The 115,343-nt window shown below is 39.1% G+C and carries 97 protein-coding genes and 1 tRNA gene (2 of these 98 cut by a window edge); 67 read left to right on the forward strand and 31 right to left on the reverse strand.

Annotated elements, in window-relative coordinates; translation table 11 throughout:
• Positions 1-1,904, reverse strand: the 5' portion of a protein-coding gene (locus KK060_RS01040; protein WP_254151543.1) for a PAS domain-containing sensor histidine kinase. It extends 85 nt beyond the left edge of the window; only the first 1,904 of its 1,989 coding nucleotides appear in the window; it begins with the start codon at positions 1,902-1,904; its stop codon lies beyond the left edge, outside the window.
• A 114-nt stretch (positions 1,905-2,018) separates the two neighbouring features.
• Here KK060_RS01040 and KK060_RS01045 point away from each other — a divergent pair, with 114 nt between their 5' ends.
• From KK060_RS01045 to ypfJ, 3 genes are all read left to right on the forward strand, one after another.
• Positions 2,019-2,828, forward strand: a complete 810-nt coding sequence (locus tag KK060_RS01045) for an SDR family oxidoreductase (protein WP_254151544.1) — start codon at positions 2,019-2,021, stop codon at positions 2,826-2,828.
• Between the two features lie 46 nt (positions 2,829-2,874).
• On the forward strand, positions 2,875-5,496 hold the full coding sequence (locus tag KK060_RS01050; protein WP_254151545.1) for an MGH1-like glycoside hydrolase domain-containing protein: 2,622 nt from the start codon (positions 2,875-2,877) through the stop codon (positions 5,494-5,496).
• 61 nt (positions 5,497-5,557) lie between these two features.
• A complete protein-coding gene (gene ypfJ / locus KK060_RS01055) occupies positions 5,558-6,409 on the forward strand; it encodes a KPN_02809 family neutral zinc metallopeptidase (RefSeq protein ID WP_254151546.1) in 852 nt (283 codons plus the stop codon).
• A 76-nt stretch (positions 6,410-6,485) separates the two neighbouring features.
• Here the strand turns inward: ypfJ and KK060_RS01060 are convergent, their stop codons facing one another.
• On the reverse strand, positions 6,486-7,343 hold the full coding sequence (locus tag KK060_RS01060) for a DUF2911 domain-containing protein (RefSeq protein ID WP_254151547.1): 858 nt from the start codon (positions 7,341-7,343) through the stop codon (positions 6,486-6,488).
• Between the two features lie 76 nt (positions 7,344-7,419).
• Between KK060_RS01060 and KK060_RS01065 the strand changes: the two genes are divergently transcribed.
• Complete coding sequence (locus KK060_RS01065) at positions 7,420-8,010, forward strand: DNA-3-methyladenine glycosylase (protein ID WP_254151548.1); 591 nt, start codon at positions 7,420-7,422, stop codon at positions 8,008-8,010.
• Positions 8,011-8,075: 65 nt separating this feature from the next.
• Entirely contained in the window at positions 8,076-9,683 is a 1,608-nt protein-coding gene (locus KK060_RS01070; protein WP_254151549.1) for an OmpA family protein, read from the forward strand.
• A 35-nt stretch (positions 9,684-9,718) separates the two neighbouring features.
• On the opposite strand, the gene KK060_RS01075 is transcribed toward KK060_RS01070, so the two are convergent.
• From KK060_RS01075 to ggt, 3 genes are all read right to left on the reverse strand, one after another.
• Positions 9,719-10,426 (reverse strand): LytR/AlgR family response regulator transcription factor, encoded by a 708-nt coding sequence (locus KK060_RS01075; RefSeq protein ID WP_254151550.1) that lies wholly within the window; start codon positions 10,424-10,426, stop codon positions 9,719-9,721.
• 36 nt (positions 10,427-10,462) lie between these two features.
• Positions 10,463-11,500, reverse strand: coding sequence for a sensor histidine kinase (locus tag KK060_RS01080; RefSeq protein ID WP_254151551.1), 1,038 nt, complete (start codon positions 11,498-11,500; stop codon positions 10,463-10,465).
• Positions 11,501-11,627: 127 nt separating this feature from the next.
• Positions 11,628-13,325, reverse strand: coding sequence for a gamma-glutamyltransferase (gene ggt, locus KK060_RS01085; RefSeq protein WP_254151552.1), 1,698 nt, complete (start codon positions 13,323-13,325; stop codon positions 11,628-11,630).
• Between the two features lie 57 nt (positions 13,326-13,382).
• On the opposite strand from ggt, the gene KK060_RS01090 reads away from it, so the two are divergent.
• The 12 genes from KK060_RS01090 to KK060_RS01145 all read left to right on the forward strand — a co-directional run bounded on the left by KK060_RS01090 (position 13,383) and on the right by KK060_RS01145 (position 23,314).
• Positions 13,383-14,015 (forward strand): TetR/AcrR family transcriptional regulator, encoded by a 633-nt coding sequence (locus KK060_RS01090; RefSeq protein WP_254151553.1) that lies wholly within the window; start codon positions 13,383-13,385, stop codon positions 14,013-14,015.
• Positions 14,016-14,319: 304 nt separating this feature from the next.
• The gene (locus tag KK060_RS01095; protein ID WP_367397450.1) at positions 14,320-14,802 is read left to right on the forward strand and encodes a Dps family protein; all 483 of its coding nucleotides are present in this window, start codon (positions 14,320-14,322) and stop codon (positions 14,800-14,802) included.
• Between the two features lie 44 nt (positions 14,803-14,846).
• A complete protein-coding gene (locus tag KK060_RS01100) occupies positions 14,847-15,110 on the forward strand; it encodes a hypothetical protein (RefSeq protein ID WP_254151554.1) in 264 nt (87 codons plus the stop codon).
• 818 nt (positions 15,111-15,928) lie between these two features.
• Positions 15,929-16,002: transfer RNA gene (locus KK060_RS01105), tRNA-Asp, on the forward strand.
• Between the two features lie 301 nt (positions 16,003-16,303).
• Entirely contained in the window at positions 16,304-16,678 is a 375-nt protein-coding gene (locus KK060_RS01110) for a response regulator (RefSeq protein ID WP_254151555.1), read from the forward strand.
• Between the two features lie 116 nt (positions 16,679-16,794).
• A complete protein-coding gene (locus KK060_RS01115; protein ID WP_254151556.1) occupies positions 16,795-17,745 on the forward strand; it encodes an acetyl-CoA carboxylase carboxyltransferase subunit alpha in 951 nt (316 codons plus the stop codon).
• Between the two features lie 99 nt (positions 17,746-17,844).
• Entirely contained in the window at positions 17,845-18,684 is an 840-nt protein-coding gene (locus KK060_RS01120) for an MBL fold metallo-hydrolase (protein ID WP_254151557.1), read from the forward strand.
• Position 18,685: 1 nt separating this feature from the next.
• Positions 18,686-19,444, forward strand: a complete 759-nt coding sequence (locus KK060_RS01125) for a patatin-like phospholipase family protein (RefSeq protein WP_254151558.1) — start codon at positions 18,686-18,688, stop codon at positions 19,442-19,444.
• The gene (gene hutU, locus KK060_RS01130; protein WP_254151559.1) at positions 19,441-21,450 is read left to right on the forward strand and encodes a urocanate hydratase; all 2,010 of its coding nucleotides are present in this window, start codon (positions 19,441-19,443) and stop codon (positions 21,448-21,450) included. Before KK060_RS01125 ends, hutU begins: the two co-directional genes overlap by 4 nt.
• Before the next feature lie 48 nt (positions 21,451-21,498).
• On the forward strand, positions 21,499-21,999 hold the full coding sequence (locus KK060_RS01135) for an autotransporter domain-containing protein (RefSeq protein ID WP_254151560.1): 501 nt from the start codon (positions 21,499-21,501) through the stop codon (positions 21,997-21,999).
• A gap of 75 nt (positions 22,000-22,074) precedes the next feature.
• On the forward strand, positions 22,075-22,683 hold the full coding sequence (locus KK060_RS01140) for a porin family protein (RefSeq protein WP_254151561.1): 609 nt from the start codon (positions 22,075-22,077) through the stop codon (positions 22,681-22,683).
• Between the two features lie 133 nt (positions 22,684-22,816).
• Entirely contained in the window at positions 22,817-23,314 is a 498-nt protein-coding gene (locus KK060_RS01145) for a putative outer membrane beta-barrel protein (protein ID WP_254151562.1), read from the forward strand.
• Positions 23,315-23,367: 53 nt separating this feature from the next.
• Here the strand turns inward: KK060_RS01145 and tyrS are convergent, their stop codons facing one another.
• The 4 genes from tyrS to KK060_RS01165 all read right to left on the reverse strand — a co-directional run bounded on the left by tyrS (position 23,368) and on the right by KK060_RS01165 (position 27,389).
• On the reverse strand, positions 23,368-24,654 hold the full coding sequence (gene tyrS / locus KK060_RS01150; protein WP_254151563.1) for a tyrosine--tRNA ligase: 1,287 nt from the start codon (positions 24,652-24,654) through the stop codon (positions 23,368-23,370).
• Positions 24,655-24,736: 82 nt separating this feature from the next.
• Positions 24,737-26,296, reverse strand: a complete 1,560-nt coding sequence (locus KK060_RS01155) for a SulP family inorganic anion transporter (RefSeq protein WP_254151564.1) — start codon at positions 26,294-26,296, stop codon at positions 24,737-24,739.
• A gap of 25 nt (positions 26,297-26,321) precedes the next feature.
• Complete coding sequence (locus KK060_RS01160) at positions 26,322-26,966, reverse strand: carbonic anhydrase (RefSeq protein WP_254151565.1); 645 nt, start codon at positions 26,964-26,966, stop codon at positions 26,322-26,324.
• A gap of 135 nt (positions 26,967-27,101) precedes the next feature.
• A complete protein-coding gene (locus KK060_RS01165) occupies positions 27,102-27,389 on the reverse strand; it encodes a hypothetical protein (RefSeq protein ID WP_254151566.1) in 288 nt (95 codons plus the stop codon).
• 218 nt (positions 27,390-27,607) lie between these two features.
• Here KK060_RS01165 and KK060_RS01170 point away from each other — a divergent pair, with 218 nt between their 5' ends.
• The 8 genes from KK060_RS01170 to KK060_RS01205 all read left to right on the forward strand — a co-directional run bounded on the left by KK060_RS01170 (position 27,608) and on the right by KK060_RS01205 (position 38,903).
• Positions 27,608-28,078 (forward strand): pyrophosphohydrolase domain-containing protein, encoded by a 471-nt coding sequence (locus KK060_RS01170; protein ID WP_254151567.1) that lies wholly within the window; start codon positions 27,608-27,610, stop codon positions 28,076-28,078.
• A 234-nt stretch (positions 28,079-28,312) separates the two neighbouring features.
• Complete coding sequence (locus tag KK060_RS01175; protein ID WP_254151568.1) at positions 28,313-29,200, forward strand: MFS transporter; 888 nt, start codon at positions 28,313-28,315, stop codon at positions 29,198-29,200.
• 90 nt (positions 29,201-29,290) lie between these two features.
• Positions 29,291-31,333 (forward strand): carboxy terminal-processing peptidase, encoded by a 2,043-nt coding sequence (locus KK060_RS01180; RefSeq protein ID WP_254151569.1) that lies wholly within the window; start codon positions 29,291-29,293, stop codon positions 31,331-31,333.
• Positions 31,334-31,524: 191 nt separating this feature from the next.
• Positions 31,525-34,617 carry an ATP-binding cassette domain-containing protein gene (locus KK060_RS01185; RefSeq protein ID WP_254151570.1) on the forward strand — a complete coding sequence of 1,031 codons (3,093 nt, stop codon included), beginning with the start codon at positions 31,525-31,527 and terminating at the stop codon, positions 34,615-34,617.
• Between the two features lie 70 nt (positions 34,618-34,687).
• Positions 34,688-35,143: a hypothetical protein gene (locus KK060_RS01190; protein ID WP_254151571.1), complete on the forward strand. Its 456-nt coding sequence runs from the start codon at positions 34,688-34,690 to the stop codon at positions 35,141-35,143.
• Between the two features lie 67 nt (positions 35,144-35,210).
• Positions 35,211-36,113 carry a histone deacetylase family protein gene (locus tag KK060_RS01195; protein ID WP_254151572.1) on the forward strand — a complete coding sequence of 301 codons (903 nt, stop codon included), beginning with the start codon at positions 35,211-35,213 and terminating at the stop codon, positions 36,111-36,113.
• A gap of 473 nt (positions 36,114-36,586) precedes the next feature.
• Positions 36,587-38,290, forward strand: a complete 1,704-nt coding sequence (locus tag KK060_RS01200; RefSeq protein WP_254151573.1) for a GMC oxidoreductase — start codon at positions 36,587-36,589, stop codon at positions 38,288-38,290.
• Between the two features lie 28 nt (positions 38,291-38,318).
• Positions 38,319-38,903: a gluconate 2-dehydrogenase subunit 3 family protein gene (locus KK060_RS01205; protein ID WP_254151574.1), complete on the forward strand. Its 585-nt coding sequence runs from the start codon at positions 38,319-38,321 to the stop codon at positions 38,901-38,903.
• A gap of 106 nt (positions 38,904-39,009) precedes the next feature.
• Here the strand turns inward: KK060_RS01205 and KK060_RS01210 are convergent, their stop codons facing one another.
• Positions 39,010-40,851, reverse strand: a complete 1,842-nt coding sequence (locus KK060_RS01210) for a gamma-glutamyltransferase family protein (RefSeq protein ID WP_254151575.1) — start codon at positions 40,849-40,851, stop codon at positions 39,010-39,012.
• Positions 40,852-40,880: 29 nt separating this feature from the next.
• A complete protein-coding gene (locus tag KK060_RS01215) occupies positions 40,881-42,254 on the reverse strand; it encodes an amidohydrolase family protein (protein WP_367397451.1) in 1,374 nt (457 codons plus the stop codon).
• Positions 42,255-42,355: 101 nt separating this feature from the next.
• On the opposite strand from KK060_RS01215, the gene KK060_RS01220 reads away from it, so the two are divergent.
• The 3 genes from KK060_RS01220 to KK060_RS01230 all read left to right on the forward strand — a co-directional run bounded on the left by KK060_RS01220 (position 42,356) and on the right by KK060_RS01230 (position 44,934).
• Entirely contained in the window at positions 42,356-43,021 is a 666-nt protein-coding gene (locus KK060_RS01220) for a sigma-70 family RNA polymerase sigma factor (protein WP_254151576.1), read from the forward strand.
• A 116-nt stretch (positions 43,022-43,137) separates the two neighbouring features.
• Positions 43,138-43,908: an acyl-CoA desaturase gene (locus tag KK060_RS01225; RefSeq protein ID WP_254151577.1), complete on the forward strand. Its 771-nt coding sequence runs from the start codon at positions 43,138-43,140 to the stop codon at positions 43,906-43,908.
• 81 nt (positions 43,909-43,989) lie between these two features.
• The gene (locus tag KK060_RS01230; RefSeq protein WP_254151578.1) at positions 43,990-44,934 is read left to right on the forward strand and encodes a sugar phosphate isomerase/epimerase family protein; all 945 of its coding nucleotides are present in this window, start codon (positions 43,990-43,992) and stop codon (positions 44,932-44,934) included.
• A 66-nt stretch (positions 44,935-45,000) separates the two neighbouring features.
• Here KK060_RS01230 and KK060_RS01235 read toward each other — a convergent pair whose 3' ends face one another.
• From KK060_RS01235 to KK060_RS01260, 6 genes are all read right to left on the reverse strand, one after another.
• Complete coding sequence (locus KK060_RS01235; protein ID WP_254151579.1) at positions 45,001-46,233, reverse strand: YihY/virulence factor BrkB family protein; 1,233 nt, start codon at positions 46,231-46,233, stop codon at positions 45,001-45,003.
• A gap of 77 nt (positions 46,234-46,310) precedes the next feature.
• Entirely contained in the window at positions 46,311-46,535 is a 225-nt protein-coding gene (locus KK060_RS01240) for a response regulator (protein ID WP_254151580.1), read from the reverse strand.
• 195 nt (positions 46,536-46,730) lie between these two features.
• Entirely contained in the window at positions 46,731-47,066 is a 336-nt protein-coding gene (locus tag KK060_RS01245) for a two-component regulator propeller domain-containing protein (RefSeq protein WP_254151581.1), read from the reverse strand.
• Positions 47,067-47,095: 29 nt separating this feature from the next.
• A complete protein-coding gene (locus KK060_RS01250; protein ID WP_254151659.1) occupies positions 47,096-47,284 on the reverse strand; it encodes a hypothetical protein in 189 nt (62 codons plus the stop codon).
• Positions 47,253-47,984, reverse strand: a complete 732-nt coding sequence (locus KK060_RS01255) for a response regulator (protein WP_254151582.1) — start codon at positions 47,982-47,984, stop codon at positions 47,253-47,255. Before KK060_RS01255 ends, KK060_RS01250 begins: the two co-directional genes overlap by 32 nt.
• Before the next feature lie 342 nt (positions 47,985-48,326).
• Complete coding sequence (locus KK060_RS01260) at positions 48,327-48,689, reverse strand: hypothetical protein (protein ID WP_254151583.1); 363 nt, start codon at positions 48,687-48,689, stop codon at positions 48,327-48,329.
• 446 nt (positions 48,690-49,135) lie between these two features.
• Between KK060_RS01260 and KK060_RS01265 the strand changes: the two genes are divergently transcribed.
• The 6 genes from KK060_RS01265 to KK060_RS01290 all read left to right on the forward strand — a co-directional run bounded on the left by KK060_RS01265 (position 49,136) and on the right by KK060_RS01290 (position 57,249).
• On the forward strand, positions 49,136-49,507 hold the full coding sequence (locus KK060_RS01265; protein WP_254151584.1) for a hypothetical protein: 372 nt from the start codon (positions 49,136-49,138) through the stop codon (positions 49,505-49,507).
• Between the two features lie 135 nt (positions 49,508-49,642).
• A complete protein-coding gene (locus tag KK060_RS01270) occupies positions 49,643-50,329 on the forward strand; it encodes a response regulator transcription factor (RefSeq protein WP_254151585.1) in 687 nt (228 codons plus the stop codon).
• Complete coding sequence (locus KK060_RS01275) at positions 50,326-51,687, forward strand: sensor histidine kinase (RefSeq protein ID WP_254151586.1); 1,362 nt, start codon at positions 50,326-50,328, stop codon at positions 51,685-51,687. The genes KK060_RS01270 and KK060_RS01275 overlap by 4 nt, the downstream gene beginning before the upstream one ends.
• A 69-nt stretch (positions 51,688-51,756) precedes the next feature.
• The gene (locus tag KK060_RS01280; RefSeq protein WP_254151587.1) at positions 51,757-53,004 is read left to right on the forward strand and encodes a TolC family protein; all 1,248 of its coding nucleotides are present in this window, start codon (positions 51,757-51,759) and stop codon (positions 53,002-53,004) included.
• Positions 52,961-54,076, forward strand: a complete 1,116-nt coding sequence (locus tag KK060_RS01285) for an efflux RND transporter periplasmic adaptor subunit (RefSeq protein WP_254151588.1) — start codon at positions 52,961-52,963, stop codon at positions 54,074-54,076. The genes KK060_RS01280 and KK060_RS01285 overlap by 44 nt, the downstream gene beginning before the upstream one ends.
• A 71-nt stretch (positions 54,077-54,147) precedes the next feature.
• Positions 54,148-57,249, forward strand: coding sequence for an efflux RND transporter permease subunit (locus KK060_RS01290; RefSeq protein ID WP_254151589.1), 3,102 nt, complete (start codon positions 54,148-54,150; stop codon positions 57,247-57,249).
• Between the two features lie 87 nt (positions 57,250-57,336).
• Here KK060_RS01290 and KK060_RS01295 read toward each other — a convergent pair whose 3' ends face one another.
• From KK060_RS01295 to KK060_RS01305, 3 genes are all read right to left on the reverse strand, one after another.
• On the reverse strand, positions 57,337-58,791 hold the full coding sequence (locus KK060_RS01295; protein ID WP_254151590.1) for an amidohydrolase: 1,455 nt from the start codon (positions 58,789-58,791) through the stop codon (positions 57,337-57,339).
• A 125-nt stretch (positions 58,792-58,916) separates the two neighbouring features.
• Complete coding sequence (locus KK060_RS01300) at positions 58,917-59,981, reverse strand: glycosyltransferase family 9 protein (protein WP_254151591.1); 1,065 nt, start codon at positions 59,979-59,981, stop codon at positions 58,917-58,919.
• Between the two features lie 11 nt (positions 59,982-59,992).
• Positions 59,993-60,778, reverse strand: a complete 786-nt coding sequence (locus tag KK060_RS01305; protein ID WP_254151592.1) for a lipopolysaccharide kinase InaA family protein — start codon at positions 60,776-60,778, stop codon at positions 59,993-59,995.
• A 560-nt stretch (positions 60,779-61,338) separates the two neighbouring features.
• Between KK060_RS01305 and KK060_RS01310 the strand changes: the two genes are divergently transcribed.
• Positions 61,339-64,500: a PAS domain-containing protein gene (locus tag KK060_RS01310; RefSeq protein WP_254151593.1), complete on the forward strand. Its 3,162-nt coding sequence runs from the start codon at positions 61,339-61,341 to the stop codon at positions 64,498-64,500.
• Positions 64,501-64,569: 69 nt separating this feature from the next.
• Here KK060_RS01310 and KK060_RS01315 read toward each other — a convergent pair whose 3' ends face one another.
• The 3 genes from KK060_RS01315 to KK060_RS01325 form a co-directional block, all read right to left on the reverse strand.
• Positions 64,570-66,006: a sulfatase family protein gene (locus tag KK060_RS01315; protein ID WP_254151594.1), complete on the reverse strand. Its 1,437-nt coding sequence runs from the start codon at positions 66,004-66,006 to the stop codon at positions 64,570-64,572.
• Positions 66,007-66,095: 89 nt separating this feature from the next.
• Positions 66,096-67,712 (reverse strand): RagB/SusD family nutrient uptake outer membrane protein, encoded by a 1,617-nt coding sequence (locus KK060_RS01320; protein ID WP_254151595.1) that lies wholly within the window; start codon positions 67,710-67,712, stop codon positions 66,096-66,098.
• A 21-nt stretch (positions 67,713-67,733) separates the two neighbouring features.
• Positions 67,734-70,880 (reverse strand): SusC/RagA family TonB-linked outer membrane protein, encoded by a 3,147-nt coding sequence (locus KK060_RS01325; protein ID WP_254151596.1) that lies wholly within the window; start codon positions 70,878-70,880, stop codon positions 67,734-67,736.
• Between the two features lie 743 nt (positions 70,881-71,623).
• Here KK060_RS01325 and KK060_RS01330 point away from each other — a divergent pair.
• From KK060_RS01330 to KK060_RS01390, 13 genes are all read left to right on the forward strand, one after another.
• Positions 71,624-72,550 (forward strand): formylglycine-generating enzyme family protein, encoded by a 927-nt coding sequence (locus KK060_RS01330; RefSeq protein WP_254151597.1) that lies wholly within the window; start codon positions 71,624-71,626, stop codon positions 72,548-72,550.
• Between the two features lie 603 nt (positions 72,551-73,153).
• Positions 73,154-73,582: an IS1/IS1595 family N-terminal zinc-binding domain-containing protein gene (locus KK060_RS01335; protein ID WP_254151598.1), complete on the forward strand. Its 429-nt coding sequence runs from the start codon at positions 73,154-73,156 to the stop codon at positions 73,580-73,582.
• An 88-nt stretch (positions 73,583-73,670) separates the two neighbouring features.
• Positions 73,671-75,080, forward strand: a complete 1,410-nt coding sequence (locus tag KK060_RS01340; RefSeq protein WP_254151599.1) for a porin — start codon at positions 73,671-73,673, stop codon at positions 75,078-75,080.
• Between the two features lie 27 nt (positions 75,081-75,107).
• Positions 75,108-76,637 (forward strand): MFS transporter, encoded by a 1,530-nt coding sequence (locus KK060_RS01345; RefSeq protein ID WP_254151600.1) that lies wholly within the window; start codon positions 75,108-75,110, stop codon positions 76,635-76,637.
• Between the two features lie 18 nt (positions 76,638-76,655).
• Positions 76,656-76,898, forward strand: a complete 243-nt coding sequence (locus KK060_RS01350) for a DUF6814 family protein (protein WP_254151601.1) — start codon at positions 76,656-76,658, stop codon at positions 76,896-76,898.
• Between the two features lie 58 nt (positions 76,899-76,956).
• Complete coding sequence (locus KK060_RS01355; RefSeq protein ID WP_254151602.1) at positions 76,957-77,163, forward strand: hypothetical protein; 207 nt, start codon at positions 76,957-76,959, stop codon at positions 77,161-77,163.
• A 45-nt stretch (positions 77,164-77,208) separates the two neighbouring features.
• A complete protein-coding gene (locus KK060_RS01360) occupies positions 77,209-79,926 on the forward strand; it encodes an ATP-binding protein (RefSeq protein ID WP_254151603.1) in 2,718 nt (905 codons plus the stop codon).
• 2 nt (positions 79,927-79,928) lie between these two features.
• Positions 79,929-80,297: a response regulator transcription factor gene (locus KK060_RS01365; protein WP_367397452.1), complete on the forward strand. Its 369-nt coding sequence runs from the start codon at positions 79,929-79,931 to the stop codon at positions 80,295-80,297.
• A gap of 705 nt (positions 80,298-81,002) precedes the next feature.
• Positions 81,003-81,794: a glucose 1-dehydrogenase gene (locus KK060_RS01370; RefSeq protein WP_254151605.1), complete on the forward strand. Its 792-nt coding sequence runs from the start codon at positions 81,003-81,005 to the stop codon at positions 81,792-81,794.
• Positions 81,795-82,292: 498 nt separating this feature from the next.
• Positions 82,293-82,691, forward strand: a complete 399-nt coding sequence (locus tag KK060_RS01375) for a DUF8617 domain-containing protein (protein ID WP_254151606.1) — start codon at positions 82,293-82,295, stop codon at positions 82,689-82,691.
• A gap of 198 nt (positions 82,692-82,889) precedes the next feature.
• Entirely contained in the window at positions 82,890-83,123 is a 234-nt protein-coding gene (locus KK060_RS01380) for a hypothetical protein (protein ID WP_254151607.1), read from the forward strand.
• Complete coding sequence (locus KK060_RS01385; RefSeq protein ID WP_254151608.1) at positions 83,102-83,311, forward strand: PASTA domain-containing protein; 210 nt, start codon at positions 83,102-83,104, stop codon at positions 83,309-83,311. Before KK060_RS01380 ends, KK060_RS01385 begins: the two co-directional genes overlap by 22 nt.
• A gap of 137 nt (positions 83,312-83,448) precedes the next feature.
• Positions 83,449-84,291 (forward strand): alpha/beta fold hydrolase, encoded by an 843-nt coding sequence (locus KK060_RS01390; RefSeq protein WP_254151609.1) that lies wholly within the window; start codon positions 83,449-83,451, stop codon positions 84,289-84,291.
• Between the two features lie 129 nt (positions 84,292-84,420).
• Here KK060_RS01390 and KK060_RS01395 read toward each other — a convergent pair whose 3' ends face one another.
• Complete coding sequence (locus KK060_RS01395; RefSeq protein WP_254151610.1) at positions 84,421-85,527, reverse strand: glycosyltransferase family 4 protein; 1,107 nt, start codon at positions 85,525-85,527, stop codon at positions 84,421-84,423.
• A gap of 294 nt (positions 85,528-85,821) precedes the next feature.
• Positions 85,822-86,931, reverse strand: a complete 1,110-nt coding sequence (locus KK060_RS01400; RefSeq protein WP_254151611.1) for a fatty acid desaturase family protein — start codon at positions 86,929-86,931, stop codon at positions 85,822-85,824.
• A gap of 239 nt (positions 86,932-87,170) precedes the next feature.
• Here KK060_RS01400 and xseA point away from each other — a divergent pair, with 239 nt between their 5' ends.
• Together xseA and xseB are read left to right on the forward strand one after the other, a co-directional pair.
• Complete coding sequence (xseA, locus tag KK060_RS01405) at positions 87,171-88,640, forward strand: exodeoxyribonuclease VII large subunit (RefSeq protein ID WP_254151612.1); 1,470 nt, start codon at positions 87,171-87,173, stop codon at positions 88,638-88,640.
• Entirely contained in the window at positions 88,633-88,848 is a 216-nt protein-coding gene (xseB, locus tag KK060_RS01410; RefSeq protein WP_254151613.1) for an exodeoxyribonuclease VII small subunit, read from the forward strand. The genes xseA and xseB overlap by 8 nt, the downstream gene beginning before the upstream one ends.
• A 9-nt stretch (positions 88,849-88,857) precedes the next feature.
• On the opposite strand, the gene KK060_RS01415 is transcribed toward xseB, so the two are convergent.
• The 3 genes from KK060_RS01415 to KK060_RS01425 all read right to left on the reverse strand — a co-directional run bounded on the left by KK060_RS01415 (position 88,858) and on the right by KK060_RS01425 (position 90,811).
• Positions 88,858-89,529 (reverse strand): peptidylprolyl isomerase, encoded by a 672-nt coding sequence (locus KK060_RS01415; RefSeq protein ID WP_254151614.1) that lies wholly within the window; start codon positions 89,527-89,529, stop codon positions 88,858-88,860.
• An 87-nt stretch (positions 89,530-89,616) separates the two neighbouring features.
• Positions 89,617-89,859: a hypothetical protein gene (locus KK060_RS01420; RefSeq protein ID WP_254151615.1), complete on the reverse strand. Its 243-nt coding sequence runs from the start codon at positions 89,857-89,859 to the stop codon at positions 89,617-89,619.
• A gap of 55 nt (positions 89,860-89,914) precedes the next feature.
• Positions 89,915-90,811, reverse strand: a complete 897-nt coding sequence (locus KK060_RS01425) for a YihY/virulence factor BrkB family protein (protein WP_254151616.1) — start codon at positions 90,809-90,811, stop codon at positions 89,915-89,917.
• Positions 90,812-91,071: 260 nt separating this feature from the next.
• On the opposite strand from KK060_RS01425, the gene KK060_RS01430 reads away from it, so the two are divergent.
• The 4 genes from KK060_RS01430 (at position 91,072) to KK060_RS01445 (ending at position 96,683) form a co-directional block, all read left to right on the forward strand.
• On the forward strand, positions 91,072-91,521 hold the full coding sequence (locus tag KK060_RS01430; RefSeq protein ID WP_254151617.1) for a hypothetical protein: 450 nt from the start codon (positions 91,072-91,074) through the stop codon (positions 91,519-91,521).
• 92 nt (positions 91,522-91,613) lie between these two features.
• Positions 91,614-94,151, forward strand: coding sequence for a PIG-L family deacetylase (locus tag KK060_RS01435; protein WP_254151618.1), 2,538 nt, complete (start codon positions 91,614-91,616; stop codon positions 94,149-94,151).
• 146 nt (positions 94,152-94,297) lie between these two features.
• Positions 94,298-95,992 (forward strand): sodium:solute symporter family protein, encoded by a 1,695-nt coding sequence (locus KK060_RS01440; protein WP_254151619.1) that lies wholly within the window; start codon positions 94,298-94,300, stop codon positions 95,990-95,992.
• Between the two features lie 166 nt (positions 95,993-96,158).
• Positions 96,159-96,683, forward strand: coding sequence for a DUF6232 family protein (locus KK060_RS01445; protein WP_254151620.1), 525 nt, complete (start codon positions 96,159-96,161; stop codon positions 96,681-96,683).
• 161 nt (positions 96,684-96,844) lie between these two features.
• On the opposite strand, the gene KK060_RS01450 is transcribed toward KK060_RS01445, so the two are convergent.
• Positions 96,845-97,069 carry a hypothetical protein gene (locus KK060_RS01450; RefSeq protein ID WP_254151621.1) on the reverse strand — a complete coding sequence of 75 codons (225 nt, stop codon included), beginning with the start codon at positions 97,067-97,069 and terminating at the stop codon, positions 96,845-96,847.
• A 256-nt stretch (positions 97,070-97,325) separates the two neighbouring features.
• Between KK060_RS01450 and KK060_RS01455 the strand changes: the two genes are divergently transcribed.
• The 7 genes from KK060_RS01455 to KK060_RS01485 all read left to right on the forward strand — a co-directional run bounded on the left by KK060_RS01455 (position 97,326) and on the right by KK060_RS01485 (position 103,072).
• Positions 97,326-98,801, forward strand: a complete 1,476-nt coding sequence (locus tag KK060_RS01455; RefSeq protein WP_254151622.1) for a baeRF7 domain-containing protein — start codon at positions 97,326-97,328, stop codon at positions 98,799-98,801.
• A 10-nt stretch (positions 98,802-98,811) separates the two neighbouring features.
• A complete protein-coding gene (locus KK060_RS01460; protein ID WP_254151623.1) occupies positions 98,812-99,021 on the forward strand; it encodes a hypothetical protein in 210 nt (69 codons plus the stop codon).
• A gap of 9 nt (positions 99,022-99,030) precedes the next feature.
• On the forward strand, positions 99,031-99,894 hold the full coding sequence (locus KK060_RS01465; protein ID WP_254151624.1) for an SDR family oxidoreductase: 864 nt from the start codon (positions 99,031-99,033) through the stop codon (positions 99,892-99,894).
• A gap of 114 nt (positions 99,895-100,008) precedes the next feature.
• Positions 100,009-100,983, forward strand: a complete 975-nt coding sequence (locus KK060_RS01470) for a TIGR03885 family FMN-dependent LLM class oxidoreductase (RefSeq protein WP_254151625.1) — start codon at positions 100,009-100,011, stop codon at positions 100,981-100,983.
• A 14-nt stretch (positions 100,984-100,997) separates the two neighbouring features.
• Positions 100,998-101,369, forward strand: a complete 372-nt coding sequence (locus KK060_RS01475; protein WP_254151626.1) for a sensory rhodopsin transducer — start codon at positions 100,998-101,000, stop codon at positions 101,367-101,369.
• Positions 101,370-101,445: 76 nt separating this feature from the next.
• Entirely contained in the window at positions 101,446-102,612 is a 1,167-nt protein-coding gene (locus KK060_RS01480) for an alpha/beta hydrolase family protein (protein WP_254151627.1), read from the forward strand.
• Between the two features lie 202 nt (positions 102,613-102,814).
• Entirely contained in the window at positions 102,815-103,072 is a 258-nt protein-coding gene (locus tag KK060_RS01485; protein WP_254151628.1) for a hypothetical protein, read from the forward strand.
• A gap of 468 nt (positions 103,073-103,540) precedes the next feature.
• On the opposite strand, the gene KK060_RS01490 is transcribed toward KK060_RS01485, so the two are convergent.
• Together KK060_RS01490 and KK060_RS01495 are read right to left on the reverse strand one after the other, a co-directional pair.
• Entirely contained in the window at positions 103,541-104,122 is a 582-nt protein-coding gene (locus tag KK060_RS01490; protein ID WP_254151629.1) for a DUF4347 domain-containing protein, read from the reverse strand.
• A 339-nt stretch (positions 104,123-104,461) separates the two neighbouring features.
• Positions 104,462-106,918, reverse strand: coding sequence for an ABC transporter permease (locus tag KK060_RS01495; RefSeq protein WP_254151630.1), 2,457 nt, complete (start codon positions 106,916-106,918; stop codon positions 104,462-104,464).
• Positions 106,919-107,118: 200 nt separating this feature from the next.
• Here KK060_RS01495 and KK060_RS01500 point away from each other — a divergent pair, with 200 nt between their 5' ends.
• From KK060_RS01500 to KK060_RS01525, 6 genes are all read left to right on the forward strand, one after another.
• Positions 107,119-108,609, forward strand: a complete 1,491-nt coding sequence (locus tag KK060_RS01500) for a hypothetical protein (RefSeq protein WP_254151631.1) — start codon at positions 107,119-107,121, stop codon at positions 108,607-108,609.
• Positions 108,610-109,062: 453 nt separating this feature from the next.
• Positions 109,063-111,315 carry an HYR domain-containing protein gene (locus KK060_RS01505; protein WP_254151632.1) on the forward strand — a complete coding sequence of 751 codons (2,253 nt, stop codon included), beginning with the start codon at positions 109,063-109,065 and terminating at the stop codon, positions 111,313-111,315.
• Positions 111,312-112,247, forward strand: a complete 936-nt coding sequence (locus KK060_RS01510; RefSeq protein ID WP_254151633.1) for a PorP/SprF family type IX secretion system membrane protein — start codon at positions 111,312-111,314, stop codon at positions 112,245-112,247. The genes KK060_RS01505 and KK060_RS01510 overlap by 4 nt, the downstream gene beginning before the upstream one ends.
• A 1-nt stretch (position 112,248) precedes the next feature.
• The gene (locus KK060_RS01515; protein ID WP_254151634.1) at positions 112,249-113,184 is read left to right on the forward strand and encodes a tetratricopeptide repeat protein; all 936 of its coding nucleotides are present in this window, start codon (positions 112,249-112,251) and stop codon (positions 113,182-113,184) included.
• 314 nt (positions 113,185-113,498) lie between these two features.
• Positions 113,499-114,005: a DUF4468 domain-containing protein gene (locus tag KK060_RS01520; protein WP_254151635.1), complete on the forward strand. Its 507-nt coding sequence runs from the start codon at positions 113,499-113,501 to the stop codon at positions 114,003-114,005.
• A 437-nt stretch (positions 114,006-114,442) separates the two neighbouring features.
• A protein-coding gene (locus tag KK060_RS01525; RefSeq protein ID WP_254151636.1) for a lysophospholipid acyltransferase family protein crosses the window boundary here: on the forward strand, positions 114,443-115,343 show its 5' portion. The gene runs 71 nt beyond the window's last position; the window shows 901 of its 972 coding nt (coding positions 1-901); its start codon is at positions 114,443-114,445; the stop codon falls past the right edge of the window.

Consider the following 115,343-nt stretch of genomic DNA (forward strand, 5'->3'; position numbering starts at 1 on the left):
ACTATCTTTTTGCATATAGAGAGGCCTAGGCCACTGCCCTCGTAAGTTGATCTGCCGTGCAGACGTGTGAAAAGCCCAAATATCTTTTCAGCGTACTCTTGCTTAAAACCTATGCCATTGTCTATAACACGTATTTCTATATATCGCTTAACAGTACTGTTATCCTTTTCTGTTGTAGTATTCTGGATATATTGAGACGTGATTTCAATGTAAGCAGCAGTGTCCGATTTAGAGAATTTTAAAGAGTTGGCAATTAAATTCTGAAAAAGCTGTCTGAAATCTGAGGGGACCACACATAGTTCTGGAAGGTTTCTATAAATAATAGTAGCCTTTTTCTCTTTAATCGATTCCCCAAGGATATCTTTAACCTCTTCTATGATAACTGAAAGATCAATTTTTTCCTTAGTTGTCTCTTTCGTTATTGAAGAGAAGTTTAAAATATCCTCAATCATGTTTTGCATTCGTAAAGCAGAAGCCTTCACCTTCTCGAGATTCATGACTGAAGTCTGAGATAACGCATGTTCCTCCGACATTAAAACCATATTGCTATACATAGAAACTTTTCTTAAGGGTTCTTTTAAATCATGACTTGCAATAGAAGCAAATTGTTGTAAACTTTCATTACTTCGTTCAAGCTCTCTCGTCTTTGTTAAAAGTTCATGTTCAATTCGCTTGAGCTCTGTGATGTCTTGAATAGTTCCCCTCATTAATGTCGGTTCACCATTTTCAAAAAGTATTCTCCCTCTTGTCCACAAAGTCTTTTCTTTCCCGTTTGCTAAATAGCGGTATTGGCAATCAAGCTTACCTGTAGCAAATGCCTCTGCCAGCGTGCGTGCCACTTTTTCCTTGTCTTCAGGATGAACTCTTTTCATAAAGTCGTTATGTTTCTCGCTTTGGGCGAGTTCTAATATTTCTCCTAGTTCCGGAGTATTAATGGAAGTATCATTAACCATGTCCCATTCAAAACTTCCTAATTGGGCAATAGACTGCGCTTCTAGTAGTTGTTCTTCCCTTTTTTTAAGAGCAATTGCGATTTCCCGTTCTCTAGTTACTTCAAAGCTGAGACATAACAGTTCTATGGGTCTTCGACTATTATCTTTTTTAAAGATGACCGTGTAGGTGCGAAGCCAGGTGTATTTACCATTTTTACTTTTGATTCTATACTCCAATTCGTGAACCCTTCCTGTGGTGTCATTGGTAATATCCTGAAGGTGTTTCTTAATTACATCAGTATCGCCAGAATGGATTAATGAATTTAAATCATTCTCGTGCATAAGCATAATTTCTTCGGCACTATAACCTGTGATCCCCTTGATATTGCCATTGACATAAGTAATTTTCAGGTGTTCGGTGTTGAAAATAAAAATAATTCCCGGGGAAGTTTTTATAAGATGTTTGTTAAAATGGAGTTCTTCCTCAACCTTGGTATGGAGTAGATCAATATACGTTTTTGTTGAAGATGTTGTGCAAATGAAAAGAAGAGTATCTATCTCTTCTAATAATTGAAATAATTTATCTGATGTAGTGCTATATTGCTTTGCATATTTTTTTAAAATCTTTGACCTTACAAAGTTAACTACCGTAATATCCTCTGCTCCTATGTCTTCTCTTTTGAGGACGGTAATTTCATCCCGATACCACCGTGAGGATGAAACTTCAAGATATTTGTTTACCTCATTTGATGCTATATAACTGAGAAACTCGTTTGCCGATGCAACTGTATGTTTGACTATCTGTTCCTCGCTTAAATAATTGAGTTTATGTAAAAGAGGTGTTCCAATTTCAAGCAATTGCTTCCGCAGTTGGTGAGCAAAATCATTTAAATGTTTTTCTAAAATAGAACGAGCTAGTTCAGGAAGATATTTAAATGTATTAGTGCCTGGATTTGGCCCGTTAATTTTCATTATCACTGCGTTTATGAATACCAGGAAGTTGTGATATTAAATTTAAAACGCTTCCACCGTTAATTTGTTCGAATATTTAATTTATTTGTATAGACTAAAATAATTACGTGAACCATGAATAATAGGAAAAAATTACAGGATCAAGTTGCTATTATAACAGGCGCGAGCTCGGGAATAGGAGCAGGCATTGCTAAAGCTCTTGCCGCTGAGGGAGCAAAAGTGGTTGTTAATTATTCGAGTAGTGCTGATAAGGCGGAAAAGGTTTTAAAGGAAATTACAGATGCAGGAGGAGAAGGATTTACTTTTAAAGCAAATGTTGGCAAAGAGCCGGATGTCATTAAACTATTTGAAGAGACTATTAAGCGATATGGAACTGTGGACATTCTTATTAACAATGCAGGTCTTCAGAATGATGCGAAGTTTCATGAAATGACCTTAGATCAATGGAACCATGTTATTAACACGAACCTTACAGGTCAGTTCTTATGTGCGAGAGAAGCAATAAAGGAATTTTTAAAAAGAGGAGTGGTTCCCTCTAAGTCACGATCAGCGGGGAAGATTATCTGTATAAGCTCCGTTCATGAAGTAATTCCCTGGGCAGGCCATGCTAATTATGCCGCTTCTAAAGGAGGCATAATGATGATGATGAAGACGATTGCACAGGAATATGCTCCCATGAAAATCCGAGTAAACAGCATAGGGCCTGGTGCTATAAAAACGCCTATTAATCATGCAGCATGGCAAACACAGGCAGCCTATAACAACTTACTTAAACTTATTCCTCAAAAACGAATAGGCGAACCGGAAGACGTAGGCGGAGCAGCAGTATGGCTCGCTTCTGATGATTCTGAATATGTAAATGGTATTACCCTTTTTGTAGACGGTGGAATGTTACTTTATCCAGGTTTTGAAGATAATGGGTAAATATTAAGTAATATTTTATATTACTTAGCAGCAATAATCTTTATGAATGAACGAAGAAAAAAAGCGCTTAATACAAGATAAACTTAAACAGAAAGATTGGAGAAAATTTGGTCCTTATTTATCCGAAAGACAATGGGGTACGGTACGGGAAGATTATAGTGCAAATGGTGATGCCTGGGGTTATATTACCCATGATGCGGCAAGAAGCAAAGCATATCGGTGGGGCGAAGAAGGTATAGGTGGAGTGTCTGATGACAAGCAGTTACTTTGTTTTGCTTTTGCTTTTTGGAACAAAAAGGACCCGATTCTTAAGGAAAGACTATTTGGTCTCTCTAATCCGGAGGGTAATCATGGGGAGGATTGTAAAGAGCTCTATTACTACCTGGATAACACACCTACCCATTCTTACATGAAAATGCTGTATAAGTATCCTCATGAAGAATACCCATATATAAAATTGTTGGAGGAAAATAAAAGACGAGATAGGGGAGCGCCCGAGTATGAAATTACAGACACAGGTGTTTTTGATAACAATGCTTATTTCGACATTGAAATCGAATATGCAAAGGCTGATGTAAGTGATTTACTTATAAGAGTTACTATTTACAATCGAGGAGAAAAAAGCGCGGCAATTAATCTACTTCCTACTTTATGGCTTCGCAACACATGGTCTTGGGGAATTGATGAAAAGAATGCTGAAATATTTAAAGACGAAGCTGGAGTAATCAGTGCACATCATCCTGATCTTGATACCTACTACCTTTATTACGAAGATAACATCGCCCTTCTGTTCTGTGAAAATGAGACAAATACGGAAAGATTATATGGATATCAGTCCAATGGAACCTATAAGGATGGTATAAATGATTTTCTTATTCATAACAAACACGGGGCGGTTAGTGATCTCCCTAAAGGAACAAAAGCATCACTCAACTATGATCTCGCATTAGAAGCTGGTGATAGTAAAATTATCTGCTTACGTATTTCATCAAAATACAATCCGAACCCATTTAAAGACTTCCAGAAAATCTTTGACAAGAGAATAGAGGAAGCAGACGATTTTTATGCAGAGATGCAACATACTATTGAAAGTGCAGATCTGCGTAATATTCAACGACAAGCTATTGCAGGTATGTTATGGAGTAAGCAGTTTTATTACTTTGATGTTGACCAGTGGCTGAGGGGAGATGAAGGCCAACCGAAACCTCCCAGGGAAAGAATGCGGATCCGAAACTATGAGTGGTTGCATTTAAATAATGCGGATGTTATTTCTATGCCCGACAAGTGGGAATATCCATGGTATGCTGCATGGGATCTTGCATTTCACACAATTCCATTGGCAATGGTTGATCCAGAGTTCGCAAAAAAACAATTGTTGTTGCTAACGAAAGAATGGTATATGCATCCTAATGGACAGCTTCCTGCCTATGAGTGGTCTTTCAGTGATGTTAACCCTCCTGTGCACGGATGGGCTGCGTGGCGGGTGTATAAAATAGATTCAAAACTTCAAGGCAAAAACGATAGGCAATTTCTAGAGGAGATATTTCATAAACTTCTGTTGAATTTTACCTGGTGGGTTAACAGGAAAGATTATAACGGTAATAACATTTTTCAGGGAGGTTTTCTGGGAATGGATAATATTGGTGTGTTCGATAGAAGTGCCTCTTTACCTGATGGAGGTTTTATTGAACAATCTGATGGCACAAGCTGGATGGCTATGTTTACGCTCAACATGATGCGAATGTCTCTTGAGCTTGCAAAAGAAAATCCAACATATCAAAGTCTTGCTACTAAATTCTTCGAACACTTCTTATACATAGCAGACGCAATGGCAAACGTTGGGAATAATGGAATAAGTATGTGGGACGAAGAGGATGAGTTCTTTTACGATGTTCTTCATACGGCGGATGATCAGCGCATAAAGATGAAAGTGAGGTCAATGGTGGGTTTGGTTCCGCTTTTTGCTGTAGAAGTGCTTGATCAGGATATCTTTGATGCAATGCCTGAGTTTACTGAACGGCTTCAGTGGTTTTTGAAAAACCGGCCTCACCTAGCAAATCTTATTTCCCGTTGGGCGGAAAAGGGTAGGGGTGAGCGCCACCTGCTTTCTCTTTTAAGAGGACATAGAATGAAATGTTTACTTAGAAGAATGCTTGACGAAGAAGAGTTTCTTTCTGCGTATGGCGTTCGTGCATTAAGTAAATATCACGAGACGCACCCGTACTCATTGTTTATAAACAATGGACATTTTACTGTGGCATATAACGCAGGAGAAAGTGATTCAAGTTTGTTTGGTGGTAATTCAAACTGGAGAGGTCCTATATGGTTTCCAGTAAATTTCCTTATCATAGAATCTTTGCAGCGTTTTCATCATTATTATGGAGATGATTTTTTGGTTGAACATCCTACAGGTTCTGGTATCAAGAAAACGTTGAGAGAAATAGCAGACGATCTTGCAAGTAGGATGGTGGGTATTTTTACTGAAGATGAGACAGGAAGAAGGCCTGTATTTGGTAATGTCGAAAAATTTCAAAGTGATCCGTATTTCAAAAATAACTTGTTGTTCTATGAGTATTTTAATGGAGACAACGGAGCTGGGTTGGGAGCTTCTCATCAAACAGGATGGACTGGCCTGATAGCTAAGCTTATTCAACCGCGTAATAAATAGGGTTCATTAATCTGGCACGTGATTTATAAAAAAAATATTTAGATAATTTGTTTAATAAGCTATGCGTTGGATTGGCAGACAAGGAAGCGGCAATGTTCAGGATAGAAGAGGTGGAGGAATGGGAGGCCGTTTAGCGATAGGTGGTGGATTAGGTGGTATTGTAATACTTATTCTCAGTCTCCTTTTAGGTAATAACCCGCTTGAGTCTATTAATGTTGGGACTCAATCACGAAATGAATCCCCTGGGCAGGTGCCGGGTAATCGACTGCATGATGAACAAGGACAATTTGTTTCAGTAGTTCTGAAGGAAACAGAAAACGTTTGGAATTCATTGTTTCAGCAAGAGTTCGGTAAGGACTATCAGGAACCACAACTGATTTTATTTACTCAGCTTGATCGCTCTGGATGCGGCACAGCAAATGCAGCTATGGGTCCGTTTTATTGTCCTCTTGATAATAGTGTATACATCGATTTAAGCTTCTACGATGAGTTAAGTACACGCTTTGGTGCTTCGGGCGATTTTGCAATGGCCTATGTAGTAGCACATGAAGTAGGACATCACGTTCAAAATCTTTTGGGTACTTCCGATAAGATTCATCAGGCAAGACAAGCACTAAGCGAGCGAGAGGGAAATAAATTATCGGTAGCACTTGAATTACAGGCAGACTTCTACGCGGGAGTGTGGGCCCATCATACACAGAAGAAAGAGAATATTCTTGAGGAAGGAGATATTGAAGAAGCGTTAAGGGCAGCAAATGCCATAGGTGATGACAGATTACAAAAACAATCACAAGGGTATGTTGTTCCGGATGCTTTTACCCACGGTACGTCTGAACAAAGAATGTATTGGTTTAAGAAAGGCTGGGAAACGGGTGATGTTAAAGAGGGGAATACTTTTGATGAGTTGCTGTAGAGATATTTAAAACGAAAACAAAAAAGGTTGCCAATATTCAGCAACCTTTTTTTTGCAATAGATTATGATGAGTCAATTACTTTAATGATTTCAGAAGTTCTTCATTCATCATTTGGTAATCGCGGTTATTTGCTTTTTTAGCACCTTCAAGAGAAGCGTTAGCTGTAGCAGTAGCACCAGCTTTATCACCTAAAGCTTTTTGGATTTTAGCCTTTTGGTGTAACATCCAGAAAGGCGCAGGGTTAGCACCCTCCAGCGCCTTGTTAACCCACTCAAGCGCTTGCTTCAGATCTTTACCATTTTCGAGGTAATAAACAGCAGCCTGGAAATAGTTATTTGCACTTACCTTCGTATTTGTCTCTATAGACTTCATAACTTTGGCATCGTAGTCTACAGTAACTGTAAACTTCACCGAAGTGTTTTCCCACGCAAGTTGCACTTTTGCCGTTTTGTTGTCGTCAGAGATATCACCGATGTTAATAGTAAACGTCTCTACTTTTTCAGTAAGCTTCTCAGGCTTTACTTTAAAATTAGCAGCTTCTTTTGACTTGTCGTAGCCACCAGTATTTCCACCAAGCGTTACATCTTTATATAAAGCAATAGTCCATTCAGTAGCTCCTGGCCATGAAAAAATAAGGTATTCACCTTTGGAAACATTGATGCCTTCTACCTTAACATCATCTGAAAACGAAATCTTAGTGCCGTTGTTAGCTCCTGTTCTCCAGATAGAACCGTAAGGAACTAAAGCACCTGCAGACGCATCTCCAAAAATTTTTCTTCCTTTTGCTTTTGGTCTGAAATAATCAATCTTTACGTCAGTAAGACCAACAGTTGTAGATACTGATCCAGCAGCACTTGCGCTCGGTGTAACAACCTGTGCTTGCGCGAACATTGAAACTATGGCCAACCCAACGATTAGCAACGTTTTTTTCATACGGTGGAATTAAAGTTTAAATTTTGTGTTTATAAAGCGGCAAATTTACGAAAACTTTAAGAAGAATACGATTGCGATGAAGCTGCCACTTGATTTTTATATTAAAAATAACGTCGTCAAAATTGCCAAGGATCTATTGGGCAAAGTGCTATATACCAACCTGGACGGTGTTATTACAGGAGGGCTAATTGTTGAGACGGAAGCATACTCATGGAAGGAGAAAGGTTGCCATGCTTATAATAACAGAAAAACGAATAGAAATGCCATTATGTTTGAAAGAGGTGGTTATAGTTATGTTTACTTGTGCTATGGTATGCATTATTTGTTTAATGTTGTGACAAATGTAGAAGGGGTTGCAGACGCTGTACTTGTTCGGGCGCTCGAGCCTTTATCAGGTGAACAAGAAATGTTGTTAAGGAGAGGAAAAATATCCAATAAACTTCATTTGACTTCGGGGCCTGGTAAACTATCTAAGGCCTTGGGCATTGACCGAACACTTAATGGAAAATCTCTCCTTGATAACGAAATTTGGATTGAGGATATCGGGAGGAAAATCGCTCCTAAAAATGTTGTTATTGGCCCTAGAATTGGTATAGATTATGCCGGCGAAGATGCATTACTGCCCTGGCGATTTTCCATACGGGGCAATCCGTGGGTTAGTAAGTAAAGAAATTGTAGTAGGTTTTATAGCACAGTGCTTTCGAATATATTTGTAAATTAGGCTTAATCAGAATGATCCGTTTTTTATTTTACACGCTTATCTTATTTTCAGTTAATATTCTATACGGGCAGCAACTTGATGATGAGTCTTTAAGTGTGGTTAATTCTTCATATGATGAACTCAATCCTGTAATTAGTAAAGATGGAACAACGCTATTTTTTACAGTTGCAAATCATCCCGCTAACATTGGTGGAAAGAAAGATCCGGGTGATATATGGATTTCAAAGCTTATTGGAACCAAATGGTCTTCTCCTGTTCATGCAGGAAATGTAATCAATGATAAAGGTTATAATGCAGTTGCTGGCATTTCAGACGATGGGAGTAGTTTATTCTTATTAAGTCATTATGATGGCTCTGGTAATCTTGCAAAGACTCAGGGTATTTCTGTTTCTGTGAATAAGGGAAATGCATGGTCTCAGCCACATAATATTTTCATACCTTATTTTTTAAATAAATCTCGTATACAATGCGGTTCAATTAGCGCTGATAAAAAAGTGTTTGTATTCTCAGCTGAAACATATGGGACACATGGTGTAGATGATATATATGTTTCTTTCTTCGATAATGGAAAATGGAGTGAGGCGAAAAACCTGGGTTCTGTTATTAATACACAATATCAGGAGTTAAGTCCTTCACTAAGTGCCGACGGAAAGACGCTCTATTTTTCCAGCAATGGATTAAAAGGAACAGGGAGCTTTGATATTTTTAAATCTACTAGACTTGACGAAACATGGACAAATTGGTCGAAACCAGAGAACATTGGAGCTACAATAAATTCAGGAGGAAGAGAATTGTTCTATAACGATTATCCGACACTTGGGTTTGCTTTATATACAAGTACGACCAACAGCGATGGTTATGGCGATATAAAAATCAATAAATACAAAGACGTTACAAAGCAGGACGTTCCTTTAGCACAAAGCACTCCTGTGTTGGATACGGGTAGCGATGTAAGTATTAAGACGCCCAAAGCTGATATTGCCACGCCTCCTACATCTAGTAATGATGGGATTGTTAAAGTATACGGTAGAGTAACAAATTCTAAAACAGGAGCAGTAGTAGAAGCGAATATTATGTTTGCTGGTCCTGCATTGCAAGGTAAGGCAGCTGTCGCCTCATCAGCGAACGGTTATAGTGTTGAAATTTCATCTGCCGATATTTACTCAATTAAAATAGAAGCGCCTGGATATGTAAGCTCGCTTGAAAAGCTTGATATTCATACCTATGAGATGAAGGAGCTTGAGATGAATTTTACTTTACAACCTGTTGAAGTAGGTACTACAGTAAATCTTAAGAATGTATTGTTTGAGCAAAGTAAAACAAATCTTCTGCCTGAGTCTTTTGATGAGCTCGATCTTGTGGTTTCATTTCTTAAAGCTAATCCTTCTGTAAACATCGAGTTAGCAGGGCACACTGATGGGCGAGGGGTGCATGCGGATAATGTAAGACTTTCTCAGATGCGGGTTAACAAAGTTAAAGATTATCTTGTATCTAAAGGTATAGACGCAAAGCGTATCAACGGTAAAGGATACGGAGGTACAAAGCCAATAGCCAGCAACGATTCGGAAGAAACACGTCGCATGAACAGACGGGTAGAGTTCACGATTAAGAAGATGTAGCCAATGTCAGGCAATCCTGATTTTTATGTTGCTCGTTAAAAAACATTTTTTGATAACACCTTAATTACATCATTCTTATAGTTTCTGCCTATTGGTATATGAAATTTCCCCATTTCTATATCTGTTGCGGAATACGCGTCTATCTTATCTCTGTTAATAATAAACGACCGATGTATTCTTAAGAATTGATGTTTAGGCAGGCTTTCTTCAAGATAACTTATTTTTTGTTGCGTTACTATTTCCTTCTCCTGCGTACGCACTTTTACGTAATCCTTAATGCTTTCAATGTAAAGAATGTCAGACATTTTTGTCCTAACCATTTTTTTGTCAACCTTAAAATACACATAGTCTTCTATGTGTTCTTGTTTATTGATACCTGCAGGAGATTGCGTTTGAGGTTGATGTAAAACTTTTGCAATTGCTTTAAGAAAGCGTTCAAAAGGTATAGGCTTGAGTAGATAGTCACATGCTTCGAGCTCAAATCCCTCTATAGCGTAATCGCGAAATGCAGTGGTAAAGATTACTTTAGGAGGATTTTTTATTGAACGCAATAACTCAATTCCTGATAATTTAGGCATCTGAATGTCGAGGAAGATTAGATCTACTGAATTCTGTTGTAAGTAGGCAAATGCTGAAACTGCATTACGAAACGAAGCAGCGAGTGTTAGCTGTTCTACTTTGGCTACATAGGATTCCAGGATTTCAATAGCTAGTGGTTCGTCATCAACTATAATGCATTTCATAACTTGATAGGTTTGACTAAATAATGAACGTTCTCCTTAAGCATTTATCGATAAAACTATTAAAAATGTTTCTTCTCCATTGATTATTTTTAATTCGTGTTTTTCAGGATAAAGAAGTGCTAATCTTCGTTTTACATTTTGAATTCCAATTCCTTCATCACCATTATGTCCGTTTTCTCCTGATTTACTGTTCTCAACTTTTACAATAAGATGTTTTGGGTGAGAATCGACCGTAATCTTTACCCACGATTGCAGCAAGTTTTCACTTGCGCCATGTTTAAAACTATTTTCAACAAATGGCAATAGTATTAACGGAGCGATTAATTTATCATTGACCTGTCCTGTTACACGCAAATCAACATCAAGCTTGTCTCCATATCGCATCTTCTCGATGTCAACGTAGTTCCGAATAAAGTTAATCTCCTTGCTAAGTGGCACTTCGTCACTTTTACATTCATAAAGCATATAATTTATTAACTCAGAAAGTTTAAGCACTGTTTCAGGCGCTTTATCTGACTTTTTTAATGTTAGTGCATACAAATTATTCAGTGTGTTGAAAAGGAAGTGAGGATGAATTTGTGTTTTCAGAAACTTTAATTCTGCCTGTAGTTTTTCCTGCTTAAGTATTTGCTGGGCTTGCTGGTCGGCATACCAGTATTTTAGAAGCTTAATAACAAGCGCTACAAATGTTACCGGATATATTCCAACAAACATTTTTATGATCTTAGGAATATAAAAGAATGGATCCTTTAAGTACTCTGGAAAGTATAACGGATAGTGAATGGTGTAGGCAACATATCGCTGAACAAGGCCCGCAATAAAAGAAGAAAAGATCAGGTATAAAGTGAATTCAATATATCTGTCTGCGAGCAGAAATTTAGGAAGCAGAACATAAAGTGTAAAATAAGTAAAAGCCATGCGGCCTGGAGTGTACATTAGTTCCTCCAGAAATGTTTGCCTGTAGTTATCCTGAAAACTTCCGTAAAGCGTACCATAAAATACAATATGAGCGACCCAAAAAAGGGCATGTTGCAAAAGTCTGTTCCTGAATAACCAGTGTGTACGCCGCTTCAATTACTTATCTCTTTTTACTAACTAACTCTAAATATACAGGTCGTCAAAGATATCTTTTCCTTTACTATAATATTTAGCTTACTTACAGAATGCAATTTCTCCCTTATAAGACGTAGTTTGTAAAAGACTAAAAGCCCATTGCAGTGTCCTCGCCACGCGGATCAGCTCCACCTTCAAGCTTATTATCAGGTAGTACTAGTATAGCATCTACCCGTCCTATACCTCCCAGGTAATTGGAGGCAAACTTATGTCCTATTTTTACAAGGGCAATGCTATCCTCCGCGGCAAAAGCACCCTTTTCAGGGTAGATCACATCAGGTAACCATTGGCTGTGAAAACGCTTTGCATTTATAGCTTCCTGCATGGTCATTTTATGTTCAACTACATTAAGTATAGTTTGAAAGACAGAAGTAATAATGGTAGAACCTCCTGGCGTTCCCACGACCATGTACAGCGCACCATTGCGCTCAACAATCGTTGGAGTCATAGAGCTTAACATCCTCTTTCCCGATTCAACCTTGTTTGCTTCGCCTCCAATTACCCCGTACATATTGGGTTGTCCTGGTTTAATACTGAAATCGTCCATTTCGTCATTTAAAAAGAATCCCGAGCCATCAACGATAACCATAGAACCATAAGAGTCGTTTAAAGTTGTTGTAACAGCAACAGCATTACCATATTTATCAATTATAGACAGATGTGTCGTTTCAAGCGATTCTGCTACCTGAATTGCCCCTTCTCTTATTTCTGAACTCGGCGTTGCCTTTTCAAGATTAAATGACTTCATGCGCTCTTCAACATAGAGCTCATTTGTTAGTTGTGTAACAGGGACTTTAAAATAATCAGGGTCACCAAGAAATGCAGCCCTGTCTGCGTAAACACGTCTTTCGGCTTCAGTTATAAGATGTGCATTCTTCATGCTGTTAAATCCCCATTCACTGACAGGATAATCTTCAACAGACTTTAATAATTGAATAAGGGCTATACCACCACTCGATGGCGGTCCCATAGAAATAATTTTATATTCTTTATAATGAGAAACCAATGGATCACGCCAGAGGGCCTGATAGTTCTTAAGATCCTGATGTGTTATCAAACCATTTCCGCGTTTCATTTCTGCTACAATGTCATCAGCGGTTTTTCCCTCATAAAATCCCGCGCGGCCAAAGTCTCGTATACGCTCTAATGTGTGTCCGAGGTCTGCCCAATGAATGGTATCGCCTTCGTTCCAAGTGTCTCTAATAAGAAAGCCAGGTAACACTTTATTGTGTTTCTTCAAGCTATCTTGTATGCCTGTTAAACTTCTTGCCTGTCTCTTTGTGAGAGCAAACCCTTTAAGCGCTAGGTTAATCGCAGGCTGCACAAGATCTCTCCAGGGCAAAGAGCCGTATTTATTATGAGCTTCCACCATGCCGGCAATAGAACCTGGTACTCCAGCAGACAAATGGCCACGCTCACTTAAACCGCTGATTACATTACCAAGTGAATCGAGGTACATTTTCTCACTTGCTGCAGCAGGAGCTTTTTCTCTATAATCGAGTGTTGCCACTTTTCCATCATTTAACCTTAGTACCATAAAGCCTCCTCCACCAATATTTCCTGCAGAAGGATAAACTACAGCTAGTGCAAGCTGTGTAGCAATCGCTGCATCAACTGCATTACCTCCCTTTTTTAAAATACCTAGTCCTACGGCTGATGCCAATGGGTGAGCACATACTACGATAGCAGAATCTGCGATCGTACCGGTTATCCGCATACGCGATTGAGGTGTTTGACAGGCAACTGAAAGGATGACGGGTAAAAGCAGAAAAATGCGTTTTGTCATTATTAACATGATTAAATCAACATAAAATTATTAATTGAAATCGAAACTTCAGCATGCATGAGCCTTCGAAAAGAAAAAGCTGCGCGATTAAAGGTACAGGTGCTCGAACACACTCTTAAACTTGTAGGCAAAAAAGCTTTTGATGAGATTTACGTAGAAGACATTTGTGAAAAAGTAAAGATTTCTAAAGTAACCTTTTTTAAATACTTCCCTCAAAAGGAAGATGTACTTTTATATCACTTCCGAATCTGGTGTCTTGCGCGTGCTGTAGATTTGAGGCAGAAGCCAAAGGAGGGTATGCAGGGTATATACTATCTGCTCGATAAACTAAGCGAAGAGTGTGAGTCACATCCGGGTCTCATGCTTAGTTTTATTGGGTATCTGTCTGACTTTAAACGACCTCCAAAGCCATTTCCTGTTAAAGCTGAAGAGAAAAAATTACTATTTTCAGATATAGAAGATATAACATCTATCGAAATTCTTTCGTTGGAACAAATGCTGGAGAAGTTTACGCTTGAATCTGTTTCTAAGAAGGAGATAACGAGGACCAACTCAACAAAAGATATTACCAGCCTTTTTTTAACGACCTTTCTTGGCTCTATTATTACTGCACATATTACCCAGCAAAGTCCACTAAAGCCTTTTTTCAGAAGAAACCTTGACAACGTAATGCGAGGTCTTACAGGTTAATTTCTCATTTTAACAGTCTTAGTGCGTTTCTGGCGCTTGTCATTCTTTCTGTCGAACCACCAATGGTGATACTTAGGCTTTACGACGGTTGTAGTCTTTGTTGATTTTTTACTGCATGAAAATGAAAAACATGTTAATAGGATCACAACCACAAAGAGTAGGGGACGTTTCAACACCATATCGGCTTTAAAATTAACAATTTAAACTTAACTACCACTTCTTACATCGGTATAGAATTTTACGCACCAATGGATAACTTATTCTTGTTCAAAATTGTTGCTTATATATAAAAAATTGAAATGTTATGATGGAAACAACAACTGCAATAGGCTTAAAATCAAATGATACGGATCACCTAGCCACCCAATTGAACGACTTGTTGGCTAACTACCAGATCTTTTACATGAATGTACGTGGCTTCCATTGGAATATCCGTGGCGAAAAGTTTTTTGAGTTACATGCCAAATTTGAGGAGCTGTATACCAACGCTTTAGAGAAAGTAGACGAAATAGCAGAGCGTATACTAACGCTAAGCCATACACCTGTTCATAGCTTCACGGATTACATTAAAATGTCTGCAATTAAAGAGGCAACACAGATTTCAGATGGTCTTAAAGCTGTGGAAATAATCCTTAATAACTTTAAGGTATTAATTGTAAAAGAACGTGAAATATTAAAGATAGCTTCCGAAAGTGATGATGAAGGAACAAGCTCTTTAATGAGTGACTACATACGGGAGCAGGAGAAACTGGTGTGGATGTACTCATCATATCTTTCAAGAAAGTAGTACCATCCCTTTGAATTGTATTGATGGAATGGAACAGTATAAAAATGGCTCAGAAATTCCTTCAGCGAGCTAATGGACTTCATCCCGAAGAGGAGAGAGGTTCTGAGGATTATGAGCCATTACTTGCGCAGCAAGATCTTTACTATGAATGCTATATGGCAAGCTTTAGCAGAGATAAGGTAATTGAGTTTTTGAACAAGTGTATAACAGGAGATATAAAAATACCTGAAGACGTTAACGAAGATAGTTATAGAAAGGCTTATGCCGTGAATGCAAAAAGGGTACTTCAGGAATTGAATCCAACATAAATCATTGTGTTCCAAGGAAGTTATTGTATTAACAATTGGCAAGCTGGAAACAGGGTTTTGCCCTGTTTTTCTTATTTATTGTACTTCAAGAAGGTTTTGAGTAGACTGATTCTTTTAATAAGAAATCATATCATCATTCGGTACAAATTCCTTTTTACGTCAGATATTAAAACTATCTCCAAACATTAACACATCGTGTCTTACAATGTGTGTTAGGAAAAGCAGTAAACACAGAGAAGAAATGGCTCACCTGATTAAGCTACGGAAACCACCTAAAAACAAGCTGCTTACCAGAAGCTATACCCAATTTTAGCCGCAATTCCAGATTTCCATATTTGCAGTACGTGTAAAAGGGTTTGGAAATTGGTAAAACAGTTCTGAGTGTAAAGGGTTAACTGTATTACGATGGTTTATGAAGTGCAAGTGGCTTATTTATTCTGCAGCATTCGGCGGGATAAGCGCCTATTTTGCATGATTAAAGAGATTTTTATATAGTTTACGAGGACCCATTAAAAGCCTCTTAAGTGCAAAAGCCAAGTTCGCGTTATCATTTATACTATATCTTAAAATCCGCAGTCCTAATAATAAAATACCAATTACTACTGCTATTCGCATTGCAACCAGCATAAACACTGCATTTTTGATAAGATGAATAATATAATCCATATAAGTAAAAAGGTAAAAAGCGTGCCGTGCGGAACAGCTATAAACTGAATTTAAAAATTTTCAACTTTTTTTTGGAGATGATGAATGCAAAGCTATATTTGCAACCTCATTCAGCAACGGCATAACAAAAACCGCAAGAATGAAGAGAGAATGGTCCGGTAGTTCAGCTGGTTAGAATGCCTGCCTGTCACGCAGGAGGTCGCGGGTTCGAGTCCCGTCCGGACCGCATAGCCCAATGATTCAAGTAGTAAAACTTAGTCATTGGGTTTTTGTTTTCTAAGTGTATACGAATTACGACACGGGTATTCTTCCCGCAGCATTGTTTTATAAAGAATCTATCCTTATACCTTAATTGCGAAAGCAATCCCTAACCTTACCTCTGACATAGTATTTGCGAATGTTGAGCGAGAGATACTTATCAAATTTTATTTTTATTTCGGCGGAATTGAAAACGCGTCTGAATCGTTTGTTTCAGATACTGATTTTAAAATCTTTGTGCATTATTTTAATTCAATAGATATTTCTACATGGACATACTTTTTGTTGATGATGACGTAGAAGAACGAGAGTTTTTTAAAGATGCTTTGAGCTACGTAGATTCATCGAAAGCTTGCGTGTTAACTGGTGATTGTGAACAAGCACTCACCTTACTTAAAGAGGCTGAGAAACTGCCTTCATATGTTTTCCTGGATATCAATATGCCGATGATGGATGGAAAAAGTTGTCTTGATCAGATTAGGAGGGACCCTCGGTTAAGTAATGTTAAAGTTGTTATGTATTCCACGTCGTCCGAGCAAAAGCTGATGGAGGAATACAAGAAATCCGGTGCAACCTACTTTATGATTAAGCCTTCTACATTCAAAGGATTATGTGATTCGCTTTCTGTTTTGTTGGATAAATAGTAGTGTATTGACTTCACAGGATTCCAGATTATTGGATTCTGCTTTAAAAAACCGATTTTTAAGAAGAAGCGCAATTGCAAAATTCTCTTATTTTTGTCCCGAATAACTAAAACCAAATGAGTCTTTTAGATTTTGAAAAACCAATCGCGGAGCTTGAGTCGAAGTTAGAGGCGATGAAGCAATTGGCCAGAGACAGTGATCAGGATGTTCAATCTGCCGTTAAAGCCTTAGAGAAAAAGATATTCGAATTGAAGAAAGAAACGTTCGAGAATCTTACAGGCTGGCAGCGCGTTCAGTTAAGCCGGCATCCGGATAGACCCTATACACTTGATTATATTTATGAAATTACCTCTGATTTTATAGAACTCTTTGGGGATCGCACCGTTGCTGATGACAAAGCGATGGTTGGTGGTTTCGGAACAATTGAAGGAAAGACTTACATGCTTATTGGTCAGCAGAAGGGACGTAATACTAAGCAGCGGCAAATGCGTAATTTTGGTATGGCTAACCCTGAAGGCTATAGAAAGGCGTTGCGTCTCATGAAGATGGCCGAGAAGTTCAACAAGCCTATCGTAACTTTTATTGATACTCCAGGTGCATTTCCAGGGCTTGAAGCAGAAGAACGTGGGCAGGGTGAGGCGATAGCACGAAACCTAAAGGAGATGTTTATGCTTAAAGTCCCTGTAATCTGTATTGTTATCGGGGAAGGTGCTTCTGGAGGTGCTTTGGGTATTGCTATTGGTGATCGCGTGTTAATGCTGCAGAATTCCTGGTACTCAGTAATATCTCCTGAAAATTGTTCTACTATTTTGTGGAGAAGCTGGGAATACAAAGAACAGGCTGCTGAACTTTTAAGGCTTACCGCTAAGGATATGAAGGCACTTGGGCTTATTGATGGTGTTATCAATGAACCAATTGGTGGTGCACATACAGATGTAAAGTGGATGGCCAATGAAGTAAAGAAGATGATCATCACCCATACAAAGGAGTTGTTTGACGTAGATCCTGATGAACTCATTCAACAGCGTATTGATAAATTCTGTCGAATGGGAGTTGTAAAAGAATAAGTTAATTTCAAACTATAAAAAAAGCCATTTCACTATGGCTTTTTTTATTATTAGGATATTTGATTATAAGTAGTTAAGAAAACATTTTGCCTATTTCCCATGAAATTACACGTGATCAATACTGGTCTTTTTAAACTTGATGGAGGTGCCATGTTTGGTGTTGTTCCGAAATCTATTTGGCAGAAAACCAATCCGGCTGATGAGAATAACATGTGTACCTGGGCCATGCGTTGTCTTTTAATTGAGGATGGAAATCAGTTGATTCTTATAGACAATGGCATCGGGAATAAACAGGATGCAAAGTTCTTTCAGCACTATTATTTACATGGCGATGATACACTCACATTATCCTTAGCTAAAGCTGGCTTTTCTGAGGATGAAATCACTGATATGTTTCTTACACATTTGCATTTTGATCATTGTGGTGGCGGCGTAAAGGTTTTAGGCAATACTCCGGCACTTACATTTAAGAATGCAAAATACTGGTCGAACACAAACCATTGGACCTGGGCAACGCAACCCAACCCCCGTGAGAAAGCCAGCTTTCTGAAAGAGAATCTTTTGCCCATGCAAGAGAGTGGTCATTTACATTTTGTTGAGGTTGATGCACCTTCACCTTTTTCTCAGTTTGATATCCTATACGCTTCGGGTCATACCGAGAAGATGATGATTCCGAAAATCAACTACAAGGGCAAAACAATTTGCTACATGGCAGACTTATTACCTTCCATAGGCCATTTACCATTGCCTTATGTAATGAGTTATGATACACGCCCTTTGATTACCCTTGAGGAAAAAGAAAAATTCCTTAACGAAGCTGCAGACAGGGAGTACATTCTTTTCCTGGAACATGACCCCATACACGAATGCTGTACTGTAAAGCGTACCGAGAAAGGTATACGTGTTGATAAGACGTTTTCACTCGCTGAGTTAGGATAGGATGAAGGTAGGTTTGGTACTTTCCGGTGGCGGAGCGCGTGGCATTTGCCATCTCGGGGTTATTAAGGCGCTTGAGGAGTTCAATGTAAATATCAGTTGTATCTCAGGAACAAGTGCTGGTGCACTGACGGGGGCCTTATACAGTTATGGTTACAAGCCAGAAGAAATACTGGAGATGGTACTAAAAACCAGTTTCTTCAAGTCTCTTCATATTGCCTGGACATGGAAAGGCCTTTTAAGCATAAATGGATTGCAGGAGGTTTTATTAAAGTACCTGCCAGAGAACACTTTCGAAGCACTGAAAATACCACTAGTTGTTGCAGCTACTGATATTAAAAGAGGCCGTGTTGAATACTTTTCCAGAGGTGAATTAATACCAACACTTCTAGGTTCCAGCTGTGTGCCCGCCGTCTTTGATCCTTTTAGATTTAATGGTGCACTATATATTGATGGAGGCGTGCTTGATAATCTTCCTGCCAAAGCCATTGCTGATAGGTGTGAGGTTATTATTGGTTCACACTGCAATTTTATAAGTTCAGAATTTGATGTAAAGAATTTGCGATCCGTTGTTGAAAGAACGTTACTCATGGCTATTAATGGCAATACAACCATTAGCAAAACATTATGCAAAGTTTTAATTGAGCCACCGGATGTAGGTAAGTATAGTGGTTTTGATTTGGGGAAAGCCCGGGAGATTTTTGATATCGGTTATGCTTATACTAAAATGAATTTCAGTCCCGATCAACTGGTAATACAATGAGTAAAACACTGTCGTTCAAAGAGCAAATACTTCAGGGTATCCCTGATGTATTACCTGAAAAAAAAGGATATGATGTGCTCGCCAACCATGCTCCGAAGCGAAAAAATATATTAACTATCGACGAGAAGAAGTTGGCGATACGAAATGCACTTCGGTATTTTCATCCGAAGCATCATGAGGTTTTGGCGCCTGAGTTTTATGAAGAACTTCAAAAATTCGGACGCATTTATATGTATCGATTTCGACCGGAGTATGAAATGTATGCACGACCTGTTGAGGAGTATCCGCACCAGTGTTTGCAGGCTGCGGCTATCATGCTCATGATTCAAAATAATCTTGACCCTGCAGTGGCACAACATCCGCACGAGTTGATTACGTACGGTGGCAATGGAGCCGTGTTTCAAAACTGGGCTCAGTATCTGCTCACAATGAAATACCTGGCCCTCATGAAAGAAGACCAAACACTTCATATGTATTCAGGGCATCCCATGGGTTTGTTTCCTTCTTCTAAGGATGCTCCCCGTGTTGTTGTTACCAATGGAATGATGATACCCAACTACTCGAAGCAGGATGATTGGGAGAAATTCAATGCATTGGGGGTAACACAATATGGTCAAATGACAGCTGGATCTTATATGTATATAGGCCCGCAAGGTATTGTGCATGGCACTACGATCACCATTCTTAATGCAGGACGAAAGATAGTAAAGGCAGGCGATGGTCTTGAGGGAAAACTGTTTGTCTCTTCAGGGCTCGGCGGTATGAGTGGTGCTCAACCCAAAGCGGCAAAAATAGCAGGATGTATTTCTGTGGTAGCCGAAGTTAACGAGAAGGCTATCTACAAACGGCACCAGCAAGGCTGGCTAGACGAAGTAGCAACTAGCCTTGATAGCCTATGTGAACGTGTTAAGAAAGCCGCAAAACAAAAAGAAACGGTCTCTATTGCCTATGCGGGTAACGTAGTTGATGTATGGGAGCGGTTTTATGAAGAAGATATAACCATTCATTTAGGATCTGATCAAACTTCGTTACACAACCCATGGTCAGGTGGTTATTACCCTGCCGAGCTCTCATTTGAAGAGGCTAATGAAATGATGGCAACAGATCCTGAACAATTTAAGTCTTTAGTGCAAGCTTCATTACGAAAGCATATAGATGCCATTAACAAGCACACCATTAGAGGAACGTATTTCTTTGATTACGGAAACGCATTTTTGCTTGAAGCTTCACGTGCAGGAGCAGATGTTATGGCGGAAAATGGTATTGATTTTCGCTATCCTTCCTATGTACAAGACATTATGGGGCCAATGTGTTTTGATTATGGTTTTGGGCCTTTCCGATGGGTTTGTGCATCTGGGAAACAGGAAGATCTTGACTATACAGATAAGCTTGCCAAACAAGTTCTTGAAGACATGCTTAAAATCGCCCCGGAAGATATTCATCCTCAGCTCAATGATAATATAAAATGGATAAGTCAGGCTTCTGAAAATAATCTGGTAGTGGGTTCGAAGGCCAGAATTTTATATGCGGATGCTGAAGGAAGAATCAAAATAGCTAGGGCATTCAACAAGGCTATTCAGGAAGGTAAAATAGCTCCCGTAGTTTTAGGGAGAGATCATCATGATGTTTCTGGAACAGATAGTCCATATAGAGAAACTTCTAATATCTATGACGGATCACGGTTTACTGCAGACATGGCGGTACACAATGTTATCGGTGATTCATTTAGAGGTGCAACATGGGTTTCTATACATAATGGTGGGGGAGTAGGCTGGGGTGAAGTAATCAATGGCGGATTTGGTTTGTTATTAGATGGCACTGAAAAAGCGTTGAAAAACTTACATAATATGTTGTACTACGATGTGACTAATGGCATAGCCAGACGCGCATGGGCCAGAAATTCGAACGCTTTAACTGCTATTTCAAGAGAACTTCAAAATAATGATGACTTAAAAGTGACTTTGCCTTACATAGTAGAGGATAGGCTTCTGCGTAAATATTTTTGAGTATGCTTACATTTTGTAATTTTGCTGCCTAAACTTCAAAAACTCACTATGAAAAAATTTTTACTTATTGCAGTAGTTATGGTAATGGCATTTGCAGCTAATGCTCAGATTGAAAAGGGCGCTGTTCTTTTAAGTGGTGGATCAAATCTTAGCTTCATGTCAATCAGTCCTGATAACGGTGACAGTTTTAGCAGATTTAGTTTAAATACAAAAGTAGGCTACTTCTTAATAGATAATTTGGGGGCAGGTTTACGCCTTGATTATAATAAACAAGATGAATGGTCTGAAACGATAATTGGCCTTTTCGGTAGATATTATGTAAACGGAAATATTATCGTTGGAGCTAACTTTGCATCCTACAAAGAAAATAATGAAGGAAGATGGGATCCTTCAGGTGTAGGATTAGGAATAGAAGGTGGATATGCGGCTTTTATTGGTAAAACCTTTGCAGTCGAGCCAACACTGAATCTTGATTTAATATCCGGGGATTACGATCAAACCCGTTTTGGTTTGAATGTTGCCTTAACCTTATATTTAGGAAGGAATTAAAAAACTAAGCCTTTGCAAAAGCAAAGGCTTTTTTTTGGAATGATTTTGGTTTAACCTCCGGAAAAAAACAACGTTATGAAAACAAAATTATCATTGCTCATTGTTACAATCTGTCTTGCTGCAAGCCATGCATATTCGCAAGCTGAATTTGCAATAGGTATCAAAGCAGGACCGAATTTTGCAAGCTTAGACACTAAAGCCAGTGCAGGTGAGAACTACAAAAGTAGAACTGGTTTTCATGGTGGTGCTTTTGCGCTAATTAAATTAAGCAAGATTGGTATCCAGCCAGAAATTATCTTTTCTCAGCAAGGAAGTAAAGTGGAGTTTAATGGTGCGGATATAGAGTCGAATTATAATTATATGAATGTTCCTATCATTCTTAAATTGTATACTATTGCGGGAATCAACATACAGGCAGGCCCACAATTTGGCTTTATAACAAAGGCTGAAGAGACATTTGATTACAATGGAGATACAACCACTGAAGATATAAAGAATCAATTAAAGGGCTCAGATATCAGTTTAGGGCTTGGCTTGGGTTGGGATCTACCTTTTGGCTTAACTATTGATGGAAGATATAACCTTGGTCTTTCGAAGATTAATGATGCTCCAGATAGACCAGAAGCAAAAAACCAAGTTTGGCAGTTTTCAGTAGGCTATAAGTTGTTTAAGTTTGGCAACTGACCTTTTAATATGAGATTTTTTAATCATGCTCTAATTATTACATCAATCAATTCGATGTTTGCATTAGCAGCGATTAAACTGGATATTTGTTCTAAATAATTAAATAACTTTTTAAACCCCTTTAAAAACAATTATGAAAAAGGTTTTATTATCAATCATTGCAGTAGTTGCAATTACATCTGCATCTTTTGCTCAAGGAAGAGCTTCATTAGGTCTTGAGTTAAACTTACCTATGGGAGATTTTGGTGACGTTGTTGGTTTAGGAATTGGTGGCACTGTAAGGTATGAGGGTAAAATAAATGAAAACCTAAATTGGTTAGGAACAGCTGGGTATGTTTCGTTTTTGGAAAAGGATGACTCTGGCTTCACTGCTTCTATTATACCGATTCAAGGAGGTGTGAAATACTATTTTAATGAAAGTTTTAATGGATTTTATGGCGGTGCTGAATTAGGTGCGCATATTGTAAGCGCTAAATTTGGAGATGAGTCAGACAGTGAAACTAAATTTGGTTTTGCTCCGTCGGTTGGATATCATTTAGGAAATATTGATATCTCCGCTAGATATCAAATCATTTCTGATGCTGACTTTGTGGGTTTCAGATTAGCTTATGTATTTGGCAGTGCTGAATAATTAACTAACAAAATGTACTAGAGAGGCTGTCTGTAAGGTAGCCTCTCTTTTATTTACTGTTCTTCGACCACAATCAAATAATAATTCTTCTTTCCCTTTTGCGCAAGCAGATACTTATTTTGGAGTAATTTCACTTCAGGCTTTCCGTTAGCATCCTCAACCTTCTCTTTATTAATACTTACACCACCGCCCTGAATCATCTTGCGCGCTTCGCCTTTAGATGCAAATACAAGACCTTTTGTTACTGTTGATAATAGATCAGTTACGGTAGGGGTATTCTCAAGTTCTCTCCTGGCAATCGTAGTTTGAGGAACTCCCTCAAAAACAGCAAGCAGTGTATCTTCATCCAGGCTCTGTAATTCTTCAGTAGTTGAATTACCAAATAGAATATTCGACGCCTTTACTGCGCTTTCATAGTCCAATTGGGAGTGAACCCGTATCGTTATATCTTTAGCAAGAGCGGATTGTAATTTCCTCAGGTGAGGCGCAGTGGTATGTTCTTGTATGATGCCATCAATCTCTTCTTTTGTGAAGTGTGTAAATATTTTAATGAAATTGGCAGCATCTTTATCTGAAACATTCAGCCAGTATTGGTAAAACTTGTAAGGAGATGTTTTCTTGGTGTCAAGCCAGATATTACCTCCTTCAGATTTTCCAAACTTAGTTCCGTCAGCTTTGGTGATAAGACGTGTTGTTAGTGCGTAGGCATCACCATCCGCTTTTCTACGTATTAATTCGGTACCCGTTACAATATTTCCCCATTGATCTGAGCCACCCATTTGAAGTTTACATTTCTTGTTTTCGTAAAGCCAGTAAAAATCATAGCCTTGCACCAACTGATATGTAAATTCTGTAAAAGACAATCCTGTTTCTAATCGCTTCTGAACAGAGTCTTTAGACATCATGTAATTAACGGTAATATGCTTACCTACATCCCGGATGAAATCCAGAAACTTAAATTCCCTAAACCAATCGTAGTTATTCACCATTTCGGCTGCATTACTTCCTGAAAAATCAAGGAATTTCTCAAGTTGCTTCTTTACGCAATCCACGTTGTGACGGAGTACATCTTCAGACAACAGGTTTCTCTCTGCTGACTTCCCTGAGGGGTCTCCAACCATTCCTGTTGCGCCGCCCACCAACGCAAATGGCTTGTGTCCGGCCCGCTGAAAATGGAGCAATGTCATTATTTGGGTGAGGTGCCCTATATGAAGTGAGTCTGCTGTGGGATCGAAACCAATATATCCTGAGGTTGACTCTTTCATCAATTGCTCTTCCGTTCCCGGCATAATATCATGCAGCATTCCGCGCCAGCGAAGTTCTTCAACAAAATTCTTCATTTGAGGTAATTTGGCGCAAAGATAAAAAAGTAAAGAAGAGCAGGTTATCCTGCTCTTCTCTTTTTAACGGTCGTTGAAAGAATTAATGACTTGCAGCAAGTTCGACGTGTGGAATGCTCACTGTCTCAACAGTAATGTCTTTACCAGGAGCGACATGGAGTTTGAACTCGTTGATAATCTCTAAAACGTCATAATCAATATGCACTGAATTTGAGCCATCTATTATAACTTTTGAGTTTTTAGGTAGCTCTTCGAGTTTCATCTGTATGCTTGCTTTGTTTAAAAATGTAACTTCTTCTGATAGGTGGATAATCACTGTTTCACCATTTGCCTCCGGCTTTTTCTTTACACGGTATGAATGACGGAAATTTTCCCTCAAAATGAAGAAAATAGCAACAACCATTCCTATACCGATGCCTTTTAGTAAGTCGGTGCTTAAAATAGCAATCACTGTAACTATGAAGGGTATGAATTGATGCCATCCTAATTTATACATTGATCTATAAAGGGATATTTTAGATAGTTTATAACCCACCATCAGTAAGATTACTGCAAGGCTGGCCAAGGGTATCTGGTTCAGGAAGGTTGGAATAAATATAGCGGATAACAAAAGGATCAAACCATGGCATATGGTTGAAACTTTGCTTGTTCCCCCCGCACTAATGTTTGCCGAACTCCTTACAATTACCTGGGTGATAGGCAGCCCACCGATTAATCCTGAAATCATATTGCCTAATCCCTGCGCTTTTAATTCCCGGTTTGTTGGTGTAGTACGCTTTAATGGATCAAGCTTATCTGTTGCTTCTACGCAGAGCAACGTTTCAATACTTGCAACAAGGGCAATTGTAATTGCAGTAATATATACCTGTGGATTTGTTAATCCATTGAAGTCAGGTAAGCGGAAGAAACTGACAAATTCCGAAGCTGATCCCGCCACTGGAAGTTGCACCAAATGTTCTCCTGAAAGTTGCCAGTCTGGCATTGCTGTTCCGAATAGTTTGTTGAGTGCAATTCCAGTCAATACAACAAACAAGGCGCCTGGAAGGAATTTAAATAGCCCTATTCGCTTCATGAACGACTGTTCAAAAAGAATCAGTAGCCCTAAGGAAATCACGCTGATTATAATTGCACCTGGGGAGTTGTACTGAAAGGCATAGAACAACTCAGTAAAGGTATTATGACCATCCGTTTGCTCTAAGGCGAAGTCTCCCATGAAGTCTTTATCGTACCCTAGCGCATGGGGTATTTCTTTCAGTATAAGTGTTAAGCCGATTGCCGCAAGCATTCCTTTAATTACTGACGATGGAAAGTAATAACCAATAATTCCAGCTTTAAGAAAGCCTGCAATCATTTGGATAACACCAGCAAGAAAAACAGAAAGAATAAGTAACTCAAAACTTCCGAGGGTGTTTAACGCACCAAGAACAATTACTACCAATCCTGCAGCAGGCCCTGATACCCCAATGGCAGAGCCACTTGCTAAACCAACAACAACACCCCCCACTATACCGGCTATTATACCCGAAAATACAAGATCAGATTGTTGGGTAGATGCCAATCCTAATCCTAAGCAAAGTGGTAATGCAACAAGAAATACCACCAAGCTCGCTGATAAATCATTCTTTATGTTCTTCAACGACATTTTAGTTCTTCTATTAATTGACGACTTAGACTACAACACTAGGTTCCATTCTGAAAATAGGTGGTAACTTACCCTGGTTATCAAAGCTCTCATTAAGATCTTTGATAATACCTGTCTTCAGATTATAAACCCACGCATGGACTTTAGGCTCATTCCGATTTGCCCAAGCATTCTGAATAATTGAAGTTTTTGTTAAATCGAAAACCTGTTCAATTACATTTAGCTCAACAAATCGATTAAATCTTTCTGTCTCGTCTTCAATTGCATCTAGTTCTTCTGTATGAAGTCGGTATACGTCTTTAATATGACGTAACCAATTGTCTACAAGGCCGTATTGTCCGTGGCCCATCGCAGCTTTAACGCCGCCGCAGCCGTAATGTCCGCATACTATTACATGTTTTACTTTTAATACATTTACAGCGTAGTCAAGTACACTCAACATATTCATGTCTGAGTGAACTACCATATTGGCAATGTTCCGATGAACAAAAATATCTCCTGGTTGCGTGTTGGTAATTTCATTGGCGGGAACCCTGCTGTCGGAACAGCCAATCCATAGAACTTGAGGACTTTGACCTTTTGCTAATCTTTCAAAAAATTGAGAGTCCTCCTTTAACTTCTCTTTGACCCAACGCTTGTTTCCTTCAAGAAGTGATTTATACATGTCCATACAATGTTTTGTTTTTAAGGTGATGAATGCGCAACCGCAGATATGCAGATGCATAAATGATTAGATAATCTCCACAAAAGTTATTATGTGGATTTAATAGAAAATACAGATTAATAAAAGATTAAAACTTTTACCTTAAGCAGTATGGAATTCGGGAGGGGGAGAAAAGATCTGTTTATGACCATCAAGTGTCATAATATTGCTAAAGATCTTATTTCTTTGAGTTTCTGTTGTACAAATTATTCGGTAATGACAAATGTGTTCTTCTAATGAAAGAATGACTTCTTTGATATCGTCTCCTCCTGACTCACCAGATGAATTCGTTTCCTTTTCTTCTTCGAGACCTGAAGTTACAAAGGTCTTAACAAGTGTACTATTTTTATCAATGCCAAGCATCGCTACTTCGGCAAGAAAGAAACTCATGTTCAAAAAGGTTATCCCCGCAACAAACGAGAATAATCTTTGAGCAAATATGTTTCTTAGTAGCTTCATGTCAAATTACCAATGCAAAAGTAGTTAATTTTTTTTAAACAGTGCGTTTTGCTTTCTTGTATACTCAGTTTTACGGCTAAACTACATTTAGGTTAGGCTAAACAGCTGATTAATATAGTTATATAAATGTTAAATTTTTTAAAATTAGTATGGAACAACCCGATTCATTAAATCTTGTAGCAGAATTTCATAAAACTTTTAGACACCCTATTCTAGAGAAGCCAATAATACCATCGGAAAATAGGTGTAAGCTGAGGGTAGCTTTACTGGCCGAAGAATTGAAGGAACTTGAAGTGGCGATTCAGGAGAAAGACATTGTAGGAGTAGCTGATGCGTTATGCGATTTGCAATACGTACTTTCTGGTGCAATTTTAGAATTTGGATTAGGTGAAAAGTTTAAAGCTTTGTTTGAGGAGGTGCAGCGTTCAAATATGAGCAAAGCATGTAATTCCGAGGCTGAGGCAGAGGAGACCATAGCGCATAATAAACAGAAAGATGGCACTGAATGCTATCATGTGAAGGAAGGAGATAAATGGCTGGTATACCGAAAATCTGATAACAAGACTATCAAATCAATTAAATATAGCCCCGCGGATTTAAATCGTATTCTTGAACCATAAGAGTATTAAAACCCAATATTTCATTAATCCAGAGCATTTTTTGTTACCCAATACCTAAATGCAACAATTGCCTGGTCAAGCTTTGAAAGTTTTGTGATATCCCGCTTACTGTATCGTGGCAGAATATACTTATTTATCCTGGCTAGGAGTTTAAAAATGGATTTTTTCATGACTTAATATTAGAAAGCAGCATCAATTGTTTAAATTTTTATATTTAAACAATTAACTACAAATATGGAAAATATTCATTCGAGTCCTTTTCTTGAGGGGTGGCATTCAGCAATGTTAATAAGTGCAATTGTAATGTTTCTCGCAGGTGTCCTAGTTTTCTTATTTCACCATGGAAAAATTGCATCCTTAAAAACATTTAAAGAAAAGTATGATTTTGCCAGCAGAAGGGAGATTAAGAATTATGAATTGGTATTTATTTTCCTTGGCCTTGGAGCCGCTATGCTTATCAACAGGTATGGCATGGATTCATTGAAGGAAATGGGCGTATGGTTTTTTGTTCGCTTATTTATCTCAATTGCCGGAGGTACACTGGTTGGCTATATCGCTTTTCTGATATTGGAGTATTACTATCCGTCCAAGCTTGATAAGAAGCTTAAAAAATGGAGGTACGCCCCTCGTATTAATCCTAAGACCGGTAATACGATGAGGCTTTTGGCGGAACATGAAGAGGATGTACACCTTGATGCGGGCATGAAGGCGGAAGAGGATGTTTTCTCTATTGATTATGATGTTTGGATTGATGAAAAAACGGATGACGTTATTATAGAGAAATATCAGGGTCATTTACAGGGCTTAAAATGTGGAAATTGTGGGTTCTTTACCCTCCGGGTCGTGCGGGAGGAAATTACGAAACAACCAACCCTTAATACCCCTGGTGAATTAATTAAACATTATGAGTGTTCTTATTGCCAGTCAGTAAGGCATACAGCTTTCAATATTTCAACCATGGAAGCTTCTGATTACAAAAAGGCGAAACATAATAATAAAGCGGAAAAAGATGTTGTTCTGGTTAAAGTTGAGATCAGATCAGCGTCAGGAAGTTCTAAATTCTTTGAATTTGGCGACCTGGTACAGGCGCAGAAGTTTCTCACGACAATAGATGATAAATAATTTAAATAGCGGCATTGAATTTGGTACGACTTTGTATACCAACTTTTAATTATGTTTTTTTGTTAGTGTGGTAGAACCGAAATTAATACGATGAAGAGAATTTTGTTAGGAATTATTGCAGGGCTTGGGCTTGTTATCCAATCCTTGGCTTTTACTGCCCCTTCAGATACTACTGAATTAAAGGCAAAACCAATTTATGGAAAGGAAGCGAAGGTAATTGCTTATATACTTGATAATAACCATTACCGTAAGTTACAACTTAGCGATTCTCTTTCTTCTGCGATCTTGGATGGTTATGTTTCTAATCTAGATAACAATAAGACTTACTTTACTGCTAAAGATATAGCCTCATTTGAAAAGTATCGATATGTTATAGATGATCTTACAAGATCTGAAAATGTAGATCCTGCCTTCACTATTTATAGTGTTTTCAAAAAACGTTTTGATGAGCGTATGACATATGTAATTAATAATCTTGTTAACAGGGATTTTGATTACACTACAGATGAGTTTTACGAAACAGACCGTGATAAAGAACCATGGTGTAAGAATGAAGCTGAACTTAATGAGGTTTGGAGAAAAATTATTAAAAGCCAGGCATTAAGCTTAAAGCTAGCAGGTAAGCCAGCGGAAGAGATAAAGAAAACATTAAAGGAGCGATATGAGCGTCTCATCAAATCGTATACAAAAGATGTAAACTCAGAAGATATCTTCGGAATTTACATGAATACGATCACAGAAGCGTATGATCCGCATACCAATTATTTCTCGCCTGCAGCCGCTGACCGATTTAAGCAAAGCATTAGCCTATCATTAGAAGGAATTGGTGCAAGACTTCAAACTGACAATGACTATACCAAAGTAGTTGAAGTACTTCCTGGTGGACCTGCGGAAAAAACCGGCCTTGTGAAAGTTAATGATAGAATTGTTGGGGTCGGTCAAGGTGACAGCGGCGAAATAGTAGACGTTATTGGGTGGCGAATTGATGATGTTGTAAAACTTATTAAGGGGCCTAAGGGAACGAAAGTAAAACTTCACGTACTTCCGGCTGAGAAAGGAGTAAGCGGTAAGCCCGATGAAATAGTACTTGTTCGAGATAAGATTAAGTTAGAGGATCAGCAAGCCAAGAAGAATGTGATCAACTATCAGAAAGATGGTAAAGCAATGAAGCTAGGCGTTATTACACTGCCAAGCTTTTACATGGACTTTGAAGCCTATCAAAAGGGTGATCCTAACTATAACAGTACAACACGTGATGTGCAAAAACTGATCAAGGAACTACAGACCGAAGGTGTTGATGGTCTTGTACTTGATTTAAGAAATAACGGTGGTGGCTCTTTGGCAGAGGCGATTGATCTTACAGGTTTGTTTATAAAAAATGGGCCCGTGGTGCAGGTGAAGAATTCAGCAAATCGTGTTGAAGTAGGTACAGATGATGACTCTAATATCGCTTATAGCGGGCCGCTGGTAGTGCTAACCAATCGTTTCAGTGCATCAGCGTCAGAGATATTTGCAGGTGCCATTCAAGATTACCATAGAGGCGTTGTGGTTGGAGAATCTACTTATGGAAAAGGTACTGTTCAGACTGTAATTGATTTAGATAGGTTTATTACTGATGGGGGCAAAGATGTAGGTCAGTTAAAGTTAACTTTTCAAAAATTCTATAGGGTAACTGGTAGCAGCACGCAGCATAAAGGCGTAACTCCAGATATTAAACTTCCAAGTGCGTTAAGTTCAGAGCAGTTCGGTGAAAGTTCCAGTAAGAGTGCTTTGCCGTGGGATGAAATACGTGGTACTCTATATCAAAGAACCCCAATTATTAATGATAGGATAATAGCAGCTCTCAATAAGAATTACGTTGAGCGACTAAAGAACGATCAAACCTTAGGTCGATTCGTTACGGAAACTGAAGAGGCTAGAAAAAGTCTCAAAGACACAAGAATTTCATTAAATGAAGCAGTGCGTAAAAAGGAGATGGAGGAGGCAGAAAAACGCTCGGCGTCGGCGAAGTTGAATACCAAAATCGGCTCTAAAGAGTTACCAATAACGACAAATCTTAACGACCTCGACGATGAATATTTGAGAGAAGGTCTTTTTGTACTTTCTGATTTAATCACATCTAAAATAGGGTAAATATGTTTTTTAATTAAAGCAGTAGCTTTATGTTGTTATAAGAATGGTATTAAAGTCTTAGACTTTAATACCATTTTTTATTTACTCCATTTAACTGATGCAGCGTCTTTATAGGAGAATCTACAGGATATGAGCTCAGGTTTTTGCATTATTTCTCCATATTATTACTATTTTGGAGCCATACTAAACCAATGAGTGAAGAACTTCTTAAAGCTATAATTCAGCTTTTTGCCATTGTTGCCCGTGAGCGTATTACGGAAGATGAGAGAACGAATGTTAAGGAGTTTCTTAGCGTTCATCTGAATCGTGAAGCCACGGCCTATTATCTTAAGCTGTTTGATGAATTAACCCATACCAATAAAATAGTAAGCAGTCAGGATTTAAGCAGTCTCGATGTAGATACACAACAATTTGTTGATGATTGGGCGAAGATCATGCAGATTGTAAAACAGGTAAACCAGGCACTTACCATGCAACAAAAACTGGTTCTTGTTGTAAAGATCATAGAGCTTGTTTCTTCGGATAGCATCTCTGACAGGCAGGGCAACCTTATATTCTATATTGGGCAAGCGCTAAAGATTCCCAAGGTTGATGTTCATGCGCTACAGAACTTCGTTATCGGTCAAGATATTGACGAGCTCGCTTCTAAAAACATATTAATAATTGATGAAGGATCTGATGAGAAGTCTTATCCCAACCCTCGAATCGTAGCCAAGAACCTTACAGGCCTTATCGCTATATTGAGACTTCCGGATGCTGAGGCTTATTTTATTAAATATCTCGGTATTACCACTCTTTATTTAAATAGTATTCTCCTTAAAAGCCGGAAAATCGACATCTTTCCTACAGGCAGTACTATTCGTGGAGATAAGATTGAATCCATTTACTATAGCGATATCGTCAGTCGCTTTTTAACAGGTGAGCGTAAATCAAGAATTACCTTTACGGCTGATCACCTGTTTTATCATTTCAGAAGCGGAAGAGCCGGCCTTCAGAATATCAATATTGCAGAAGAGGGAGGGAAGCTAATCGGGATCATGGGTTCCAGCGGATCAGGAAAGTCAACGTTGTTAAATGTATTAAACGGGACAGAAAAACCTTCAAGTGGACGTGTTCTTATTAATGGTATTGATATACATGAGCATCCGGACAAGGTACACGGTATAGTAGGTTATATCCCGCAAGATGACCTTCTGATTGAAGATCTTACTGTTTTCGAAAACTTATATTTTGCTGCTCAACTTTGTTTCGGACATTATACGAAGGACCAAATTATTAAGCTCACAGATCAAATCTTATTGAACCTGGGTTTGACAGAAATAAGAGATCTAAAAGTTGGCTCGCCTCTTGAGAAGACGATTAGCGGCGGACAAAGAAAGAGACTCAATATTGGGCTCGAGCTATTACGCGAACCTGCTGTGTTATTTGTTGACGAGCCAACTTCAGGGCTTTCTTCACGTGATTCAGAAAATATCATGGACCTACTGAAGGAACTTTCCCTTCGTGGTAAGATGGTATTTGTTGTTATACATCAACCATCTTCTGACATCTTCAAGATGTTTGATACACTGGTAATCACAGACGCAGGAGGGTTTCAAATCTACTATGGTAATCCTGTTGAAGCTGTTGTTTATTTTCGCGAAGTTATAAATGCTGCAAATAAAAGTCAGGGTGCATGTCCCGAGTGCGGTAACATCAATCCTGAACAGATTTTTAGCATCATTGAGACAAAAGTTGTTAACGAATATGGAAGACATACAACCACACGGAAGATTTCTCCTGGGCAATGGTATCAGTATTTTAAGCAGCGTATCAAACTTCCGAAAGTACAACACGTCTCAGAGCAATTACCAGTAACTCAGGAAATACCGAGTTGGTTTAACCAGCTTAAGATATTTATACAACGCGATGTGTTGGCAAAGCTTGCGAATAGACAATACATGTACATAAATCTTTTTGAAGGACCTGTGTTGGCGTTCTTTATTGCTTTTATGGTTAAGTACTACAATGTGCTTACGGGTGAGCAGGAGTATACCTTCTACAACAACCAAAACATCCCGGTTTTTTTCTTTATGAGTGTCGTGGTGGCTCTATTTTTCGGTCTTACCATGAGCGCGGAAGAAATTTTCAGAGACAGAAAGATTTTGAAGCGCGAACAGTTTCTTCACTTAAGCAGGAGCAGTTACCTTGTTTCGAAGGTGTTTGTAATGTTTTCTATTTCGGCAATTCAAACCATACTATTCATACTTGTAGGTAATTATATCCTTGAAATTCCGATCACTGAAATTCGCTACTGGCTGATATTATTTACATGTACATGTTTTGCAAATATGCTCGGGCTTAACATCTCAGCATCGTTTAATTCAGCCGTAACCATTTACATCCTGATTCCTATCCTTATTATTCCGCAGTTGTTATTAAGTGGTGTAGTAATAAGCTTCGATAAATTTAATCCAAGTGTGGGCAAGCCTGTAGGTATTCCGATAATGGGTGAGATTATGGCGTCGCGATGGGCTTTTGAAGCCTATATGGTTACTCAATTTAAAGACAATCCCTTTGAGAAGCAGTTTTATGATCTAGATAGAACAGCAGCGCAGGCAGAATACAAGCGTGTATATTATATTCCTAAATTGGAATCAAAACTGACCTTTTGTCTTAACAACCGGCAGTCGTGGCATAACCCGCGAGATCAGAAAGTGACCGACGCATTAAATCTGCTTAAGAACGAAATAACTTATGAGCTTGAGTATGTAGGTAAAGATAAATTTCCGATGCTCGAACGTTTGGTAGTAGGAAAGTTTGACTCTGCTGTTTTCGTCCAAACCAATACTTTTTTAAAGACACTGCGTGAATATTATAAGATCCGACAAAATAGGGCCCTAGAAGAAAAGGAGGATTTGATTGCGCGTTTGAATAAGACTCCTGAGGATATAGCTCAATTTTCTGAAATGCGGAACAGGTACGTTAATCAGGCGGTAACAGATGCAGTGAAGAACATAACCAGCGTTGATAGGATTATTGAGTATGACGGGAGGCTCATTCGTAAAATATATCCTATTTATATGGACGAGCATCGCCCTTCCTACTGGCTCGACTTTTCTGCTAACTTATTTCAGCCTACTAAATATTTTGCCAGCTTTCACATTGATACATTGTATTTTAACATTGCAGTAATATGGTCAATGACCGTATTTCTTTTTATAACACTTTATTTTGATGTACTAAGAAAGATTATCAAGTTATTAGAAGGTAATAGAAAGTATAAGCGAAGAGATAGGAATTAATACTGGTCGGCAATATTTAATTATACGTTCTCTAATAGCATATAGGATTTAATAACTAAAAAATACCAATATGAATCTAAAGCAAATATTTAAACTATGTATTTTGATCTGCGCTGTACTCACAATATATTCTTGTGGTACAAAAAAAGAAGATAGCACGCAGGAAGAGCAAACATCATCTAGCAATAATTGGAAGGAAATGGATGATTTTCATATGGTAATGGCAGAAACTTTTCATCCATATAAAGATTCAGCAGACCTTGCGCCAATAAAGTCAAAAGCAAAAGAGCTTTATGCGGCTGCAGATAAATGGACTAGCTCACCACTTCCCCAAAAAGTAGATAATGAAGGGATGAAGACAAAACTTCAGACACTGAAAAGCGAAACAGAAGTATTGGCTGATGTGGTACAGACAGGTGAGGATAAGGCTGTAGGTGAGCAGTTAACGAAGGTACATGACTTGTTTCATTCTATCCAGGAAGATTGGTACGGCGGACATGGTCATAGGGAGGAGCATGAACATTAATGTGACATTTTTGTTTTAAGTTGGCAGTTGCATTATCGAAACTTCTGTAAAAGAAAGACTGCCAACTATGTTAAAAATCGCCTGGACAGAAAATTACGTTTTATCGCTACCTCCAAATCATCGATTCCCGATGAGTAAATACGAAGTCTTGCCACAACAGCTTCTTCATGAAGGTACAATCAGGGAAGAGAACCTTTTTCGACCTCTGCCAATTGAAGAAAAATGGATATCTCGAACACATAAAGAAGAATACTGGTATAAACTCAGAACACTTTCGTTAACACCAAAAGAGATAAGAAGAACGGGTTTTCCGCTGACAGAAGAACTGGTTAATCGTGAAGTAACAATCATGAATGGAACATTGCTATGTACCCACTCTGCGTTTGAGTTTGGTATATCTATGAATATTGCAGGGGGTACACATCATGCATTTACGAACAGAGGAGAAGGCTTTTGTTTACTGAATGATATTGCAATTGCAGCAAATTATTTGCTGGAACAAAAGCAGGCAGAAAGGATATTGGTTATTGATCTGGATGTGCATCAGGGCAATGGCACAGCAGAGATATTCAAAGACGAGCCGCGAGTGTTCACATTTAGCATGCACGGTGCAAACAATTATCCCCTCATCAAAGAAAAATCTGACCTTGATATTGCCCTTGCTGATTTTACTGATGATGCTTTTTATCTCAAGACGCTCGATGCTAACTTGAAAAACATCTTTGATACTTTTCAGCCCGATTTTATCTTTTTTCAATCCGGTGTTGATATTTTATCTACTGACAAACTTGGTCGGCTAAGTGTATCACGCGAGGGGTGCAAGCAACGCGACCGTCTTGTTCTAACCTTGGCTTACAAAAACAAAATTCCGTTAGTAGCCAGCATGGGCGGAGGATACTCTCCCGATTTCAGAGACATTATAGAAGCGCATGCAAATACATATCGGTTGGCTCAAGAGATTTATTTTTGATGCCTTTACTGAATACAGTCATTGCACATAGGTAGGTTTTGGGGAGGATTGAAGCAATAGCCTTCCAAAATAGAAGGGCTTGAGAAGAGTTATTAATTTAATGTTCACCAATCCCTTATACCCCTATATAAAGTACCGACATTGGTGGTCAGATATGAACTGCTAAGTAAGCAATATAATCACCCTACGTCTCCATAAGGTCGGACGTAAACACCTTCTAAACTTCCATTATAAAAACATCTGTTCATTGCGTATTGCTTACACTTTTGGGTAGTATTGTTAAACTCCGCCAAAGGCCTGTCTCTTTTAACCTGATTATGAAGAAAAGACTTTTCCTTTCCTGTTGTTTTTAAAGAAAAAGGAGGGAAATCTTTAAGAATATGTTAAAACCTGTTAAATTTTATTTTAACGGCATCAAATTATGCGAAATTAATCGGTTCAATCGTTTAAATTTAGCGCAAACTTTAATTGACATGTTCCTGAACGTAGACGCAGAAAAGAAGAACACCTATGATGCAATTGTCGTTGGTACAGGTATCAGTGGTGGTTGGGCCGCCAAAGAATTAACTGAGAAGGGCCTTAAAACGCTTGTGCTTGAGAGAGGCAGGATGGTAAAACATCCCGATTATCCTACCGCCACTAAAGATCCGTGGGATTTCCCAAACGCAGATCGCCCGACGCAAGAAGATCTTAAAAAGCAAGCTGTACAAAACAGAACAGGATATACGATCCGTCAATCATCAAAACATTGGTTTGTTAACGACCTTGAAAACCCATATACTGAAGTAAAACGATTCGATTGGATGCGTGGATATCACGTTGGTGGTCGTTCAATTATGTGGGGTCGCCAAAGCTATCGTCTAAGTGATCTAGATTTTGAAGCCAATGCGAAGGATGGGATTGCGGTTGATTGGCCTATTCGGTATAACGATCTTGCTCCATGGTATGATTATGTGGAAACTTTTATAGGGGTAAGCGGTAATAAAGACGGACTACCACAATTGCCCGATGGTAAGTTTCTTCCGCCAATGGAGCTGAACTGTGTTGAACTTGAGCTTAAGAAAAGCTTAGGCGATAAGTTTGGTAGAGCGCTTACAATTGGAAGAACAGCTCATGCAACAGCACCACTTCCTCATAGCCCTCAACGTGGCACGTGCCAGTTTAGGAACCTTTGTATCAGAGGTTGTCCTTATGGAGGATATTTTAGCAGTAACTCTTCAACGTTACCTGCTGCTGAGAAAACTGGTAATATGACCTTACGTCCAAATTCTATTGTTTCCGAATTGATTTATGATGAGAAGCAGGGTAAGGCGACAGGTGTTAAGGTACTTGATGCAGAATCAGGTGAAGAGATGGAGTTTTATGCAAAAGTAATATTCCTGTGTGCTTCAACTTTTGGATCAACATTCATCATGCTTAATTCAATTTCAAATCGTTTCCCTAACGGATTTGGAAATGATAGTGGTGAACTAGGTTGTAACATTATGGATCACCACTTGAGTGTTGGCGCATCGGCACAGGTGGAGGGTTTTGATGATAAATATTATTCAGGAAGACGCGCAAATGGTTTCTACATTCCTAGATATAGAAATGTAGGTAAAGACAAGCGTGACTACATTAGAGGTTTCGGATATCAAGGGGGAGCAAGCCGTCAAGGCTGGTCATCAATGGTTAAAGAATTAAGCATTGGTGCCGCATTAAAGGAGGCCGTAAGCAAACCTGGCTCTTGGACAGTAGGTATGGGAGGTTTTGGAGAAATTCTTCCTTATCACGAAAACCGAGTTACACTTAATAAGGATCTTAAAGACAAGCATGGCTTACCAACATTAACTTTCGACGCGGAATTGAAAGAGAATGAATACAAGATGCGTGTAGATATGGCTAATGATGCTGCTGAGATGCTTTCTGCTGCTGGTTTTAAGAATGTTGGTACTTACGACAATAAAATTGGTGTTGGTCTAGGTATCCACGAGATGGGAACCGCTAGAATGGGTAGAGACCCTAAGACTTCCGTTCTTAATAAATGGAATCAAGTTCATGCATGTAAAAATGTGTTTGTAACTGACGGATCGGCAATGACATCTTCTGCATGTCAGAATCCTTCTTTAACATACATGGCTTTAACAGCACGAGCCGTTGACTATGCAGTAAAAGAGTTAAAAAGACAGAATCTTTAATTGAATTTAAAATCTAACGATAAAAGCTATGGATCGTAGAGAAGCTATTAGACGAACTGCATGGATCATGGGGGGCATAGTATCAGCCCCTGCTATTGCTGCCGTTCTTAAAGGTTGTAAAGCAAAGCCAGAACTAGGATGGAAGCCTGTTTTTCTTTCAGAAGAGCAGGCTGCTATTGTTTCAGAGATTGCTGAAATCATTATCCCTAAAACGGATACACCAGGAGCTAAAGATGCAGGTGTTCCTGGGTTTATTGATCTGATTTTAAAAGATGTATACAAGAAGGAAGACCAGGACCTTTTTCTTGAAGGTTTAAAAGCATTCAGTCAGGAGGCAGAGAAGGAAATGGGGGATTCGTTTCTTGAGCTAAGCCATGAACAGCAAAGCGAGTTAGTTAAAAAGAAACACGATGCCGCAATTCAGGCAGAACAGGAGTCTAAGTCGGCACAGAACAGGCCTTTTATTCTTGCAATGAAAGAGTTAACCATGCTGGGATTCTTTACTTCTGAACCTGGAGCAACTTTGGTATTGCAATATGAACCTGTACCAGGTGCATATAAAGGATGTATTCCGCTTGCCGAAGCCGGTAATGGAAGAACTTGGGCGACCTAGAAAGCAATAAGTAGTAAGATAAATACAAAAGGTAACGAATCATTTTACTTTGATTCGTTGCCTTTTTTGCTTTATCAAGCTGAGCAGTCATCTGATGCACTTTTTCCTACCACCCAATTCCATAGTCTTCGCCATGATTACTAGATCCTCCCCAGAAGCTACCATGTTTCCAATCGAAGTAGATGGCGTTGATAGGTCCTGAGGTGCGATCGTCAAACGACAATTTGTATCCCATCTGAACAAGCTCTTTCCTTACGTAGGGAGGTGTACTTTCATGGAGTAAGATGTTCCCTGGTTTTGGCTTTCTGTCTTCTCCACCAAGAGAAAGATAGAATTGATAGGTGTTTATGTTGAAAGCTTCAGTTGCCTCTTGTACGTTCATACCGAATTCAACAACGTTAAGAAAGAATTGAAGAAGATTTTGATCTTGTGTATCACCACCTTGAACCCCAAAGGAAAGATAAGGTTTTCCATCCTTCAATGCCATTGTAGGTGTTAAGGTTACACGGGGTCTTTTACCTGGCTCAACAACATTAAATGGATTTAATTTAGGGTCGGTAACAAAACTTTGCATTCGTTGGCTCATACCTATACCTGTACGTCCTGCGATACAAGAAGGAATCCATCCGCCACTTGGAACTATAGACACAACCCATCCATCTTTGTCGGCGGCCTCAACTGAGGTAGTACCCAGCCAAACCTGGTCTAAATATTCCTGAGTTAATCCTGTTGAAGGCTTGTCAAGTGATGCATGGCTCCATTGTCTCAGATAATCCTGATAAGGATTGGTTTTCCCTTCAAAAGGGTAGGGATCTCCCGGTGTTACTTTTGCATCATTCTTTTCCCAATTTAAACTCTTCAATCTCTCTTTTGCATACTCTTTAGAGAGCAATCCCTTAATAGGTTCTTCTGGCGCCAAGTATGGATCGCCATAATAAAAGTCACGATCGGCAAAAGTCATGTTCATAACCTGGTAAAGCGTATGCATATACTTGGCAGAGTTAAAACCCATGCTTTTCAGATCAACATTCTCAAGTATGTTAAGAGCTTGCAACATCATCGGTCCCTGCGTCCATTGAGAAAGCTTGTATACTTCAATTCCTTTGTAGTTCACTTTCAAAGGTTCTTCCTGTACGGGTTTCCATCGTGCAAGATCCTCAAGCGTAATCAATCCTCCCTGTTCTTTGCAACCACGAACAAATTCCTGTGCAATGTCTCCTTTGTAGAATCTGTCTTGTGCTGCATATATCGCTTCTTTTCTGCTTTTTCCTTTTTTTAATGCTTGTTGCTCTGCTTCAATCATCTTGCGAAGCGTTTGTAATAAATCGGGTTGTTTAAATATCTCGCCTGCCTCTGGTGCTTCTCGAGGTTCGCCTAAATGAGGAAGAAAAACAGTTTTCGAATAGGGCCACTCTTTAATGCGTTCTTTTGTTCTTTCTATGCTATTTGCAGTCTGGGTTTCAATTGGATAGCCTTCAGCAAGCTGCATGGCAGGAGCAAGAACCTCTTTTAAACTCATTGTACCATATTCTGCAAGCATCAGGCATAAACCACCAGGAGTACCAGGGGTCACCGCAGCAAGTGGTCCGTACTCAGGAGGATAGTTCATTCCTTTACTTTTGAAAAATTCGGCAGTGGCACCCGTAGGAGCGACGCCTAACGCATTAATGCCAATAACTTTTCTTGTTTTAGGATTATATATCAAAGCTTGTGTTTCCCCTCCCCAGCTCAAAACATCCCACATAGTACAAGTAGCAGCAAGCATGGCGCATGAAGCATCCACAGCATTGCCACCCTTCTGAAAGATCATTGCTCCTGCTGTTGCAGCAAGTGGTTTGCCAGTTATTGCCATCCAGTTTTTTCCATGGAGCACCGGCTTCTGGGTCTGTTGGGCCAGCCCCGCCTGTATGGTTACAGCGAAAAGGAGTGGTGCGAAAAATTTCCTCATAGTAAAATTCAGGTTTAGGTTAGTTGTAATTATTTCTTTCTTAATTTTTTCAGTTCGTCATCTAGGTGTTTTTTTCCAAGCCATTTGTTCCCGAGCATTACTCCTGCGATATTTTGCGTTTGCTTTATATCCACAAGTGGGTTGCCATTTAAGAGAACAAGGTCTGCAACCGCATCTTCCCGGATAATTCCACTATCACTTTTGCCGAGATACTTGGCTACGTTAACAGTTCCTGCCCTAAGTGCCTCATAAGGAGTCAGACCGGATAGTACAAGATACTGCAATTCCTGATGGGTAGAAAAACCTGGAACGTTAAAAATTTGAGGTGCATCACAACCTAATAGTAACCCTACACCGTTTCGCTGACATTTGAGGATAAGTTTTCTTCTTAACGCAACAAATTCTTGGACTCTATCTGGATTATAAGTAGGATTATTAACAAGGTTTTGCTTGCTATTCACCCATTGCTCAATGGTCTCCGGTTTCATATAGACCAAGTTTGGATCAGCTTTAAAAACTTCTGCAGTATAATCAGGATGAAACCATCGCTCTGCTAGCGATTGTGTTGGTACTACCCAGATGTTGTTTTGTTTAAGCTGTTGAATTAACTCCGGTATTCGTGTAGTATCAACTTTATCGGCTACATTCATTCCAAATAATCCGGTTTGTTGCTCTACCATTTTGTTGATGCCAGGAACAAGACCTTCAATAAATCCATCCATGTGATCAATGGACGAGTATCGGGATTCAATAGCATGCCATACGCCTACTCCGAATGATACATGGCCAACGAAAGGAATTCCTACTTCCTTGGCTGTAGAGGCAATTGCGTCAAATTTTTCACGACTTAAACCAGGGTGAAGCTTTAAATAGTCATAGCCGGCTTCTTTTTGTTTACGTACCATGGCGGCACCTTCTTCTGCAGAGCGCACACTCATGCCATTAAAGGATGGACCGGTAGTGTAGAAATGAGGGCCGAGAATTTCACTGGAATTGATTTTACTTCTTAACTCTAAATGTTTAGGATGGCCGAGCATTCCTCTGATAGTAGTGATGCCGTTTGCAACAAAAAGAGTAAGCACTTCTTTCATGGGAGTGATGTCATCTATCGGCGGAACATGAGCATGCATTTCTGCCAGGCCTGGTATTAAGTACTTGTCCTTGCTATTGACGATAAAAGCATTTTTAGGATACTTAACAGACTTACTGTTTCCGATCTGTTTAATCTTACCATTCCGGACTATGACCGTTTGATCTTCAAGTATCTTGTCTGAATCCATAGTTATTACATTTACATGTAGGAATACAACTTCCCTGGAAACATTATCAACAGGCTGTTGACCTTTTGCTATCGAAGCAAAGAAAATTAAGGTTAAAAGCAGGAAGATCTTTAGGTTCATCATGTCGGTTTTTTCTTATGAATCTCTACAAAATAGAATCAAGCGTCCTTAAAAAATAGCTGAAGGGTTTTTTGAATTGTTAGAAGGTTGTAAAACTATTTTTTGTGTTAAAAACAGTGCGTATCTTACGGGAAATTTTAAACGGATTGAACCAGGCTCAAACCATATTGCAATATCAGCCGATGCTTCAGAACATTGCCATGAAAATGCTTAAATGTAAGGCAGATGCTGAGGACATTGTGCAGGAGACCTTTATTAAATGGCTCAATACCGAACAGGAGAAGATTAAGAATACTAGGGCTTATTTGATAACATCGGTAAGAAATAATTGTATTAATCACATTAAAACGCTTCAAAGAAAGAAGGAGGAGTACCTAGACAATTTCCAATGGCCGGAGTTCATCGAAAAGTTTAAAGACACAGACTTTTCAGGAATTGACATCGAAGCAAAACTTGCTGAAGCGTTTCATATACTTCAGGATAAACTTGAACCACTGGAACGTGCTGTATATCTTTTAAAGGAAGTATTTGATTTTGACTACCAGATGCTTCAGGACATTTTAGACAAAAAACAGGACCACTGCCGCCAGCTTTTGTGCCGTGCAAAGAAAAAGCTGAATGAAGAAAAAGCTCATTTGAATGCTGTATTCCAGCCGAAAAAAACTGCGCTTCTCGAAAGTTTTAGCAATGCCTGCGACCTTAATCATATTGGTACATTCGTTTCTGAATTGAGAAACGATATTGCGGCCGCTATTTCAAAAAAAATATAAATTTTTTTATAAATCTGTCACAAACTGAGCACCCTGTTGTCCTATATGCGAGAGCATGTCGTACCTTTTACGGCCGCTCTGGAGTAAACCGTAAAACCTGTAAATTTTTTTCTTTCATGGAAGTTATTTTGATTTTTTTCGTGGCGCATTGGTATTTGTCGCTGTTTTTCCAAACATTCTTTTTGCATCGTTATGCTTCACACAGAGCATTTACGATGAATAAGACAACAGAGAAAGTATTTTTCGTATTGACTTGGATATTCCAGGGCTCAAATTACTTAAGTCCTTATGGATACGGAGTAATGCATAGAATGCATCATGCATTTGCAGACACAGAGGATGATCCACATTCTCCTAAGTATGATGAGACTATCTGGAATATGATGTGGAAGACAAAAACCATTTATTCAGCAATTGCAAACAAGCGCATGATTCCAGACAAACGCTTTACGGAGGGAGTTCCCCAATGGGAAGCTTTTGATAAGTTTGCGCGTTCGTGGCCTTCTCGCTTATTCTGGGGCATCATTTATACCCTTGTATACGTGCAGTTTGCAACTACATGGTGGTTATGGTTACTGTTGCCGATTCAGTTTTTGATGAGCCCAGTTCACGGTGCTATTATCAACTGGTTTGCTCATAAATATGGATATAGAAATTTCGAAGTGAAGGATACATCAATGAATTTTTTACCAGTTGATTTCCTGATGATGGGAGAGAGCTATCACAACAATCACCATAAGTTTGGTTCAAGAGCCAACTTTGGTGGTATTCGTTGGCACGAAATTGACCCGACCTATCAAGTAATTAAATTATTGGATAAGTTGAAAATAATAAAGATCGCAAGGCAAAAAGAGGTACATCTCGAAAATGTGCAAAAAGCTGCCTGATTATAATTTTCAAATGACAACAAGAAAGGTACCCATAGCGAGTACCTTTTTTATTTTCCTTACAAGGAATAAATTGCCAACATGCAAACAAGCCGAAGAGAGTTCGTAAAATGCTTAGCATCAACAGTTGCGGCGCTAAGTGCCCTTTCACAAACTTTTGCAGAAAGCAAGCGAGTAAAGTTAGTCCAGGTAGAAGGGAGCCCCATATCTGTTTTCTCCAGGCACCTTCATTGGCTTGATTACTCAGAAGTAGCAAAGACCGCAAAACTTATTGGTTTTGATGGCGTAGACTTAACCGTAAGACCTAAGGGACACGTTCTACCTGAAAACGTAAAAACGGAGTTACCTAAGGCAACTGAGGCTATAAGAAGAGAAGGTCTGGAAATCTATGAAATTACTACAGCCATTTCTGACGCCAATGAAGAAGCGGAGGCAATATTGGGTGTTATGAGGAATCTAGGGATAAGATTCTATAGGCTCAATTGGTTTAAGTATGATGAAAACTTGTCAATGCAGGAGAACCTGAAAAGCATAAAAGCAAAGGTTCATAGAATTGCCGCACTTAATAAAAAATATAAAGTTCACGGAGCCTATCAGAACCATGCGGGTGCTGGATTTGGAGCTTCTGTATGGGATCTGTTTGAAGTGCTAAAAGACTTTGATCCAGATTACATAGGTTGTCAGTTTGATGTTTGCCATGCTACTGTTGAAGGTGTGAACTCATGGGTAAATGATTTTAAAATTATACATCCATACATCAAGACATATAATTTGAAAGATTTTCAATGGGTTAAAAAGAATGGCAAGTGGATTGACGAAGATGTGCCACTGGGCCAGGGAAATGTAGACTTCGTTAAGTTCTTCGAACTTGTATCAAAATACAACGTAAAAGGTCCTGTTTCAATGCACTATGAATATCCGTTGGGCGGTGCGGAAAGCGGTGCCACTGCCATTACGATTTCAAAAGAAGAAGTGATTGAAGCAATGGGTAACGATTTGGGAAAAGCAAGAAAGTGGATCAGCTGATGTAATGTCAACTGCTGATCCACCCTCTGCGTTAAATCTTTTTTGGATTATCGGTATTGGGACGAATTAATTTTTGTCGTTGTCGCTAGTACCACTATTGCCACTCTTGTTACTGTTGCCACCACCACTTCTTCGATTTTTATTTCTTCCCTTCCTCTTAGCATAAACAAAGGGTGCTGCTACCGCCCCGGCAGCTTTGTGAAATGCATCTAATGCAGCTTGTGACTGCTCTTCAGTAACTTCTTTGTCTGTTTTCTTTTCGACTGGTCTGGCTCTAGCACTATGATCAACCTTACGTTTCATTCTTTCAGTTTCAAGATCAGTCTTAGATTCAGGATGCTCCCTATTTAATTGTTGCTTCATCTGGTTAGATGTTTTTTTATTCAAAATAGCACCATTGTCATCTTCACCTTTTGTTGAAACAGCTCCCTCTACCGGCTCAACCTTTACGCCATAAGTGTCCGCATAGACCTTCGTGAACTCAGCTCCAAACAGAAGAATCAATCCGGCATAAGAGACCCAAAGCATAATTAGTATAACAGAACCCGCCGCCCCATAAGTTGAACCGGGATCAGAATTTCCGAAATAAAGACCTAGCGCAAACTTCGCTACTACAAACAAGAGAGAGGTGAGCAATGCACCCACCCAAACGTCTTTCCATCGAATTTTTGCATCTGGTAAAAATTTATATATCGAAGCAAAAAGCAGCGTGACAATTCCCAACGAAATAACTATGTCTGCTGCCCTGAAGACTACCACTAATGCATCACTTAAATGAGAGGCAACCCAATCACTTACAGCTGAGAGAGCAGCGGAAAGTACAAGGGAAACGAGAAGAAGAAAGCCAATTACCAGAATTAAACCGAATGAGAAAACGCGATCTCTGATAAGTTTTACAATCGCTTGTTTAGGTTTCGGTTTAACTTCCCACATCTTGTTAAGAATTTGCTGCAATTGGTAAAAAATCCCCGTTGCACCGAAAATAAGAGTAGCAGCACTGAGTATTGATGAGAGCACCGTTCCTTTATTGGTACTTGCTTTAGCTACCATTTGTTGTACATCGTTTGCCGTATTACCACCAACGAGACCTCCAATTTGGGTACTTAATTGATTTGTTACTGCTTCGTCACCAAAAAAATAGCCCGCTAAATTAATTATAATAACAAGAAGTCCAGGTAAAGAGAAAATAGTATACCAAGCAATTATAATACTGTTGTTAAAGGGATCTCTTTCTTTAAAAACGATAAAAGTATCTTTTAATAACAACACAAAGTTTTTAATCCTACGCCACAATTTCATGTCAGTATATTTTACTGATGCAGACGGGAAAAAAATGTGCCGATGCGGCGGCATTATTTATATTTAATGCAGAAGTATCAGAAGTTGTTATTACGATGGTAAGTACTATTTTCGGTAGCGATAAGCGAGGCCCATTTTTCTACTGTTGAAATAAGATCGTCGATCTTAATAGGTTTACTAAGATAATCATTCATTCCTGCCTTAAGGCACTCTTCACGATCTTTCTCTAAGGCATTTGCTGTCATAGCTATAATCACAGGTTCCTTTTGGTTGTTCTTTCGAATATGCTGACTGTCTTCCATAAGCGTCCATACCGAGTTATGACTGATAGATGTTGAATTAGCAGGCCCGCGTTTATAATTCTTAAAGGACTTAGTCTTTTGTCAAAGATGGTGAGGCCGTTGTTATGAGTTCCTATAGACAACATACATGTCCTGGCGTCCAGAATTTCTTTTACAATTGTCTGACGATTATCATTTGAAGGAATATTAAAATGTTCATGATTTAGTTTTGATATTAAACCGATCAAAGCAGTTATCTTCATATCCAATCCAAATATTATCTTCTTCGTCTATTGAAAGACAATTGATAAGGTTACTTCTAATGGTTCCGGTCCGTTCATTGTTGTTAATATATCTTACAAATTGTTCTTTTTGCCTGTTAAATTTATTAAGACCTTTCCATGTCGCGATCCACAAGTTGCCATCTTTATCTCCGACTATGTCATTTATAGTATTAGAGCTAATGGACGAGGGATCATTAAACTCGTTTTTATACACTGTAATTTCGTAACCATCATATTTGTTCAGTCCGTCTCGCGTGCCAAACCACATAAATCCTCGGCTGTCCTGGAAGGTACATATTACATTGCTTTGTGAGAGCCGATGTCTGTACCGATATGTTCAAACTTCAGATTCTTATGTTGGGCTTTGATAGTAGTAGTAATGAGTAGAAAAGCTACTGCAATGATAAAAACTGTTTTAGTTTTAACTGGACTACTGATCATTCCCATGCTTGATTTAGGAGCTTGCTGCAAGAATACTAGACTCATTCTCAAGAGATCTTATAATACTTTCTGTCATAAGGTTGAAGTTATGAATTTTTTGCTGAATAGCTTCTGCTTTAGTGTCTGCAGAAAGACTGTGTTTAAGATCTTCAACTACAATGTTGTACTCATGATCATCAAGAAGAATCAATGCCGATTTAATTTTATGGCTCTTGCTTTGAAATAAATTTATTTCTTGTGAATAGAGTGCTTTGTATGATGCCTCCTGGAGTTCTCGTAGGTTACTGATTATTAATGCTATTAACTCCTGCTTGAAGGTGGTGTCACTATCTGCATACAATTCAAACTTAATTTTTAATGGCCTGCTTTCTATATATTCTGAAAGTATATAATGATTAATTTTATTATGCATGTCGGAAGGGTCAAGCGGCTTTTTTACAAAATCATTCATGCCAAGCCTTTCTGCTTTCTCTTTTGTATCAGCAACGGAGGATGCAGTAAAAGCAAGGATAGGAATATTTTTAAAGTATGGATCCTGTGATGATCTTATTGTATGGGTGGTTTCACATCCATCCATTTCAGGCATATTAATATCCATAAGTATCAGCCCGAATATGCGCTGTTGAAGGATGTTAAGTGCTTCCCGTCCGTCATTCGCTATAGTTACAGTAAGTCCCCACTTCCTCAAAAACTGTGAGGCTATCTTTTGGTTTATTGCGTCATCTTCAACTAAGAGAATATTCATAAGTTCAGGTTAAAGATCATCATTATGCAACTTATGAACCATTAGAAACAGACGTTTAAACCATCGTGCAAGGTCTTCATGTTTTTTTAATAAAAACACTGGTTGCTAGTGATTTCTTTTTCTGTATGCCTCCGCTAAAGATGAATTAGTTTGAGTAGAATGTACGTTTTTAGGATGTTTTAAGGAAATGCCTTCAGGAAGGCTGCTATTTGCGATTTGCAACTTCTTTTTGTGAGATGTAATGATAAGGACCTTTTATTTAAACTTTTTGGGAGCAAGTTTTAAGGATATCCTGAATAGGGAATGATATTCCAAATATCATTCCCTGATTGATAAGCCTGTCTATGTAAGATCTGGAAATTGTAGATTGCACTCTTTTTCAAGTAGCTCAAGAAACCTCGAAGCATTATGTACCATGCTTTCACGCTTCGCTGTTTCTGTAGAAAAAAATATTTCGGTGCTCAAAAACTCTTCGTAGTGTTCTTGTAGCTCCCGTAATAACACACAGAAGCGCTCGATGTGTTTAATTGTTTTTAACCGTTCTTCAGTTTCTGTTTTTGTAGAGATATCCTTAACCATTTCATTGAATATTCTCTCGTTCTCAGCCACTTCATCATAGAACTCAATTAAAAGATTGGTGTTGATTTCTCTTTCAACAAGTTTCTGCATTAATACCGAAGCATCCATGCCTTGGCTAGCATTCATAGTGTGGGGTTTAAAGGAATTTAATCTTAAAAAATTCGTAGTAGTACTCTACCACAATACAAAGAAGAAAGAATTTAAATGATAAAGGAGGTGAGTTTTAAAGTAAATCATACATCCCTTTGAAATCCTTTAAAAGAACGGGTAAAAAAGTGTGAATATTTTAATGCACGGCAGGTTACTCTGAATATGCCTAGGGTAGAGTAAGATATCAATCAGCTATGTGAGTAATCAATAAAGGAATATTCCCAAACAATTTATACTCTTAAGACTTTTTTAAGAAGCAACAAAAGAATAAATAGGCCACTTAATGAGATTTGTCAGCAATACGATTTTCAAACTTTACTAACAAGGATATAAGAACTAATTTAATTGTTAAATTATAATTAATACGACTAAATAAATTAGTATTGTTTATTAAGTTTGTAGTTAAAATCAAATACACAATTATGAAAACAATAAGAATTGTGACCGGCGTAAAGAAGATAGACCATGAAGCAAACGAAAATATATTATTGTTTAGGGTTCGTGAAGTATTAAATGAACATAGATCTTCTATACTTGAAAGAATGATTAACGACCTACCCAACTACATTAATTATAGGTTTGATATACGAGCATCTAAAGAACAATTAGCGAATATCAGAAATAAATTAACGTTGTTAAAGGGTGAAAATATTAATGCTGATAAGTATCATGAAGTTATTGAAAACGTCCTTCTTCATGAAACTTATAGTATTCCTTCGCAACCATTTCTTCAGGAAATTGACGAAATCATTTATAATGAAATTAACCCTTATCAATTAACGTTGGTAAAATAGCAGCACTTGGTTTGTCATTCAGCTGCTCTTTTATTGCTAACTTACTTTAATTCAATCCCGCTATATGTTCTGTTGCAAGTAATCATCGGAAGCTCCTATATTTACACGATCAGTATTTGTAGGATAATTAACGCTTTGAGAAAAATTCTTATAGTTGAAGATGATCATCGCTTGTCAGAGTCTATATCGTTACACCTGACTAAAGAGGGCTATTTATGCGAATGCGCTTATGATGGACAAATGGCGATGAAGTACTTCTCCAAGGACACGTTTCACCTTGTTGTACTTGATATCAATCTTCCTAAAATAAACGGACTGGATCTGTGCAGGAATTTGAGGGAGAAAGATGCACGTGTTCCTATTTTAATGATTACCGCTTTTGGTGATATAGAAAGTAAAATGGAAGCTTTCGACTATGGAGCTGATGATTACCTCGTTAAGCCGTTTCACTTAAAAGAACTCACTGCAAAAGTTCGGGTTTTTTTGAAACGGGCAGAACAGAACATTGCATTACAAGAAGCTTACGCCTTTATTGATCTTATAATTGATCCTAACAAAAAAACTGTTATAAGGGAAGGAAAGGAAATACATCTGACTCCGAAAGAATATAGCTTATTGGAATATTTGGTAAAGAATAAAAATCGAATTGTATCCAAAGACGAACTTGCCCGAAATGTATGGGATATTAATTATGGTGTTACTCCAAACACTATAGAGGTTTACATTAACTTTTTAAGGAATAAGATCGATCGGGGTTTTGAACATAAGTTTATCTTAACAAAGCCCGGCTTTGGATATTATATTTCGTCACAAACATCATGAATTATAAAAAGAGGCTTATACTTCTTTTCGTGGGGCTATTCCTCTTCGTTCTCACGGCTATTCTTTCTTTTATCTACATTTCTTATGCGGACTTCAGAAGAGAAGAGTTTTTCGAGCGTTTGCGTGAGAAAAGCTTTTCTACAGTAAAACTTTTAGCAGAAGTCAACGAAATAGACAGAGACCTTTTGAAAATTATAGATCGTAATACAATCAATAAAATGTACGATGAAAAAGTACTCGTATTCAATGAAAAGAATGAGTTAATTTACAGTAGCCTGGATGACGAGACAATTCCCTACTCCACGTCATTTATTGAACAGATACGTGATAAAGAGGACAAATTCTATGTGGATGAAGATGGGGATGAAGTCGTTGGTGTACATTATCGTGAGCGGGGGAATGACTATGTAGTACTTGCGTCCGCATATGATCAATATGGAATTAGTAAGCTTAAAAACCTTCGTAATCTTGTCATAGGTGCCTTACTGGCAGGAACTTTTTTAATAGCGTTGTCAAGTTATTTTTATATCCATCAAATATTTTATCCCATTGACCAGTTAAATAAATCAATTCAGGTTATTAGCGAAAGTAACCTCAGGGAGTTTGTTAATGTAACAAAAAACCGAGATGAGTTGGATGAGCTCGCGGTGAATTACAACCAGATGTTGGGCCGTCTTTTTAAAGCATTCGAATCGCAGCGGTCATTTGTGAGAAATGCTTCTCATGAATTAAAAACTCCCCTTGCTTTGATTCACGGAAAACTGGAAAAGCTGCAGGACTTACATAGTGCCGACAGGCAAGCTTATCAAATTATTAACTCCATAATGGAGGATGTTCAGGGTCAAGCTTCTCTGGTAGAGTCGTTGTTATTAATGCAAAGGCTTCAGTCAGAGTTGCCGATTCACAAAACATCAATTCGAATAGATGAGATACTCGATAAGAGTGTTGCTGAAGAGAAGGAGCGGTTTCCTGCGCTTCACGTTGAAGTCGATATAGCTGAATCAATCACTTCTGATAAACAACTCGTAGTTGTTGGGAACGACATGTTAATGAAGGTATGCCTTAAAAATCTAATTAGGAACGCAGCCTTGTATTCGGAAACGGATACTTTACTGATTAAAATACTATTCGAAAACGAAAGTTTAATTGTACTTTTTTCAAATAAAGGATTTGAAGAATTACCTAAAGAAATTTTCGAGCCTTTCTATAGGCAATCAAAGCAGCAGGAGAAGCCAGGTAGTGGATTGGGCTTGTCACTTGTAGCACAAATCATGAATACACTACATGGAAGTGTGTCATATACTTTCATTAATGAAGACCATATATTCAGGCTGAGTTTTCCTTTCATTAAAATTTAAGGATTATTTAAGGTCGTCTTTAAGGTGTCTTAAAGAACGTCGCCGTTCATTTGTATATAAAACAAAGAGATGGTGGTTCTTAGGATATTTTCTTTGCTACTGATTTCATACGCTACACTTTACGGCCAGGATACGCTCCGTGTCACCCTTCCTGAGGCGGACAGCCTTTTAATAACCCGAAACTTGTCTCTTATTGCTTTTCATTATGAGATAGATAAGGCAGAGGCAGGAAGAATTCAGGCTCGTTTATTTAATAATCCTGAATTATCCACCGAATGGAATCTTTATAATCCCTCTGCTCCAAAGTGGTTTGACGTAGGCAATAGGGGGCAAAAAATTGTTGGTCTGCAACAAATATTCAGGATTGCTGGTCAGCGTAATACAGCCATTAAATTAGCAGAAGAGGAGAAACGCATGACTCAGTCGCAATACAAAGAGTTGGTAAGATCTCTGAGGTATGAGTTGCACGTTTCGTTTTACCGTTATCACTTCCTTCGTAAGGCTATCGCCAATATAAACTCCCAGCTGGTACTACTAAAAAATCTGACTGATGTATATGGAGATCAATATAAAAAAGGGAACGTGTCTCTTCAAGAGCTTACCCGATTAAACACAACATATTTTACGATAAATAACCAGGTAAACGACATCAGGCGGGAAACAATGCAACTGCAGTCAACTTTAAAAATTCTTTTAGCAGAGGAGCGAGTTGTATTGCCTATGGCGTCTGACGACGTATCGTATCCCTTGCCTGCAATTAATGAGCAGGATTTAGTGAATCGCGCTTTGGACAACAGACCTGAGATTAAAACTATTCAGAGCATGGAGACACAAAACGAGCTTCGGTACAGATTGGCGAAGAAAGAGGCAATGCCTGATCTTGCTGCAGGGGTTTTATATGACCAGGCAGGTAGCTACGTAAATAACTATACGGCACTCACCGTACGATTCAATATTCCCATCTTTAATCGCAACCAGGGACAAATTCAATCTGCCAAAATTGGGATCCAGCAATCGAAGGTACTTCTGCAATCAAAGCAACAACAAATTAGAAGCGAAGTGCAGAATGCCTGGAATGTGCTCCGTCTTCTTCTGGATCAATACAATGCAGTTAGTAAAGACTTCGAGAGTGAGTTAAATCTTTTAAGTGAAGGACTAGTAAACAATTACAGTAAGAATAATATTTCATTATTGGAGTTTACAGACCTCTTTGAATCCTACAATACAAATATTATACAGTACAATCAATTAAAGGCCGATCTAAATAAATCATATGAAGAACTTACTTATGCAGTGGGCGAGGACATCGTTCAATAAGTACATCTATGTAGCGCTGTTTGGCATTTTATTCTGTTGTTCGAACAATGAACCAAAGGTTGAAGCGGAGAAAAAAGCTTTTGCACTGAGTGAAACCATGCTAAACAGTATAAAGCTGGATACTGTGAAACCCACTCAAGTGCAAGGCATACTCAATCTAAATGGTAAAATTGTTGCGGACGAAAATCGAATGGTTGAGATATTTCCGATTGTAGGCGGGAACGTGTTATCCATCGATGCAGAACTAGGTGATTTTGTAAAAAAGAGCCAAACATTAGGAGTTATAAGAAGTGGTGAGGTGGCAGAGTATGATCGTGAACTTACTGATGCACAATCGGACGTATTAGTCGCACAGAAAAACCTTACCGTCAAGCAGGATTTGTATGCTTCGAAACTTGTATCTGAAAGAGAAATTGTATCTGCTCAAAAGGAGCTAGAAAAAGCAGAAGCTGCACTTAGGAAGATAAAAGAAACATTCTCCATTTATGGATTTAACTCCAGGTCCGAGTACTACCTTAAGTCTCCTATTAATGGGTTTGTAATTGATAAGCGAATTAACAGAGACATGACTTTGCCTTCTGGGCACAATGAAAGTGTATTCACTGTTGCTGAGTTAAGTGAGGTATGGGCAGTAGCAAATGTATATGAAAGCGACATATCGAGAATAAAGGAAGGAATGAACGTCACAATCTCTACATTGAGTTATCCTGGAGAATTAATTCAAGGCAGGATCGATAAGATATTCAATGTACTTGATCCGGAAACAAAAACAATGAAGGTACGCGTGCGAATTAAGAACCAGGATTTTAAGCTTAAGCCGGAGATGATTGCTACCACCAGAGTTTTTTATAATGAAACAAAAGCTTTGCCTTCTGTTCCTGCCTCTGCTATAATATTTGATAAGAGCAGGCAGTTTGTAATGGTTTTTAAAGACCGCTACAATATTGAGACACGTGAAGTGGAATTATATAAAACAACGCAGAATAGTGCGTGGCTTTTATCAGGTGTTGCTCCTGGCGAGGTGGTAATTAGCAAGAATCAGTTGTTCATTTATGATGCTCTAAATGACTAAGCGAAATGAAAGGTTTAAGATTGATTTTGCTATCGTGTTTCAATTCGTAAAAATTATAATACTACCGTGAGATGAATAAACTGATTAAGAATATCGTAGCTTTCTCATTAAAGAATCGGTTCTTTACCTTTTTCTGGGTAGGCGTGATGATTGCTGCAGGGATAGCAAGCTATCGAAACACTCCAATAGAAGCATTTCCGGATGTAACTAATACGCAAATCATTATTGTTACACAATGGCAGGGGAGAAGTGCACAGGAAATCGAACGATTTGTGTCAATACCTATTGAGGTCGCAATGAATTCAGTTCAACGCAAAACAAATGTGCGTTCTATCTCCATGTTTGGTTTGTCGGTTATCAAGATTATCTTCGAAGATGATGTCGAGGATTTTTTTGCTCGACAGCAGGTAAATAATCAGCTTGTTAACGTTGATCTTCCCGATGGTGTGAATCCTGAGATCCAACCTCCATACGGGCCGACAGGTGAGATTTTTCGATATGTGCTTGAGTCTAAGAATAAAGACACAAGAGAGCTGCTTACTATTCAAAACTGGGTAATTGATAGACAACTTAGGGCAGTACCTGGTGTTGCGGATGTTGTAGCCTTCGGCGGACGCGAAAAGATCTATGAAATACAAGTTAACCCCGCAATGCTTACCAGGTACGATATTACGCCGCTTGATGTTTATGAAGCTGTAAGTAAGAGTAATATAAATGTGGGGGGAGACGTAATTGAGAAAAATGGACAAGCTTACGTAGTTCGAGGTATGGGCCTTCTCAACTCGATTGAGGATATAGAAAATATTATTGTCGAAGATAGGGAAGGGGTTCCTGTCCTGGTACGCAACGTTGCTTCAGTGATACAATCTGATCTTCCAAGAGTAGGTCAGGTAGGTCTTAATAAAAACGACGATGTAGTTGAAGGAATAGTTGTCATGCGGAAGGGGGAGAACTCCAGCGAAGTTCTCGGGCGTGTAAAAGCAAAGATCGATGAACTGAACACGCTGATATTACCGGGAGATGTAAAGATGCAGACGTTTTACGATCGTGATGTTTTGATGACGTACACCACGCATACCGTAATGCATAACCTAGTAGAAGGTATCATCTTCGTCACTGCCATTGTACTCCTTTTTATGGCTGATTGGCGTACGACCCTTATCGTGTCTATTATTATTCCTTTATCCCTTTTGTTTGCTTTCTTCTGTCTTAGAATGAAAGGCATGAGTGCCAACTTACTTTCTTTAGGAGCAATCGACTTTGGAATTATTATAGATGGAGCTGTAGTAATGGTAGAAGGCTTGTTCGTCGCCCTTGACCATACTGCTAAACGATTTGGAATGGAACGATTCAATCGTATCTCCAAGCTTGGCTTGATTAAAAAAACAGCAACGCAAACAGGTAAGGCTGTGTTCTTTTCTAAGCTTATTATTATTACAGCTTTGCTTCCTATTTTCTCTTTTCAAAAGGTGGAAGGAAAAATGTTCTCACCTTTAGCATACACATTAGGTTTTGCTCTACTGGGTGCGTTAATCTTTACACTTACGCTTGTTCCCGTGCTAAGCGCGGTCTTACTCAAGAAGAATGTTAAAGAAAAGCATACGTTTATAGTCTCGTTTTTTGAGCGGATTGTATCAAAAGGTTTTAACTGGACTTTTGCTCATAAAAAGACAACATTAGCAATAGCCTTTTCAATAGTAGCGCTTACTTTATTTTCATTGAAGTGGATGGGGACTGAGTTCCTTCCGCAGTTAAATGAGGGGGCATTATGGGTTGAAGCAAAAATGCCAATGAGCATGTCATTGAATGAAACTGTTAAAATGGTTCGTACACTTCGGGGCGAACTTATGGACTTTAAGGAAGTAAACGGTGTATTGTCTCAAACGGGAAGATCCAATGATGGTACAGATCCGAGCGGTTTCTATTATGTGCAGATGCAGGTAAACCTGAAGCCAAAGGATGAGTGGGATCGAAAAATTACGGTAGATCATCTCATAGAAGAAATGGATACCAAATTGACGAAATACCAGGGTATCAATTATAATTATTCTCAGCCTATCATTGACAATGTGGCTGAGGCGGTGGCGGGAATGAACGCAAACAATGCAGTTAAAATTTTTGGTCCTGATCTGGATGTTCTCGATCAATTAGCGAGTAAAGTTTTGAGAAGCATTAACGATGTGCACGGAATTAAAGACGCAGGTATTCTTAGAAACGTTGGGCAGCCAGAAATACAGATAAAACTTCATGATCATAAAATGGCCCTTTATGGTGTTACCACGGCTGACGCACAAGCAGTTATTGAAATGGCTATTGGCGGTAAAACCGCTTCAATAATGTATGAAGGTGAGAGGAAGTTTGATATAAGGCTTCGCTTTCCTTATGAGTATCGTAAATCAGAAATGGAGATTGAAAATATTCTTGTTCCTTCTCTTAATAGAAAAAAGGTTCCTTTAAAAGAGATTGCAACGATCAGTTCCACCACTGGCCCTGCTTTTATTTATAGAGACAACAATAGCAGATTTATTGGAGTAAAGTTTACGGTTAGAGAACGTGACTTGGGAAGTACAATAGCAGAGGCCCAACAACGAGTTCTAAGAAATGTAGATATACCTCAAGGTTATACACTACAATGGACAGGTGAGTTTGAAAACCAGGTTCGTGCCACGAAAACACTCTCTGAAGTTGTGCCTTTTAGTCTTATTGCAATCTTCGTGTTGTTGTTCATAATGTTTGGTAATGCGAAAGATGCAGGCCTCGTATTAATTAATGTTCCCTTTGCGCTGATAGGAGGGATTATAGCACTTCATCTTACCGGAATTAATTTCGGTATTTCCGCTGGCGTGGGCTTCATTGCATTGTTTGGTATATGTGTTCAGAACGGTGTTATTCTGATTACAGAGTTTAATGAAAATCTTAGGAACAATATGCACCTGTCAGATGCTCTCAAGCTTGGTATTAAGAACCGTACGCGGCCGGTTGTAATGACTGCATTAATGGCATCTATAGGTTTATTACCTGCAGCAATGTCAACGGGTATAGGTTCAGAAAGCCAAAAACCACTAGCCATAGTAATCATTGGCGGCTTAATAACTGCAACGATCTTAATTCTCCTTGTATTTCCTATCATCTACGGAATGTTTAACAGGATAAGAGTTGAGGAGAGTTTCTAGAATTTTGGGGTGTACATAGTTGATCAATACAACTATGTGTCCAGCCTCACATGAGGCTGGACTTTTTTATAACCAGTCGCGCTAAGATTAGTCCCTGTAATTCAATGCAGGCTGTCGATCTCCTAGCAATGATCTGTACTTATAGCTACCAATTGATCTTGTAAACTCTTCTTTCGCCTTAACAATAATTGCAGGATCGGTAAAGAGATCAATACCTGTTTGTGCCATTACTTTTGCAGCAACGATCATTCCTTTGGTTCCTATTTCTGTGCCACCACATGCTACTGCCTGCCAGCTGTGCGCTGGGGTCCCAGGAACCCAGGTAGCAGTTCGAACACCTACAGTGGGCACCGTATAACTAACATCACCAACGTCGGTACTGCCTCCGCCAGCATCTGACTCAGTTTTCAGTGGTGAAATCTTGTTGGCGTCTTCTATAGGAGGTGCAGTAAAATTAAAACTCTCCTGAAGCTTTTTTGCAAATGTATTTTCTTCAGATGTGTATTGAATGCCACCCACCTTTTCAAGGTTCTTTTGCATTATTTCGGCTAATGTTTTATTAATAAGTAAATCATGCGTACCGCCAATAATTTCGAACTCTGCCTTTGTTCCTGTTCCTAGCGCTGCACCGTTAGCTGCATTCACAACCCTCTCAAAAACATCTACAACAACTTCTTTTCTTGGATGACGAACATAATAATATACTTCTGCAAAATCAGGAATTACGTTAGGGGCTTTGCCTCCGTTTGTAATGACATAATGTATTCGGGTCTCCTGAGGAACATGCTCGCGCATCATGTTAACCATATAATTCATGGCTTCAACCGCATCCAATGCACTCCTCCCTTTCTCAGGAGATGCAGCAGCATGCGATGATACTCCCTTGAATCTGAATTTGGCTGACTTATTAGAGAGCGCACTCGTCATTGTAACACCATTTTCTGATGAAGGATGCCAATGAATAACAGCATCTACGTCATTAAACAAACCTTCTCGCACCATATAAACTTTGCCACTACCACCTTCCTCTGCAGGAGTTCCAAATACTTTTATAGTTCCTTTTAACTTACCCGATTCTATTAACTTTTTAAGTTCTATTCCTGCAGCAACGCTCGCAGTTCCAAATAAATGATGACCACAAGCATGACCTGCGCTTTTTCCTTCAATCGCCTTTCGCTCCGGTATAGCGTCTTGTGACAAACCTGGTAAGGCGTCGTATTCAGCAAGAATACCGATTACAGGTTTGCCACTTCCATAAGAAGCGACAAATGCTGTCGGAATACCAACCACAGACGATTGAAGATTGAATCCGTTCTCCTTTAACGTTTTTTGGAGTAGAGCCGAGCTCTTTATCTCCTTATATCCTACCTCAGCGTAATTCCAGATTTCAAGAGCAATTTGTTTATATACAGCGTAATTCTCCTGTATGTTTCCTGAGGCAGCATGTTTCATCTCCTCTTTCGAATTATTGCGCTTGCTATTCTGAGCTACAACAATATTTAATGTAACGAGTAAAAGGAACGGGATAGGTTTAAGATTCATAGGTTTAATTTTTGCAGATGGAAGATAATACTACTTTTTTAGATCCCTTCAGCCATCTCTGTAATTTCCTCGAAGATGACGAGTTGAACCATACAAGTGTCAATAATAATCGAATAATGAGATTTTCAAACGTGGGCGGTAGGTTGAAGAATATTGTTGATTGTTTGAATACATTCCTCAAGGTGGTTTTCTTTGGTGGTATTTATCGAAGTGCTCTTATTGTTGTAGGGTTTGTAAGTATTTTCTTTTGATACTTTAAAGAGCCCAATTGTTGGCGTATGCACCGCACTCGCCAAATGCATCATTCCACTATCTGCTCCTAAGAAAACCTCTGTATTGGCAATAAGTGACCCGATCTCCCTGATATCTTTACTGTAGAAGGAGGGTGCCTTAAACCCGATCAGGGATATATTTTCAACTGGAAGGATTTCGATGATATTAAAATCTTTATATTCTGTTTTCAGCCGGTTGTAGACTTCCTCCCACCATGCTTGCGAGTAACATTTCGATCCCGTCGCGTAAGTGAAGATACAAATTGTTCTTCGGTTATTATTGATTAAATTATTCAAAAGCTTCCTTCCGTTCTCGATTTCAGCAATGGTCAATTTAAGATCAAGATTAGCAACAGGTTTCCTGCTTGCGTTTATGTTAAGTTTAGAAAGATGGTATCTAAAGCTGTACACCGGATACTTGGCCATATGTTGGTAGTCGGGATATTGAGATGTGATATCGCTATTGATGTCGCCAAAAAATTTAAATTTAGCGTTGGCATATTGTGTTGAAAGTCTTCCTGATGATGAATGATTAACAACGTTTATCACGATATCGTATCTATTAATAGCAAGAGATAGCCATCCTTTCATATAATCAATAATATTCTTGAAAGGCTTCCTGGGTAGCTGAATGATATTATTGATATTATCGTAATTCTTAAATATCGTTCGTGCTGAGCTTCCTTTAACAAACAAATCAACTCTTGCCTCTGGAAGAGTATCTGCAATGTCTTGTAGAAGAGGGGTAATGAGTAGCAGATTTCCAAGTCTATGGTTAGGTCGGCATACTAAAATCTTTTTTATCTCTATTTCCTCTTTTAAGTCAAATCTTCGGTTAAGGTGAGATGAGCCAATGTTTCTTGTTAATTTACGTAACACTTTGCCTCTGAAGACATTTATTTTTTTGATTACATTCATAACGGTGCTTCTTAAGAATTGCTCCTCATCAGGTTTTCAATACGGGTAATAGTTAATTTACGAAGTTTTTTTCTGATTGAACGCCGGTATGACTTTCTTTGGCGATATTCCTCCAATATTTTAATTGATGAGGAAACGTCCTCATTGCGAAGTAGGGCATATTCTTCAATGATGGTGTATAAATCCTCTTGTGTAAGGCCAAGGGTCGCAAAGTTTTTTAATCCCTGCACATAGTTAACTGGAAAGAATTTAATTCTATTCAAATCAACCAGTGAGAATTCAAAACGGTCATCTGCTTTAGTAACAAGTACATTCCCATTTGAAAAATCTTTATGGTAAATCTCTGATTTATGAAGTTTTTTGGCAAAGCCTGCGAAGTCTCGTAGAAGTTTTTCTTTTAGGTGCGGCGCTGAATCCTTAAGTTCATTTATGGTCTCAATGAATGTTTGTGCAGGACTAAAAATGCTTATGAAGTAACAACGTGTTAAAATGCCCCATCTGTAGCAGTTTACCCATGCAATATGTTGGGGCGTAGCGATGCCTCTTTCGTTAAGTATAGCAGAGTGGTTAAAAGATTTTTCTGCTTTTGATTTCGCAAACAAACTATATGCAAGTCTGTTAAGGAAGTACATCCCTTTAAAGTCTTTAACAACAATCTCCTGTCCTGCCTCTTTAGTCTTTCTTAAAATATTCCGATTGTCTTTCATTACCGTTCCCATTTCATTAAACGTCTCGGGAAGATTTAATATCCATGACCTCAAGCCGGTAAATTCTGAATCGATATAGAAGCGTTTCATTTAACTTTAGAAAGGGGACCAACAAGTTTAATTGATAGACGGTTTAGTTTGTATTAATATTTCAAGAATTCCAATCTTCAGACATAAGTTGTTGAAAACCAGCTAGATTTTTTTCTACTATGAACCGGCTATATATGAATATTGTCCCATGTGTTAGACTTAAGTATGAGTACTTAATTAAGACAGAACCTGGATACTAAAATGTACTTAAAATTAATAGTTGGGCTATTTTCACAATTCTCAGAATGAAAACGTCTTTGTTTGAAAATAGAAATTGAGTCATTCTGCAAGCCCGTTGTACTTATTGTTTTTTCTGTAACGTTACCAAAACCTTACGAAGTAATTTTTTAGGACAAACAGTATTAACATAGCGTTACCAGAGATATTCGTACTATTTACATCTCATTTTCTAAATGCAGTTTATAGAGTAACGTCAACTGTAAGCAGATATATCTTAAAAACATGTAAAAGTCTTTCATCACTATACAGTAGATCCAATAGTCACACTCATGTTTGGCACATAATAGGTTATACATTCGCGACTAACTATTAACAACCTAATGAAGCTTTTAAATCTTACGCTTGTCCAAAAGGATCGACTAAAGAAGTTGTATGAAAATGTAAATCATCAAAATCACCAGATAAAAAATGCTGCCGATTTTATAAAAGAGATTGAAAGTGGAAATCTTGAAGCGAAGTTTAATATTGATTCCAATGAAGCTGGTACTGATAATTTGTTGGCAGCTTCTTTGGAAAGCATGCGTAATAGGCTGAAGAAGATTTCAATGGATGAAGAGGAACGGAACTGGGTTCGCGAGGGCTTGGCGCAATTCGTTGAGATACTTCGCGCGAAGAATAACAATACAAACGAACTCGCGGATAGCATTATCAGCAACTTGGTGAAGTATATGAATGCTAATCAGGGGGCTCTGTATATAGTTAATGACGATACAGCTGATATATTCATTGAAAGAGTTGCATGTTATGCCTACAGCCGCAAAAAGTTTCAGGATCAAAAGATTGCGTTAGGGGAGGGGTCGATAGGTCAGGTTGTTCTCGAGAAGGAGACAATTTACATGACGAACATCCCAAGTAATTTTATTAAGATTACCTCGGGGTTAGGTGAAGCCTTGCCAAAGCATCTTCTAATTGTTCCGCTAAAGTTAGAAGACAATGTGCTGGGTGTTGTTGAACTGGCCTCATTTGCCAATATACTTCCCTATCAAATTAGGTTTATAGAGCGCCTGGGTGAGAGTATAGCCTCATCGCTTTCTACGGTAAAAACTACGCAGAGAACAAACGCGTTATTGAAAGAATCGCAGTACCACGCTGAACAACTCCGTTCTCAGGAAGAAGAGATGCGGCAGAACATGGAGGAATTGTCTGCAACACAGGAAGAGATGCAGCGCATTTTAAAAGAAGTAGAAGGTAAAGAAGCTTATGTAAAACATTTGCTTGACGTCTCTACGGATTCTATCTATACCGTTGACAAAAGTTATAGGCTGGTTAGCTGGAATAAAACGTTTGCTCGGTCATTAGAACAATTTGGAATGCGCCTTGAAAAAGGTTCCAGTACATTGGATTGGTATAAGGGTGATGAGCGCACAAAACAGTTGGAGCTTTATGAGCGTGCGTTGAAAGGCGAAAATATTAACTTTACTGCTGAGAGTGAAATCAATGGCAGTAAATATTATTTCCATTCAATATATGCGTCACTTACAAATCATCAGGGTGAAATTTATGAAGTAGCAGTTTTTTCCAGGAATGTTACAGATGCAGTTGAAGCTGGTCAGCAAACAGAACGTCTGCTGAACGAATCTCAACAGAAGGCAGAGGAGCTTAAGGCCCAGGAAGAGGAGTTGCGTCAGAACATGGAAGAACTTTCTGCCACACAGGATGAAATGCAGAGAGTCCTGACAGAGGTTCAAAACAGAGAAGCATTTATGACTGATCTCATGAATGCGACGAATGATTCCATCATTACTATTGATAAAGATTACAAAATTATCTCATGTAATAAGGCCACCGTCGAAATGTATTCGAAATTCGGAATGGAGGTAGGGAAGGGGTTCAATATTTTTGATCTGTTTACCCAGGAACAAAGAGAAGTTTATAAAGCTTATTACGACCGGTCCCTAAAGAAAGGTGAGACGTTCGAAGTTACGGAACGTTATTCTTTTAAGGATAGGGAGCAATACTTTGCTGTTACCTACAGTCCATTAAGGGATGAACAAGGTGCAATAATAGGCGCGGCTATTTTTGGAAAGGATATTTCAGAGACGGTTGCCGCGAAAAATAATGCTGAGAAGTTATTGAATGACTCCCAACACCAGACAGAAGAGCTTAAAGCGCAGGAGGAAGAACTGAGGCAAAACATGGAAGAGCTTTCTGCTACGCAGGATGAAATACAGCGTGTTTTAACAGAGGTTCAAAACAGGGAATCATTTATGACCGACCTCATGAATGCAACCAATGATTCCATTATTACTATTGATCGAGAATACAAAGTCATTTCCTGTAATAAGACTACTTATGACACCTATGCTAAGTTTGGAATGGAAGTAGGAAAAGGATTTAATATTTTTGACCTTTTCACCGAAGAGCAAAGGCCGACATACAGGGCTTATTACGACCGGGGACTTAACGGTGAGACATTTGAAGTTACCGAGCGCTATTCTTTTAAAGATAGGGAGCAACACTTTGCGGTAACATACAGCCCGTTAAGAGATAAAAATGGCGCTATTACTGGCGTGGCCATTTTTGGAAAAGATGTTTCTGAAGCTGTTTCTGCGAGAACCAGAGTAGAGAAGCTATTGAATGAATCGCAACAACAGAGCGAGGAGTTGAAGGCGCAGGAGGAAGAACTGAGGCAAAACATGGAAGAGTTATCGGCCACCCAGGAGGAGATGCAGAGAGTTCTGGAGGTAGTTCAAAAAAGCGAGCAGTATATAAAAGGTTTGCTGGATGAGTCCACAGATTCAATTCTAACTATTGATAAAAATTATTGTTTGCTTCATTTTAATAAAACTTTTTCCTCATCGTTCGAATCGAGGGGCACTGCTGTTAATAAAGGATTTGACATACTAAATATCTTTCCTCCGGAAGTAAGAGACGATAAAAGGCTTTTTTACAAGAGGATTTTCAATGGTGAGACGATCGAAATTACTGAGAAACTTACAACTTCAGGGTTTAATAATACCTTTATTGTACGTCACGCACCATTAAAGGACGCAGAAGGAAATGTTGAAGCTATTGCTATAATAGCTCGTGATATTTCAGTGGAAACTCAATCAAAGGAAGAAGTTAATAACCTTTCTGTTAACAGGGAGTTTATGCAGGAAATTTTTAATGGTTGTAAAATTGCAATACATGTTGTAGACAAAGAATTTCGCCTGCTTGATTTTAATCAACCTTTCCAGCAAAGAATTAAGACGAATACAGGCGTTGAATTAGTAAAGGGAATGGTGCTGCCAGATATCATTGAAAATGAAAAAGAACGTGCTCAAATGTACAAACACTTGAAACGAGTATTTAAAGGTGAATCGTTTGAACAGCTCCTGCAATTCACGAGAGGTGAAGTAGTGCATTACTTCAGTGAAAAGTATAGCCCAATTCATGACAACTTAGGAAAGATCGTGGCTGCGGGTATTTACGCCGAAGATGTAACAGAGTTAATCAGCGCGAAGAAATTATATGAAAAGCTTCAGGCGGAAAGAAATTAATACTGTTCTGACGCTTATAAAAAATGCAACCTGAAAAAGGTTGCATTTTTTATTTTAAGTGAATATAACTTATTCTACTGCTGCAGGTTTACGCACATTTCGGCCTTCTTTTTTAACCAGATCATCCCCAAGATCTTCTCTGGCTGATTCCGCCAAAGCTTGAAGCTTCTCTACAATCTCAGGATATAATTTCTGAACATCGTACGCTTCTCCCGGATCATGCGCAAGATCATAAAGTGCCATTGGAACGTCTACACGTGCAATGGTACCTGGTTTACCATACTTGCCATGAAGTTCGTGATAAGAACCTGATGGATGATTGAGTACGAGCTTCCAGTTTTTATATCGTACACCTTCCAGGTTGTTATTGCCAAAGTAATAATAGAACACTTCGCGTGGTCCTTTTCCTGTTTGTCCCAGCCATACAGGAAGAAAGTTCATACCATCGATCTTGTTACTCGGTAATGGCGCACCGGTCAGAGCAGCCAGCGTTGGTAGTATATCCATATTTGTCATTAGCTGGCTATTAACCGTTGATGCTTCTATTTTACCTGGCCAGCGGATAAATAACGGTACACGTGTGCCTCCTTCCCATGATGTGGACTTGCCTTGTCTGAAACCTCCGGAAGAGCCTGCATGATCACCAAAGTTTAGCCAGGGACCATTATCACTTGTTACAATAAGCAACGTGTTGTCTGCAAGTTTTTCCTTGTCTAACGCCTTCATGATTTCGCCTATTGACCAATCTATTTCCATGATTACATCACCAAAAAGACCAAGCTCACTTTTGCCTTTGAATTTTTCAGATGCTGCCAATGGAACGTGTGGCATGGGATGCGCGAGATAAAGGAAGAAAGGGTTCTTCTTGTTGTTCTTTATAAAATCAACGGCTCGCGTAGTGAAGTCCGAAGTTAGTCTAGCCTGACGTTGTAAGCTAAGGATGGAGTCGACTTTAGTGTCGTTCTGATATACAGGTAACACAGGCCATGTGCCTCTGAAGTTGGCAGGATCAGTTATGCGGTTTCCATCGTAGTCCATTGGCCAAATGTCATGTGAATAGGGTATACCATAAAAGCTATCGAAGCCATAGTGCACAGGGAAGTAAGGAGGTTTGTTCCCAAGATGCCATTTGCCATACATCGCAGTTTTATAACCAACTTTTTTTAAAGTAGAAGCAATAGTTTCTTCCTGCGGATTTAGTGCTTTCTTCGCTCCTGGTAGTAGAGCGCCCGTCATGCCAATTCTGTTGGGATAACACCCCGTAAGTAGCGCGGCGCGTGAGGCTGTACAAACTGCCTGGCCTGCATTAAAATGTGTAAAGCGCATTCCTTCTTTTGCTAGGCGATTGAAATTGGGAGTAGGAATTCCCGTCATGCCGTACGGTTCGATGTCACCATACCCCATATCATCCATAAAGATGATGATGATGTTGGGCTTCTCTTTCTTCTGGGCATAGCCGATGACTACTGCCAGGACGAATACAAATAGTAAGCTTATTCTTTTCATAATAGTTTTTCTGTGAGTGTTTTTAAAAAAGAAGAAACAATAGTGGTTCACACTATTGTTTCTTGTTCTTTCTGCTTAAAGGATGTTACCTACCATCCATTTTTGTCCAACTTAGGACTCAGGACGCGCTCATTTTGAGGAACAGGCCATACATAATCTCTTGGAGCAAAAAACTTTTTAGTAAATGAAGCCACTTGTACGGTCTTTAATTCTCCGTTGCTTACGTACGTGATACCATAAACATTTCCAGGAACCACAGTTTCAGCAATTTTCCATCTGCGAATGTCAAATAATCTGTGTCCTTCAAATGCAAGTTCAATTGTTCTTTCACGTCTTACAATCTCTCTCAGTTCTTCTTGTCCAATAGGAAGTGTTATTTCTGGTAAATTAACATCACCTCTTTGGCGGACTTTATTAATGGCATCTGCTACGCTCTGATCAATATCATTAGCTTCAATTTTTGCTTCTGCATACGTCAATAAAACTTCGGCATAGCGTAATTGAATAATATTAATCCCATTGTTCAGCTTGCTGTTTCTGTCTTCAGCATTGATATACTTTTTCAGCGTATATCCTGTAGATGTAGCATAGAATGTGCTACCAACTTCATCAGCAGTTTTGCTGCCTGGTGTCGGGTTAAAGATTTTACCATCAGGAAGTACAGCGCCAGGTACATACAGTGTATAAGCCATTCGGGGATCGCGACCAACATAAGGATTGAATGGATCAAATCCACTTGTAACATCAGTGATTAGCTTTCCATTTTGCATCGTGTACATGTCACTTAGCGCCTTGGTAGGAACAAACTGGTTAGGACTAGGTGTAGTTGTCCCATTTGCACTGTAAGGTGCCATAATCGCAAAAACCTGGTTTGGTAATATGTCTTTCACATATTGCCTGTCAAGTATAACCTCTTTATTAGTTAAATCATTTTCACCAGCATAGGTAAAAAGGTTTTTGTATTGAGAATAAATATCGTACACATTAAGGTCCATTACTTTTTTTGCATCTGTAGCAGCCTCGGCCATACGGCCTGCATAAAGATTGGCTCTTGCTTTTAAAGCTAAAGCTGCACCTTTTGTTATACGTCCTTTTTCTGCAGCACTATGCGTTGTAGGAAGTAGATTTGCAGCGCTATCTAGTTCAGCATCTACAAAGTCCCAAACTTCAGAAACAGGCGCGCTTGTAAGTTCACGTGCTTCTTCAACGGAAATCATCTTTTTAACAAGGGGTACGTTGCCAAACATGGCAGCCAGTTTAATGTACTGAAAAGCACGTAGTGTTTTAGCTTCTCCTATGTACTGTTCAACTACTTTTTTGTTAGCATCTGTAACAACTACTTTATGTATATTGTCAAGTACAAAGTTAGCTGCTGCAACTCCTTTATAAGCCACAGCCCATTCATCTGCAATTACAGAGCTTGAAGCATCCAGGCTTTGCTCAACAAAAGCATCGTTGCTAAAAAATAGATTTACATGTCCGATATCTGAATAAGCATCTCTTCTGAAAATACGTTCTGGTTCATCCAGGTACTGGTATGCGGCGTTAACAGCTAGCTTGGCATCGTTATCACTGCCACTCCAGTAAAATTCATCTAACACTCTGTCAGTTGGTACCGTTTCGAGCAAGTCATCTGTACAACCTATCGTGCCAAGTGAGCACGATAGTGTAGTAATAGCTATGATAGAATATTTTTTAAATCTCATGATTTCAATCATTAGTAGTTGTTAAAATTGAACATTAACGCCCAGTGTCATAAGAGAAACCTGAGGATAGTATAATGCTCTTCCAGATTCCACTTCAGGATCAAGTCCCCATTCCTTCAACTTAGAGAAGGTCAATACATTCGTTGCTGAAGCGTATACACTAGCCTTTGTCATACGTGCTTTTTCAATAAGCGACGAAGGAAGGTTATACGTCAATTGAATATTCTTCAGCTTCAGGTAAGAAGCATCCAAAATCATTCTGTCCGAAGTATTCACGTTTTTTAACTCGCGTTTTACAGGACGTGGGAATTTAGCGTTTGGATTAGTTGGTGTCCAATAATTTCCTTCTACAACGGAAGGTACGAATCCCTCGTTGTTACCCATTTCAGCAAGTGCACCTGATAATCTTACGTCCATATCTGCAGCTCCTTGGAAGAACGCTGCCAATTCAAAATTCTTGTATCCAAGGTTAACTGTAAAGCCGTAAGTAAACTTAGGGAAGCTTGTGCCAATCATCATCATATCATCTGCGTTGATGATCTTATCGTTGTTACGATCAACATACTTCACATCGCCTGGTTTTGCTGTTTTTTTGTCACCGTAATCGCCAATCGTTGGATATTGAGCAATTTCAGTATCGTTTTGAAATAAGCCATCGGTTTGGTAACCCCAGTGTGCATTAATAGGAAGACCTTCCTTAATTACATAACGTGGGTCTATGTCATTTCCAGTAATATAAGGTCCTGTTCCTGCAAGGTCAACCACTTCATTCTTGTTCATAGCGAAGTTACCGCTAAAGCCATAGGTGAACCCGGGCTTAAATTCTCCTCTATAACCAAGAGCAAGTTCAATCCCGCTATTATCTACAATACCCGCATTTTGAGGTGCTGGAAGAAGTCCAACAGTTGAAGGAATTGGAAGGTTTATCAAAATGCCATCAGTACGTTTCTTATAGTAATCAAATGATAGACTGAGGTTTTCAAATAGCAACGCATCGAAACCTACGTTTGTCTGCTCAGTTGTTTCCCATGTTATATCCCTGTTAGCTAATTGTTTGAAACCATATGATATTACAGAAGCACCTCCGAAATAGTATGCGCCTGGGTCATAAGCCTGATAGTAGCTATAAAGTCCTACGGCCTGATTACCTGTTTTTCCCCAAGATCCTCTTATCTTAAGTTCTTCTATAAAGTTTACGTTTTCAAGGAATTGCTCTTCCGAAATTCTCCATCCTGCTGAAACCGAAGGGAAAAAGCTATATACGTTATCTCCAATAAAGCGAGATGATCCGTCATAACGACCGTTTACTTCAAATAGGTACTTGTCAGCAAAGGCATAATTTACACGCAACATATAAGAGCGAAGTCCCCATTTGGTATCGCGGCCTCTGTTGTTTCTCGTTCCGTCATTTGCACCTTGTCCGATTGATTGAACGTCGTTGCTATAGAATCGCTCTCTATATGCCCATAATGAGTCAGTTGTATTAGAGATTTCAGAGTGTCCTATCAACGTTGAAATGTTGTGTTTGCCAAACTCTTTTTGGTAAGTCAGTAAATTGTTGATAGTATACTCAGTAGCATTAATTCTAGACTCTGCAAGCGAATTGTTGGCCGGAACTTTTGTAATATTTTTAACCTTGTCCGTATTACTAAAAGAATTTGTAAAGTCCTTCTTACGTGTCAAAACAATACGTGGCGCGATTTGGGTGCTAAACTTCAATCCATCAACAATCTCCCAGCTTGCACGCAGGCTACCAATGATATTTTCAACTACCTGTGTTGATTTTCCACCAAGTTCAGCATACATAAGCGGGTTGTGTCCTTGGCTGCTTAATCCGTAGGATCCATCCGAGTATTTAGGAACTGCGAAAAGTGAACCATGGAAAAGCCTGTCATAAATTGTGGATTCCAAAGTAGGTGTAGTTGAACGCTCACGTCTGTAGTTCAAATCTCCTGATACTGAAATTCTCTTTGATATGGCAAAGTCAGAATTCAACCTTACATCTTTCAGGTCAAAGTCATAACCTTCTATTAACGCATCTTGGCGCATATTGCGCGCACTCATACGGGCCTTAAAGTTCTCGCTACCACCACTTACGGCAATAGAATTATTATACTGCGGTGCAGTTTTAAATAACTCTTTATACCATACGTTTGGTAAAGGATATTGTTCACGGTCTTTGCTGTTTACCCAGGTCTGGATAGACTCATCGGTGAACATTGCTGGTACTGCAAGCCCGGCGTTGTTATAGGCAGTCTGTTGTAACCTCATATACGCCTCAGTATCCATCATTTCAGGATTATTGATTGAGCGCTGTAAAGCATAGTATCCATTATAGTCTACTGTAACTTTACCTTCTTTTGCTCTCTTTGTCGTGATAAGGATTACACCATTTGCAGCTCGTGAACCATAGATTGCTGTGGAAGCAGCATCTTTTAGAATTGATACAGACTCGATGTCATTCGGATTGATAAAGTTCATATCCTGTTCAATTCCGTCTACAATTACTAATGGGTCATTCTTGCGCTTGTTGTTTTTGTCAGGTAAGCTGGTAGTACCACGTATGGTAAGAGCAGTTTTAGCTCTTCCTGGTATACCACCCTGGTCTTGTACAGTTAATCCTGCTGCCTGCCCTTGTAGGGCCTGAGATAGATTAGAAAGCGGTCTTACAGTAAGCGCTTCTGTTTGTACAGTGGCAACTGAGTTGGTAAGACTTACCTTTTTCTGCACACCATATCCTACAACTACAACTTCACCTAGTGTAGAGATATCTTCTGCCATTACAACTTCAATCTTTGTCTGGTTACCTACAGGTATTTCCTGTGGTGTATAACCAATAAATGAGAAGACAAGTACGGCATCCGGATTGGTAACGTTCAAAGTAAACTTACCATCCCCATCGGTGGTGGTACCATTAGCCGTACCTTTCTCTAAAACGTTAACACCAGGCATAGTTTCTCCTCCAGAAGTTACTGTACCTGATATGTTTATTTCAGATTGTTGAAATAATGATGATGCAAAACTTGAATTGGTATTTGTGTAAAACAATACACTACTTGCATGTGCTTGTGACGCAGCAAAAGAACCAGCCAATATAAGAACGGCAGGCTTTAAAGTGTAAGGTCTCCACTGCTTATGCCTGAGGCATTCCAGTATAGATAATTTCATATGTGGGGTTTAATGTTTTAATCGGTTTTCTCAAATGCCTGCATCTCCTTGAGAACAGGTAAGAACAAAAACAGGACTGGTTTTTGTTTTTAATTGATTCACTAGGTCTGAGTCATGTCATTTGCGTTAACTATATTTCTATCTCAATAGGTTTGTGTGCTGCTAATAATTACAATAACCGCACTTAGCGCCTTACAATAGAGCACACGTTATACACCTCTTTTTAATCGGGCGTAAAACTATGTTTGTTTATAGATGATTAGTTCGCAATATCTTTTATGATCTTACATAGGTAGACGGTTGAGCAGCTTCGCTGCTGCACAGCATTAACAGTACCTACCACGTTGTAAGTGTGATTTTTTGAAAAATCAGTACCTGGATATTTGGAAATATGAATTTAAAATACGTTTCAAACTTTTTGTTTGTGTTTTCTATGGGTCGTCTAATGTAATGATTACGTTAACTGCTTGATTCTCAAATCCGATTGTTGATTAAAAAAGATTTAGTTGATACAGGATGTCTATTTCAAGCATGGGGTCTTTTCTGGTTTGAATTGTCAGGGGGTAAGTATTTATACGGAGATAAGATGAAATTTCTATCTTCGAATGTTTCTGGTGTTGACAACGGTATGTGTTAGATATTATAAAAATTTAAAGAATGAGCATCTTTTAGTACAAATGCTGTCCAAAATGGTTTCTGAAAACATAATGGAATATGAATCAATTGTAAGAATTTTGTGAGAGATGAATGCCGGAAATATATACCGAAAAAGCTTACTGTTTATTGTGATGTTGGGTGCAGCATGCACCAAACATAAAGAGCCTCTTAATAAAGATAATAGCAATGCCGAAGATAAAATGGTTTGGATTTCCGAGGGAAATTCTCCGCATGGAGATGATAAGGTCTCTGTAAAAGGCTTCTGGATGGATAGCCATGAGGTTACTAACCGGCAATTCGATGAGTTTGTTAAAGCCACGGGCTACATAACTGTTGCAGAACGAAAGCTCGATTGGGAACAGTTGCGTGCACAGCTTCCTGTTGGCACACCTAAACCGCCTGACAGTCTACTAGTGCCTGGTTCTATCGTGTTCATCCAACCTCATGAACCAGTTATGTTAAATGAGTATTCTCAATGGTGGGTATTCATGCCAAAGGCTGACTGGCGACATCCTGAAGGCGAATCCAGTAATATCGAAAACCGGTGGGATCATCCCGTGGTTCACATTGCCTATGAAGATGCTGTAGCCTATTGCAATTGGGTAGGTAAACGATTGCCTACTGAGGCCGAGTGGGAGTTTGCAGCAGGCATCATTAGTACCAAGGCCAATGAAACCGACGCACTTGGAAAGTTCACAGCCAATACTTATCAGGGAAGCTTTCCTGTGACAAATTTAAATGAGGACGGTTTTGAAGGCACTTCTCCTGTAAAAAGTTTTCAACCCAATCAATTTGGACTATATGATATGATTGGTAACGTATGGGAATGGACGAGCGACAGTTTTTATGACCCTGCCGAGCCAGGTATTGAAAAACGTATAACAAAAGGAGGTTCGTACTTATGTTCATCGAACTATTGTTCCAACTACAGGACTGATGCTCGGCAGGGCACTGCTGTAGACTCCGGAATTTCCAATGTGGGCTTTCGATGCGTAAGAGATAGCCAGGAGTAATCCCATCTATTTTGTTTCTTATATAGAGTTGTCAGGGTAGTAAGAGAAGATTCAGGGTATAATTCGCAGGTGGTGCTAATTCTTTCCAAAACATTCTTTGGTCTTTCTGCCAAAGTGACTTAAAAAAGGCATGAGTAAGCCAGGACGAAGGTAGGACGAAGCTACGACGGAGCCAGTTTATAAGATTTGAGTATATGTAGCCAAATATAATTCTTCAGGCCGGAAGTAATGTCAGCCTCTATCAAAAGCACTGCCACAAAGATCCTTTGAGTACGTAAGCAAAGGCAAGCACAACACATGATCGCCGCAGATGCTATTATTTCATCCAAAGACCGTTCTGATACAATATAATCCTTAATGCTGTTGTTCGCAACCTGTTATTTTTTAATTTCATTAACTGACTGAAGTATCGAGCAGGGTAGTAGTAATCTCCTGTATTTCCCCCGGATCATCTGAATTGCGAAGCGTGAAAGGATAGTCATGGTTGTTATCCCGGGATAGTTAAATGAAAACTAAAGAGTTTTAAAACGATTGTCCAGCATTAATCTGCTAATTTGATATATTTATGCTAAATTGGTATATCACCCCTAACCCTCTTCATTTATGCAGGAAATTGTCTGCCCCAAATGCAAACATGATGTATTAATTAAAAGCGGAATAGTAAAAGGTCGCCAGCGATTTCGTTGTAAGAAGTGCGACTACTTCTTTACGGTTTTAAAAGAGGGAAAGAACATAGACCCTTACTATGTAATCAAAGCACTTCAACTTTACATTGAAGGTGTCACGCTGCGCGAAATAGAGCGTATCCTGGGCGTTAGCCATGTATCTGTACTCAACTGGGTTAAGAAGTACAATGTAAAGGCACCGGAAAACTATGAGTACCATCCCACCTACACAGTCCTCAACCACACTGAGCTGTTAAGCTTCTTCTCTTCTAAAGATAGCCTTAAAGGTGCGGGCTGCATTATTACGGAGCTTGGCGACAAATTTATGATGATTAAGTGGGAGCGTTTCCGCAAAAGCAAAGTGTGAAGTATATAATTTAACAAAAGTATAGTTGCAAAACGATTTCAGAAAGACAGTTTGATGAATTTGGTCTCAACACCAATAAACCTTTTTTATGAGACTAAGGCATCATGCATTCCTCTACGCATTGCTTTTCACAGCATTTGCTGCACATTCACAAGGTTCAGAAACCTATAATTCCGGTGTAAAGGTGAACCTCGATCCGGAAGGAAATAAGTACGTTCGTTTTATCATCTGGAATCAGATCTGGATGAGATCCATTCAACACAACGATGGCACAGCGGTAAATGGAGTTCCCAGTAACAATACGTGGGATATTGGCGCAAGAAGACTTCGCTTTTTAGCCTACGCACAAATAACACCACGTTACCTGGTACTAACACATTTCGGTATTAACAACCAGTCTTTTGCTACAGGGGGTGCATCAGGTTCGTCAGGTACCGGAGGATACGGTGCGGGTAAAAAGCCAGGCATCTTCTTTCACGATGTCTGGAATGAATATGCCATTGTCCCTGCAGTAGATCCTGAGACAAAGACACCCAACAAATACAACGTATACCTTGGTGCAGGATTACATTATTGGTGGGGTATCAGTCGCATAAGCAGTGCCAGTACATTAAACTTTCTTGCAATAGATGCACCTGTTGTCAACTGGCCTTTGGTAGATTTAAGCGATCAGTTTGTAAGACAGTTCGGTGTTTACACGAAAGGCAGACTTGGTAAATTGAATTACAACTTTAGCGTTAACAAACCCTTCGCTACAAATCTGACACCCGCCGTCGACCCTTTAAAAGGAAGGGTTGCAGTAGATAATAATGGTGATGCCAAGCCTGCCGTTCAGGGATATTTTGATTACCAGTTTCTTGATCAGGAAAGCAACGTACTGCCTTACAGGGTTGGAACATATGTCGGCACCAAAAAGGTGTTTAACATTGGTGCAGGGTTCTATCATAATAATAACGGTACCAGAAGCCTCGACGCCGCAGGCGATCTGCAACGTCATAACATTACCTTAATCGGTGTTGATGTTTTCGCTGATATGCCCATAGGATCTAAAGAGAAGAATATGGCAATTACCGCTTATGGCGTATATTACAATTATGATTTTGGTCCTAACTATATTAGGCACGTAGGCATTATGAACCCGGCCGCAGGTTTCGATCCAAACTACACAGGGCCAAGGTCCGTTCAGGGCTTCGGTAATAATCGTCCTTTTGTAGGTACCGGAAATATTATTTACGCACAAGCCGGGCTGTTATTACCCAAAGGTATCAGTGGTAAACTTCGTTTACAGCCCTTTGGTGCTTTTACATTGAAAGATTTTGAATATCTTGATGAGACAGGAAGTTATATTGATTTTGGAGCTAATATTTTCCTTGATGGTCATCATGCTAAAATAACCCCGCAGTACAGCATAAGACCTCAGTACTTCACGCAGAACGATAGGAGGGTAGTTGATGGTAACAAAGGAGAATTTATGATTCAACTCCAGGTCTATTTATAGAAACTACTTAAGCTACTAATATAAATTATGAACAACACAGAGAATAAGAGCATCTGGTCAGTAATCTGGGCGTCATCCGTCGGTACGCTCATCGAATGGTATGACTTCTACATTTTTGGAAGCCTTGCACCAATTCTTGCAAGCCAGTTTTTTCCGAAAACAAATCCTACGGCAGCCCTGTTATCAACGCTCGCAACTTTTGCCGCAGGTTTTATTGTAAGACCTTTTGGAGCGCTCGTATTTGGGCGCCTTGGCGATTTAATTGGAAGAAAATATACCTTCCTGTTAACCCTGGTAATTATGGGGGGCTCTACCTTTGCTATCGGTATTGTGCCGGGTTATGAATCCATTGGCTTTGCCGCCCCAGTTATTATCCTGCTCTTGCGTTTATTGCAAGGTTTGGCGCTCGGTGGTGAATATGGTGGCGCTGCTACCTATGTTGCAGAACACTCTCCTAAAAACAGGCGTGGGTTCTATACATCATGGATACAAACCACAGCAACCCTCGGACTATTCGTTTCACTTGGTGTTATCCTGATTACCAGAAACAGTCTTGATTCTGATGCCGCAGCATCCATTGCAAAATTTAACGATTGGGGATGGCGCATACCTTTCATCATATCAATCTTACTGGTAGGTGTTTCCATCTACATACGCCTACAGATGAAGGAATCGCCACTCTTTGCAAAGCTTAAGGCCGAAGGTAAAACATCCGTTAATCCTTTGCGGGAAAGTTTTGTTCATAAAACTAATCTGAAGATGGTCTTGCTCGCGTTATTCGGCGCTACCATGGGGCAGGGCGTTGTATGGTATACCGGTCAGTTCTATGCACAATCGTTCCTTGAAAATGTTTGTAAGATAGACTTCGAACAGTCACGCACCATTCTCATCTGGTCCATTCTCTTTGCAACTCCGATGTTTATCGTATTTGGAAGCTGGAGCGATAAGGTAGGTAGAAAATGGATTATGATGGCAGGTATGTTGTTGGCAATACTTACTTACAGGCCGCTCTTCAATAAGTTACTGGAGTGGAGCGATCCGTCAACCAGGACAGAGATAACTGAAAGAAAAGAAATTAATACGAACACAAAGCCGATAGGAGAAAACTTCCTTCGGACCGTGGTGACAAAAACACACTTTACCGATGGCATGGTACTGTCCGAAACAAAGATAGATACCGTATATGCTACACCAGGAAAAACTACTTTGAAACCCGATGTAAAAATATCCAAGGTGGTAAGTTCAGGTACATACTGGTCTATTGTAGCTGTTGTATTTATTATGATTGTATATGTTACAATGGTATATGGTCCTATTGCAGCGTTTCTTGTTGAGTTATTCCCAACAAAGATCAGATATACTTCTATGTCTTTGCCATACCACATCGGTAATGGTGTATTTGGTGGGTTAACACCGTTTATCGCAACACTATTTACCACCATCTATCTGGACGACAAGCTTGTAGGCCTATGGTATCCTATTGTAATTGCCGCAGTTTGTCTTGTAGTTGGTACTATTTATATCTCTAACAGAATTGACCCTAATGTAGAGGACTAATAATTTTAATTTAAGAACATGAATCAGATAAAACGTTTTGCTGGAATAATATGGATGGCTTTAGGACCATTAGCCATGTACTTTCTTATCTCAACAGCTGCGAGCGAGATACAAAAAAAACCTGTATTGGATACAAAGATCCAATGGGTAGTATTCGTTGTAGTGTTTATTCCTATTGCTGTAGGTACGATTATCTTTGGATACTATGCTTTGAAAGGCGAGTATGACTATCTGCCTCACGATTCTGAAAATCTGAAATGATATTAATATACGAGCCTTGGTAAACTTTACCAGGGCTTGTGTTTTTAAACAATAGCCTATGAGAAAGCAAAAGCTTATTGTATTGAGTATGTTGATAACGGTATTGTTTTCGTATCCGCTCATTGCTATTGTAAACACACCCGCATGGGTTGCAGGTATCCCACTGTTGTACTTCTATATCTTTACTACCTGGCTATTGTGCATAGTCTGTATTTTAAAACTAGCGGAAGGACGAGAATCAAGTCCTCCAAATAACAAGCGGTGATCCGTTAAAGGCCAATTGCCTTCACCCTGTGATGTAGCGAAATATATGAATGAGGTATTTGTTGTCTTTTGTGTATTTCTTTATCTGGCTATTCTTTTTGGCATAGCTTATTATGCGGAGTTCAAATTAAAGAGAGGCAAGAGTATTATCAATAACCCTTATGTCTATGCGTTGTCGCTCGCAGTTTATTGTACCGCATGGACTTACTACGGTAGCGTTGGCCGTGCTGCCACCCATGGCATCGAATTCTTAACCACTTACATTGGTCCTACCATTATGTGTGCGTTGTTCCTTCCCATGGTAGGTAAGATATTGCGCATTTGCAAAGCGCAACAACTTACCAGCCTCGCTGATTTTATCTCCGCGCGTTATGGAAAGAATTTTACCATTGCCATTGTTGTAACAGTTTTCAGCGTATTGGGTATTACACCCTATATCGCCCTTCAGTTAAAAGCCATAGGCAAAAGCATGGAAGTAATTGCCTTCAATGGCGGTCATGTAAACAATGTCAATACTTCCATTTTTGATAGTACATTCTTTATCGCAGGAATCATTTCTGTTTTTATTATTCTCTTCGGCGCGCGCTCTGTTGATGCATCTGAAAAACATGAAGGACTCGTTGCTGCCATCGCTTTTGAGTCTATTGTTAAACTAGTCGCTTTCGTTGCTGCAGGTATTTTTGTGACGTATGGTCTTTTCGATGGCTTTAGCGATATCTTTTTACGGGCTTCGCGGGTTGAGGAATTGCGGCACCTCTTTCAATTTGAGTTGGGTACCGGTACTTCTTATACCTCCTGGATGGCACTCACTTTTCTGGCCATGCTGGCCATTGTGTTTCTACCGCGACAATTTCAGGTAACGGTAGTTGAAAATATTAATGAAAATCATTTGCGGAAGGCAGCATGGCTTTTCCCGTTATATCTTTTCACCATCAATATTTTTGTGCTTCCTATCATGTTTGCTGGCAAGCTCATCTTCGATAACGGTGCAGTAGATGCGGATACTTTCGTTCTCGCAATACCCTTGTATTTTAATGAACACCTTCTAGGTCTGTTGATATTCATCGGAGGTTTTTCCGCTGCAACAAGTATGATCATTGTCGAGACAATTGCGTTAAGCACCATGATCAGCAACCACATAGCCTTACCCGTTTTACTTTCTGCGAAGAATTTTAAGACTGCTGGCGAAGATAAGCTTATCCGTACTATTCGCACCATCAGGCAGGCGAGCATACTGGTTATTCTGATGCTTGCATTCTACTATAGTAAGACCGTCGCACAGCAGGCTACCCTGGTTTCTATCGGGTTAATTTCATTTGCAGCAGTTGCTCAGTTTGCACCCTCCGTTTTTGGTGGCATCTACTGGCGTGAGGGGTCACAAAAAGGTGCTATGGCAGGCATTTGCATGGGTGCCGTAATCTGGTTTTATACGTTGGTAATTCCTTCGATGACAAGCGCTGGAATGATCAGTAGCAAAATCATGAACGAGGGGCTCTTTCATATAACAATGTTAAAACCTTACGAACTATTCGGTTTAACAGGCCTTGATTCCATTACACATAGCCTCTTCTGGTCATTGCTCTTTAACACTGCTGCCTATGCCGTTGTATCGCTTTACACAAAGCAATCGGTGCAGGAAGTTTACCAGAGCGAGTTGTTTGTAAACATATACAAGCTTGATGGTCCTGACTTACACCGACCAGTTTGGCGTGGCATTGCTTATCTTCCTGACCTCAAAGGACTCCTTGCTACTTTCCTGGGAGAAGAACGTACACAAAAGCTTATCTCCAGTTATGCACACAGGCATAAGATCCCGCTTGACGACAAGCATGCCGATCCACGCATCGTGGCTTTTTCTGAGCGGCTGCTGTCCGGCGTAATAGGTTCGGCCTCTGCGCGCATTATGGTTAGCAGTGTCAGTAAAGAAGAAGAGTTAAAGATTGATGAACTACTTAACATTCTTCGGGAGTCACAGCAGATCATTGAATTAAACAAAGAATTAAGAAAGAAGTCGTTAGAGTTAACCCGGGCAACAGATGAATTAAGAAGGGCAAATGCTATTCTTAAAAACCTAGATCTGCAGAAAGATGAATTTCTATATACCGTTACACACGAGTTGCGTACGCCGCTTACGTCTATAAGGGCGATGGCAGAAATTGTTCACGATAATCCTGATATTGACATTGAGCAACGCCAGCACTTTCTTACAGGACTTATCAAGGAAACGGAGAGGCTGAGTCACCTGATCTCACAGGTATTAAATCTCGAACGATATGAATCCGGGAAACAGCAACTCAACCTGTCGTATGTTAATTTGTACACCTTACTCATCACCGTTGCCGAGTCATTTGAAATGCTGCTCAATGAAAAAAGTATTAAGCTTGAGTTAGATGCACAAGGAAATGTAGCCCCGTGGCGATGTGATGAAGATCTCATTCATCAGGTGTTGGTAAACCTGCTGTCAAATGCTATCAAGTTTGCTGATGCCGAGAATGGTCGTATAGCTCTTGCTTTGGAACAAAAGCAAGAAGAGGTACGCGTTGTTGTTGAAGACAATGGAAAAGGAATTGCTCCGGCTTTGCATCAGCTTATTTTTGATAAATTCTTTCAGGCTCACAATCAAACATTAAAGAAGCCCGAGGGGAGCGGATTAGGCTTGGCTATTAGTAAGAAAATAGTTGAGATGCACAATGGAAAAATATGGGTGGAAAGTGAAGTTGATAAAGGATGTCGTTTTATCTTTACGCTGCCAATAATTGAATGAGCATGGCAAGAAAGGTTCTTGTAGTAGATGATGATCCATACATACTGATGTCGTTGGAGTTCTTGATGAAAAAGAGCGGATACGAAGTGATGGTGGCAAGAAATGGAAAAGAAGCACTTACGCTTGTAGATCAGGAAGTACCTGATCTTGTCTTACTGGATATTATGATGCCTGACGTAGATGGGTACGGGATCTGCAGTTATATTAAAACCAATAACACCTTAAAAAAAATAAAGGTTGTTTTTTTAAGTGCGAAGACAAAGGAAGCAGACAAACAAAAAGGCCTTGACCTTGGCGCCGAACTTTATATAACCAAACCATTTGCCACTAAAGAATTAGTGAAGAAGATAGACGCACTGCTTGCTGAATAAAGCTTAAACCAATCACTCATTGTGCCAGTCCCAAGTATTTAGAGTAACAAAAGGAACGTGAATAATAGTGTTGCTAAGCAACCTATTCTATGAAAACAAACCTAATAACTATGTGATTGCGGGCTAACGTGTCGGCCTGCTCTCCTCCCTATAAAAAACATCACAGCTAAGAGTAGATTTCATACATCTCACTTTATCGCATCAACTAATAATTATCCAAGTCCTGCATTTCATCGAACGGAGATCTTTTCTTCTTCCATCACAAACCTAAACGCACATCCTCTCCGACATTCGTTGGGGCAGGCGATGACGGCACTTTTAAACCAATTTCCCCTATAGAGTACACATAGAACTGACGCGTTATTGCGAAGGGCAGCGTAAGGATGTGTACTAGCATAAAGAAATCTCCTGCCTATGGAACATTAGACTTGCAGAAACGTAAAGTTACATCTCCACTTCATTACATCAGCTTTCTGTTTACCCAAGCCTGTGCATCCCAACTTCATCCTGCCTACACATGATTCGCTCTCATATGTCCTCGCGATTACGGTCAGTATGCAATTGCACCATCCCAGCACAACAGTTTCACAACTCCATGCTGCTTGTAAACCAGTATTGATTTCTTAAGTTAATGTGAAAACAGAAGAGGTTGGTTGCCGAGCTATATGCTCAACACGTATTACCATTATCATTAACACCTATTTTATGAAAACCTTAAAAGGAAAGTCAGTCATCATAACCGGAGCAGGATTAGGACTTGGACTTGCAGCGTCAGTAGAACTGGCAAGCCAGGGTGCTCACCTTACACTTGTTGACTACAACGAACAGGCGCTGATGGAAGCACATCAGCATATAAGTAAGAAATATGCTGACGCAAATATCATTGCCATTAGTGGTGATGCTTCCAAAGAAGAGGATGTAAAGCATTACGTGCAGGAAACTATAAAGGAGTTTGGTCGTATTGATGGTTTATATAACAATGCAGGGATTGAAGGCCGACAGGCCCCGCTTGCGGAGTATGATGTTAACATCTTTAAGAAAGTAGTAGATATAAACCTGATGGGAGTATACTATGGTATGCGTTATGTTATCCCGCAGATGCAAAAGCAAAAATATGGTAGAATTGTTAACGTATCTTCTGTTGGCGGACTGCGTGGTGTAATGAACCAGACACCATACGTAGCAACGAAACATGCCGTAATTGGTCTCACTAAAAATGCAGCCCTTGAATATGCCCGTGATGGAATAATTACCAATGCCATTTCACCCGGAGCCATACTTACACCCATGGTAGCCGAAGCATTTCGCCAGGTTAACCCGGCAGATCCCAAAAAAGCTGAAGCAGAATATGCACAAGCTAACCCTACGAAACGGTTAGGGTTACCTGAAGAAGTAGCGAAGGTTGTCGCGTTTCTTTTAAGTGAGGACATCTCCTACGTAAACGGACAGGTTATCGCTATAGACGGAGGTCAGTCTAATAGTTATGGAATAGTTTAATAATGTTGGTAGTAAACGCAACAAGATGACAACACTGCGCCTACGCTAATACTTCTAAAATACAAACCCAACTAACACGTCATTGCGCATGTCCAGACGAATGTCGCGAAGCTGACGGGTTGGTTTGCGGGATTACGTAAAGCTGTCCCCTCCTATAAAAATTTCACGTGGAATAGGGAAGTACATAGTATCTGCATTAATCGAAACATCTTAAGCTTATCCAAGCATGCATTCCATTGTAAGGGATCGCTTCGTCATGCCACACACGAGTCCATATCACACATCCTTGGGATTACGCTACTTGAGGTAGTTCGGTCCGCCATCCTTCGTTTCGGATGCGCAGCTATACCGTTATCAGTTTAGTTAAAATTCATTTTCATAATCATATAGAATCTTCCTAGTGACAGTAAGGATAGCATGGCTGAATGAGTTTAACCAGAGATCACGGATTTCATATAAAATACTTATATTGAAAGTTGTTGTAAGAATTAAATGAATATGAGTAAGCTACAATGTAAATGTGGATTTGTGATTCATGATTATCAGGTTGATATTCCCTATAAAGGCGCAATCATTCCGAATGGGCCTTTCTTTGATTTTTTTGATAAGGTTCAGGAAGGCATAGAATCATTCGTTGAGGCAACTAAACAGGGTAGGCGAAAAGAATGGATAGAGGAGCGCTTGTCAGGATCTACTTATTCAACAGATATAACTGATAAGCAACTTATGGGAGAGATTTTCGGCCAGTATTACTTTGACCTGAGGCGATTAATTTATCAATGTGAAAATTGTGGCAGAATTTGGATACAGCAGAATAATTCCACCGCTTTCGTTCCCTTTCTGCCTGATGCTGATAATTGGAAGAATATTTTATTCGATGATTCAGAAGTAGAATAAGAAAAGACAAGGAAGGATAAGGAACGGTAAGCAACAACGTTCCTTTTCCTGATCCTTCGTCCTATGGAAACACAATCCTTTACATGGTCCACAATGACGGTTATAAAATAGTTTTTCGCCAAGCACCTCTGCGGGAGGTAATAAACGTAAGATGACTTTCGAGAAAAAGTGTGAAGTAAATTTTATCTTTACAGTATTATGAATTTCAAGGTAAAAACCAGCACCCTTAAAAGACTTTTAACACATGTTGGCATAGTAATCAGTCTGTTTTGCCTTCTTTCTTTTGTGTTATTTAATGCGGTGTTGCCCTTTGTAGCGAACAAGGGAAAAGTTGTTCTTGTACCTGACTTAAAAGGAATGACTATTGATCAGGCTAAACAATTTGTGACAGATAAAAATGTGACTATCGAATGGTTCCATATCCTGACTTAACAGGTTCAACATTAGACCTTGCAAAAAGGCAATTAGTGGCTCTTGACTTAAAAATTAACACAATTCAATATCGGCCCTATGTTGCTCATGATGCTATTTTGGAGTCATGGGTAAATGGTGAAAGAATTGAAGTGCGACAATCTATCTCTAAAGGATCAGGCGTAGACCTTATCGTTGGTAAGCTTTGATAAAATATGGGGCTTACATCTTTTTGTAATAAAGGTTATACAAATAAGTGATGCTGCAATTGGATATCGGCTACTGTAACATTTCACTGCCGATTTCGTCATAGAAAAAGCGAGTAAAAACGGGTAATCTTATTAACATGATCATCAATTCTATAAAAAACACTTTAAGTGTTGCACTCATACTATTTACTTTTTGCACTTACGGGCAACAGCAAGCAAACCCAACCTACGGTGATAATAAACATGCTGGAGCCTATAAACAAATTAATGGGGTAAACCTTTACTACGAAATTTATGGAGCAGGTAAGCCGTTGATTCTGCTTCATGGCAATGGTGGATCAATCAGAGGTCAGAGTAGGAGAATCGAATATTTTAAAAACTACTTTAAGGTTATTGTAGTAGATAGCAGAGGCCATGGTAAATCTGCTTACCCTGCCAATAAGCCATTAACCTACGAAATGATGGCCGCTGACATTAATACTCTGATGGACAGCCTTCATATTGACAGTGCGTTTATTTGGGGCCAAAGTGATGGCGGTATATTAGGACTTCTAATGGCTATTAAATACCCTGCTAAGGTGTCGAGGGTTGCCGGATTTGGCGCAAATCTCTTCCCTGGTAAAAAGGCTATTGCTGATGAGCTTGATAACATGGTTATTGATTCATTAAAAAGCACAAAGAACGAAAGGGTAAAACAACTTTATTCACTGCTAGCCTATCAACCTAACATTACAGAAAAAGAGTTGAATAAGATTAAATGTCCGGTATTGGTAATGTCGGGTGACAGGGATGCGATTAAGCTTGCGCATACAATCAAAATATTTGAGAATATTCCCAATGCCAATCTGTTTATCATGCCAGGTGCCTCGCATTTCGGCGCGTATGAAAAACCTGAGCTATTTAACATGGTACTGTTAGATTTCTTTACGAAATCATTTTCAAAAGTATCAACAGTTGATATTATGCTGGGACATCGATAATACAATAGCGGCGTCAGTATTCTAAAAAAGAGTAAATTGGCTGAGACGTGGATGTGCTAATCTCTTAAAGAGGGTTTTTAAGAGAATTATTCGTCTCCCAAGCTATACATGTTGGTATTCAGTGTTGTCTTAAGCAGGTTTTGTTGATTCCTGCAGGTCGTATGCTTTCTTATTAAGAATAAGTGCTCCGGTAATTATTGCAAAGATCATGACAGCAACCAGTATGGTTATGGTTAAAGGTAAGAACTCGATGAGTGTGGCTAAGATCAGGGTAATAGAAATAACAAACAGCGCAATGATCAGAGCAGCTTGTTTGTGTGTAACACCGAGGAAAAGCAGCAAGTGATGTAGATGTGTTTTATCAGCCTGGAAGGGAGAGATTCCTTTCTTAATCCTTCCCAGGTAAACCCTTAACGAATCCAGCACAGGAACAAGGAAAATAGAGGCAACCAGAAGTAGCACTTTCGTTTTATCGATTGAGGTACTCGTCTCTGCTGTATTTAGCAGATTAATAGCCGATGTAATAAGAACAAAGCCAAGAAATAGGGAACCAGCATCACCCATGAAGATCTTTTGCTTATTGCTAAAGTTAAAGCGTAAGAATGCAACGAGGCTTCCTACAATCGCCATAAACAGAATGACTTGTTCTCTATAATTCACTTTAAAAGATATATAAGAGAGGATTGAGAAACCGATAATAGCAAGTATACCAAACAATCCATCAATTCCATCCATGAGATTGAAGGCGTTCACAACGCCCGTAATAAGTATTATTGTTAATACATACTGGCTTAAAAGCGGTATCTCATTAATGCCAAGTATTCCGTATAGTGAATCAATTCGAATTCCTGAGGCCGCAACGTTATAAGCACATGTTGCTTGAATAAAAAGCCTGTAAACAGGTTTAATATTAAACCTGTCGTCTATCGCACCAACAAATAGCATGATTAATGCTCCTGTTAATAAAGGTAATTTAAGCTGATTGTCAGACATGAATCGGTAGCTTGAGATGCAGGCAAGTGTTGTAGCGATGCCAATGGCGATACCGCCAATTAGTGGGATAGGGGTATGATGAATTTTTCTGGCATTAGGCTTATCCAACCACCCTGTTCTGGCTGCAATCTTCTTTAAAAGCGGAATAATAATGTAAGAAAATATCAGTGCAGCAATGGCTGGGATAATCAATTCAACAGTGGTTCTCATAGGGGGTTCACCTGCTTTTAGGAACTGCTTCATTCCATGTTCAGAAGGTTAAGCAGGGCATTGCCATTGGTGTGCCATTTCTCTTTTCTTGAAAATTGAACTAATTAAAGGGTTTTTAAATTCAGGCATTCCAAATTCAGGACTTTGCTTCCAGTTTGGATACTGCACGTACTTTTGTAGAAGCAAAAGTGTTAGAAAGGGCCAACCGTGCAGAATAAAAGAAAATAATAGCTTACCAATTGATCATCACGGTAAAGATACTAAACAAAAAGCTCAGCCACTTTTCATTAGGCTGAGCTTGGTGCTTTAAAAAAATATTAAGCTTGACTACGCATACGCTAGTGCTTCTTTCCCAAACCGGCGTAACATCCTGTAATGCGATGCCAGTGCACTTGTAAACGAAGGATTTTCGTAGTAGGGAAGGTTGTATTCTTTAGCCGTAGTTTTTACAATTTCTGAGATTGCTCTATAATGGGTGTGGCAAACTTTAGGAAACAGATGATGTTCAATCTGCATGTTTAATCCGCCGCAAAAGAAACACGTCAGGAAGTTGTTGATACCAAAATTGGCTGTCGTGCGCATCTGGTGTGCTGCCCAAACATCTTCCATCGTTCCTGTTGTATCAGGTTCGGGAAACTCAATGCCCTCAACAATATGGGCGAGCTGAAATACAAGGCCAAGAACAAAGCCTTTAGCCATTTGCATAGCAACAAATCCTATAACAAATTGCCACCATGTGATGGAATCAATGAGAACAAGGGGTAATACGATTACAAGTACATAGTATAGAATCTTGAAGAAAAAGAGCTTAAAGTGCTCTATAGGGGGGTGTTTTGGAGTAGGAAAGCTTCCGATTTTATTTTGAAAGAACTTTACATAGTCCTTGGCGAAGATCCACGCAAGGCTTGCAAAACCATAGAGCAGGAATGCATAATAATGTTGAAAACGTTGAATAGCTTTCGGCTTGTCCTGTGGACAAACACTTACCAAACCTGGCGCTACAATCAGATCGTCATCATGGTCGTGTATATTTGTAAAGGTATGATGTACTACATTGTGTGAAATCTTCCAGTTATAATCATTGGCCCCAAGCAAGTGAAAGATAGAACCAAGTGCTTTGTTAACAAGTGGATTTGATGAGTAGGAGCCATGCAGGGCGTCATGACAAACATTAAAGCCAATGAAAGCGGAAAAAACACCAAGCGCAATGGCCATGGTAAACATGGTCCATATTCCAAAGTTGCCAAACAGTATCAACAGATAAAGCGCTAGCGTTCCTCCCAGGAAAAGTACGGTTTTGAAAATCATCAAACCGTCAGCATGTTTTGACTTTCCTGTTTCGGAGAAGTACGCATCAACCCTTTCCTTTACTTTGTAATAGAAGCCTTGTTTTTCTTTGCAGAATTTAACCTGCTCGTTGTATTTTACTTGTACCATTATTTCTTTTAAGACCAGCAAGTTTTTGTCAAACTGTGCTGGTTCACATTGTCTTATCTTCTCAAGATACACTTTTTTTGATTTATTTCCTAAGGGAAATGGATAACGGGATAAGAATTGGAATATTTGAATCAGGATAGTGATGGGGATAATGTTTTTTCATTTCTTTAATCTTTTACTTTATTGAAGTTAGGTATAGATTGTGGTCGGTTAAGGATTAGAGGTATAAGCATGCACGAATGGCAGAAACGTTAAGTGATAGAAAGATTTTCTCGCTACTTGAAGTAACCAAGAGTATTCAGAAGACTTTGTCTGAACGGTATAAGAATTCGTTTTGGGTTAAGGCAGAAATGAATAAGCTTAACTATTACAGGCAGTCAGGCCACTGTTATCCGGAATTGGTTGAGAAACAGAATGGAAAGATAATAGCACAAATAAAGTCATGTTTATGGAAGGACGATTATTTACGCGCCGACAGTAAATTTCGTGCTGTTTTAAAAGAGCCACTTAAAGATGGTATTAAGATACTCTTCCTTGCCAGGATAACCTTTGACCCCTCACACGGGTTGTCGCTCTCAATACTTGATATAGACCCAAGTTATACCTTAGGGGATCTTGAAAGGGAAAAACAGGAGACAATACAAAGACTTCGCGAAGAGGGTATCTTTGAAAGAAATAAAGCTTTAAAACTACCTGCTCTGCCTCAACGTGTTGCAATAATTTCAGTAGAAACAAGTAAAGGCCTTGCCGATTTTACAAAAGTTATAGAAACTAATCCATGGCATTATAAGTTCTTTGGCTTTCTATTTCCTTCTTTATTACAAGGCGACAAAGCTGTGGCATCTATATCCTATCAGCTAAAAAGAATTAAAAAGGTAAAGGATCATTTTGATGTTGTAGCCATAATACGCGGGGGTGGTGGAGATGTAGGTTTATCGTGTTATAATAATTATGCGTTGGCAAAAGAGATTGCTATGTTTCCTCTGCCTGTAATAACTGGTATAGGTCATGCCACAAATGAAACAGTAACAGAGATGATTTCATTTTATAATGCAATAACACCAACGAAATTGGCAGAGTATCTGCTTCAGACTTTCCATAACTTCTCTGTTCCTGTAAAAGAAGCTGAGAAGAAAATTCATGACCTTTCCAGGCGGATTATAAGTCAGGAGAACAAGAGGTTTCAATCAGAAATCAAACTGTTTCGTTCTGTTACAGAAAATATTCTTGCGATCAATAAGAACGACATCAGGAGCTTGGCAAAGTCAGTATTGCAATCCGCCAACTATATCTTTAAGAATAGGAGGGACGGATTGGTGTCTGTTAAGGCTAGCCTTACAAGAGCAACCAATACTTTTTGTAAAGCAAAGAAGTTTGAAATAAGACAGGTGGCTAACAATATCCCCAAAGATGTGAATGCGCAAATGGTGGATTTTCAGATAACACTTTCTCAATTGAATCATAGATTGCAATTTCATACTTTGCAGCTGTTCAGGAGTAAAACTGCTGAGTTGAATAACCTTGAAAAGAATATAAATAATATGAGCCCGGAAAATGTGTTGAAAAGAGGTTACAGCATTACTTTGCATAATGGAAAGTCGATCAGGAACGTTGCTGATATGTCCGAGGGAGATTTACTCGAAACGCTTGTGGCTGGTGGAAAGATTGTAAGTACAGTGAAATCTTCAAGCAAAAAGGAAAATGAGTGAACAAATAAAATACACAGAAGCTTTTGATGAGCTTCAAAACATAGTTGCAGAAATTGAGCAAGGTGAAATATCGGTAGACGAATTATCTGAAAAAGTTAAACGTGCAGCGTATCTTATTAAAGTTTGCAAAATAAAACTTACTACCACAGAAGAAGACGTAAATAAAATTTTAAGAGGCCTTGATTCTTCAACTGAGAACATCAGCTGACAGTTTTGATTATTTAACCGTTACCTTTATGGGTATCTTTTTTAATGGCTTGTCTTCACTGAATGTTTTTACACTTGCAATTTTATCAATGACTTCGAGACCATCAACCACTTCTCCGAAAACGGTATACTTTTGGTCCAGCGACATATAGCCACCCTGCTCCATATAGATTTTCTTTTGTTCGTCTGTTAGCTTCAGGTTGTTATTAGACTCTTCGTTTTCTACCTGATAGTCTGCATAAGTGCTTCCATGTACGATAAAAAATTCAGACGAAGAAGATTCCAGGTTAGGGTTGTTCTCATCTGACCTTGCCATGGATAATGCACCTTTCTTATGGATGTATTTAGGATTAAATTCAGCGGGTATAGTATACGGCAGTTCTTTTGGGTATATCCCTGCCTGTATCATAAACTGGTAGAAAATCCTATAGAATTCAGCGTTCTCGTAAGTACCTTCTTTAACAAGCTTGATGAAGTTTGCCCGATGCAGAGGAGTGTCTTCGTATAATTTCAGGCGAATATTTCCATAAGGCGTTTCTATAGTAACTTCTGTTTCGGGATTCTCTTTTCCGTATTGCGTTAATACCTCCTTTAGATTCTCTTTTGTAATCTCAATAACAGGTTTCCTCGACTCACAAGAGAATAAAACAAGAAATAATAATAGACAGCTTAGTCGTCGCATGATACCAGCAAATTTTAGGCTGCCAATCTGCAAAAAATATTGTTGATCAAAAAATGTCTGAGATGTATATTGGTTCTGATTTAAGTATCAAAGTCCTGCCTCGTCAGCAAGACTCATTTCCGAGTCATCTAGTAATCCCTGATTTAGCTTAGGAAAAATGTATTCGTTTCTGCTGTCATCAATGTTTACAGCCTCCTTAATTTTTTCCTCTTGAACAAGAGAATTAAAGGATTGGTCGCCTCCAGCAGTTTGACCTACCATATCTTCTCCGTCGTTTCTCTCAGCAGACGGGCCGGGGGCAAACTGATTAAATAATGAATTTGATTTCATAAAGAGGTATTTTATTGGTCTGATATAAGACTAATAAATTATTATGCCCTGCAAATCAATCCAATAGCTTCTCCTCATATTCGTGCGTATACTTAGTTGCGCATATATGCTTGTTCATATTATCTCCATAGGCATGAGTAAATGCTGCTCCAAAATAGAGGATAAAAGAACAGTAAAAGATGAACAGCAACAGTAATGCAAATGAAGCAGAGGCTCCAAAGATTGTTTCTATCCGCGCATGAATTAATACTTTGCCTAAAACTAACTTTCCAGCGTTAAATAAGATGCCTGTAATAAAGCCACCATTGAATGCAACTTCCCATCTTACTTTCGCTTCAGGTAAGAATTTAAAAAGAATAGTAAACCATGTTGAGATTACCATTACAGAGAAGAATATATTAAAACCTCTTATTACGAAAAGACCAATTTTCGGGATGGCTATTTGAAGGTAATCCAATGAAATGGCTAGAGAATAGTCAATAACGCCGGCGAGCAGAAATAGAAATCCTGTCAGCACTATAATTCCAAGTGAAGTACCTCTTTCACGGAGCTGATACCTAAAGCTAGTTCTTCTTCGCCTGATCTTCCACAGCTTGTGAATGTTCTCTTTGATGACTTTAAGGAGGGTAGTGCCCACAAAAATAAAGAAGATTAAACCGGCAATTGATATCAGTCTATTGCTTTCGGCACGCATAAAATTATTCACAATAGTTTCAATCTCTTTGGTTGCCTCTTCACCTACCGTTGATGCGATCTTTTCAAAAAGCTGGTTTTTAATGCGATCTGACTTAAAGTATAAGCTAAACAAGCTTACCAGTATGATGACAATAGGAGATATAGCGAAAGTTGTAAAAAACGCAGTTGAAGAAGACAGAATGAGTGGCTCTGCACGTCTGAGGAGGTTAAATGATTGCCTGCATAGTTTCAAAAATAATTTTAACCGTTCTATCATTATTTAAACTGTCATTTCACTTTTTAGCATTGAAAACAAACCGCATGCATGAGCAAGATACGTTATTATCAATAAGGAGCTTCAATTTTTAACATAAAGATAGTAATAAGCGAATTATAATTAATGCAGTTAATGTGAATCGGATCAGAGTCATTCTTCTAGAGATCGCAACAATATCTGATTCCTGTAATTTTTTACAACAGTGTCACTACTGAAAGCAAAAAATAATACTTACCTTTTAATTACTTTAAAAAGTAACTATGAAACTTTTTGCATTGGCACTTTTAGTGATTTCTATGCAGGATATTGCCTTCAAGGAAAAGGAACACTTTGAAGTAAAACTAGATTATCAATTTAAAATCAGACCAGTACAGGAGCGTGTTTGGGCTGCCTCAGAAAAGTCGAGAAGTACCGAAAGTCTTCTTCCTTACCTTGTTGTAAACATAAACATGCTTCAATTTTCTGAGGGAGAGGTTAGGGTGCGAATAATTAATAACAAAAGCACTTCTCAGGGAAGTAAGAAAATTTATGAAGGAATGGCTATACCTGTCGTAGTAGGCTTTACGGACGATGCAAAGGATAGGGTTACCGCTCATGAGTACCAGGTAATATTTCTTGACGAGAAAAAGTCGCCACTAAGCCGGATAGTCATTTTTATTGAGGATGATGGAACATTTTATGTAAATGGTGAAAAAAGAGGCAGATTATAAGATATCTTCCCTTGTTAATAATTGTTAAAAATGTTCAAGCGGTAAAGTAATTTCATTAGAATACCTTTAAAATTGCAGCTTAAACCTGATACATGAGAAAGGTATTTTTGTTTTTCCTTCTTACTCCAATAATTGTTTATTCGCAAACTTATCAGCAACCAGATGCGGCTCAGATTAAACTAAGGCTGAAGAAACTTAATTTTCTAGGTTCAGTTCTCTATATGGCGGCGCATCCTGATGATGAGAACACAAAAGTTATAACCTATCTTTCTAACGATCGGCTGGCTACAACAGCTTATTTATCCCTTACGCGGGGAGATGGCGGGCAAAACCTTATAGGACCTGAAATCAGGGACCTACTAGGTGTAATACGTACCCAGGAACTATTAGCAGCAAGACGTGTAGATGGTGGGCTCCAATTCTTTACGCGAGCCAATGATTTCGGTTTTTCCAAGTCGCCCAATGAGGCTTTTTCTATTTGGGGGAAACAAGAAGTTTTCTCAGATGTAATTAAGGTTTTCAGACAATATCAACCAGATGTTATCATAACAAGATTTCCTCCCGATGAGCGTGCTGGCCATGGGCATCATACTGCTTCGGCAATCTTAGCTAACGAGGCATTTGATGCTTCAGCAGATCCGAACGTTTATCCTGAACAGTTGAAGGAGCTAAAAGCATGGCAGCCGAAACGACTCTATACCAATACGGGGAGGTGGTGGAATAAAGACATTGACGAAAAATCTCCAGGGGTTTTAACTTTAGATGTAGGAGGCTACAATCAGCTACTAGGAAAGTCGTATACCGAAATTGCAGCACTAAGCAGTAGTCAGCATAGGAGTCAGGGTTGGGGAACAAGAGGTGTGCGAGGCTACTTTCCCGAATTTTTGGAATATATGAAGGGAGAGCGGGCGCAGAAGGATGTCTTTGACGGCATCAATACCACATGGACCCGACTAAAGGGGGGTGATAAAGTACAGGTCCTTGTCGATAGAGTGATTAAAGAATTTCAGGTAGAAAATCCCTCAGCAATTGTTCCGACCTTGCTACTTCTCCGAAAAGCAATTAATAGCTTAGAGGAAGGCATATGGAAGCAACGCAAGCTCAAAGAAGCCGAGCAGCTTATTAAGGATTGTCTTGGATTATACCTGGAAGTAACCTCTTCGCACTACCAGACAACCCAGGGTGAAGAGTTAAAAAATTCTTTTGAGCTTGTAAACCGTTCTTCATTTCCCTTGACCTTAAAGAATGTAAGATCGGCTTCTTTGAAGTGGGATACAACATGTCTGCAGGAGTTAAAGACGAACAACAAAATTCAATTTAGGTCTAAAATAATAACACCGGAGGCGCTTCCTTATTCAGATCCTTACTGGTTGCAAAATCCGCATACGCTGGGTTTGTTCAATGTTCACAATAAAGCATATATAGGCCTTCCTGAAAATCCTCCAGCCATCTCTTATACCTTTACATTCGAGGTCGGCGAGGAATTAGTTGACTTCGAAGTGCCACTTATCTATAAATGGACTGATCATGTAAAGGGTGAAATGTGGCGGGCATTGGAGATAGTACCACCGGTATTTATAAATACACAGGATAAGGTTTTAATCTTTTCTGATGACTCACCAAAGCAGTACCGAGTAGTATTAAAATCATCGTCGAGTAAAAAATTAGAAGGTACCCTTAAATTGAAACTTCCGGAGGGATGGAGAGCTGAGCCATCGGCACACACATTTAGTTTTACACGCCGGGATGATGAGCTGATAAGAACATTTACAATTTATCCTTCTGTTGCCGAATCTAAAGGTGTGTTAGAGGCAATAGCTGTAATTGATGGAAAGGAATACAATAAATCAATTCAGCTGATTCAGTATGACCATATTCCCGTTCAGACAATTCTTCCAATTGCGCAAACCAATGTGGTAAAGATCGGACTTAAAAAAGAAGGAAAGACGATAGCTTATATTAAAGGCGCCGGAGATGAAGTCCCCAACGCATTGCGTAATATGGGTTACGACGTGTGGGAGATGAAGAATGAAGAAGTAACACCTGATAACCTAAAACGCGTAGATGCTGTTGTTCTTGGTGTTCGTGCATTAAATACGAATGATCGCATACGCTATTTCATGAATGATCTTCTAGCTTACGCAAAAGAAGGTGGAACTGTGGTAGTTCAATACAATACCAGTAACGAGCTGTGGGTAGAGAACTTTTCTCCTTTTCAAATAAAGTTAAGTAGAGATCGTGTTACGGAGGAAGATGCGGAAGTGCGTATTCTTAAACCTGATCATGTAGCTTTAAATTATCCAAATAAAATAACTGCAAAGGATTTTGAAGGATGGGTGCAGGAAAGAGGGCTGTACTTTCCATCTCAATGGGATGCGAACTTTGAGGCTTTACTTTCTATGAATGATAAAAGAGAAACTCCGAAAGATGGAAGTTTACTGGTTGCTAAATACGGGAATGGCTATTATGTGTATACTGGACTGTCGTTTTTCAGAGAGCTTCCTGAAGGAGTTTCAGGTGCTTATAAACTCTTCGCTAACCTTGTTTCGTTAGGAAAGCAGCCTGTAAAAACTGAGGCAACAAAAGAAAAAAGCAAGGAAAAACCAAACGCTAGCAAGAAGCGTCTTTAGTTATATACGATAAAGAAAACATTTAATACTAAGATGGAAAAAGACACTCCACCTGTCTTCAAGTCCTGGCGTCAGTGGTACGTTCTTGTAATAGCCGTACTGGTTGTTCAGGTTGTTTTATATTACCTGTTAACCCAGTCATTCTCATGAACAGTTTAGATTGGGTAGTGCTTATAGGCACCGTTGCTTTTATTGTTACCTATGGAACATGGAAGACAAGGAAGACAGCAACCATGGAAGGCTATCTGAAGGGTGATAGTTCCCTTAAATGGTGGATGATCGGCATTTCTATTATGGCTACGCAAGCGAGCGCTGTAACTTTCCTATCAACACCTGGGCAGGCGATAGAAGATGGAATGCGTTTTCTTCAGTTCTACTTTGGTCTTCCAATTGCCATGGTCATTATTTCAGTTACTATGGTACCTATCTATTATAAGTTGAAGGTATACACTGCGTATGAGTATCTTGAAAACCGATTCGACCTTAAAACACGTTCTCTCGCTGCAGTATTGTTTCTTATACTTAGAGGGCTTTCCGCAGGTATAACATTGTATGCTCCTGCATTGGTTCTTTCAACAATATTGGAGTGGCGTATTTCGATCACCACTGTAATAATCGGTTCACTGGTTATCATCTACGTTGTATCCGGAGGAACTAAGGCAGTTAGCCTAACCCAACGTCATCAGATGGCTGTAATCATGAGCGGAATGATACTGGCCGGGATACTTGCATTTTCAATGTTGCCTCATGATGTTTCATTTATAGATACTGTTACAATAGCAGGGGAATTGGGAAAGCTCAACCTTGTTAATATAGAATTCAATCCCAATGACAGATACAACATTTGGTCCGGACTTATTGCAGGTACCTTTCTGTTTCTTTCTTACTTCGGAACAGATCAGTCGCAGGTAGCGCGTTACCTAGGAGGCGCTTCAATTGCTGAAAGCAGATTGGGACTTATCTTCAACGGTCTGCTTAAAATCCCAATGCAGTTCATTATTCTTTTTATCGGTGTGCTGGTATACGTATTCTATCTCTTCCATCAACCCCCCATATTTCATAATACAGTGCTTAAAGAGACTGTAATGCAAACTGAAAGAGGTGATACCTTACGAGCTATTGATAATGCTTATACCAAAGTCTTTAACGAAAAGAAGGGTGAGGTTATTAACCTTGTTGATGCTATTCACGCAAAAGACGAGCGTAGCGTGAAGGCAGCACGTTCAAAAATAAAGGCAATTGAAGAAGAAGAAAAGCTACTAAGAGATTCTACAAGAGCCATTATTAAGAATGCGCTCCCTGCCGCCAAAGTTCAAGACCGGGATTATATCTTTTTAAATTTTGTACTGAATAATTTACCGCATGGAATTATCGGCTTACTTCTCGCCGTCATGTTTTCTGCAGCCATGTCGTCAATGGCAGGCGAACTAAATGCGTTGGCATCAACAACAACAGTGGATATCTACAAAAGATCGGTTGCCATCAATCAATCAGAAGTAGTATACATTAAAGCTTCAAAATGGTTTACTATTGCGTGGGCAATTCTCGCTATGGCTTTTGCTATGCTTGCAAGCTTTGCAGAGAACCTGATACAATTCGTTAATATAGTTGGGTCACTATTCTATGGAACTATTCTTGGTATTTTTCTTACAGCTTTCTATGTGAAGTATGTGAAAGGCACGGCTGTTTTTTGGTCAGCGCTTATAGCAGAGGGAATTGTTTTCTATTGTTACTTCTTTACCGATATTGCTTTTCTACTCTACAACATAATTGGATGTATCAGTGTTATACTAATATCCATTCTTACGCAGGCGTTTATTCAAAAGCAACGTATTGCGTAAATAGTTATCAGCTTAAATTTTGATGCCAAGAAGTACAGACTTTATTCGTTGATGTCATTCATTTAACTATTAATCAATCTATCGACTTCAACGGCAAAATGATCAACTTATTTCTTTTCTCACCGTAACTAGTTACAATCTGAAACCTGTAAAAATGTAGAATTATATGATACCAGATAAAGTTATCTATACAGATGGGAGGGATGTAACAGTTACAGATTCTGCTCTCAAAGTTAAAAATACAGCTTATAATATAAGTGGTATTACAAAGATGTGTTTGTGGACTATAAAGCCGCAACGTTGGCCTGCAGTACTTCTGCTCTTACTTGGCATAGCAGGCTTAGTATGTGGATGGATGGGGCTATTGCCCGAAAGTATGAATATGAATACCAATAGTGGTGTCATTAATAGTAATACCCTCGCCTTATGGATTGGTGCGGCATTAACCGTTATTGGAATAATTGCGTTGGTGGTAGCAAAAGAAAGATATGCCGTGCGCATTGCTACTGCTGAAGGAGAGAAGAACGCCGTAGTAAGTTATAAGCGGGAGTATATTGCTCAGATTGTTGACGCACTTAATAAAGCGTTTTCATTCAATACAACGCAAAATACATTTGCCAGCTCACAACCTTCGGGTTATACTACGAGCACTTCAACATCAGGGAAAAGTTATGTAACAATAAAAGAATAAGTTGGTTTCAGTAAGGCTGTAGATTATAAAATCTACAGCGTAATAGATCTGCTCTTAGAGCAGATCTTTTTTGTTTAAAAAAAAGAAGAGCTTTCAAATTCATGAAAGCTCTTTCAATCTATATGGCTTTGGAAGAAAAGACGTGCGAATATCAAGTGGCACTATTGAGCTAGCACCTGACCTCCATTGTTCACTTTTACAAGTTTAACGGTGTCTCCGTTACAATCTACACCTTTTCCGAATTCAATAATGGTATAACCTACACATTTCTTTTTTACTACTGATGCGTTACTAGCATTTTGTGCAGACTCATTTTTTGGAATATCAGCACCGATTAGAACAAATACTAATGCTGCTAGGCCTGGGGCAATAATAAGTTTTTTCATGCCTTTTAAGTTTAATGAGAAAGAAAACGCGAATTTCAGGATTAACTCAACTGTATATCAATCGGTTATGCAAACCTTTAATTCGGGACTATATCTTAATAAAATATTGTGCCATTGATAAACCGGCTTAAAAAGGGCGCAATGTAATGCTGCTTGGGCAAAGTTTCTACAGCTGGTGAAATTTTCTATTCTAAAAAATTAAATGTTTGGTACAGTAATTTTCATAGGATAAGCATACCAAAAATGTTAGGAAATTATGGGAAAAGATAGAGAAGGAACATTTCATCCTCGCAAAGGAAAACCATCTGGTGCGGGAAAAACAGAACTTGGAACAACCGGGTTAAAAGATATTGACACTTCAGAGTTCGATAATTACTTAGACGTTGCGGATAGATATACAGTTGGAGAAGAACAGCCAGCTCCTAATATTCCTGTAAGACATCCCAACAGAAATGTTGATAAGGGAGAAGAGAGAAAGCAGGAGAAAAGAGATAATAATAACAATACAAACGGTAGTTATAAAAGTAAAGCGGAGACATTTACAGTAGAGCGTACGTCAACGACGCCTGAAGAGCTACCTGCATTGATGTCTAAAGATCAATTAACAGCACTTGCTAATTTTAATTCTAGTGTATGTATTACTGCATATTTACCTACGCACAGCTTTGGTGGCGAGAAAAATGATCAGCGAGATAATATCGTATTTAAAAATATTCTCCAGCAAATTACCAGTCAGCTTCGCGAGAAAGGTATGGACATGGGAAGGATAGAAACGCTGCTCAAGCCTGGTTATGATTTACTTCGAAATAATGAGTTCTGGTTAGATCTTAAGCAAGGCCTGGGTGTTTATATAGCGGAGAATCATTTTAAATATATTAAAATGCCATTAGCTCCTACTGAAAAGATAATGATAAACTCATCGTTCTACATCAGTCCGCTAATGCCAATCTTATCCAGTAAGGAGTACTTCTATGTGTTGGTGTTAAGTAAAAAGCAATGCAAGCTTTATAAAGCAGATGCTTTTGGGATGACATACGTACCAACGCCGGAAGTTCCTAATGGTGTTGATGATGTTGTTCGCTTTGAAGACAAGGACGACGAAAAATTGTTTAGAACAGATACAGCAGGTGCTGGGCAAGGTGCGAATTTCCATGGGCAAGGTGCTGGTAAGCCAGATGAGAAAAAGCATATTACCATCTATTTCGATGAGGTAGAGGAAACGTTGTGGCGCGACGTCTTCAATACTGAAAATGTACCACTTGTGCTTTGTGGGGTTGAATACCTGATACCACTTTACAAGAGTGTAGCTAAATATAAATTTATTTGGGATCAGCCTATTACAGGAAGTCACGAGCATGATGATATCAATACATTATATAAGCAAGCCCGACAACTCGTTGAGCCATACTTCCAGCAAAGGGTAAACAGAGCATTGGAGAATTATGGAAACCAATCTGCCACTGGATTAACGTCCAGCATTGCAGCTGATGTGATTCCTGCAGCGCATTACGGAAAAGTATCGCATCTCTTTGTTCAGAAAGACGAACATATTTGGGGTACGTTTGACGAGATGGAGAATAAGCTGGTTATCAATGAATCGCAGCAAGGTAATGATGAGGATCTTATTGATAAGGCAGTGATGAAGACCATTCTAACAGGTGGTGAAGTTCACATGCTCGAGAAAGAGCGTATGCCGGGCCAAAGCCAGATTGCAGCATTAATGAGATATTAAGATTTTACATATGCAGAATTACAGAATCTATTTTGGCGATGGTGAACGTAGTGAAGTAGTAAGGATATTACGCAGCCATCATGATATTATCATTGATAACATAGATGATAATAGCGTAGGAATTACGATAGAACGTGATGATGACGGTGCTTCTTATAGAAGTCTTATGGATGAAATCGATCGTGAAATTTTCTCTTTAAGAAGCGAATCAGGTATATAAACTTTAGATATGGATTCATCAGTAATGCCAAAGGAAATTCCACCTCAGCATCAGGATAAACAACCTGGTATTGAGCAGGAGATGAATCCGAGGCCGGTCTATGATAATGACCAACCTGGCTTCGGTCGTCTTAAAGATAAAGTTGCAATTATTACCGGAGGAGACAGTGGTATAGGGAGGTCAGTGGCGGTTCTGTTCGCCAAGGAAGGAGCAGATGTTGCAATTGTTTACCTCAACGAACATGAGGATGCAGAAGAGACAGCGGCTCTCGTCAGAAAGTATGGCAAGGAAGCCTTGCTGATTCCTACTGATATTTCTGTTGAGGTTAATTGTAAAAATGCAGTTGACCAAACGGTAGAAAAGTTTGGAAGGTTAGATATTCTTGTTAATAACGCTGCAGTTCAGTATGAACAACACGATATACAGGATATATCAGCACAACAATGGGAATACACTTTCAGAGTGAATATCTTTTCGTACTTTTTTCTTTCTAAATATGCATCAGCATATATTCAGGAAGGTGGTTCAATTATCAATACCACGTCTGTAAATGCATATCGGGGAAATGAAGTATTGATGGATTACTCAGCGACTAAGGGTGCAATTGTATCCTTTACAAGAAGTTTGTCGCAGTCATTAATTAAGAAAGGCGTTCGTGTAAATGCAGTAGCTCCTGGGCCGGTATGGACACCTTTAATACCTGCATCATTTGATGATGAGAAGGTAGAAAAGTTTGGTAAAGATACACCGATGCAGCGTCCCGCTCAACCGGTTGAGATTGCTACATGTTACGTGTTCCTTGCTTCCAACGAGGCTGCGTTCTTAACAGGACAAGTACTTCATCCGAATGGAGGTTCTATTATTAATACGTGATTTTTGGGGTTTATTAAGACAGAAAGTTCGCAGATGAAAGTCTGCGAACTTTTTTATTTCTATTCATGGCAAGATTCTTTATTGTATTAACGCAATAAACAATTATAAAACATCATGGCGCTAATTGGGTATCATGCTTCACACGAACAGTTTAAACCAAGTGAACTGCTTCAATACGTAGCAATGGCAGAGCAAGCAGGGTTTCAGGCAGTAAATTCATCTGATCATTTTCATCCCTGGAGTAAACGTCAGGGGCAAAGTGGTTTTTCCTTTGCCTGGTTGGGTGCTGCATTACAAAGTACAATGCTGCCTTATGGTGTTGTGTGTTCTCCAGGACAAAGATATCATCCAGCTATTGTTGCTCAGGCTGTATCTACTTTGTGCGAAATGTTTCCGGGAAGGTTTTGGATTTCGGTGGGAAGTGGTGAAGCGCTTAACGAACGTATCACAGGAGAGAAGTTTCCTGCCAAGCAGGAGCGCAACGAAAGATTGCTCGAGTGCGTGGAGATAATGCGAAGACTGCTGAGAGGGGAGAAGGTAACACATCATGGTCGGGTTATTGTCGAAGAAGCACAGTTATATACGCTTCCACAGATCCAGCCATTGATTATTGGGGCAGCAGTTACTACAGCAACTGCAGGATGGGTAGGTACCTGGGCCGACGGACTTATTACGATTAATGCTCCTGAAAGAGAATTAAAAGAGACTATAAAAGCTTTCCGGGAATCCGGAGGAGAAAAGAAGCCGATGTATCTGAAACTTCAACTATCCTATTCGAGAAATGAAGAGGAGGCGCTTAAAGGTGCATACGACCAATGGCGAACCAACATCTTCTCAGGCAAAGTACTCGGTGAACTATGGACAGTGGAGCAGTTTGATGCCATCGGGGAAATGATAAGACCAGACGACATTAAAGATATGATACATATTTCTTCAGATATCCAAAAGCATGTCGATTGGATTAAGAAGTATATAGATATGGGGTTCGAGAAGATTATCCTGCATAATGTTAATCGTGAGCAGGAATACTTTATTCAGGAATTTGGAGAAAAAGTATTGCCCCATGTGTCGTCATTGCAGACTGCTTAATTTAAAAGTAAATAATGAAGGCAATTGGTAAAAAATTGTGGGTTATTGCCGAAGGTTATATACCCGAATATGGTACTGGTAAAGAACCGGAATTTTTAAGTCATGAAACCGCTTGTATTCTGAACACCTCAGATAAGCCAGCTCAAGTATCTATAACCATTTTCTTTAATGACAGGGAGCCCGCAGGTCCCTTTAAAATTACTGTTGAACCGAGAAGAACGCTACACCTTCGTTTTAATGATCTGAAAGAGCCAGAACAAGTTCCGTTGGGTACTGATTATGCCAGTGTTATAGAATCAGATACACCCATTGTAGTTCAACATACGCGGCTGGATTCTAGACAAGCTGAGAATGCAATTATGACAACTATTGCATATTCAGAATAGGGTTAAATTGAGGAAGGAACTTTTACTTCTTGTATTTTAGTTCTTCTTCTATCACCTTGACCATATGTTAAAATTGTTGAATATATTCTTGATCTTATCTGTATTGTTTTTCAGCTGCCAGGATGATACAGCATCCGAAAAGCCGGCAGAGAAGAAATACTTTATCTCAGCGGAAGAAACGGCTGATATTCCCTTAGAAACATTGAAAGCACTCACTACAAGCCTTGGGCAACCCGATATAGCGGCGTTATTAAAATATAGTATTAAGTCTTATACAATTGTTTATGAGACTACTTTTAAAGGAGAGCCAATTCAAGCCTCAGGACTTTTGATTATACCTCAGGGACTAACAGCAGACGCCCCGATAATCAGTGTGCAACACGGAACTACCTTCGTTAAAAGTGATGCTCCTTCTTTAGGAGCGTTTACAGGAATGGAATTATTTGCATCAGCAGGATATATTTCGTTAGTGCCTGACTTTATCGGTTATGGCAAATCTGCATCTGTATTTCACCCTTACTACGATAAGGATCATTCAGCTTTTGCAGTAGTAGATATGATTAAGTCGGCAAAAGAATTTCTTGCCAGTAAGAAGATTGGCTTTAACGAAAAACTATTCCTTGCAGGTTACTCGGAAGGAGGATATGTGACATTGGCAGCTGCAAAAGAAATAGAAACGAACCCTTCACACAACCTTAAACTCACAGCTGTGGCAGCAGGAGCTGGTGGCTATGACTTGAATGAAATGCTTAAAGGAATAACCACAAGTACATATTATTCCTATCCAAGTTACCTCGCGTTTGTAATGATGTCGTACAACAACACTTACAACTGGAATAAACCGTTAAATTATTTTTTTAAACAACAATATGCTGATGCACTAAATCAGTATATGAACGGAGAATATGGTGGTTCTTTTATAAATCAAAAGTTAACGACTGATCTTAATTCGCTTTTTAATGCCGATTTTTATAGTCGATTGAAACAACCACAGGGAGAACCAGAACTAAAACAAGCACTGGCTAATAATAGCATTGTAGGATGGAATACCGCCACGCCAATCCGGTTGTATCATGGTAGTAAAGATGAAATCATCCCTTATCAGAATTCTGAGTCAACATTAAAGAGCTTTAGAGAAGCTGGAAATAATAATGTCACGCTAACTATTATTCCTCAAGCTACCCATGGTAGCGGTCTTCAGCCGATGCTTCAGAACGTTATACCTTGGTTTCTTTCGTTATAATGGTGCTAAAGATGCTGGCGAATGCATTGCTCATAAAGAAAAAATGTACCACGGAGATTGAATGATATTTGCAGAATAAGGTAGTTGCCTACCTTCCTGTATAAGAAAGACGTTGGATCGTTGGCTATTTAATTTTTCAACGGTCGTTTCATCAATAGCTTATTTTTTAGCTTTGTTTGAAAGATCTTTCTGCAATTAGAGTATGTTAAAATGTATTTCCAATAAGAAGATGTTTGCAAGTGTCGAGCTTGCGGAAGACGTACTCATCGAGTTATGGACAAAAAATGACTATACAGATAACAATGCTCCTATTGCGGTATACAAATGCGAAGACTGCGGATATTATCATCTTACCTCCCGCGGACCTATGAATTCCAAACTCGCCTCACTTATCGGATCCGACAAATTTAAAATTATGAAGGAAGCGAACCGATGGCTTGACAAATGGAAGAAAAAATAGAGTCATATTTTTCTACTTCGCCTGCTGTATAAATCTTGCCAAGCCAATATAATCGCAGGAAAGTGTGCCTTCAAACCCGAATACCGGAATATATTTAAGTACAAGCCCCGGAGCCTCAGTTTTTGTATAACAAGAGTAAATAGGTATTCTTCTAATAGATCTTCATCCAGGTGATAAGGTATTGCTAGCCTGTAGGACCAGAGGTGGACCCATCTGCTTATAGTAACGGATTAGTTGTCCTTCTGCCATTCTTCTGTCATCCTTCTATCAACCTTCTGAAAAAGGCCTTTTTATAGAAGAATCATTGAATCTACAGTAAAAAACCGCAGTATTACTACTAATGCCAGACCGTATCAACACGGTAGCCACGCTTACTGTTGTAGACAACGAAAAAGAAGGTGACGGAGGGAAAAGTTTGTTTTTATACGCTTTCTGAAAGCCGGATATTGTGCTTTTACGGAATGTGCGTCATTTAGTTCTTTTTAACAAGGCAGGATAAGTTTCCCGGGCCTTTCTGCTGAAGATATGGCTACTTTCTATTTTGCCTGAATGGAGTTCCAATGACCAGTCGCCGCCTTGTAACTCGGCACCTGTGTCATTTTCAGACGCCGCGATGTCTATACCTGTTCGAACAGCAAAGCTGTTCACAAATCCAATACCTCTCGATCCTTTCCCTACTTCACAGCCATAGATCAGGATGTCTCCTCCTGGCATAAAGCATTCTTTCCATGTCCCCAATATGAGCTCACTTTCTTCAATCATATCACCTGTAAGCTCTTTATTAGCAAAAAGTAGCTTGCCTGCCTCGCCGTGGGTTACAATGTGGAGGGAGTTTACTGGTTTATGGGTTTTAACCGCGCTGGTAATAAAGGCAAGTATATCACTTGAGTTATTAAAGAACACAACTTTAGTCCCTGGTTTTATTTCCTTAACCAGAACTTCTATGTTCTTTAAACTTCTGTCGATTACAACAACATTAGAGCCTTGCTTATTCTGCTGCGCGAAAAGAATCTGGATGGATAAGATAAAGGCGAGTAGAAACTGTTTCATAAGCAAATCTCCAAAACATATTGTCGGAAAAAATTGATGCCTATAACACTATCTATAAACGATTTTTACCTATTTCTCGGAACCATAGATAAACTTGCTGCTTTTCTAATGGGTCGTAATAGCGCTTGTATCGATTGAGTAACTCAAACTGCTGCCGCTTATAACAGTTCTTCCGAAACCGTTATTCTGTTCACAAGGAAAAAAACTTTTACAACAGGCCAAGCTCATTATTGTCTTGCTTCAGTTTCCTGTTGCAATAGTAGGCAGTTGTAGAACGAGTTAAACAAAAGAACCACATAGTTTCAAGTCATGCGGTTCTATTTTACAGATGTAATACTTCTAATTGACACGGAAAGTATCAACCGGATTTTTGCTTGCAGCCCTTATAGATTCAAAGCTTATTGTGAGCCAGGCAATCAAAAAAGCAATCATTCCTGAAATTAAAAAGACCGTAATACCCGGGCTGATTTTATACGCAAACCCCTCCAGCCATTTGTTCATAGCGTAGTAACCCAGCGGAACAGAGATAACAAATGAAATTACAATAAGTCTGATATACTCTTTCGACAGCATGGTTACAATACTTTGTACTGAGGCTCCAACAACTTTACGTATACCGATTTCTTTTGTCTTGCGCTCGGCAACGTAAACCGAGAGACCATATAAGCCAAGGCAGGAGATAATCAATGCAATAGTAGTTGAAATGGTAAGCAGGGTAGAAGTACGCTTTTCGGCGGCGTAAAGTGTCTTTATGTTTTCATTTAAAAAGATACTTTCGAAAGGAGCATCGTTTATGCGTTCATCCCACAATGCTTTCATCTTTGCCTGCGTTTGTTGGAACGATTTCATTTCTATTGTTACTGCCATGTAAGGGAAGTAATCGCGGTTTCCTGATAGCATAAACAGCATCGGGCGGATTTTGCGATGCAGCGAGAATTGGTGAAAGTCGTTTACTACACCGATAATAGAAAGTTCGTACCGTTCAGAACCCGGTTCAAAGAATATTCTTGAGCCCACAGCTTTATCGAGAGGAATATCAAACTCCTTCAGGCTTGCCTCATTAACTATAATTTTAATTGGATTAATCGTGTCATTAGGAAGATTATCTTGTCCCACAATAAAATCTCTTCCGGCAATCAGATCAATATTAAGCGCATTAAAGTATTCAGCATCAACACTAATGATGTCGTGAGTAACAGACTGATCGTTTGACGATCCTTCTTTGTAAACACCCCAATCCCGCGAAAGCGGTGTTGATGGAATACTTGATGTTGCAGATACAATGCCTACACCTTCCAACGCTTCAAAAGCTGATTTTAAGGTTGTATATTGACCGGATGCCTGTGCAGTGCGCATGGGTATCATTACAACCTGGTCTGTTGTAAATCCTAACGATTTGGTTTGAACATATTTAAGTTGTTGTTGGATAATAACAATAGAGGAAATAAGGGTAATTGTGATTACGAATTGGAAAACTACAAGTCCTTTTCTTAACCATTGTGATCCGTCACTGCTTAGAGACTTTCCTTTTAAAACGGAAGTTGGTTTTAGTGATGAAAGAAAAAAGGCAGGGTAACTTCCTGCAAGAAGGCCTGTGGTGGCGGCAATAAATAATGTGGCTGAGATAATAAAGGGAAGATTGTTTCCGGTAAATGCCAAGTGCTTTTGCATGATTTCATTAAAGAAAGGTAGCGCAAATACTACCATTAGAAAAGCTAAGACCAAAGCAAAAGCAACAATAACCAATGACTCTCCTAAAAATTGCCTGATGAGGTTATTTCTAAAGGCACCCATCGATTTACGTATCCCTACTTCGCCTGCACGTTGTGCGGATTTAGCCGTTGTAAGGTTCATGAAGTTGATACAGGCCAGCAGAAGTATAAAAATACCAATAGTGCCGATGATGTAGATGTAGGTAATGCTACTGCTGTTGGTATCAGATGAAGCATCGGTTCTGATATCAGAATATAACCTTACCTCGTCAAGTGGTTGTAGCTTGAGTATCTTATTTCTTCCGGATTGCCTTAGTTCATTGCCAGCATGCATTTCTACAAACCCTGGCAGCTTAGCTTCAACGTTCTTGTATGTTTCCGGCTCTTGAAGCTTAATGTAACTGCCTACAATATTATTGTTAGCCCACGTAGTTTGATTTAAAACCCATTGTCCCCAACCATTGCTATTCATGCTCATGTAGATGTCCGCATCTACATGAGAAGGAAATTCCGAAGGAGCTACCACTCCTGTTACGCGAAAAGTGTCGGCAGCGGTACCGCTGTTGATAATAATCAATTCATCCAGTGGACTTCTTTTACCAAAGATCTTTTCACTTAGCTTCTGCGAGATCAAGGCAGTAGACGGAGCGTCTAACGCAGTTGCGGCATTGCCTTCAATAAGCTGATAAGGGAAAACATCAAGAAAAGTTGAATCGACAAGAAAAGCTTTCTTCTCGAAAAATGAATTATCCTTATACCGTACAATATTGATCTCTGTATTCAAAGGTTTCATCACCCTGGTAAACGTTTCAATTTCTGGCAATACCTGCGCAAGACCAGGTGCAATAGGAGGTGACGCATTTCCTGTTGTTTCAGCTACACCATCTTTAACAAATGTTGTATTGATACGGAAGATTTTCTCGCGCTCGGAAAACCCTTTCTCATAATTAAATTCGTCCTGTATATACAGCGTTATTAAAATGCAACACGCGATACCTGTTGACAGGCCTAAAATGTTTATCAAAGAGAATACTTTGTTTTTTACAAGTAGTCTCAAGGCAATGATAATATAGTTTCTTAGCATAACAGAAAGGATTTGGGTTAACAGGATTTTAAATAGAACTTCACCTTAGGGGGATGGTTACAGTACTATCACACAAAATTTTTTGGTAAAGACAGGTGTTTGATACAAAAGTTGCATAATGCGGTGATCGGAACGAAGTATTTGGTTACTCTAAGTGTGCTTTTAATTGACAGATAAGGGGTATTTTGTATCTTCACACTGTGAAAGCACTAACCTCTCTGGTTGCCCTTTTGGTACTTGCCCTGGTTTCCTATGGCCAGATTAATATTGATTCCGTGCAGCAAAAGCTTTCAACACCACCACAGTTGCCAGATTCTTTAAAGACAACATGGTTAAAAGTAGATTCTATACGAGTTGGTTTTAATCACTCGTCCGACAGTTTAAGAGGTGAATATCAGCAGTTGATCGCCCCGATTGACTCTAAAATCAATAAGGTTCAACATAAAATTGACAGCTTAAACAAGCTAGGAATGCCAGCCAATGCGCTTACGCAGAAATTGGATAGCCTTGATCAAAAAAGAAAGGCTTTAAAAAATGATTTAGATCAGAAGACTTCATCCCTTAAAACAAAAACAATCGGTAAGCTGGACAAAGTTGAGATGACGCCAGGAATGGAAAAGGTAAGGGGAGATCTTACACAACAAGTTAATGGGTTTAATCTTTCTGATAAGAACATAACAGGTATACCTTCAATTGAAGTGCCGGGTTATTCTATTCCCGATTCTGATCAGTTAAGTAGTATTTCATCACAACTCGGCGAAGCCGGTAAGGTGGCAGAATTGCCGAAAGTAGATACACCTCTTGGTAATGTAACTGATATAACAGGGGAGGTTAAAGGATTAAGTGAAGATATAACAACCATTACAAAAGGTGGGAATCTTAACGATTTAAAAAACATTGATAAGACAATCGAGAGCCAGGCAGGGAAAATTGAAGGCGTACAAGAATTGCAAAAGCAATCGGGAGCTGTAGATGGTCTTCAAGGTAATATTGATAAAATGGGAAACCCGGATGCTTTAAAACAAGAGGCTAAAGCAATGGCTAAGAAAGAAGCCATCAATCACTTTGCCGGGAAAGAAGAACAGTTGAAGGCGGCGATGGATAAGCTTTCAAAATACAAGGCTAAGTATAGTTCTGTTAAAAGCATTAAAGACCTACCTAAACGTCCACCCAATGCGATGAAGGGCAAGCCATTTATTGAAAGGTTTGTACCAGGAATGTATTTGCAGTTTCAAAATAAAAATGGATGGTTCTTTGATGTAAACCCGTATGGAAGTTACAAGATAAGTGGGAGGTTTACTTCCGGTTTAGGATGGAATCAGCGTTTTGTTTATGATCATAAGGCGCAGCTATGGCTTTCGAGAAGTAGAATTTTTGGTCCCCGCGCGTTTGTTGATTTTCATGTTGGCAAGGGATTCAATGTTCACCTGGAACAAGAGGTGATGAATACCTTTGTACCAAATACCCTTACAGGCAATACCGATAATGGCAAAAGGGAATGGGTTTGGAGCACGATGCTGGGGCTAAAAAAACAATACAAGATTTATAAAAATTTAAATGGTACAGTGCTGATACAGTACAACCTTTTTAATCTTTACTATAAGGCACCTTATCTTGATCGCCTTAATTCAAGGATAGGATTTGAATACACTTTAAAAAAGAAGCAGAGTAAGGAAGAGGCGAAGAACTGATTTTCAGTGCGTTGAATCACACCAATGCATCTTTTTGCAAACTTATGATGGTTTTTACAATGTCCCAGGTAGCGTTTATTTAAAGATTTACCTAACGATGACTCCAACCGTTTGTGTTTGAACATAGGCGTAAGTTGGGTTATTACAAGGATTAAAAGCAGTTAAGGCAATTGACTGCTTTTTTATTTCTGCCTAGGGGCAAAAATTGTGGATAATTGCCGCCTATTTCGATACTCAAATCCACCTTTCTAAGCAACTTTATAGTAGAATCAGTCTTTTTAGCCCACTTAAAGCCGCTTTATCGCTTTCTCCAGTTCATTACGGCCGCTGGCGCGATTTTTTTATCCTAACCAACAGTAGAAGTGGTGAAATTGGTGTCTTTACTAAGATCCGATTTCTAGTGATAGCGAGAACCCCCGTCTTTCTGGTTAAAAATAGCCGAAGGATCTTTATATGTTATCAGAACGAAACAGAATCATAAGGCACCAATTATTGAAAGCCATAAACAAGGTTTTCAAATTACCTTGTTTATGGTTCTTATCAGTTGTTGAACTACGCACCTACGTTGCAACTGCTCTTCTAGTAACTATCATTTCATCTTACACTTACGGTCAAACTTGCAATGATTGTCCTGCTTCTTCTCAATGCCGCCCCTGTCAGGGAAATTTTATAAGTATAACATTAAGATATAATGGGATAATACCTGCCTGGATTGCTGCGTCAGATGGAGAAGAAGGAATCTTTTGGGATTTTGTGCGCCCAGGAGAAACATTTACAGTTAAGGGAAGTGCTCCTGGAAATCGGTTTGAAAGAAACAGGCTGACAATAACTGTAGCAGGTATTTTAGAAACGTCGATTCTTACTTCTTGCGAGGGAAATCTTTTCATTGGGCTCCTGTTAAACAGGTTTACCGTTGTAGCTGCAGAAAGCGCACTGGGCGGAAAATTATGTTGCCGCGCTGGAGATGTTGATACTACTAACCCTCAGATAACAAATTGTCCGCCTACTGTTGAAGTAGATATAAACCCAGGTGAATGTACCAAAGCAGTTACCTGGAATGTGCCTACGGCTACCGATAATTGCTCTGTTGCAAGTTTCGTCAGCAACTACCAGCCAGGATTTAAATTTGGAATAGGCACGACAAAAGTTACTTATACAGCAAAGGACCTCTCCGGAAATACTACTACCTGTTCCTTTGATGTAAGAGTGAGAGATAAAACAAGTCCAGTATTCTCTTTTTGCCCGGGTAACATTACCCTAAGAGCCAATGAGAAGGGTGAAGCTGTTGCCACGTGGTCACTTCCTACCGCTACAGACAATTGTAGTGCAGTAACACTTTCAAGTATACATAAACCAGGCGATGTATTTAAGATAGGCAAAACAGAAGTCGTTTATACTGCCAAGGACAATAGTGGTAATGCTTCTACCTGCAAATTTAATGTTGTAGTTGAAGATCAATCACCTCCTGTAATCACAAAGTGTCCTTCCAACATAACCTTGGTAGCAAATACGAGTTGCAATGCTATTGCTACATGGCTAGCGCCAACAGCAAATGATAATTCAGGAAGCGTTACCCTTACAAGTTCTCATAAATCCGGAAATAGTTTTCCAATTGGCAGAACAGAAGTAACATACACTGCTACAGATTTGTCCGGTAACAGTTCTACGTGCAGCTTTTTTATAGATGTTAGTAACGGGAATAAACCTGTAATAACAGGATGTCCTGGCACTATCACTATTGCGTCAGGAGAGTCAGGTAAAGCTGTGGTTCAATGGATAGAACCAGTAGCAACTTTACGATGCGGCATTCCTTCTGTGGTAAGTACGCATAAGCCACGTGATGTTTTTGAAATAGGCAGTACGGAAGTAACGTATACTGCGAAAGATGATAAAGGCAATTCAGCTGTTTGTAAGTTCATTGTTAAAGTAGAGGATAAAACAGGTCCAGCATTCACTAACTGTCCTGGTGCCCTTGTAGCAAGAGCAGATGATGGTTGTAATGTACGAGTATTTTGGGACCCACTTGTTGCAACAGATCATTCAGGTTTAATCAATATCACAAGCACACATAAACCAGGAGACGTTTTTCCAATTGGAAAAACAGAGGTGACGTATAAAGCCATAGATCGATTTGGTAATGCAAGTTTATGCAAGTTTGAAGTGACTGTCATGGATGAGAACTTGCCCGAGATAACAGGATGTCCTTCAGATATATCCGCTAAAGCAGATTACACAGGAAAAGTTGATGTTGAATGGACGGAGCCAACGGCAACTACACCGTGTGGTAATGTAAACTTAATCGCATCTCATTTACCAGGTAGTTCTTTTTCTATTGGTACAACAAGAGTTGAATATTTAGCTACAACAGCCAACGGAGCAGTAGCAAGTTGTAGGTTCAATGTTGTAGTCTCGTATGATGACATTGATTTTGATATTGGCAAGGTCATAACACCTGATGGTGATGGAATCAATGATACTTGGTTCTTGAAGAACATCGAAAAGTACAAAGAGAACAAAGTGATTATAGTAGACAGATGGGGAAGTGAGATCTTTAATGCCTCAGGGTACAATAATGAGAATATTGTTTGGAACGGTGAAAACAAAGCGGGAGTCGGTGTACCAACCGGAACCTACTTCTACACCATATCGGTAAAGCTGGGGCCGAACATGATAGATAAGCGTGGTTTTATAGAACTGATCCGATGACGAAATCTCTACCTTCTTTTACAATAGTGCGAAACACTTCAATGGTGGTAATGCTCATGGGCCTTACCATTATAAAAGGATTCAGTCAGCAGAACATACAGTTCACACAATACATGTTTAATGGCCATGTTATCAACCCGGCATATGCCGGAGCTGATGAAGCTTTAAGTCTAACTTTCGTTCAGCGAAGTCAATGGTCAGCGATAGAAGGTGCTCCATCAACACAAACCTTAACAGGGCATACTTTGTTTAATAATAAGCACGTGGGTCTTGGCCTCACATTAGTTAATGATAAAATAGGGGTGCATAAAAATTTTACAGCTCTTACAAGTTACGCCTATCATTTAAGTGTCAGCCATAAGGCGCAAGTTTCGTTAGGGGTACAAGGCGGACTAAAAAGCATGAGGTCAGACTATGGCTCTTTAAACGCAAGCAATGATCCTCGTGTAGCCGATGCATCCATTTCCAAAACATATCCTGATCTTGGCTTTGGCATTTACTATAGAAGTCCCACCATTCATGCTGGCTTATCCGTTCCGCAAATTATTCAAGAGAAATATGCTCTTAACGATTCTCTTTCAATAAACATAAGTAAAACCAACATACTATTCTTCTCTAAATACAGGATACCGCTGAACGAAAACCTTGAAGTAGAACCAGGAATATTACTCAAGTATTTTGCGGGCGTTCCTCTTTCATTTGATCTCAATGCAAATTTGATTTATCGCCAGGTATTTGTTACAGGGCTGTCGTATAGAAATAAAGAATCTTTCGACTTTTTATTAAAAGCAAAGGTTTCTGAACAACTTCAAATAGGCTATGCTTACGATTATCCTATTAATGCAGTATCAAGAATAGGAAATGGATCACATGAATTAATGATCAATTATCAGTTCCGCTATACACAAAGAAACGTAACCTCACCGCGATAAAATGAAGAAGTTTTCTGTAACACTGGTACTAATAACTTTTGTCATGTATAGTGTGACAAATGCACAGGAAACAGTTTTTATGTTGTTTAAAAGCGACACGAAAACTGCAGATGAGCAGTTTGATAAAGGAAACTACTACGAAGCATTGCGTAGTTATCAAAAGGTATTGAATAAGAATAGTAATGCAAATGAAGTCAAGCTAAAGCTTGCACGATGCTATTATCTCCTTAAAAAATACAATGAGTCTGTCGAAACCCTTCATACAATTTCCGAAGACGTAAATCAATTACCTGCAAGCGACATATTTCTCTATGCCGAAGCCCAAACTTCACTTGGTAATTATGAGAAGGCAATTGAAGCATATCGAAAGTATTTGATAAAATCACCCGGCGATGACCACGCACTTAAAAAGATATGGCGTCTAAAAAATATAAAGTTTCTATATGAAGATTCATTAATGTATGCTGTAAGGCCTGTTCCATTTAACTCTGTTTATAGTGAAATGTGCCCGTTTGTGAATAATAATCAGTTAATATTTGTCTCAAACAGAAAGGGAGTTCAGCCCGTTAGAAAGGTTGACGCAACATCCAATTCCTATTTCTATAAAATGTTTTCAACATCTTTACTAGCTGATACTATCTTGTACTCAGGCACATACCAGTACAGCAAGCCAATAAGTTTTGGAAGGGAGATAAGCTCCTCGTTTCATGACGGACCCACATCCTTTTATAACAATGGCAAGTCAATAGTATTCTCCTCGACATCTAAAAATATCAACACTTCCGGGGAAAGAACCATTCAACTTTTCTTTGCTGAGTACATTATTCCCCCTTTCTTTAAGAATCAGAGCAGACGCTTTATTTACTCAAAGCAGGGTAGTTACGGAAAAGAATTATGTTCTGGTCAGAAGTGGTTTCGATTACCCTTACACTTTTAAAAACTTAAGCGTGTATGTGGGAGCCGATCTGTTTGGAGGATTCTTCCAGCAAGCTACAGATAAAACTATTACTCAGTATCAAATAGGTCTTTGTCCCCTTATCGGAATAAAAAGTTTTTACCTAGCCAACCGGATTAGCATAGGATTAGAAACAGGACCCCGATTTGGAAAGGTAATACGTCATCATGATGTCATTTCCCAACAATGGGAGAACAAGGCTATTGACAACTTTTTTCTTTACTTCTCTTGCCATATATAAATATTGAAAGATTATGAGAAGCACATTTCGTCTTTTTGCATTTATACTAATTCAAATGCCACTTATTGCAGATGCGCAATTATTGCAATGGGAAGAACGTAATGGCAAAGTTCAGGCTCAAAAAATATTTGAAGTCAGCGGGCAACAAGCACATAATATATATATAAAAGTTAACTACTGGCTTATTGAAGTGTATAATAGCCCTGAGGAAATTCTTAAAGCGAGATTGGAAAATGAATTCTTAAAGGGAGAAGTTTATCATCCAAACGTTTTTAAATTAGATAACCTTGATAATGCTGGGTTGAGGTACACTTTCACTTTGGATATTAAAGATGAAAAAGTACGCTTTACTATATCCAATGTGCACATTTTACATTCCTATGCACACGAGACAGATGATGATCATTTGCTTGAATTTTATATTAAAAAATTAAGCAAGGGGAAAGATACCACTGCACGCAAAGTTGTAGAGTCGGTAAACTTATTTGCCGATTCATTACTAAAATCTTTTGAAACCCACCTTTTTTCAAACAACTACTATGTCACGAAAGAAGATTGGTAGTAGAATCAGATTGGCAGGCTACCTCCTAATAATAACTTAATTGATTGGGGACAGTTCAACACTCCTGAAGCTTAACTTATCCTCAACTGCCATATTATTTAACTTCAATTTAACGTTTCGTTAATTATTAACCGTTTTAGGTCGTGCTCGTTTCCTAAATACTTCTACCTAATGGAAGTGGCTTCGTTCTAATGCTCGCCACGTTCTCCCTGGTTTAGCATCGACACCATTTTTAAGGTCACATCTTTTCAATTACGATGGCGATAGGTCAAGCGTGGCATAAGATTGTTCGAAGTATTAATAGCATTTGTAATTATCAGGTTCTTATGGCAGCACTATTGATAATTCAACCGTTACTTGATAGCTGAATGATCTATCAGGTATTTATTACACGTCCCCTTTCCCGATATCGGGAATGTTTACCTCAATTAAAGTCTATGTTCAATTCAATTAAACTATCAAAATCAACAAGACGAAAACTTAAATACGCCTTGCTTTACAGATTTGTTTTGGTAGTTATTCGTCTCTCTAATCTCCTTCCTTTAAGAGTATGGCTTTCGATTAGCGGTGGGGTTGGAAGACTTGTTTACTTCCTGTCGCCTCGCCTAAAAAGACAAGTGGTGCAACATCTTTCTTTAGCATTTAAAAAAGAAATGTCACCTGAAAAAATTAAGAAACTGTCGGAGCAGGCAATTGAAATGTTAGGTAAGAATGCTGGTTCTGTTATTCGAAACTTTACTTTAAAGGGTAGTGAAGACTTTTATAAGCGTACGAAAATTAAAGGACAACAATATGCTGAAGAGGCATTTGATAGTAGACGAGGGGTTATTTTCCTCACTGCTCATTTAGGGCCTTTTGAGAGCATTGCCACCGATCTTTCGTTGCGCGGCTTTCACCCTTACATTGTCGGTACACCCTTAAAGGATCGGAATCTGAACACGCTTCTTATGGAAAGCAGAACCAAGTTTGGTGCAACACTCATCGAACGCGGAAAAGATACTTTTCGTATCATGAAAAATATTTCAAATGGAGGCACAATGGCAATTTTAATTGACCAGGACACCAGGGTTAAAAGTGTATTTGTGAAGTTTTTCGGTATAGAATGTTCTACTCCTGTAGGTGCGACATTGATAGCCTTAAGAACAGGAGCGGCCGTAATTCCTGTTTTTGCCCGTCTTAATAAGAACGGTACACAGGAGATTAATTATTACCCGGAAATTGAACTCGAAAGAACAGGAGACGAGGAAAATGATCTTATTACCAATACCCAACGATTTACAATGGTTATTGAAAACGAGATTAGAAAGTATCCGGAACAGTGGGTATGGATGCACGAAC

It is taken from the genome of Chryseosolibacter indicum (genome assembly GCF_018598585.1).
Classification (GTDB): Bacteria; Bacteroidota; Bacteroidia; order Cytophagales; family Cyclobacteriaceae; genus Chryseosolibacter; species Chryseosolibacter indicus.

Excerpts from the sequence above, each read along its gene's own strand:
- KK060_RS01190 (WP_254151571.1), top strand. The coding sequence starts at position 34,688 with ATGAATCTAAAGCAAATATTTAAACTATGTATTTTGATCTGCGCTGTA.
- KK060_RS01210 (WP_254151575.1), bottom strand. The coding sequence starts at position 40,851 with ATGAGGAAATTTTTCGCACCACTCCTTTTCGCTGTAACCATACAGGCG.
- KK060_RS01315 (WP_254151594.1), bottom strand. The coding sequence starts at position 66,006 with ATGAAAAGAATAAGCTTACTATTTGTATTCGTCCTGGCAGTAGTCATC.
- KK060_RS01185 (WP_254151570.1), top strand. The coding sequence starts at position 31,525 with ATGAGTGAAGAACTTCTTAAAGCTATAATTCAGCTTTTTGCCATTGTT.
- KK060_RS01050 (WP_254151545.1), top strand. The coding sequence starts at position 2,875 with ATGAACGAAGAAAAAAAGCGCTTAATACAAGATAAACTTAAACAGAAA.
- KK060_RS01385 (WP_254151608.1), top strand. The coding sequence starts at position 83,102 with ATGGTTCCATATCCTGACTTAACAGGTTCAACATTAGACCTTGCAAAA.
- KK060_RS01140 (WP_254151561.1), top strand. The coding sequence starts at position 22,075 with ATGAAAACAAAATTATCATTGCTCATTGTTACAATCTGTCTTGCTGCA.
- KK060_RS01440 (WP_254151619.1), top strand. The coding sequence starts at position 94,298 with ATGAACAGTTTAGATTGGGTAGTGCTTATAGGCACCGTTGCTTTTATT.
- KK060_RS01505 (WP_254151632.1), top strand. The coding sequence starts at position 109,063 with ATGTTATCAGAACGAAACAGAATCATAAGGCACCAATTATTGAAAGCC.
- KK060_RS01160 (WP_254151565.1), bottom strand. The coding sequence starts at position 26,966 with ATGGACATGTATAAATCACTTCTTGAAGGAAACAAGCGTTGGGTCAAA.
- KK060_RS01125 (WP_254151558.1), top strand. The coding sequence starts at position 18,686 with ATGAAGGTAGGTTTGGTACTTTCCGGTGGCGGAGCGCGTGGCATTTGC.
- KK060_RS01165 (WP_254151566.1), bottom strand. The coding sequence starts at position 27,389 with ATGAGTTTCTTTCTTGCCGAAGTAGCGATGCTTGGCATTGATAAAAAT.
- KK060_RS01415 (WP_254151614.1), bottom strand. The coding sequence starts at position 89,529 with ATGCGACGACTAAGCTGTCTATTATTATTTCTTGTTTTATTCTCTTGT.
- KK060_RS01205 (WP_254151574.1), top strand. The coding sequence starts at position 38,319 with ATGGATCGTAGAGAAGCTATTAGACGAACTGCATGGATCATGGGGGGC.
- KK060_RS01455 (WP_254151622.1), top strand. The coding sequence starts at position 97,326 with ATGGGAAAAGATAGAGAAGGAACATTTCATCCTCGCAAAGGAAAACCA.
- KK060_RS01490 (WP_254151629.1), bottom strand. The coding sequence starts at position 104,122 with ATGAAACAGTTTCTACTCGCCTTTATCTTATCCATCCAGATTCTTTTC.
- KK060_RS01145 (WP_254151562.1), top strand. The coding sequence starts at position 22,817 with ATGAAAAAGGTTTTATTATCAATCATTGCAGTAGTTGCAATTACATCT.
- KK060_RS01365 (WP_367397452.1), top strand. The coding sequence starts at position 79,929 with ATGGCAAGAAAGGTTCTTGTAGTAGATGATGATCCATACATACTGATG.
- KK060_RS01170 (WP_254151567.1), top strand. The coding sequence starts at position 27,608 with ATGGAACAACCCGATTCATTAAATCTTGTAGCAGAATTTCATAAAACT.
- KK060_RS01475 (WP_254151626.1), top strand. The coding sequence starts at position 100,998 with ATGAAGGCAATTGGTAAAAAATTGTGGGTTATTGCCGAAGGTTATATA.
- KK060_RS01375 (WP_254151606.1), top strand. The coding sequence starts at position 82,293 with ATGAGTAAGCTACAATGTAAATGTGGATTTGTGATTCATGATTATCAG.
- KK060_RS01510 (WP_254151633.1), top strand. The coding sequence starts at position 111,312 with ATGACGAAATCTCTACCTTCTTTTACAATAGTGCGAAACACTTCAATG.
- KK060_RS01320 (WP_254151595.1), bottom strand. The coding sequence starts at position 67,712 with ATGAGATTTAAAAAATATTCTATCATAGCTATTACTACACTATCGTGC.
- KK060_RS01435 (WP_254151618.1), top strand. The coding sequence starts at position 91,614 with ATGAGAAAGGTATTTTTGTTTTTCCTTCTTACTCCAATAATTGTTTAT.
- KK060_RS01135 (WP_254151560.1), top strand. The coding sequence starts at position 21,499 with ATGAAAAAATTTTTACTTATTGCAGTAGTTATGGTAATGGCATTTGCA.
- KK060_RS01305 (WP_254151592.1), bottom strand. The coding sequence starts at position 60,778 with ATGAAACGCTTCTATATCGATTCAGAATTTACCGGCTTGAGGTCATGG.
- KK060_RS01465 (WP_254151624.1), top strand. The coding sequence starts at position 99,031 with ATGGATTCATCAGTAATGCCAAAGGAAATTCCACCTCAGCATCAGGAT.
- KK060_RS01430 (WP_254151617.1), top strand. The coding sequence starts at position 91,072 with ATGAAACTTTTTGCATTGGCACTTTTAGTGATTTCTATGCAGGATATT.
- KK060_RS01235 (WP_254151579.1), bottom strand. The coding sequence starts at position 46,233 with ATGAAATTGTGGCGTAGGATTAAAAACTTTGTGTTGTTATTAAAAGAT.
- KK060_RS01100 (WP_254151554.1), top strand. The coding sequence starts at position 14,847 with ATGGCTCAGAAATTCCTTCAGCGAGCTAATGGACTTCATCCCGAAGAG.
- KK060_RS01225 (WP_254151577.1), top strand. The coding sequence starts at position 43,138 with ATGGAAGTTATTTTGATTTTTTTCGTGGCGCATTGGTATTTGTCGCTG.
- KK060_RS01110 (WP_254151555.1), top strand. The coding sequence starts at position 16,304 with ATGGACATACTTTTTGTTGATGATGACGTAGAAGAACGAGAGTTTTTT.
- KK060_RS01045 (WP_254151544.1), top strand. The coding sequence starts at position 2,019 with ATGAATAATAGGAAAAAATTACAGGATCAAGTTGCTATTATAACAGGC.
- KK060_RS01255 (WP_254151582.1), bottom strand. The coding sequence starts at position 47,984 with ATGAATATTCTCTTAGTTGAAGATGACGCAATAAACCAAAAGATAGCC.
- KK060_RS01215 (WP_367397451.1), bottom strand. The coding sequence starts at position 42,254 with ATGATGAACCTAAAGATCTTCCTGCTTTTAACCTTAATTTTCTTTGCT.
- KK060_RS01295 (WP_254151590.1), bottom strand. The coding sequence starts at position 58,791 with ATGAATCTTAAACCTATCCCGTTCCTTTTACTCGTTACATTAAATATT.
- ggt (WP_254151552.1), bottom strand. The coding sequence starts at position 13,325 with ATGACAAAACGCATTTTTCTGCTTTTACCCGTCATCCTTTCAGTTGCC.
- KK060_RS01345 (WP_254151600.1), top strand. The coding sequence starts at position 75,108 with ATGAACAACACAGAGAATAAGAGCATCTGGTCAGTAATCTGGGCGTCA.
- tyrS (WP_254151563.1), bottom strand. The coding sequence starts at position 24,654 with ATGAAGAATTTTGTTGAAGAACTTCGCTGGCGCGGAATGCTGCATGAT.
- KK060_RS01280 (WP_254151587.1), top strand. The coding sequence starts at position 51,757 with ATGGTGGTTCTTAGGATATTTTCTTTGCTACTGATTTCATACGCTACA.
- KK060_RS01420 (WP_254151615.1), bottom strand. The coding sequence starts at position 89,859 with ATGAAATCAAATTCATTATTTAATCAGTTTGCCCCCGGCCCGTCTGCT.
- KK060_RS01060 (WP_254151547.1), bottom strand. The coding sequence starts at position 7,343 with ATGAAAAAAACGTTGCTAATCGTTGGGTTGGCCATAGTTTCAATGTTC.
- KK060_RS01070 (WP_254151549.1), top strand. The coding sequence starts at position 8,076 with ATGATCCGTTTTTTATTTTACACGCTTATCTTATTTTCAGTTAATATT.
- KK060_RS01155 (WP_254151564.1), bottom strand. The coding sequence starts at position 26,296 with ATGTCGTTGAAGAACATAAAGAATGATTTATCAGCGAGCTTGGTGGTA.
- KK060_RS01520 (WP_254151635.1), top strand. The coding sequence starts at position 113,499 with ATGCCACTTATTGCAGATGCGCAATTATTGCAATGGGAAGAACGTAAT.
- KK060_RS01275 (WP_254151586.1), top strand. The coding sequence starts at position 50,326 with ATGAATTATAAAAAGAGGCTTATACTTCTTTTCGTGGGGCTATTCCTC.
- KK060_RS01120 (WP_254151557.1), top strand. The coding sequence starts at position 17,845 with ATGAAATTACACGTGATCAATACTGGTCTTTTTAAACTTGATGGAGGT.
- KK060_RS01515 (WP_254151634.1), top strand. The coding sequence starts at position 112,249 with ATGAAGAAGTTTTCTGTAACACTGGTACTAATAACTTTTGTCATGTAT.
- KK060_RS01350 (WP_254151601.1), top strand. The coding sequence starts at position 76,656 with ATGAATCAGATAAAACGTTTTGCTGGAATAATATGGATGGCTTTAGGA.
- KK060_RS01230 (WP_254151578.1), top strand. The coding sequence starts at position 43,990 with ATGCAAACAAGCCGAAGAGAGTTCGTAAAATGCTTAGCATCAACAGTT.
- KK060_RS01340 (WP_254151599.1), top strand. The coding sequence starts at position 73,671 with ATGAGACTAAGGCATCATGCATTCCTCTACGCATTGCTTTTCACAGCA.
- KK060_RS01355 (WP_254151602.1), top strand. The coding sequence starts at position 76,957 with ATGAGAAAGCAAAAGCTTATTGTATTGAGTATGTTGATAACGGTATTG.
- KK060_RS01395 (WP_254151610.1), bottom strand. The coding sequence starts at position 85,527 with ATGAAGCAGTTCCTAAAAGCAGGTGAACCCCCTATGAGAACCACTGTT.
- hutU (WP_254151559.1), top strand. The coding sequence starts at position 19,441 with ATGAGTAAAACACTGTCGTTCAAAGAGCAAATACTTCAGGGTATCCCT.
- KK060_RS01425 (WP_254151616.1), bottom strand. The coding sequence starts at position 90,811 with ATGATAGAACGGTTAAAATTATTTTTGAAACTATGCAGGCAATCATTT.
- ypfJ (WP_254151546.1), top strand. The coding sequence starts at position 5,558 with ATGCGTTGGATTGGCAGACAAGGAAGCGGCAATGTTCAGGATAGAAGA.
- KK060_RS01090 (WP_254151553.1), top strand. The coding sequence starts at position 13,383 with ATGAGCCTTCGAAAAGAAAAAGCTGCGCGATTAAAGGTACAGGTGCTC.
- KK060_RS01400 (WP_254151611.1), bottom strand. The coding sequence starts at position 86,931 with ATGGTACAAGTAAAATACAACGAGCAGGTTAAATTCTGCAAAGAAAAA.
- KK060_RS01245 (WP_254151581.1), bottom strand. The coding sequence starts at position 47,066 with ATGTGGTTTGGCACGCGAGACGGACTGAACAAATATGATGGTTACGAA.
- KK060_RS01450 (WP_254151621.1), bottom strand. The coding sequence starts at position 97,069 with ATGAAAAAACTTATTATTGCCCCAGGCCTAGCAGCATTAGTATTTGTT.
- KK060_RS01265 (WP_254151584.1), top strand. The coding sequence starts at position 49,136 with ATGAAAACAATAAGAATTGTGACCGGCGTAAAGAAGATAGACCATGAA.
- KK060_RS01310 (WP_254151593.1), top strand. The coding sequence starts at position 61,339 with ATGAAGCTTTTAAATCTTACGCTTGTCCAAAAGGATCGACTAAAGAAG.
- KK060_RS01250 (WP_254151659.1), bottom strand. The coding sequence starts at position 47,284 with ATGAGTCTAGTATTCTTGCAGCAAGCTCCTAAATCAAGCATGGGAATG.
- KK060_RS01470 (WP_254151625.1), top strand. The coding sequence starts at position 100,009 with ATGGCGCTAATTGGGTATCATGCTTCACACGAACAGTTTAAACCAAGT.
- KK060_RS01200 (WP_254151573.1), top strand. The coding sequence starts at position 36,587 with ATGTTCCTGAACGTAGACGCAGAAAAGAAGAACACCTATGATGCAATT.
- KK060_RS01335 (WP_254151598.1), top strand. The coding sequence starts at position 73,154 with ATGCAGGAAATTGTCTGCCCCAAATGCAAACATGATGTATTAATTAAA.
- KK060_RS01300 (WP_254151591.1), bottom strand. The coding sequence starts at position 59,981 with ATGAATGTAATCAAAAAAATAAATGTCTTCAGAGGCAAAGTGTTACGT.
- KK060_RS01180 (WP_254151569.1), top strand. The coding sequence starts at position 29,291 with ATGAAGAGAATTTTGTTAGGAATTATTGCAGGGCTTGGGCTTGTTATC.
- KK060_RS01325 (WP_254151596.1), bottom strand. The coding sequence starts at position 70,880 with ATGAAATTATCTATACTGGAATGCCTCAGGCATAAGCAGTGGAGACCT.
- KK060_RS01330 (WP_254151597.1), top strand. The coding sequence starts at position 71,624 with ATGAATGCCGGAAATATATACCGAAAAAGCTTACTGTTTATTGTGATG.
- xseA (WP_254151612.1), top strand. The coding sequence starts at position 87,171 with ATGGCAGAAACGTTAAGTGATAGAAAGATTTTCTCGCTACTTGAAGTA.
- KK060_RS01380 (WP_254151607.1), top strand. The coding sequence starts at position 82,890 with ATGAATTTCAAGGTAAAAACCAGCACCCTTAAAAGACTTTTAACACAT.
- KK060_RS01370 (WP_254151605.1), top strand. The coding sequence starts at position 81,003 with ATGAAAACCTTAAAAGGAAAGTCAGTCATCATAACCGGAGCAGGATTA.
- KK060_RS01240 (WP_254151580.1), bottom strand. The coding sequence starts at position 46,535 with ATGGAAGACAGTCAGCATATTCGAAAGAACAACCAAAAGGAACCTGTG.
- KK060_RS01285 (WP_254151588.1), top strand. The coding sequence starts at position 52,961 with ATGAAGAACTTACTTATGCAGTGGGCGAGGACATCGTTCAATAAGTAC.
- KK060_RS01445 (WP_254151620.1), top strand. The coding sequence starts at position 96,159 with ATGATACCAGATAAAGTTATCTATACAGATGGGAGGGATGTAACAGTT.
- KK060_RS01260 (WP_254151583.1), bottom strand. The coding sequence starts at position 48,689 with ATGAATGCTAGCCAAGGCATGGATGCTTCGGTATTAATGCAGAAACTT.
- KK060_RS01485 (WP_254151628.1), top strand. The coding sequence starts at position 102,815 with ATGTTAAAATGTATTTCCAATAAGAAGATGTTTGCAAGTGTCGAGCTT.
- KK060_RS01095 (WP_367397450.1), top strand. The coding sequence starts at position 14,320 with ATGATGGAAACAACAACTGCAATAGGCTTAAAATCAAATGATACGGAT.
- KK060_RS01175 (WP_254151568.1), top strand. The coding sequence starts at position 28,313 with ATGGAAAATATTCATTCGAGTCCTTTTCTTGAGGGGTGGCATTCAGCA.
- KK060_RS01065 (WP_254151548.1), top strand. The coding sequence starts at position 7,420 with ATGAAGCTGCCACTTGATTTTTATATTAAAAATAACGTCGTCAAAATT.
- KK060_RS01075 (WP_254151550.1), bottom strand. The coding sequence starts at position 10,426 with ATGAAATGCATTATAGTTGATGACGAACCACTAGCTATTGAAATCCTG.
- KK060_RS01495 (WP_254151630.1), bottom strand. The coding sequence starts at position 106,918 with ATGCTAAGAAACTATATTATCATTGCCTTGAGACTACTTGTAAAAAAC.
- KK060_RS01290 (WP_254151589.1), top strand. The coding sequence starts at position 54,148 with ATGAATAAACTGATTAAGAATATCGTAGCTTTCTCATTAAAGAATCGG.
- xseB (WP_254151613.1), top strand. The coding sequence starts at position 88,633 with ATGAGTGAACAAATAAAATACACAGAAGCTTTTGATGAGCTTCAAAAC.
- KK060_RS01195 (WP_254151572.1), top strand. The coding sequence starts at position 35,211 with ATGTTAAAAATCGCCTGGACAGAAAATTACGTTTTATCGCTACCTCCA.
- KK060_RS01460 (WP_254151623.1), top strand. The coding sequence starts at position 98,812 with ATGCAGAATTACAGAATCTATTTTGGCGATGGTGAACGTAGTGAAGTA.
- KK060_RS01360 (WP_254151603.1), top strand. The coding sequence starts at position 77,209 with ATGAATGAGGTATTTGTTGTCTTTTGTGTATTTCTTTATCTGGCTATT.
- KK060_RS01390 (WP_254151609.1), top strand. The coding sequence starts at position 83,449 with ATGATCATCAATTCTATAAAAAACACTTTAAGTGTTGCACTCATACTA.
- KK060_RS01115 (WP_254151556.1), top strand. The coding sequence starts at position 16,795 with ATGAGTCTTTTAGATTTTGAAAAACCAATCGCGGAGCTTGAGTCGAAG.